The 115,343-nt window shown below is 41.8% G+C and carries 103 protein-coding genes and 2 pseudogenes (2 of these 105 cut by a window edge); 55 read left to right on the top strand and 50 right to left on the bottom strand.

The genetic code is table 11. The annotated features are described in order from the left end of the window. Positions 1-125, top strand: partial view of a TIGR03643 family protein gene (locus CDH51_RS00785; RefSeq protein ID WP_100627761.1) — the final stretch only. 160 nt of this gene lie to the left of the window's left edge; the window shows 125 of its 285 coding nt (coding positions 161-285); the start codon falls outside the window, past its left edge; its stop codon occupies positions 123-125. A gap of 27 nt (positions 126-152) precedes the next feature. Here CDH51_RS00785 and CDH51_RS00780 read toward each other — a convergent pair whose 3' ends face one another. The 4 genes from CDH51_RS00780 to CDH51_RS00765 all read right to left on the bottom strand — a co-directional run bounded on the left by CDH51_RS00780 (position 153) and on the right by CDH51_RS00765 (position 2,492). Then, a complete protein-coding gene (locus CDH51_RS00780; protein WP_024282629.1) occupies positions 153-488 on the bottom strand; it encodes a rhodanese-like domain-containing protein in 336 nt (111 codons plus the stop codon). 76 nt (positions 489-564) lie between these two features. Then, on the bottom strand, positions 565-822 hold the full coding sequence (locus CDH51_RS00775) for a hypothetical protein (protein ID WP_100626825.1): 258 nt from the start codon (positions 820-822) through the stop codon (positions 565-567). After that, entirely contained in the window at positions 801-1,676 is an 876-nt protein-coding gene (locus CDH51_RS00770) for a sterol desaturase family protein (RefSeq protein ID WP_100627760.1), read from the bottom strand. Before CDH51_RS00770 ends, CDH51_RS00775 begins: the two co-directional genes overlap by 22 nt. Positions 1,677-1,685: 9 nt before the next feature. Next, positions 1,686-2,492: a sulfite exporter TauE/SafE family protein gene (locus CDH51_RS00765; RefSeq protein WP_100626824.1), complete on the bottom strand. Its 807-nt coding sequence runs from the start codon at positions 2,490-2,492 to the stop codon at positions 1,686-1,688. 193 nt (positions 2,493-2,685) lie between these two features. Between CDH51_RS00765 and CDH51_RS00760 the strand changes: the two genes are divergently transcribed. After that, complete coding sequence (locus CDH51_RS00760; protein WP_100626823.1) at positions 2,686-3,486, top strand: universal stress protein; 801 nt, start codon at positions 2,686-2,688, stop codon at positions 3,484-3,486. A gap of 1 nt (position 3,487) precedes the next feature. On the opposite strand, the gene CDH51_RS00755 is transcribed toward CDH51_RS00760, so the two are convergent. Next, positions 3,488-4,144: a Crp/Fnr family transcriptional regulator gene (locus tag CDH51_RS00755; RefSeq protein ID WP_100626822.1), complete on the bottom strand. Its 657-nt coding sequence runs from the start codon at positions 4,142-4,144 to the stop codon at positions 3,488-3,490. A gap of 256 nt (positions 4,145-4,400) precedes the next feature. Between CDH51_RS00755 and CDH51_RS00750 the strand changes: the two genes are divergently transcribed. The 6 genes from CDH51_RS00750 to CDH51_RS00725 all read left to right on the top strand — a co-directional run bounded on the left by CDH51_RS00750 (position 4,401) and on the right by CDH51_RS00725 (position 11,828). Beyond that, positions 4,401-5,663 carry an NAD(P)/FAD-dependent oxidoreductase gene (locus CDH51_RS00750; protein WP_100626821.1) on the top strand — a complete coding sequence of 421 codons (1,263 nt, stop codon included), beginning with the start codon at positions 4,401-4,403 and terminating at the stop codon, positions 5,661-5,663. Between the two features lie 90 nt (positions 5,664-5,753). Further along, complete coding sequence (locus CDH51_RS00745; protein ID WP_100626820.1) at positions 5,754-6,368, top strand: hypothetical protein; 615 nt, start codon at positions 5,754-5,756, stop codon at positions 6,366-6,368. Between the two features lie 93 nt (positions 6,369-6,461). After that, positions 6,462-6,686: a FeoA family protein gene (locus tag CDH51_RS00740; RefSeq protein WP_035483680.1), complete on the top strand. Its 225-nt coding sequence runs from the start codon at positions 6,462-6,464 to the stop codon at positions 6,684-6,686. 3 nt (positions 6,687-6,689) lie between these two features. Continuing rightward, entirely contained in the window at positions 6,690-8,825 is a 2,136-nt protein-coding gene (feoB, locus tag CDH51_RS00735) for a ferrous iron transport protein B (protein WP_100626819.1), read from the top strand. A gap of 165 nt (positions 8,826-8,990) precedes the next feature. Then, positions 8,991-10,466, top strand: coding sequence for a lipopolysaccharide biosynthesis protein (locus tag CDH51_RS00730; RefSeq protein WP_100626818.1), 1,476 nt, complete (start codon positions 8,991-8,993; stop codon positions 10,464-10,466). A gap of 441 nt (positions 10,467-10,907) precedes the next feature. Further along, the gene (locus tag CDH51_RS00725) at positions 10,908-11,828 is read left to right on the top strand and encodes a universal stress protein (protein WP_100626817.1); all 921 of its coding nucleotides are present in this window, start codon (positions 10,908-10,910) and stop codon (positions 11,826-11,828) included. Here CDH51_RS00725 and ypfJ read toward each other — a convergent pair. Then, a complete protein-coding gene (gene ypfJ / locus CDH51_RS00720) occupies positions 11,825-12,718 on the bottom strand; it encodes a KPN_02809 family neutral zinc metallopeptidase (protein WP_100626816.1) in 894 nt (297 codons plus the stop codon). The two genes, CDH51_RS00725 and ypfJ, sit on opposite strands and share 4 nt — an antisense overlap. Positions 12,719-12,839: 121 nt before the next feature. Between ypfJ and CDH51_RS00715 the strand changes: the two genes are divergently transcribed. Then, positions 12,840-13,619: a 3-keto-disaccharide hydrolase gene (locus CDH51_RS00715; RefSeq protein WP_100627759.1), complete on the top strand. Its 780-nt coding sequence runs from the start codon at positions 12,840-12,842 to the stop codon at positions 13,617-13,619. A gap of 61 nt (positions 13,620-13,680) precedes the next feature. Here the strand turns inward: CDH51_RS00715 and CDH51_RS00710 are convergent, their stop codons facing one another. The 6 genes and pseudogenes from CDH51_RS00710 to CDH51_RS00690 all read right to left on the bottom strand — a co-directional run bounded on the left by CDH51_RS00710 (position 13,681) and on the right by CDH51_RS00690 (position 19,213). Beyond that, on the bottom strand, positions 13,681-14,097 hold the full coding sequence (locus tag CDH51_RS00710; RefSeq protein ID WP_100626815.1) for an energy transducer TonB: 417 nt from the start codon (positions 14,095-14,097) through the stop codon (positions 13,681-13,683). Between the two features lie 29 nt (positions 14,098-14,126). Beyond that, positions 14,127-14,450, bottom strand: a pseudogene (locus CDH51_RS20245) (energy transducer TonB); the annotation flags it as partial. 216 nt (positions 14,451-14,666) lie between these two features. Next, positions 14,667-15,137: pseudogene (locus CDH51_RS20240) on the bottom strand (M56 family metallopeptidase); the annotation flags it as partial. Between the two features lie 263 nt (positions 15,138-15,400). Continuing rightward, entirely contained in the window at positions 15,401-15,775 is a 375-nt protein-coding gene (locus CDH51_RS00700) for a BlaI/MecI/CopY family transcriptional regulator (RefSeq protein WP_026946551.1), read from the bottom strand. A gap of 217 nt (positions 15,776-15,992) precedes the next feature. Next, entirely contained in the window at positions 15,993-16,826 is an 834-nt protein-coding gene (locus tag CDH51_RS00695) for a DUF4249 family protein (RefSeq protein WP_100626813.1), read from the bottom strand. Beyond that, entirely contained in the window at positions 16,826-19,213 is a 2,388-nt protein-coding gene (locus tag CDH51_RS00690; RefSeq protein WP_100626812.1) for a TonB-dependent receptor, read from the bottom strand. Before CDH51_RS00690 ends, CDH51_RS00695 begins: the two co-directional genes overlap by 1 nt. Positions 19,214-19,352: 139 nt before the next feature. Here CDH51_RS00690 and CDH51_RS00685 point away from each other — a divergent pair, with 139 nt between their 5' ends. The 13 genes from CDH51_RS00685 (at position 19,353) to dprA (ending at position 31,386) form a co-directional block, all read left to right on the top strand. After that, the gene (locus CDH51_RS00685) at positions 19,353-20,318 is read left to right on the top strand and encodes a vWA domain-containing protein (protein ID WP_100626811.1); all 966 of its coding nucleotides are present in this window, start codon (positions 19,353-19,355) and stop codon (positions 20,316-20,318) included. A 2-nt stretch (positions 20,319-20,320) separates the two neighbouring features. Beyond that, entirely contained in the window at positions 20,321-20,965 is a 645-nt protein-coding gene (locus tag CDH51_RS00680; RefSeq protein WP_100626810.1) for a hypothetical protein, read from the top strand. After that, complete coding sequence (locus CDH51_RS00675; protein WP_100626809.1) at positions 20,955-21,569, top strand: hypothetical protein; 615 nt, start codon at positions 20,955-20,957, stop codon at positions 21,567-21,569. The genes CDH51_RS00680 and CDH51_RS00675 overlap by 11 nt, the downstream gene beginning before the upstream one ends. A gap of 41 nt (positions 21,570-21,610) precedes the next feature. Further along, the gene (locus tag CDH51_RS00670; RefSeq protein ID WP_100626808.1) at positions 21,611-22,792 is read left to right on the top strand and encodes an acetyl-CoA C-acyltransferase; all 1,182 of its coding nucleotides are present in this window, start codon (positions 21,611-21,613) and stop codon (positions 22,790-22,792) included. A gap of 46 nt (positions 22,793-22,838) precedes the next feature. Continuing rightward, positions 22,839-23,930, top strand: a complete 1,092-nt coding sequence (locus CDH51_RS00665; RefSeq protein WP_100626807.1) for a toxin-antitoxin system YwqK family antitoxin — start codon at positions 22,839-22,841, stop codon at positions 23,928-23,930. 54 nt (positions 23,931-23,984) lie between these two features. Next, on the top strand, positions 23,985-24,929 hold the full coding sequence (locus tag CDH51_RS00660) for a phosphoribosylaminoimidazolesuccinocarboxamide synthase (protein WP_100626806.1): 945 nt from the start codon (positions 23,985-23,987) through the stop codon (positions 24,927-24,929). 99 nt (positions 24,930-25,028) lie between these two features. Next, on the top strand, positions 25,029-25,418 hold the full coding sequence (locus CDH51_RS00655) for an STAS domain-containing protein (protein WP_026946560.1): 390 nt from the start codon (positions 25,029-25,031) through the stop codon (positions 25,416-25,418). After that, positions 25,415-26,332 carry a ribonuclease Z gene (locus CDH51_RS00650; protein ID WP_100626805.1) on the top strand — a complete coding sequence of 306 codons (918 nt, stop codon included), beginning with the start codon at positions 25,415-25,417 and terminating at the stop codon, positions 26,330-26,332. Before CDH51_RS00655 ends, CDH51_RS00650 begins: the two co-directional genes overlap by 4 nt. Continuing rightward, entirely contained in the window at positions 26,329-27,120 is a 792-nt protein-coding gene (locus CDH51_RS00645; protein WP_024282660.1) for a queuosine precursor transporter, read from the top strand. The genes CDH51_RS00650 and CDH51_RS00645 overlap by 4 nt, the downstream gene beginning before the upstream one ends. A gap of 218 nt (positions 27,121-27,338) precedes the next feature. Continuing rightward, complete coding sequence (locus CDH51_RS00640; protein ID WP_100626804.1) at positions 27,339-29,060, top strand: DEAD/DEAH box helicase; 1,722 nt, start codon at positions 27,339-27,341, stop codon at positions 29,058-29,060. A 74-nt stretch (positions 29,061-29,134) separates the two neighbouring features. Continuing rightward, entirely contained in the window at positions 29,135-29,839 is a 705-nt protein-coding gene (locus CDH51_RS00635; RefSeq protein WP_100626803.1) for a 16S rRNA (uracil(1498)-N(3))-methyltransferase, read from the top strand. Between the two features lie 94 nt (positions 29,840-29,933). Further along, on the top strand, positions 29,934-30,287 hold the full coding sequence (locus CDH51_RS00630) for a MerR family transcriptional regulator (protein ID WP_100627758.1): 354 nt from the start codon (positions 29,934-29,936) through the stop codon (positions 30,285-30,287). After that, a complete protein-coding gene (gene dprA / locus CDH51_RS00625; protein ID WP_100626802.1) occupies positions 30,268-31,386 on the top strand; it encodes a DNA-processing protein DprA in 1,119 nt (372 codons plus the stop codon). Before CDH51_RS00630 ends, dprA begins: the two co-directional genes overlap by 20 nt. On the opposite strand, the gene CDH51_RS00620 is transcribed toward dprA, so the two are convergent. The 3 genes from CDH51_RS00620 to CDH51_RS00610 form a co-directional block, all read right to left on the bottom strand. Beyond that, the gene (locus tag CDH51_RS00620) at positions 31,387-31,935 is read right to left on the bottom strand and encodes a PepSY-associated TM helix domain-containing protein (protein WP_100626801.1); all 549 of its coding nucleotides are present in this window, start codon (positions 31,933-31,935) and stop codon (positions 31,387-31,389) included. It lies immediately after the preceding gene. A 2-nt stretch (positions 31,936-31,937) separates the two neighbouring features. Continuing rightward, positions 31,938-32,786, bottom strand: coding sequence for a hydroxymethylglutaryl-CoA lyase (locus CDH51_RS00615; RefSeq protein ID WP_100626800.1), 849 nt, complete (start codon positions 32,784-32,786; stop codon positions 31,938-31,940). An 89-nt stretch (positions 32,787-32,875) separates the two neighbouring features. Beyond that, complete coding sequence (locus tag CDH51_RS00610; RefSeq protein ID WP_100626799.1) at positions 32,876-34,231, bottom strand: DEAD/DEAH box helicase; 1,356 nt, start codon at positions 34,229-34,231, stop codon at positions 32,876-32,878. A 164-nt stretch (positions 34,232-34,395) separates the two neighbouring features. On the opposite strand from CDH51_RS00610, the gene CDH51_RS00605 reads away from it, so the two are divergent. Genes CDH51_RS00605 through CDH51_RS00585 form a run of 5 tightly spaced genes read left to right on the top strand, consistent with a single transcriptional unit; the run spans position 34,396 to position 39,865 of the window. Next, positions 34,396-35,457 carry a carboxypeptidase-like regulatory domain-containing protein gene (locus CDH51_RS00605; RefSeq protein WP_100626798.1) on the top strand — a complete coding sequence of 354 codons (1,062 nt, stop codon included), beginning with the start codon at positions 34,396-34,398 and terminating at the stop codon, positions 35,455-35,457. 10 nt (positions 35,458-35,467) lie between these two features. Beyond that, entirely contained in the window at positions 35,468-37,342 is a 1,875-nt protein-coding gene (locus CDH51_RS00600; RefSeq protein ID WP_100626797.1) for a gamma-glutamyltransferase family protein, read from the top strand. 30 nt (positions 37,343-37,372) lie between these two features. Further along, on the top strand, positions 37,373-38,830 hold the full coding sequence (locus CDH51_RS00595) for an amidohydrolase (RefSeq protein ID WP_100626796.1): 1,458 nt from the start codon (positions 37,373-37,375) through the stop codon (positions 38,828-38,830). Between the two features lie 57 nt (positions 38,831-38,887). Continuing rightward, a complete protein-coding gene (locus CDH51_RS00590) occupies positions 38,888-39,343 on the top strand; it encodes a DUF4440 domain-containing protein (RefSeq protein WP_100626795.1) in 456 nt (151 codons plus the stop codon). Between the two features lie 39 nt (positions 39,344-39,382). Next, positions 39,383-39,865, top strand: a complete 483-nt coding sequence (locus CDH51_RS00585) for an acyl-CoA thioesterase (protein WP_100626794.1) — start codon at positions 39,383-39,385, stop codon at positions 39,863-39,865. Between the two features lie 16 nt (positions 39,866-39,881). Here CDH51_RS00585 and CDH51_RS00580 read toward each other — a convergent pair whose 3' ends face one another. The 4 genes from CDH51_RS00580 to CDH51_RS00565 all read right to left on the bottom strand — a co-directional run bounded on the left by CDH51_RS00580 (position 39,882) and on the right by CDH51_RS00565 (position 43,038). Further along, complete coding sequence (locus tag CDH51_RS00580; protein WP_100627757.1) at positions 39,882-41,552, bottom strand: DUF6909 family protein; 1,671 nt, start codon at positions 41,550-41,552, stop codon at positions 39,882-39,884. A gap of 77 nt (positions 41,553-41,629) precedes the next feature. Next, positions 41,630-42,214: a peptide-methionine (S)-S-oxide reductase MsrA gene (gene msrA, locus CDH51_RS00575; RefSeq protein WP_100626793.1), complete on the bottom strand. Its 585-nt coding sequence runs from the start codon at positions 42,212-42,214 to the stop codon at positions 41,630-41,632. Positions 42,215-42,246: 32 nt separating this feature from the next. Next, positions 42,247-42,486: a DUF3253 domain-containing protein gene (locus CDH51_RS00570; RefSeq protein ID WP_024282674.1), complete on the bottom strand. Its 240-nt coding sequence runs from the start codon at positions 42,484-42,486 to the stop codon at positions 42,247-42,249. Between the two features lie 6 nt (positions 42,487-42,492). Continuing rightward, complete coding sequence (locus CDH51_RS00565; protein ID WP_024282675.1) at positions 42,493-43,038, bottom strand: class I SAM-dependent methyltransferase; 546 nt, start codon at positions 43,036-43,038, stop codon at positions 42,493-42,495. Between the two features lie 78 nt (positions 43,039-43,116). Between CDH51_RS00565 and CDH51_RS00560 the strand changes: the two genes are divergently transcribed. After that, the gene (locus CDH51_RS00560; RefSeq protein ID WP_100626792.1) at positions 43,117-45,120 is read left to right on the top strand and encodes an LTA synthase family protein; all 2,004 of its coding nucleotides are present in this window, start codon (positions 43,117-43,119) and stop codon (positions 45,118-45,120) included. A gap of 2 nt (positions 45,121-45,122) precedes the next feature. On the opposite strand, the gene CDH51_RS00555 is transcribed toward CDH51_RS00560, so the two are convergent. Genes CDH51_RS00555 through CDH51_RS00535 form a run of 5 tightly spaced genes read right to left on the bottom strand, consistent with a single transcriptional unit; the run spans position 45,123 to position 50,919 of the window. Beyond that, positions 45,123-46,304, bottom strand: coding sequence for a hypothetical protein (locus CDH51_RS00555; protein WP_100626791.1), 1,182 nt, complete (start codon positions 46,302-46,304; stop codon positions 45,123-45,125). A gap of 9 nt (positions 46,305-46,313) precedes the next feature. Then, positions 46,314-47,543, bottom strand: coding sequence for a YaiO family outer membrane beta-barrel protein (locus CDH51_RS00550; protein WP_100626790.1), 1,230 nt, complete (start codon positions 47,541-47,543; stop codon positions 46,314-46,316). Then, on the bottom strand, positions 47,540-49,003 hold the full coding sequence (locus tag CDH51_RS00545) for a glycosyltransferase family 2 protein (protein WP_100626789.1): 1,464 nt from the start codon (positions 49,001-49,003) through the stop codon (positions 47,540-47,542). Before CDH51_RS00545 ends, CDH51_RS00550 begins: the two co-directional genes overlap by 4 nt. After that, the gene (locus tag CDH51_RS00540; protein WP_100626788.1) at positions 48,996-50,558 is read right to left on the bottom strand and encodes a HEAT repeat domain-containing protein; all 1,563 of its coding nucleotides are present in this window, start codon (positions 50,556-50,558) and stop codon (positions 48,996-48,998) included. Before CDH51_RS00540 ends, CDH51_RS00545 begins: the two co-directional genes overlap by 8 nt. A gap of 1 nt (position 50,559) precedes the next feature. After that, positions 50,560-50,919: a response regulator transcription factor gene (locus CDH51_RS00535; RefSeq protein WP_100626787.1), complete on the bottom strand. Its 360-nt coding sequence runs from the start codon at positions 50,917-50,919 to the stop codon at positions 50,560-50,562. Positions 50,920-51,246: 327 nt separating this feature from the next. On the opposite strand from CDH51_RS00535, the gene CDH51_RS00530 reads away from it, so the two are divergent. The 5 genes from CDH51_RS00530 (at position 51,247) to CDH51_RS00510 (ending at position 59,001) form a co-directional block, all read left to right on the top strand. After that, on the top strand, positions 51,247-52,935 hold the full coding sequence (locus CDH51_RS00530; RefSeq protein WP_100626786.1) for an amidohydrolase family protein: 1,689 nt from the start codon (positions 51,247-51,249) through the stop codon (positions 52,933-52,935). Positions 52,936-52,939: 4 nt separating this feature from the next. Continuing rightward, positions 52,940-54,322 (top strand): amidohydrolase family protein, encoded by a 1,383-nt coding sequence (locus CDH51_RS00525; protein WP_100626785.1) that lies wholly within the window; start codon positions 52,940-52,942, stop codon positions 54,320-54,322. A gap of 19 nt (positions 54,323-54,341) precedes the next feature. Continuing rightward, positions 54,342-55,643, top strand: a complete 1,302-nt coding sequence (locus tag CDH51_RS00520) for an amidohydrolase family protein (protein ID WP_100626784.1) — start codon at positions 54,342-54,344, stop codon at positions 55,641-55,643. Between the two features lie 83 nt (positions 55,644-55,726). Further along, positions 55,727-56,896, top strand: coding sequence for a C40 family peptidase (locus tag CDH51_RS00515; RefSeq protein WP_100626783.1), 1,170 nt, complete (start codon positions 55,727-55,729; stop codon positions 56,894-56,896). A 2-nt stretch (positions 56,897-56,898) separates the two neighbouring features. Then, positions 56,899-59,001, top strand: a complete 2,103-nt coding sequence (locus CDH51_RS00510; protein WP_100626782.1) for a M28 family peptidase — start codon at positions 56,899-56,901, stop codon at positions 58,999-59,001. A 260-nt stretch (positions 59,002-59,261) separates the two neighbouring features. Here CDH51_RS00510 and CDH51_RS00505 read toward each other — a convergent pair whose 3' ends face one another. Then, positions 59,262-60,830: a S8 family peptidase gene (locus CDH51_RS00505; protein WP_232724717.1), complete on the bottom strand. Its 1,569-nt coding sequence runs from the start codon at positions 60,828-60,830 to the stop codon at positions 59,262-59,264. 67 nt (positions 60,831-60,897) lie between these two features. Further along, on the bottom strand, positions 60,898-61,812 hold the full coding sequence (locus CDH51_RS00500; RefSeq protein ID WP_024282688.1) for a helix-turn-helix transcriptional regulator: 915 nt from the start codon (positions 61,810-61,812) through the stop codon (positions 60,898-60,900). 144 nt (positions 61,813-61,956) lie between these two features. Between CDH51_RS00500 and CDH51_RS00495 the strand changes: the two genes are divergently transcribed. Continuing rightward, on the top strand, positions 61,957-63,537 hold the full coding sequence (locus CDH51_RS00495) for an ArnT family glycosyltransferase (RefSeq protein ID WP_157807016.1): 1,581 nt from the start codon (positions 61,957-61,959) through the stop codon (positions 63,535-63,537). Between the two features lie 88 nt (positions 63,538-63,625). Here CDH51_RS00495 and CDH51_RS00490 read toward each other — a convergent pair whose 3' ends face one another. The 4 genes from CDH51_RS00490 to CDH51_RS00475 form a co-directional block, all read right to left on the bottom strand. Further along, positions 63,626-64,495 (bottom strand): DUF5777 family beta-barrel protein, encoded by an 870-nt coding sequence (locus CDH51_RS00490; RefSeq protein ID WP_100626780.1) that lies wholly within the window; start codon positions 64,493-64,495, stop codon positions 63,626-63,628. Continuing rightward, a complete protein-coding gene (locus CDH51_RS00485) occupies positions 64,495-65,040 on the bottom strand; it encodes a YceI family protein (protein ID WP_100626779.1) in 546 nt (181 codons plus the stop codon). The genes CDH51_RS00490 and CDH51_RS00485 overlap by 1 nt, the downstream gene beginning before the upstream one ends. Next, entirely contained in the window at positions 65,040-65,525 is a 486-nt protein-coding gene (locus CDH51_RS00480) for a QcrA and Rieske domain-containing protein (protein ID WP_100626778.1), read from the bottom strand. Before CDH51_RS00480 ends, CDH51_RS00485 begins: the two co-directional genes overlap by 1 nt. A 67-nt stretch (positions 65,526-65,592) precedes the next feature. Beyond that, positions 65,593-66,120, bottom strand: coding sequence for a hypothetical protein (locus CDH51_RS00475; protein WP_100626777.1), 528 nt, complete (start codon positions 66,118-66,120; stop codon positions 65,593-65,595). Between the two features lie 147 nt (positions 66,121-66,267). On the opposite strand from CDH51_RS00475, the gene CDH51_RS00470 reads away from it, so the two are divergent. Next, a complete protein-coding gene (locus CDH51_RS00470) occupies positions 66,268-66,588 on the top strand; it encodes a YbjQ family protein (RefSeq protein ID WP_100626776.1) in 321 nt (106 codons plus the stop codon). A 56-nt stretch (positions 66,589-66,644) separates the two neighbouring features. Here CDH51_RS00470 and CDH51_RS00465 read toward each other — a convergent pair whose 3' ends face one another. The 3 genes from CDH51_RS00465 to CDH51_RS00455 form a co-directional block, all read right to left on the bottom strand. Next, the gene (locus CDH51_RS00465; RefSeq protein WP_100626775.1) at positions 66,645-66,893 is read right to left on the bottom strand and encodes a (2Fe-2S) ferredoxin domain-containing protein; all 249 of its coding nucleotides are present in this window, start codon (positions 66,891-66,893) and stop codon (positions 66,645-66,647) included. A gap of 10 nt (positions 66,894-66,903) precedes the next feature. After that, positions 66,904-68,157: a DUF819 family protein gene (locus tag CDH51_RS00460; RefSeq protein WP_100626774.1), complete on the bottom strand. Its 1,254-nt coding sequence runs from the start codon at positions 68,155-68,157 to the stop codon at positions 66,904-66,906. Between the two features lie 61 nt (positions 68,158-68,218). Continuing rightward, on the bottom strand, positions 68,219-68,824 hold the full coding sequence (locus CDH51_RS00455) for an NUDIX hydrolase (protein WP_232724716.1): 606 nt from the start codon (positions 68,822-68,824) through the stop codon (positions 68,219-68,221). Positions 68,825-69,255: 431 nt separating this feature from the next. Between CDH51_RS00455 and aceK the strand changes: the two genes are divergently transcribed. The 4 genes from aceK to CDH51_RS00435 all read left to right on the top strand — a co-directional run bounded on the left by aceK (position 69,256) and on the right by CDH51_RS00435 (position 74,856). Next, complete coding sequence (gene aceK / locus CDH51_RS00450) at positions 69,256-70,980, top strand: bifunctional isocitrate dehydrogenase kinase/phosphatase (RefSeq protein WP_100626773.1); 1,725 nt, start codon at positions 69,256-69,258, stop codon at positions 70,978-70,980. A gap of 107 nt (positions 70,981-71,087) precedes the next feature. After that, positions 71,088-72,209 carry an alpha/beta hydrolase gene (locus tag CDH51_RS00445; protein ID WP_100626772.1) on the top strand — a complete coding sequence of 374 codons (1,122 nt, stop codon included), beginning with the start codon at positions 71,088-71,090 and terminating at the stop codon, positions 72,207-72,209. Positions 72,210-72,215: 6 nt separating this feature from the next. After that, positions 72,216-73,637: a leucyl aminopeptidase family protein gene (locus tag CDH51_RS00440; protein ID WP_100626771.1), complete on the top strand. Its 1,422-nt coding sequence runs from the start codon at positions 72,216-72,218 to the stop codon at positions 73,635-73,637. A gap of 1 nt (position 73,638) precedes the next feature. After that, positions 73,639-74,856: an ATP-grasp domain-containing protein gene (locus tag CDH51_RS00435; protein ID WP_100626770.1), complete on the top strand. Its 1,218-nt coding sequence runs from the start codon at positions 73,639-73,641 to the stop codon at positions 74,854-74,856. A gap of 9 nt (positions 74,857-74,865) precedes the next feature. Here CDH51_RS00435 and CDH51_RS00430 read toward each other — a convergent pair whose 3' ends face one another. The 4 genes from CDH51_RS00430 to CDH51_RS00415 all read right to left on the bottom strand — a co-directional run bounded on the left by CDH51_RS00430 (position 74,866) and on the right by CDH51_RS00415 (position 78,566). Beyond that, the gene (locus CDH51_RS00430) at positions 74,866-75,633 is read right to left on the bottom strand and encodes a TIGR02757 family protein (protein WP_100626769.1); all 768 of its coding nucleotides are present in this window, start codon (positions 75,631-75,633) and stop codon (positions 74,866-74,868) included. A 4-nt stretch (positions 75,634-75,637) separates the two neighbouring features. Beyond that, positions 75,638-76,192, bottom strand: coding sequence for a hypothetical protein (locus CDH51_RS00425; protein ID WP_026946604.1), 555 nt, complete (start codon positions 76,190-76,192; stop codon positions 75,638-75,640). Positions 76,193-76,244: 52 nt separating this feature from the next. Beyond that, complete coding sequence (locus CDH51_RS00420; RefSeq protein ID WP_100626768.1) at positions 76,245-76,844, bottom strand: DUF6992 family protein; 600 nt, start codon at positions 76,842-76,844, stop codon at positions 76,245-76,247. A 549-nt stretch (positions 76,845-77,393) separates the two neighbouring features. Continuing rightward, on the bottom strand, positions 77,394-78,566 hold the full coding sequence (locus tag CDH51_RS00415) for a LysM peptidoglycan-binding domain-containing protein (RefSeq protein ID WP_100626767.1): 1,173 nt from the start codon (positions 78,564-78,566) through the stop codon (positions 77,394-77,396). A 207-nt stretch (positions 78,567-78,773) separates the two neighbouring features. Here CDH51_RS00415 and CDH51_RS00410 point away from each other — a divergent pair, with 207 nt between their 5' ends. From CDH51_RS00410 to CDH51_RS00370, 9 genes are all read left to right on the top strand, one after another. After that, a complete protein-coding gene (locus CDH51_RS00410; protein WP_232724758.1) occupies positions 78,774-80,096 on the top strand; it encodes an NfeD family protein in 1,323 nt (440 codons plus the stop codon). Between the two features lie 26 nt (positions 80,097-80,122). After that, positions 80,123-80,500 (top strand): globin domain-containing protein, encoded by a 378-nt coding sequence (locus tag CDH51_RS00405; RefSeq protein ID WP_100626765.1) that lies wholly within the window; start codon positions 80,123-80,125, stop codon positions 80,498-80,500. Further along, the gene (locus CDH51_RS00400) at positions 80,493-81,221 is read left to right on the top strand and encodes a lysophospholipid acyltransferase family protein (protein ID WP_100626764.1); all 729 of its coding nucleotides are present in this window, start codon (positions 80,493-80,495) and stop codon (positions 81,219-81,221) included. The genes CDH51_RS00405 and CDH51_RS00400 overlap by 8 nt, the downstream gene beginning before the upstream one ends. A gap of 35 nt (positions 81,222-81,256) precedes the next feature. After that, positions 81,257-81,544, top strand: a complete 288-nt coding sequence (gene gatC / locus CDH51_RS00395) for an Asp-tRNA(Asn)/Glu-tRNA(Gln) amidotransferase subunit GatC (protein ID WP_026946609.1) — start codon at positions 81,257-81,259, stop codon at positions 81,542-81,544. 2 nt (positions 81,545-81,546) lie between these two features. After that, positions 81,547-84,324, top strand: a complete 2,778-nt coding sequence (locus tag CDH51_RS00390; protein WP_100626763.1) for a tetratricopeptide repeat protein — start codon at positions 81,547-81,549, stop codon at positions 84,322-84,324. A gap of 61 nt (positions 84,325-84,385) precedes the next feature. Beyond that, on the top strand, positions 84,386-85,102 hold the full coding sequence (locus CDH51_RS00385; protein WP_100626762.1) for an ABC transporter ATP-binding protein: 717 nt from the start codon (positions 84,386-84,388) through the stop codon (positions 85,100-85,102). 56 nt (positions 85,103-85,158) lie between these two features. Further along, positions 85,159-85,716, top strand: coding sequence for a cob(I)yrinic acid a,c-diamide adenosyltransferase (locus CDH51_RS00380; RefSeq protein ID WP_100626761.1), 558 nt, complete (start codon positions 85,159-85,161; stop codon positions 85,714-85,716). 146 nt (positions 85,717-85,862) lie between these two features. Continuing rightward, positions 85,863-86,930, top strand: a complete 1,068-nt coding sequence (locus CDH51_RS00375) for a branched-chain amino acid aminotransferase (protein ID WP_100626760.1) — start codon at positions 85,863-85,865, stop codon at positions 86,928-86,930. Positions 86,931-87,110: 180 nt separating this feature from the next. Further along, entirely contained in the window at positions 87,111-87,452 is a 342-nt protein-coding gene (locus tag CDH51_RS00370) for a hypothetical protein (RefSeq protein WP_100626759.1), read from the top strand. A gap of 21 nt (positions 87,453-87,473) precedes the next feature. Here CDH51_RS00370 and CDH51_RS00365 read toward each other — a convergent pair whose 3' ends face one another. The 5 genes from CDH51_RS00365 to CDH51_RS00345 all read right to left on the bottom strand — a co-directional run bounded on the left by CDH51_RS00365 (position 87,474) and on the right by CDH51_RS00345 (position 95,433). Next, positions 87,474-90,323, bottom strand: a complete 2,850-nt coding sequence (locus tag CDH51_RS00365) for a PAS domain-containing hybrid sensor histidine kinase/response regulator (RefSeq protein ID WP_100626758.1) — start codon at positions 90,321-90,323, stop codon at positions 87,474-87,476. After that, positions 90,320-91,225 carry a cache domain-containing protein gene (locus CDH51_RS00360; RefSeq protein WP_157807015.1) on the bottom strand — a complete coding sequence of 302 codons (906 nt, stop codon included), beginning with the start codon at positions 91,223-91,225 and terminating at the stop codon, positions 90,320-90,322. Before CDH51_RS00360 ends, CDH51_RS00365 begins: the two co-directional genes overlap by 4 nt. 123 nt (positions 91,226-91,348) lie before the next feature. After that, positions 91,349-91,588, bottom strand: coding sequence for a hypothetical protein (locus CDH51_RS00355; RefSeq protein WP_100626756.1), 240 nt, complete (start codon positions 91,586-91,588; stop codon positions 91,349-91,351). Next, entirely contained in the window at positions 91,585-92,004 is a 420-nt protein-coding gene (locus CDH51_RS00350) for an OsmC family protein (RefSeq protein ID WP_232724715.1), read from the bottom strand. Before CDH51_RS00350 ends, CDH51_RS00355 begins: the two co-directional genes overlap by 4 nt. A 51-nt stretch (positions 92,005-92,055) precedes the next feature. Next, positions 92,056-95,433 (bottom strand): methylmalonyl-CoA mutase family protein, encoded by a 3,378-nt coding sequence (locus CDH51_RS00345; protein WP_100626755.1) that lies wholly within the window; start codon positions 95,431-95,433, stop codon positions 92,056-92,058. Between the two features lie 344 nt (positions 95,434-95,777). Here CDH51_RS00345 and CDH51_RS00340 point away from each other — a divergent pair, with 344 nt between their 5' ends. From CDH51_RS00340 to CDH51_RS00325, 4 genes are all read left to right on the top strand, one after another. Next, the gene (locus CDH51_RS00340; RefSeq protein WP_100626754.1) at positions 95,778-97,124 is read left to right on the top strand and encodes a sugar porter family MFS transporter; all 1,347 of its coding nucleotides are present in this window, start codon (positions 95,778-95,780) and stop codon (positions 97,122-97,124) included. Continuing rightward, complete coding sequence (locus tag CDH51_RS00335) at positions 97,114-97,989, top strand: carbohydrate kinase family protein (protein ID WP_100626753.1); 876 nt, start codon at positions 97,114-97,116, stop codon at positions 97,987-97,989. The genes CDH51_RS00340 and CDH51_RS00335 overlap by 11 nt, the downstream gene beginning before the upstream one ends. A gap of 87 nt (positions 97,990-98,076) precedes the next feature. Next, complete coding sequence (locus CDH51_RS00330) at positions 98,077-100,383, top strand: TonB-dependent receptor (RefSeq protein ID WP_232724714.1); 2,307 nt, start codon at positions 98,077-98,079, stop codon at positions 100,381-100,383. A gap of 14 nt (positions 100,384-100,397) precedes the next feature. Next, a complete protein-coding gene (locus CDH51_RS00325) occupies positions 100,398-101,000 on the top strand; it encodes a hypothetical protein (RefSeq protein ID WP_100626752.1) in 603 nt (200 codons plus the stop codon). A gap of 99 nt (positions 101,001-101,099) precedes the next feature. Here CDH51_RS00325 and CDH51_RS00320 read toward each other — a convergent pair whose 3' ends face one another. The 4 genes from CDH51_RS00320 to CDH51_RS00305 all read right to left on the bottom strand — a co-directional run bounded on the left by CDH51_RS00320 (position 101,100) and on the right by CDH51_RS00305 (position 107,649). Next, on the bottom strand, positions 101,100-102,215 hold the full coding sequence (locus CDH51_RS00320) for a TlpA disulfide reductase family protein (RefSeq protein ID WP_232724713.1): 1,116 nt from the start codon (positions 102,213-102,215) through the stop codon (positions 101,100-101,102). 1 nt (position 102,216) lies between these two features. Further along, a complete protein-coding gene (gene gatB, locus CDH51_RS00315; RefSeq protein ID WP_100626751.1) occupies positions 102,217-103,674 on the bottom strand; it encodes an Asp-tRNA(Asn)/Glu-tRNA(Gln) amidotransferase subunit GatB in 1,458 nt (485 codons plus the stop codon). Between the two features lie 15 nt (positions 103,675-103,689). Beyond that, positions 103,690-106,317, bottom strand: a complete 2,628-nt coding sequence (gene alaS / locus CDH51_RS00310) for an alanine--tRNA ligase (RefSeq protein WP_100626750.1) — start codon at positions 106,315-106,317, stop codon at positions 103,690-103,692. Positions 106,318-106,434: 117 nt separating this feature from the next. Beyond that, positions 106,435-107,649 carry an arginine deiminase gene (locus CDH51_RS00305; RefSeq protein WP_100626749.1) on the bottom strand — a complete coding sequence of 405 codons (1,215 nt, stop codon included), beginning with the start codon at positions 107,647-107,649 and terminating at the stop codon, positions 106,435-106,437. A 311-nt stretch (positions 107,650-107,960) separates the two neighbouring features. Here CDH51_RS00305 and CDH51_RS00300 point away from each other — a divergent pair, with 311 nt between their 5' ends. Then, the gene (locus CDH51_RS00300) at positions 107,961-108,713 is read left to right on the top strand and encodes a DUF4197 domain-containing protein (RefSeq protein ID WP_100626748.1); all 753 of its coding nucleotides are present in this window, start codon (positions 107,961-107,963) and stop codon (positions 108,711-108,713) included. Between the two features lie 35 nt (positions 108,714-108,748). On the opposite strand, the gene CDH51_RS00295 is transcribed toward CDH51_RS00300, so the two are convergent. Continuing rightward, a complete protein-coding gene (locus CDH51_RS00295; protein WP_100626747.1) occupies positions 108,749-110,431 on the bottom strand; it encodes an AMP-binding protein in 1,683 nt (560 codons plus the stop codon). 52 nt (positions 110,432-110,483) lie between these two features. After that, the gene (locus tag CDH51_RS00290) at positions 110,484-111,641 is read right to left on the bottom strand and encodes an acyl-CoA dehydrogenase family protein (RefSeq protein ID WP_100626746.1); all 1,158 of its coding nucleotides are present in this window, start codon (positions 111,639-111,641) and stop codon (positions 110,484-110,486) included. A 152-nt stretch (positions 111,642-111,793) separates the two neighbouring features. On the opposite strand from CDH51_RS00290, the gene CDH51_RS00285 reads away from it, so the two are divergent. Beyond that, positions 111,794-112,762 carry a phosphotransferase gene (locus CDH51_RS00285; RefSeq protein ID WP_100626745.1) on the top strand — a complete coding sequence of 323 codons (969 nt, stop codon included), beginning with the start codon at positions 111,794-111,796 and terminating at the stop codon, positions 112,760-112,762. After that, on the top strand, positions 112,759-114,000 hold the full coding sequence (locus CDH51_RS00280) for an ADP-ribosylglycohydrolase family protein (protein WP_100626744.1): 1,242 nt from the start codon (positions 112,759-112,761) through the stop codon (positions 113,998-114,000). The genes CDH51_RS00285 and CDH51_RS00280 overlap by 4 nt, the downstream gene beginning before the upstream one ends. A gap of 47 nt (positions 114,001-114,047) precedes the next feature. Here CDH51_RS00280 and CDH51_RS00275 read toward each other — a convergent pair whose 3' ends face one another. Then, on the bottom strand, positions 114,048-114,635 hold the full coding sequence (locus CDH51_RS00275) for a hypothetical protein (protein ID WP_100626743.1): 588 nt from the start codon (positions 114,633-114,635) through the stop codon (positions 114,048-114,050). A gap of 373 nt (positions 114,636-115,008) precedes the next feature. After that, a protein-coding gene (locus CDH51_RS00270) for an acyl-CoA thioesterase (protein ID WP_024282734.1) crosses the window boundary here: on the bottom strand, positions 115,009-115,343 show its 3' portion. It continues 184 nt past the right edge of the window; only the last 335 of its 519 coding nucleotides appear in the window; the start codon falls outside the window, past its right edge — the gene reads right to left on this strand; the stop codon is at positions 115,009-115,011.

Here is a 115,343-nt window from a genome sequence, read left to right as displayed (position 1 = left end):
GAATGTGGAGAAAACGTGTCCAAGGACGAAGCACCAAGCATATCAAAAAAATGGATAGCACCCTCAGCAGATTCAAGAGTACTCGTCAAAAAACTATCAGCGATAATAAAATCGCAAAGAGATAAAAAAAAGCGGGCTTAAACCCGCTTTTTTTAAACTGTTTCAAATGGCCAGGACATAATCCCTCTGGCCATATTTTTTACATTTTTGAAGCCCATTTCAGTCATTATTTGACAGGCTTGTCCACTTCTGTTACCGCTTCTGCAGTAGAGCAAATAGGTCTTGTCTTTTGGAAGATTTTCAATTTGCTGGGTGAAGTTTCTAGACATGATGTCAATATTTCTTGCTCCCCGAAGTTTGCCTCCAGCGAACTCTCCGGCTGTGCGCACATCGATAATGACCGCATCCTTTTGCAGCATCAAGTCGTGAAATTCTCCTACAGATATATCTTCGTAAGCTTTAGGTGTTGATTTAAAGAAGTCAAACATAATTTTCGTGTTTCATTGTTAAAGATTGATACAAAAGTATCTGACCTTATCCCTCAAAACAGTAATAAAAATCACATTATGACGCTTTTACCAGCTTTCTTCTGAGTGAAATCACGGAAAGCCTAATAAGCAAAATCCAAGGCAAACCATGAAACAAGAGATCTCCCCAATCGATCAGCTGCATGCCATTGGCACCACCCAATACCCAACGAATCTTTCCGAAGAAGTGAGGCTCGGGAACAAATGGGGCTAATCCCAAGGTCAAAGTCAAAATGATGACTGTTCGCCAATTATTGAATGGGTTGGTAGTACTTAGCTCTTTTTGCGCAGCCATGGATAAGATATTTGTGACCAAAAGGTCTTTGGAAATTCTTCTACTTTTTCGAAGCCAAGCGGCTCATCTCTTCCTTCATTAGGAATATATGCCGTACCAAAAAGGTAATCCCAAATACTAAGGGAAATACCGTAATTGACACCGTGACTTCCTTCAGGAAGGTGCTTGGCATGATGCCACAAATGCATGACTGGATTATTGAGAATATACTTCAATGGCCCGTAAGTCAGTCTGATGTTTGCATGGTTCAAATGACCGATAGCAATGGTGAAAATGTGCAGGATGAAAAAGTCATCCAATCCAAAGCCAATCATTGCCAAAGGAACGTATTGGATAGATTTGTAGACGATCGTTTCCATCCAGTGATAGCGAAGATGCGCTGCAAAGCCCATTTGCTCCACAGAATGATGCACTTTGTGAAACTCCCAAAGCCAAGGCACTCGATGCAATAGTCGATGCGTATTCCATTGAATGAAATCCGCTACCAAAAACATCAATAGAAATTGCCCCCAAATCGGCCAGGAATTCACTTCAATAGCTACCAGATTGGTAATTCCAAACAAGCCAAGGAAGTCATTGAAAGCCTCAACAAAAACATTGCTGAGCGAATTGTACACGATCAATGAAAAGAGGAAGAAGTTGAAGAACATATAGAACGCATCCAACCAGAAGTCTTTACGAATAATCGGCTGATTCTTTCTCCAAGGAAATACGATTTCTAATAGCCACACTAAAAGAGAAAGACCAACTAACCAGTAAAAGTAATTTTGCCAGGAAGGATACAGAATCTCACTTTTCAAATAATTCCAATATCCATAATATCCGTCAAGGAATATTTTGAAATACTTCTCCACCATGCCTTCTTATAGATTCATTAATTCTTTTCCGATGATGTAAATACCCATCACAAGTACAAACCAGCCAAAGCCTTTCTTCAATGCTTTATCATTGATCTTTTTAGAAAGTGCGCTACCGATAAATATACCTACTACGGATAATCCGGTAAAGATTAACAGCATTTGCCAGTCGATAGTTTGCGTGGAGATATCTCCCAAAAACCCTATCAACGATTTAGCAGCAATAATCAACAAAGAAGTACCTACGGCAAGCTTCATGGGTAATCTCGCCAAGAGAACCAAAGCAGGGATAATCAAAAATCCTCCCCCAGCTCCGACTATACCGGTAATTACACCAACTACTGAGCCTTCCAAAGCGATTAACGGAATATTGAATTTGACTTCACCGTTTTCATCCTCTCCACCTTTTTTCTTTTCCTTAATCATGGAATAAGAAGCCGCAAGCATAATCAGTGCAAAGAAAACCATGATTCCTACACTTTTAGAAATTGCAACGTCTCCCATAGAAAACAAAGGATCAGGAAGCCAAGGAACCAAAAATTTTCTAGTCAAGAAGACCGCAATAAATGAAGGAATAGCGAATACTACTGCTGTTTTATAATCCACTAATCCGCTTTTCATATAATTTCCAGCACCTACAAGAGAGGTAGTACCCACCACGAATAAGGAATAAGCCGTGGCTAAAACCGGATCGATATGCAGAATATAAACCAGAACCGGAACGGTCAATATCGACCCTCCCCCACCAATCAGTCCTAAACTAACACCGATCAAGATGGCTGCTGCATATCCTAAAATAGTTATAATATCCATTGATTTTCAAGTTTTGAATTATGCCTCAAAAGTAAGCTGCAGCCACAGGGGTAAGCAGTAACAAAAGTTACATTAAAACATTTAGGCTCTTCAAAAGAATTCGATTTAAGTTAAAGTTAAATCTCCTTTGGGAATGATTTTTTTCATGTTTTTTGTATGAAAAGGGCTTTATATTCGTAAAAACCTTAAGACCATGAAGATCATTGTTCCAATTGATTTTTCCACCAATTCTGTCAAAGCCTTAGAATTTGCGCTTGGACTCCATCGTGGTAGCAAAACCACCATTGTATTATGCCATGTAGTAGAGATGATCTATGATTTTGCTTCTCAAACAGCCCTAGCACTCGATAATATGCATTCTGACGCCAGGAAGCTTTTGGAGGAAATGGTGGATAAATATAGCATAGGACCAATTGAAATACATTCAGAAATTATTGAAGGAACTCCATCAATCAACGTCACCCGTCTGGCAGAAGAACTGGACGCAGACTTGATCATCATGGGAACACACGGCATGGGAGGACTCAAAAAAATCCTGGTTGGATCCACAGCAGTAAATGTCATCCGGGAGACTACGATTCCTGTACTACTGGTTCCTGAAGAATCTTCCACCGAACAGATAAAAAATCTAAGCTTTGCATTAGAAGTAGCAGATCATGAGGAAAAGTTTATACAAAAAGTGAATAGCTACGCCAGTATTTGGGGCTTAAAAATCCAGATTATCCATATCATGAAGTCAAGGTCATTTGTAAAGGAAATGGCCCTCAATGGCTTGAAGAATTACTTCGAAAAAGAAATAGGCTACTTACCTACCATACACCAATTGGAGTCTGAAAATGTGATATCAGGGATCAAAAGCTTTGTAGAAGAAAATCCCGAATCCATCTTGGCGATGTGCCACACTCAAAAATCCATTTGGGATCAACTTTTGGGTAAAAGAAAATCTATCGAAATGGCTTACCAGGTTCGATTGCCACTCTTGGTGATGGTGTGATTTATTTACTAATCAACTCCTCAAAGTCATCACGGATGTAAATTACATTCCTACCTAGTTCAATCCATTTTTTCTTTTCCAATTGCTTGAGCAGCCTTGAGATCACTTCTCTTGAAGTGCCCAACTCATTTGCGATTTCCTGATGAGTCGTGTGCAGTTCATTAGTCTTGTGCTGCTTCATTTTTGTAACGATGTAGCGCATCAGACGCTCATCCATTCTTCGGAATGCTACCGCATCCAAAGCAATCAGGAGCTCCTGAAATCTACTTTGATAGGTAGAAGAAACAAAGTCTTTCCATTGCTTGAATTCATCGGTCAATTGTTCATGGACATTGATTGGTACTCCAATCAAAACGGTGGGTTCCTCAACAACAGCCTTGATTTCACTAGGACGGGCAGCTGAGCAACAAGTGAGCGAAAGCGCACAAGTCTCACCTGCATCCAAGTAGTAGAGGAAAAGCTCTTTCCCATCCTCATCCATTCTCATGATTTTAATAGACCCCTCTAGCACTATGGGAACCATCTTGACAAACTTACCTGGCTCCATTAAAATCTTACCTGGTTCAAGCCGCATGATTTGACCCTTTTCGATAAGCTTCTCAAGTAATTTTGGGTCGGTAAACCCTGGCAAGCTATTTTTTAATTCTTCTACAGTCATGTTTCGATTAATGTGATAAAAAATCCGCTAGGTGAAAGTATATTTTTTTTCCAGATTTTAAAAACGAAACTAGAGTTTGGTAGAAGCAGCTTTTGTGACACTAATCACTTTTCAAGTATTTAAAAACATCTTTATTAAGAACAGATAAATATCAACAAGCAAAAAACTTGAACTGAAATCAGATTGAAAGATGATAAATGTCAGGAAATTAGATTACACAGTTTAGTACATTTAAATCGTTCAAAAAAATTTAATCATGGAACATTACCAAATAGTCATCATTGGAGGGGGAACTGCCGGCATAACTGTGGCAGCACAACTTATGAGAAAGGACAAATCGCTAAAGATTGCGATCATTGAGCCTTCAGAAAAACATTATTATCAGCCTGCCTGGACTTTGGTAGGAGCTGGTACCTTTGATTTTAAAGATACTGAACGAGAAGAAGCTGACTACATACCAAAAGGCGTTACCTGGATCAAGGATAAAGCAACCACTATAGATCCAAAATCAAACAAAGTAGGAACAGAAAATTCAGGTGATGTTGGCTATGACTATTTAGTGGTAGCTCCAGGCCTAGTCATGAGACCTGATTTGTTGCCAGGACTTCCTGAAGCAATGGAGAAAGGTATCGTTTGCTCCAATTATACCGACCCAGAACATACTTGGGAAACTTTAAAGAATTTCAAAGGTGGCAATGCAGTTTTCACCCAGCCTACCACACCGATCAAATGTGGAGGAGCCCCTCAGAAAATAATGTATTTGGCAGAAGACTATTTCAGAAAAGAAGGCATCAGAGACAAAGCCAATGTTATTTTTGCAACTCCCGGTACAGTTATTTTTGGGGTGCCGGACTTTGCTCGGACACTGAATAAAATCATTCATGATAGAGACATCATCTTCAAGCCTTTCTATGCTCCTGTACGAATTGACGTAGAAAATCAGGATATCTATTTTCAATATTCCAAGCCGGGAGAAAGCAACTGTACGGTGATGGAAGGGAATATCATCGGAGAAGAGCTAACTGGTGCTACAGAAATCAAAATTCACTTTGACATGCTCCACCTTGCACCACCGCAAGCGGCTCCTCAATTCATTCAAGATTCAGAGATATCAATTCAGGAAGGCCCAGGCAAAGGTTGGGTAGATGTAGATATCCATACCCTTCAGCATAAGCGATTCCCTAATGTTTTTTCTTTGGGAGATGTCGCCCATTTGCCTACAGCCAAAACCGGTGCCGCTATTCGGAAGCAAGCCCCAGTCTTGGTAGAAAATCTCCTCAAATTGATGAAAACGCACCAAGTTGGTCATGAATCTTACGAAGGTTACTCCTCTTGTCCACTAGTGACTGGCTATGGAAAAATGGTTTTGGCGGAATTTAAATACGACAATGTCCGTGACTCGGATCCGCTGATTTCAAAATTTGTGGATACCAGTAAAGAGCAATATAGCATGTGGCTGCTGAAAAAATATGGGTTGCCATTTATGTATTGGAATCTAATGCTGAGAGGAAAAGCTTAAAAAAATGAGAGCCCGGAAATCCAAATCCGGGCTTTTTTGATAAACCAAAAAGACCTTCTTTCAGTTTAAGGAATGTAAATCATCATCAAATTGAAAAAGCTCATCACCACCAGCGCCCTTTTCATCACAATAGCAATGCTTCCTATTGCTTGTTCTGAATTTTGCAATAATCCTTGCGGTTGTGGGCCTGTTTTTGAAGTCATTGACTTTCGAGTTCAATCTTTCGAGACCCTTTCTTTAACTACCGAAGGTCAACAAGTAAGTCCTTCAACCTCTCTTCCTTACGATTTTATCACCAAGTCTTTCAGAATAAAAGAAACACAGAATGTGTCCTATTTTGAAGAAAGCAATAATTCAATCCCTGGAGTAGCTTTCGCATGTAGTCCGCCTTCACCTCAGTCTCAAGAAAAAATGATTGGGATCCAGATTATTAATTCCAAAGAGGTGGAATTTGCGGATGGAGAAATCTTCAAGGTAGGTCAGGACATTAGCGACTTTTTTGAAGTGAATTACTTTTTTGTCGAGCAGACTCGGCCTATACCTGAGTTTTTGGAAAATGGACTGACACTTTTTAGAGAAGACCTTTTCAAATTGGTTTTCACAAAGAATCCAGGAAAAGAAGTTCAGCTAGAATTCAGCATGCGAATCATGCTAGAAGGCGGTTTGGAGTTTAATTTGCAGAATGAAATCCTCAGCATTCGATGAGTTTTGAATTATTCCTGAGAAAATACCCTGATTTTTTCCTTAGATTCATTCCAAATAAGTTACTTTTGCAAGATTGATTCAAAGGCCGTACGTATGACAGCAGATCAACTAAAGATCTCCCACAGTGCAATTATCGAAGACCTAATCGATTCACCCCTTAAAGTGAATTTAATGGAATTGGGTTTTTTGCCAGGGAAAAAAATCACCCTACAGTTCAAAGCACCAAGTAACGGTCCCTTGGCTTTCCTATTAGAAAACACCCTCCTAGCATTACGCAAACAAGAAGCGGCCTTACTTCAAGTCAAAATTATCTCCTAATTCATGGCCCAAACACAGCCACCCTTTCTGACCAAACCGCTGAAAATAGCGCTTATTGGAAATCCCAATGTAGGTAAAACGACTATTTTCAATCAGTTGACTGGATTGAACCAAAAAATCGGTAATTATCCCGGTGTGACGGTGGACAAAAAAACTGGGGCGATGATCTACCAGGAACAGGTTTATCACATCATTGATCTACCCGGAACTTACTCGCTTTATCCAAATTCAGAGGATGAAATCATCGCCCATCGGGTATTGAATCAGCTTAGCGAAATCGAAAAGCCAGATTTCGCACTGATGATTATAGATTCGGTTCAACTTTCGAGAGGATTATTTTTAGCTACCCAACTGATCGATCTTGGCCTCAATTTGGCCATCGCTCTGAACATGGCTGATATGGCTGAGAAAAGCCAACTTGAGATAAAAACTTATGAGTTGTTCAAGCAACTCGGAGTGCCTATTCTTCAGACAGACGCTCGGCATCTTAAAGGAATGGATCAAATAAAAGAATTGATCCATCAGCAAAACTTCACGAATCCAGGTCCTTTTATAGAAGCAAAAGAATTCTTGGACAATTCCCAGCTTCAGGATGTCAAGGAATATTTTGAACTGAGCAACGATTATCAAGCTTACCAGATTCTTCGATTTGGGCTGAAAGACAAAGGGCTTTCGGAGGAAAAAAGAAGCTGGATTCGAAAAAAACTAGAGACACTTACAATCAATCTAGAAGCTGCTCAACTAGAAGAAACCAAAATCCGATATAAGCGGATCACCGAGGTTATCGAAAAAGTATTGGTTAAAAAATCCCATCAAGAGGTAGGGTCTGCCCCACTTGATAAGATTTTCCTACACCCTGTTTTAGGCTACCTAGTTTTTGGAGGAATCCTCTTACTGATATTTCAGGCAATTTTTGCCTGGGCATCCGTCCCCATGGACTTGATTGATGGTTTTTTTGCAGATTTGGGAGCTTGGTTAAGCAGTACTTTGCCAGCTGGACCTATTTCAGATTTGCTTTCCGAAGGTGTAATCCCGGGAATTGGAGGAGTTGTTATTTTCATTCCTCAGATCGCTCTTTTATTTGGCTTCTTAGCCATTTTGGAAGATACCGGTTACATGTCCCGCGTCGTGTTTTTGATGGATCGCTGGATGCGGCCTTTTGGCTTGCATGGAAAAAGCATTGTCCCCTTGGTTTCAGGAGTTGCTTGTGCTATTCCTGGAGTGATGGCTGCTCGAAACATAGGCAATTGGAAGGAAAAGATTATCACCATTATGGTGACTCCATTGATGAGTTGCTCGGCAAGGTTGCCGGTATATATTATTTTGATCGGCTTGGTCGTACCGGATGAAGCGATTTTTGGAATCTTCAACCTACAGGCCTTAACACTCCTAGCCCTTTATTTACTCGGCGTAATTGGCGTTTTGGTGACCGCTTTTGGCTTGAAGTCAATTCTGAAGACATCCGAAAAGTCTTTCTTGATGGTAGAGCTACCTTCCTATCGGACTCCAAGATGGAAAGATGTCCTTCTCACCATGTATTACAAGTCTCGCACATTTGTAACTGAGGCAGGAAAAGTGATCTTGGCCATCTCCATTATCCTATGGATTCTGGGTTCTTATGGACCTCCATCCCAAATGGACGCAGTAAGAGAAATTCAAGAAGAAAAACTTGCCGCCGCATCCTCTGAAAAGCAAATAGCTGAAATTGAAGCCGAAACCTCCTCTCTTTTACTTGAGAATTCATTTATCGGGATTTTGGGACGAGGAATTGAGCCAGTCATCAAGCCACTTGGCTACGATTGGAAAATTGGAATTGCATTGATTGCATCCTTCGCTGCAAGAGAGGTATTTGTATCGACCATTGCAACTATTTACAGTATTGGAGGAGACGTGGAGGATGACCTTACCATACGGGAAAAGCTCGATACGCAGATCAATTCAAATACCGGAGAAAAGACATTCAATAAGCCTACAGCCTTTTCGCTGATGGTCTTTTATGTTTTTGCCATGCAATGCATGAGTACGCTTGCTATTGTATACAGGGAAACTAAAGGTTGGAAATGGCCGTTGATCCAAACAGTATATATGACAGCACTGGCATATTTTGCTGCTTTATTGACCTATAATATCTTCTCTTAAGATGTTGCAAGAAATCATCATAGCGATTATTGGATTGGGAGCCTTAGCCTACCTCTGGCAACGATTTTTTGGAAAACCGACAGAAAAGGCCGGTTGTGACAAGTGCCAAAAAATCGATTGAAGCCAATCGATGTGGTTCTCCTGATTTTTTGATATTTTCAGCCCATGGGCAAAGTCGCCAATCAAAGTTTCCGCACTGCCATTTTTTCCTATCTGGGAGTAGTCATTGGCTACTTTAATGTCCTTTGGCTTTACCCCTTTGCATTAGAAGCTGCAGAACTGGGTACATTTCGCACCATTCAAGATCTTGCACTGCTGATCGTCCCTTTTGCCCAATTGGGGCTAGGAAATGGAATCACGAGGTATTTCCCTAAGTTACAAAGCAACCAGAGCTCTTTTTTGAGTTTTAGCCTTTTGATAGCTTTTCTGGGCTTTATTTTAGCTGCTTCCTTGTTTTGGTTCTTTCAGGATGAAATCGTTGGACTTTTCGCCAAAAATTCCCCTGAAGTCATCAGATACCTATGGATTGTCCTTTTTATCACCTTTTTGGCCTTAGCTAATTCCATACTCGACGCCTACAGCCGATCCTATTTAAAAGTCTCCATTCCAACATTCTTCAGAGAGGTTTTCCTGAGGCTGCTGACTGGCATTTGGATGATCTTTTTCCTCATCAAGTGGATAGATTTTGATCAGATGATGGCTGGTTTGATTGGAGTATATGGCCTTCCGCTAATCGGAATGGTTGTATACCTGATCTATCTTCGTGTCCTCAAACTGGACTTTTCCTGGTCTAAATTTCCAAAGGGTTTTCGAACCGCTTTTATCCAATTCAGCCTAATTACCTTTCTGGCTACTGCTGCTTCTACCTTGATCTTAAAGATCGATTCCATCATGGTCAGTTCGCTTATAAGCCTTGAGGCAAATGCTATTTACACGATCGCTTTTAGTATGGCTATCGTGATAGAAATGCCAAGGCGGGCTATTTCTCAGGTGATTATGCCTGTGATCGCTGATCATTTTTCCAAAGAAAATCATCCTGCGATTCAAAAAATCTACACTCAAGTTTCCAACCGTCAGTTTTATATCAGCCTCCTGATTTTTCTGGGTATTTGGATCAATATTGATTTCATCTACCGTTTGATCCCAAACAGTAGCCTCTATGAAGCAGGAAAATGGGTAGTTTTTTGGATTGGTTTAGGAAAAGTCATTGATGCCCTCTTTTCAGCCAACTCTGAGATTTTGGTCTTTTCCAAATACTTTAAATTCAACCTCATCGCAACCATTATGATGAGTATCATGATCATTCTGTTGAATTATCTGCTCATTCCGCAATTTGGCATTTCCGGGGCAGCCATTGCATCAGCCTTGGTAATGTTACTTTTTAATGTGGTTAAGTTCTTCTTTTTGAAATACCGATTACAAATGAATCCATTTAGCCCGGAAACTTTAAAAATTTTGATTTTAGGAATAGCCCTTTTTCTACTGTTTATGGGCTTACCTACATTTGAAAACTACTGGTTGGATTTTGTGCTCCGAAGCCTAATCTTAGTTTCTTTCTTTCTTGGCTTGGCAATGCTGGGCTGGGTCGGAAAAGAAGAATGGGAATGGGTCAGAGAAAAAATTAAAAAGCCCAAGCCTTAGAGTGTTACAAACCTCCTTATAGACAAGATTTGAGCTGCCTTAAATCCGCAAACTTCCACTGTTATCCTGCGTTTTGTGCGAGGCCCCGATAGCTATCGGGGTGAGGCCTGTTTTTGGAAAGGGCTTCACTCGGTATAGTTGTTAATTGTGAAGTTTGAACATGTCAGCGGCCTGGGCTTTGACAAATATACGGATATTACATCGACGGGTTAAATTAGGGAGCGGATAATTCGTAATTCTCTTTTCTCTATTTAACTTTAAGCATGAAGAAAAGCATATCCCGGAAAATAAAATTCAGGAGCTTATTTTGAAAAATTCCTTAATACTTGAAATTCAATCTGTACAGAACAAATAATTATATTAGGTTCAGAATTTTATTTCAATTCCATTAAAAATCTATCAAGAAGCCTTTAACTTTGTATTGTCAAATTTTGCACGCCCATGTACTTGATTAAGAAAATGATTGTTTGCCTGGATCAGTCCAGCTTAGACAAAACCTTGGTCGAATTCGCACAATTTATTGCCAGAGTCAATCAAACCAAGAAGATATTTTTTGTCAATGTGATCAAAAACCTTTCGGTTCCTAAGGAAGTCCTGGAGGAATTTCCAAACCTCATAGAGAATATGATCACTGAAAGGCAGAATGCAATGCAAAAAACTGTTTCAGAGGTTTTTGGGGATCAAAAAGATATCTCGCTGAACTATATGGTAAAGGAAGGAAACCTATCAAAAAAGATCCTCAAGCTTTCCGAGGAAAAGTCAGTGGATATGATCATCATTGGTCGAAAAACCACCCTTCCAGGCACAGGAGTTGCTGCTTTGAGACTAGCCAGAAGAGCGAGCTGTTCCCTATTGATCATTCCTGAAACTACCGTTCCAAAGGTTCAAAAAATCCTAGTCCCTTCAGACTTTTCTGAATATTCGAAGGATGCGATGGAAGAGGCAATTATGATAGCCGCAAGACATGGTAATGCTGAAATTGTTTGTCAGAATGTATTCAACGTTCCTTCAGGCTATCATTTTACCGGGAAGACCTATGAGGAATTTACCCAGATCATGCAGATGCATGCAGAGATAAATTACAAGAAGTTTATCCGTAAAATTGACACCAAAAACATCAAAATCACACCTGTTTACACTCAAGATGACAATGATGATCCTGTGCAGGAAATCATCGACAAAGCTTTGGAAATAGGTGCTGACGGCATTGTAATCGGTGCAAAAGGCCGAACTGCCGCCACAGCATTGTTCATTGGAAGTATGGCTGAGCGTTTGATTCAGTTCAATGATACCCTTCCCCTCTTAGTCACTAGGCCAAAGGGAAAGAATGCCGGCATCTTAGATTATATTCTCGAAATCTAAAGGGTCTCAGAACTGAAGGTATCACCTTGAGAAAGGTCTCCGGTGTCAAAGCCCTTTTTAAACCAGCGCATTCGCTGAGCTGAAGTACCATGGGTGAAAGAGTCCGGCACTACCCGTCCGGTAGCTTGTTTTTGTAGTCGGTCATCCCCAATGGCATTAGCAGCATTAAGGCCCTCTTCGAGGTCTCCTGCCTCCATCATCCCACTCACTCGCTGTGAATGATGAGCCCATACTCCAGCCAGAAAGTCAGCCTGAAGTTCCAATCGTACCGAATATTGATTGTATTCCCGATCTGAAATCTTTCCCCGAAGCTGCTGTACTTCGTCGGTAATTCCCATGATTTTTTGGATATGATGGCCTACCTCATGCGCAATGACATAGGCTTGAGCAAAGTCTCCCGGAGCATTGAGTCGCTGCTCCATCTCTTGAAAAAAGCTTAAATCAATGTATAGTTTTTCATCTGCCGGACAGTAAAAAGGACCTGTGGCAGCACTTGCATTTCCACAGGCAGAGGAAACAGAACCAGAAAAAAGCACCAAAGTTGGTTCCCTGTAATTTTCGATCAATTGATTCCAAACAGTCTCACTATCAGCTAAAATCACAGAGCAAAACTCAGCTAAGCGATCATCTTCAGGACTGGATTGGTAATTAACCTCAGTGGTAAATCCTTGACCTCCACCCAAAAAGCCACCAATCAAGGAAAGTGGATTCACTCCAAGCAAGATTGAGCCCCCGATAAACACTGCGACGATCACCAGACCGGTTTTCGAGAAAAGCATTCGAAGCAAAGGTGCAAGCAACATTGGGTTAATTCCCCCACCACCGCTTGGACCGCGTTGCCCTCTTCGGTCTTCTACATTGCTACTGCGTCTACGACCTTCCCATTTCATTTGCTATTGATTTAGATTGATAAAAAACAGTATGAAAGCCCTAAATTCCATGAGAAACTTTCCAGCTTTCATAAAAATAACCAAATTACATGCATTCAACACAACCCAAAATAGTAAACCTATGAAAACCAAAAACCTCTCTATTCACTGGATTATTGCTTTAGCCTTAATTTTTATAGGCACTGCTGTAGCGAAGGCCCAAGTTGGAGTTGGCACAGCTCCGATCGAAGGAGCTGAATTGATGCTAGATGGAAGCAAAGAAATGCTTTTAGAAAAATGGCAATATTGGCAGGGACCTCGTTTTTCGGCTGAGCCTCCCATCAAATGGATGGAAGTGAAAGACCCAATAGATGGTGGAAAAGCGATCAGTAGCAATGATCCTGCAGCAGCAGGCGGAAAATATGGCGCTGCGGATATCGTCACAAAAAAAGAATATCGGGATTTTAGAGCCCACGTGGAATTTTTGATCAAAAATGAGGGAGGAAATAGCGGGGTTTACCTTCAAAACCGATATGAGATACAAATCCTAGATGGAGACTATGGTTTGCATGGATTGGCTGCCGTAATCAATGAACATCTACCAAAGGAACAAGCCTACAATGGTCTTGGAAAATGGAATGCCTATGATATTGTCTTCAAAGCAGCCCGCTTTGAGAATGGAACACTTACAGAAAAGGCTCGGGTGACGATTTACTTCAATGGTAAAAAAATTCATGAAGATGTGAGTATTCAGCAGGTTTGGGGTGGTCCAAATTCCGGCATCGATGGCGGAAATGATGGAGGAAAAGGAATTACAGACCGTCCAGGCGGATTGAAACTGCAGGCGGAAGGACACGATGTATTTTACAGAAACATCTGGATCAAGCCGCTGAACTTAGATGGGCAATCCACCGATTTTTAATTTCCAAAACAAAAAAAGAAAGGCTTTCTAGATTTAGAAAGCCTTTTTTTGTCATTAAAGATTATCCTAATTTAAACCGAATCGGAAGTCTCATTTCGGTCCGAACAACCGAGCCGTCTTTTACTCCTGCTTTCCATTTCGGTGAAAGCTGCAAAACCCTAATCGCTTCCTCGTCACAGCCCCCTCCTATTCCACGAAGGATCTGAGTTTCCGAAATTGAGCCATCTTTTTCAACAATGAATTTTACAATTACAGTACCTTCGATTCCTTTATCTCTAGCCGTCTCTGGATACCTTAGATTTTTAGCCAAATGAGAAAACATCCACTCATTCATCCCGCCTGGAGGCTCAGGCATCTGCTCTAGCGTATGAGCTTCTGTAGCCGAAACAGTGGATTCTTGGGCAAGAGCATTTACTCCATAGATCATCATCCCAAGAGTAAGTAGAAATGTAAAACTCGTTCTTAAAACCCTTTTCATAAATGTGGTAATTGATTGACTTGAAATTTTTAGCTTAGCTTAAACCGAATTGGTAATCGCATGCGGGTTCGAACTTCTCGTCCACGCTGCTTGCCAGGCTCCCAGTTGGGTGCATTTTGAATAACTCGTAAAGCTTCCTCATCACAGCCTGCTCCAATCCCACGAAGCAATTCCACATCTGTGATGGATCCATCTGTATTGATCACGAACACCGCGATCACTGTACCCTCGATACCCATTTCTTTTGCTTGGGCAGGATATTTAAGATTCGCTCTTAGGTACGCATTCCAGCCTTCCATACCGCCTGAAGGAGTAGGCTGAGTCTCTACCACATCAAATATTTCATCTGCTTCGATCTCGACAAGCTTTCCATTGACCATTTCCTTTAATTGAACGGTGCCATCCGCACCTTGAATTTCAACCACGTTTTCAGGTTTGATTGATTCATCATCTGCAAGATTTTGATCGCAGGCAAATACTAATACCATGAGCGAAACCAAAGGAATCACCATAAGAAAGCGGCTTTTGGCAGTGCTTCTTGATTTTTCTCGATTCATCATAAGAATTCTTTTTTTTGTTTGAAACTGATTAAAGCTATTGGTAAGCTGCCAGCTTTGATCTTTTACAATCAGCCTGAGAAGCAGCCGAGAATAGTCGAATTGAGAAAAAGAATTCGTCACTCCCTGATCAGCTTGAAACTCGTGAATCTCGCGCAATAACTTCTCATAGAGATAAGCTAGCGGATTAAACCAGAACACAGCCTTGAACAAGTGTGTGAAAAGAAGATCCCATGAATGACCTTTTGACACATGAACCGACTCATGAAGTAAGATCTGACGCTGATCTTCTTCCTCAGGCTCGAAATAGGGCAAAAGAATATATCCAAAATAGGAAGCCGGTTCAAAACTTGGATGGACAGCTATTTTCAGACCTTGGTAACTGAACTTTTCAACCAATTGAAGTTGGAAGAAAGGTTTTACCAATCCGAAAATCACCTTCAGTAAGGCAATGGAAAAACCGATCACATATATTGTCAGCATCAGATCCATCAAGCCAAAGGAAACTTCCTCAGTGGCCACCCCCTTACCCAATTCAAAAGCTGGTAGGGTAAACTCTGCCAGTGCATTTTCTGGGTTAGAAAACTCAAAAGATAGAAAAGGCAATCCTATGGATAGAACGAGAAGGACTATCAAAAATCCCCTATTCCATTCGAAGAAGGTGAGTTTCTCCAGCGTTAGCTTATAGAATAACAAGCCAATGGCCAGAATCAGACTTCCTTCGATCCACAAATCAATTAGCCAATTCATTTCTTGGCGTTTTTTTCTGCATCATCTATCAGCTTCTGGAGATCTTTAATCTCATTTTTGGAGATTTTTTTCTCATTTACCATGAAGGATAGAAAATTGCTCACAGAACCTTGGAAGAAATTAGAAACCATGTGATTGATTTTACCCTTGGAATACTCCTCCTGAGAAATCAATGGAATATACATGTGTGTATTTCCATAAACCTTGTGCGTGAGATATCCTTTGCTTTCCAAAAGGCGTACCGTGGAAGCAATCGTTGTATAAGGCGGTTTGGGCTCATCAAGCTCATTCAAAATATCTCGAACCAAGCCTTGACCAATTCTCCAAAGTACCCGCATCATGCGCTCTTCATTTGCTGAAATCTCTTTCATAACTCAATAGTAAGATTAATTATTTAAACATACAACTTATTTTTCGTATTTCTACGATTCATGTTAACTAGTATCAATTTATTAAAAGCCTTCAATAATCAAAAGCTGAATTGCGATTAATTCAAATATCTTCTTGAAAAAGTCCTGAAAAAAGAGAGGACTTCCTTCAATAAATTGGAAGTAAATTCTTGAATTTGATATAATTAAGGGAAAAAATCTATTCCTCTTCTACTATTTCAATGGATTCGGTCAAAACAGGACCTACAAAGAAGTAACCTAGAATCTCACCGCTTCCTTGAGTGATTTGGATATTGGTGTCAGGATTTTGAGGCGGTGGACTGAAGAGTCCCCCATCATTAAATAGTAGACCAACGAGTTGGTTAAAGTATTCATATACATCGCGGTTCATACGGAAAAGCTCCAAGCGAACCTGATCTCCTTTTTTAAAAGAATAATTCAACTCTAAACCCTGAGAAAAGAATTCTACTCCGAAGGTGTCATCAAAAAGCAAATAATCCCCCCGATCGTTTTTGAGTGTATCATTTTCGATCACTCGAATCCGATAGTAGTTATCCTCATCAAATGGAATCTTTCCATAAGCTTTGATATAGTATCCCTCCTCTCTGAATACGCGCTCCTCGCGAAATTCGAAAGTCAAACTATCCAATACCGGTGGCTCCAACATCGTCCCTTGGGAGCGATATTCTTGTTCATTCCATTTCACGAGCAATTCATAACTCTCTCCTATTCGAGCTACTGACCTAGGGTCAAAAGGCTTGTAAAATCCAAACTGAGGTAAAAACTCGAACCTTGTAGTTTCATTGGTCTCGAGATTTCGAATTGATACTTCCGCATCCTGAATCAAAAGTTCATCAGAATTATCAAAGTAATCCTGAGCTAATGAAATTCGCACTTGATTGAAACTAGGATTATCCGTCCAGCTACCTTCTATAACAGGAATCAAGCCTTCAATAGTAGCTAATGGCAGTTCCACTTCCTCTTGGCAGGAAAAAAAACTAATCGCTAACAATATGCTAAGTAACCGCTTCATCAAAACTGGAAGTTATAGGTGATAGATGGAAGAAAAGTAAATAAGTAAGTCATTACTATACCCCGTCGGGAAGAATCTACAGGCCCATCGGAAGGGCTGACGGTAATATCGTCGTTGTATATCTCTCTAAACTCGTAGGCAAATGGATTTTTACGGCCGTAAAGATTATAAATGCTGAAATTCCAGCTTCCCCTCCATCGCTTGCCCTTATTGGAGTTTTTCCAAGTGACAGAAGCATCCATCCGGTGATAGTCAGGAAATCTGTCCTCATTTCTAAATGGTGAGAACAAAGGCAATTGCTGATTATCGGCGAGATAGGTACCTATCGGGAAAGTGACCGCTTGACCAGTAGTATAAATAAAGGTCAATCCGGCAGACCACTTCGGAGAAAACTCATGGTTCAGTACCAAAGTGACATCATGTGGTCGATCGAATCGCGGATTGTATGCCTTCCCTTGACTGATACCTTCAATTTCTCTCCAAGCTCGAGACCATGTATAAGCTAGCCATCCGGTAGTTTTTCCTATATTTTTTCGAAGTAAAAACTCCACGCCATAGCTCCATCCTCTTCCGGAAAGGATTTCAGTTTCTACATTATCTGTGAATAGAACCTGAGCCCCATTTCTCAAATCAATGATTCCCTCCAGTGTTTTGTAATATCCTTCCACAGACAGCTCCCATTTGTTTTCTTCAAAATTTCTGAAGAAACCCAAAGAAAATTGATCACTTCTAATCGGGTTGACATAACTATCCGCCAATATCCAGCGATCAATAGGAAGACCTGCCGAGCTGTTGGAAGCGATCTGCACGTATTGGAAATTTCGATTGTAAGCAGACTTGACCGAAAACTTATCATTGAAAAGATATCGGAAAGCTAAGCGTGGCTCCAAACCTTGATAGAATTGGATATTTTGGAAGCGATCATAGCGAACCGAATCTATCACTTCTGCTTCAGGACCTGGAATACCTCCTTCATACTCATACTTGACCCCATTTCCGAGCTGATTGTATAAGCCCCATCGAAGTCCCGCTTCCACACTAAGCTTGCTCGTGATATCCAGAGAAGTACCTGCAAAAATATTGTTGAGCAGCCCATTTTTTGAATTAGTGGATATACCCTGAATATTACTTCCAGGGGCAGGGGTAAGCTCAATGGGCGCAAATCGATAATACTGAGAGTGAAAACCCCAATAGGTATTGATTCCATTTCGATTGACTTGCCAAGTTCCTTTTACACCTGATTCAGAAAGGTTATTGCCCCACTCAAAGCCATTCTCCGGATCATCGAAGTCGATCGAATATCGATAGCGCGAATGGTAGGCATTCAAGTCGAAAAAGGTATCGTCACTGATATTCCTAGACCAGGTGGCAGCACTCACCCAATTGGTCCAGCCCAAGCCAAACTGATCGTCAAGCCCCAAAAAATCTCTCCCTTGATAGGTACTTACACTTAAGCGATCACGGTCACCGATTCGAAATACAGCTTTACCACTGAGGTCGTGAAAATTCAGCTTGTTATTTCGAATTTCTTCATCTCTTGCAAAGCCCAAAAATACATCAGCATAGGTTCTACGTCCAGAAACTATGAAGGTAGAGTTTTCGGAAAAGAGCGGTCCATCTATCGTTAATCGGGATGAAATAGTTCCTATCCCGCCTTCTCCATGGATTTGTTGGTTGTTTCCTTCTTTGAGGGATACATCTATTAGCGAGGAAAGCCTACCTCCAAAAGAAGCGGGCATATTTCCTTTATAAAGTTCTACTCCACTAAGTGCATCTGGATTAAAGACCGAAAAGAATCCAAAAAAGTGGGAAGGGTTGTATACTGGGGCTCCATCTATTTGGACTAGGTTTTGATCAGCCGAACCTCCTCGTACAAAAAGACCCGTGGTCCCCTCTCCTGCTGTCTGTACACCAGGCAAAAGCTGCAAACTCCGAAGCAAGTCAACTTCTCCGAATAAGGCAGGAATATTTTTGATCGTCTGAATCGGAACGCTGTTTTTACCGGTTTCCAGACTTCTGATATTCTGATCAGGGCGCAATTCCTGAATCAACACCTCATCGAGAGATAACTCATCAGGGCGAAGGAATATTTTGACGGTTTTGTTGAGATCTTTCTCCGTAATAGCACGAACAGATGTCTGATAACCAACAAATGAGATAGTCAGGTTAGCAGGAAGATCAACCACGCTGATCTCAAATTCACCCTCAAGGTTAGAAACCACCCCGGCCGTTTTATTTCCTTCCCAGTAGATATTAGCGCCCGGAAGAGGAAATGAATTATCCACGTCAATCACAACACCCTTTATCAGCTGTTCTTGAGCGAAAGAGCGAAGTGGAAGTAAGCTTATTAATAGAATTAGAATTTTGAAAAAAATGGCTTTGGACATCAGGTAGGATATAATTCAGCTTTCAAGTACACGGCCTAAGCGGCTTAATGTTTGTTAATTTTCAAATGGAGTCACAAATCTAAACTTACCATTCATCCCAAAGGTTATTTCCTTGCTAATTATTTTATAATTTCAGGCCATGATTTGGGCATATCCTGATTTCAAACTTTTAATAGTTCTAGCCGGAGCTTTTGCTTTGGGGTACTTATTTTACATCTCCAGATTCTGGTTGATCAATCGCCGACTCAAAGTCGAAAAACGACGATTACTTACTAAACTCATTCTGCGAACAAGCTATTTTATTCTTTTTCTGATCGCATTTGCAGGACCTTCTATTGGCACATCGACCAAAGAAGTCAAAGAAGAAGGCAAGGACATTTTCCTGGCTATTGACCTATCTCAGTCCATGAATGCGACAGATATCGGCCCTAGCCGTCTACAAAGAATTAAATTTGAATTGAAGGAATTGATCAAAAATTTTCCTTCTGATCGAATTGGCCTGATTATTTTTTCCTCAGAAGCTTACATGCAGTGTCCACTGACTTTTGACCAAAATGTCATTCAGCTTTACCTGGATGGACTCAATACCGGCTTGGTTCCAAATGCTGGCACTGACCTAAGTGGTCCACTTCGAATGGCCTTAGATCGATTTGTAAGCGATGTTTCTCCAGAAGTCAAATCCAAATCAGTGGTTTTGATCTCAGATGGAGAGGACTTCGGAGGAGAATATGAGGATGTAGCCGCTTCTCTTGCTGAAGCTGGTATCAAGGTGTTTTCTTTGGGAATCGGTACAGATGCCGGAAGCTCTATTCCTCGCGGAAATGGCGTGGTGATTGATCCCAATACAGGGAGACCTGCGGAAACAAGACTAGACCGGGATGCGCTTCAGAAAATCGCCATTGAAACAGGCGGCAGGTATTTTGAAATATCGGACGTTTCTCAGGAAGTCAGTGATTTGATCGGTAATCTAGAGCGATTGGAAGGCGGCACCATCGGTACCCGACAGGTAGAAGCCTCTTCCAATAAATATTTCTATTTTCTGCTTGCAGGATTGATCCTTTCAGTTTTGGATATGATTCTTCCAATCAAAACCATTAAACTTTAAGCATGAACGGAGGAAAACTAATCATCGGTCTTCTTTTACTCATTCCTTCCGCATGGATGCGTGATTCGGAATTGAATGCAGCGATTGATGTGGCTGGGGAGAGTTTTGCCAATGGAGAATATGAACAATCCTACCAGGATCATCTTGCCTTGCAAGAACGCTTCGGCGTAAGCTACAGTGAATTGGATTTTAACCTAGGTCTCAGTGCTCAGTATTCGGAGAAGCTTGATGAGGCAGCAGGTTACTATGACAAAGCAAGTACAAGCGCGGATATGATTCTCTCTTCATTCGCCTACAACCAAGGAGGTGTTTTACTTGGAAACAAAAAAGAATACGAAGCTGCGCTTAGTAAATTCAAAACTGCCTTGATCAAGGATCCATTGAATGAAGTCGCAAGATATAATTATGAATTGCTTGCCAGATGGATGAAGCGAGACGAAGAACGGAAAAATCAAGAGGAGAATCCTCCCGAGCCATCAGACTTTGCCAAGCGAAAAAAAGCAGAAGCTGATCGATTGGTTGAACAATTCCGGTTCCGAGATGCGTTAAACCTTATGAATGAAGCGCTGGCTCAGGATCAAACCGTGGCAGCTTACCAGCAATTCATCACCACTCTTCAAGAAGTCACAGAGATCAATGAAAAATAAGATAATACTACTTTCAGCAATCATTTTCACCTTTTCACTGGCATCCTATGCACAGACAGCAGGTGACTTTTTTAATAAAGCTGCTCGCTTCTACGTAAAAACTGAAAAGGAACAAGCACTCCAAACCGTGAATGATGGCTTGAGTAAATTTCCGGGAGATAGCAAACTGCAAGCATTGAAAGAGAAGCTTGAACAGGAGCAAGAAGACGAGCAAAATCAAAATCAAGAGCAGCAGAATCAGGAAAACCAAGAACAGCAAAACCAAGAGAACCAACAGAGTCAGGGAGAGCAAGGCGAACAACAGCAAAATCAAGAGCAGGGAGAAAAAACAGAGCAGGATCAAGCAAAAGAATCTGAATCCGGAGATCCACAGGAACAAAGCCAAGATCCGGCCAGTGAAAATGCAAACGATCAAATGGATGCTAACCTTGCTGAGCGTCAAAAGGCTTTAGAAGAATTCAAAGAAAAGCTAAAAGCGATGAATTTGACCCCTGAGCAAGCTGCACAGATTCTTGAGAGTATGAATGCCGCAGAGCTCCGCTACATTCAACAGAATCGAAAAAAGGCCACTCAGCGACCCAAGCGGGGAATTCCTGACTGGTAAACCCAAAAGCGAAATATTTTATCAGAAAAACCCAAATAAACATGTTCAAAGAAGTATACATCGTGTCAGCCGTCCGGACACCACTTGGTAGTTTCGGCGGAAAACTTTCAGGACTAACAGCAGTAGAGCTAGGTACGACCGCCATCAAAGGCGCCTTGGAAAAGTCGGGCGTAAAAGCAGAGGCTGTTCAGGAAGTTTTTATGGGAAATGTCATTTCGGCCAACTTAGGTCAAGCTCCCGCAAGACAGGCCGCGATTGGAGCGGGGATAGGATATCAAGTTCCTTGTACCACGGTAAATAAGGTATGTGCATCAGGTATGAAATCAGTCATGTTTGGAGCTCAAAGCATCATGCTCGGCATCAACGATGTAGTTGTGGCGGGAGGTATGGAAAGCATGTCCAATGTTCCATTCTATGTGCCTAAAGCTCGTTTTGGCTACAAATACGGCAATGCGGAGTTTGTAGATGGTCTTGTAAAAGATGGACTTTTTGAGGTGTATTATAAATTCCCGATGGGTAACTGCGCCGACAACACTGCCAAAGAAATGAACATCTCCAGAGAGGAACAAGATGCCTATGCCATTCAATCCTACCAGCGTGCGGCTGATGCTTGGGCAAAAGGATACTTCAAGGATGAGGTAGTTCCTGTAGAAATGAAAGGTAGAAAAGGCGAGACCATTCTGATCGATGAAGATGAGGAGTACAAAAACGTCATGTTTGAAAAAATCCCAAGTCTCCGTCCGGTATTTGATAAGGAAGGCACCGTCACAGCAGCCAACGCATCTACCATGAATGATGGAGCTTCTGCTTTGGTCTTGGTTAGCAAGGAAAAAGCAGATGAATTGGGGCTTAAGCCGCTGGCAAAAATCCGAGGATTTGCAGATGCTGCTACTGATCCGCTTTGGTTTACTACTGCTCCGGCACTAGCTATTCCAAAAGCTATTCAACATGCAGGTATCAGTGCCGATGAGGTAGATTTCTATGAGATCAATGAAGCCTTCTCGGCAGTTGCTTTAGCCAATCAAAAAGAATTGAAATTGGACCCAGCCAAGCTAAATGTCTATGGCGGAGCTGTTTCTCTCGGACATCCACTGGGAGCATCAGGTGCTAGAATTATTTCTACCCTGAATTCAGTCCTTCATCAGCAATCCGGCTCCATTGGTGTAGCAGGAATATGTAATGGAGGAGGCGGTGCTTCTGCTATGGTAATTGAAAAATTATAACCAAACCCACAAACTATCCGCGGCATATTCTGTCGCGGATTTTTTTATGAAACGTTTTGCACCCTTCATTCTACTTCTGATCAGCCTCTGCCCCGTCTATGGACAGGAAATGGTTCGGGTATTTTATGACGAGCAGCAAACCATGCTCAAAGAAATCTACCCCACCGTCAATGGCAAGGCAGAAGGAACCCTGAAACGGTTTAATGAAGAGGGCAAATTGATTCTACTCGGAAACCTCAAAGCTGATCAGCGTGAAGGGCTTTTTGTGGAATTGAACCCGGATACAGGCGACACCCTGCGGACGATCCCTTTTCAAAATAATCTGAAGCATGGAGTGAGTCAGACATTCTTTTTGGATGGTACAATCAGACAAGAGCTCCACTACGAAAATGATCAAATCGAAGGGCCCGTTACGACTTACTTTGAAAATGGTCAGCTTCAGGACAGGACTGAATTTTCCAATAATGTCCCCAATGGAAAAAGTGAACGCTTTTTCCCGGATGGTGCTGTGCAGCAAATTATCCATTTTGAAGCAGGCAGGCTTCAGGGGCCATATGAAGAGTATTACCCAAATAGTAAAATCAAGCGAAGAGCAAACTACCGTGATGGGGAGCTAGAAGGTGAAGAGTTTACTTTCTATGAGGACGGTAGTAAAAATGTCGTAGCCAATTACAAGAAGGGATTCTTAGATGGTGAATACCTTGAATATTTTCCGGATGGAAGTATCCAAAAGCAGACATATTATAAAAATGGGGTAATTTCCGGCGAGTCGAAGGAATTTTATGAAAATGGAAAACTGCGTCAAAAAATCACTTTCAAAAATGGAATTCCAACTAGCCCTCTCGAAACCTTTCATCCGGATGGAAAGAAAGCTTTGATCCGAGAGTTTTCTCCCAGATCTGATCTAGCGAGTAGAGAGCTCCATTATCACCCAAATGGACAATTGAAAATGGAAATCACTTTCCTTCAAGGACTTGAATCCGGTGAAGTCCAAGTATTTCGGGAAGATGGCTCACTTGAGGAAGTTCGCTTTTACCAGCGGGGAATTCCTACTGGCACTTGGGAGTATTATGATGAATCAGGCGAGCTGATCCGAACCGAGAAAAAAGAATCGATTAGAAAAAAGATTGATTACTAATCATTCCCTTTAATTGAATAAAAGCTTTCCTATTTTTGCCAAAACATCTTAATCATGAGCCACGCAATCAAAGAGACCAACTTCCAATTTCCTGCACAAATTGACTTTTACAAAGGAAAGGTAAGAGATGTCTATATTTTCGATAAAGAACTTGTGGTGGTGGCCTCTGATCGAATATCTGCCTTCGATGTGGTGCTTCCACGTCCTATTCCTTTCAAAGGCCAGGTATTAAATCAAATCGCAGCCAAATTCCTTGAAGCTACCTCTGACTTAGTACCTAATTGGGTCACCGCCACTCCAGATCCCAATGTCACAGTAGGAAAGCGATGCGAGCCATTCAAGGTAGAAATGGTAATCCGTGGCTACCTGTCTGGACATGCCGCTCGCGAATACAAAGCTGGAAAGCGAATGATCTGTGGCGTCCCGATGCCAGAAGGAATGAAGGAAAACGATGCTTTCCCCACCCCCATTATTACACCGACTACCAAAGCTTCCGAAGGACATGATGAGGATATTTCCAAAGAGGACATCTTAGCGAAAGGAATCGTCAGCAAGGAGGATTATGAAGTCTTGGAAAAGTATACAAGAGCCTTATTCCAACGGGGACAGGAGATGGCGAAAGAAAAGGGGTTAATCCTGGTGGACACCAAATATGAATTTGGAAAGTACGAGGGAGAAATCTACCTAATTGACGAAATTCACACACCGGATTCCAGTCGATATTTCTATGCGGATGGATACGAGCAGAACCAAAAAGAAGGTAAAGCTCAGCGCCAATTATCAAAGGAATTTGTGAGACAATGGCTGATTGAGAATGGCTTTCAGGGAAAAGATGGTCAGGTGGTGCCTGAAATGACTGATGAAATTGTACAAAGCATTTCGGATCGCTATATTGAGCTATTCGAAAAAATCACCGGAGAAAAATTTGTAAAAGCTGAAACCGATGCCATTGAAACCCGCATCGAAGAAGCAATAAAAAAGTATCTAAACGAAAACTAAAATCAACAATTATCAAGCAAGGAAGTAAATAAGTTATTGATTTAATTTCCGGGCAGGATTCATCCTTTCATTTCGAAGGATGGGCAAAACACAATTTATATGAAATATAGCATTGACAAAAAAGAACAATACGTAATTTTCACTCCAATGGAGGAAAAATTGGACTCAACTTTAGCTCCTAAGCTGAAATCTGAGCTTTTGACCGTGCATGCAGAAGGCTACGAAAAGCTTGTACTTGACATGAGCCATGTAAAGTATGTAGATTCCTCAGGGCTTAGCGCCTTATTGGTTGGAGATCGTGAATATGGAAACAATGGAGGCTTGTTTTTGATCTCCGGTGTTCAGGATCATGTGCTGAAGCTTTTGAAAATCTCCATGTTGGACAAAAAGCTTAATCTAGTCAATGACTTGGAAGAGGCTGGAGAAGCGGTCTTCATGCATGAAATTGAAAACGGGGCAGTAGAAGAGGACGAGGAAGAAGAGGATTGAGACCAGAATTTGAGGTAACGATACTTGGGAATACTTCATCGATTCCTGTACATGGTCGCAATCACACCTCCCAACTCATAAAGCTGGGAAGTGAATTGATGCTAATCGACTGTGGAGAAGGCACGCAAATGCAACTTCGCAGGTTTCGGCTGAAGTATTCCAAAATCAATTATATTTTTATTTCACACCTTCATGGGGATCACTACCTGGGCTTGATTGGATTATTATCCAGTTTTCATTTGGCTAGGAGAAGCAATCCCTTGACTATTTTTGGACCAAAAGGTCTAGATGAAATCATCAGTACTCACTTTAGATGGAGTAATACTCAATTGACATATTCAATTGATTTTCATATTACTACTGATGACGGATTAAATCTATTGGTAAATACCCCTCAATTGATGGTTTATAGCTTCCCGCTTCGCCACCGTCTTCCTACCACAGGTTTTTTGATCAAAGAAAAAGCAGGTCTTCGTAACCTGATCAAATCGAAATTGGAAACCGAAAAGCTACCCGTTGAAGCTATTCAATCCCTACGGAAGGGGATGGACTATATCGGCGTGGATGGTTCATTCTATCCGGTGAGAGAATACTGCTACCCACAAGAACCTACACGGACTTATGCCTACTGTTCAGATACCATTTATTGGCCCGAATTAAAAGAATATATCGCCAAGGTTGATTTACTGTATCATGAGTCTACCTTCTTAGATGCGGAGAAAGAGAGAGCAGAGCTTACCATGCATAGCACAGCAGGTCAGGCAGCATCCATAGCGGCAGCATCTTCCGTAAAAAAACTGATTTTAGGGCATTTCTCGTCTAGATATAAGGATCTGAATCCTATGCTTGATGAAGCAAAACCGATCTTCGAAAATGTTGAACTGAGTGTAGAGGGAGAAACTTATCAACTATGACACGCAACGAATCTTCCAAAAAGACCAACCTCTTCATCATTTTGGGTTCAATATTTCTGACCAATGCCATCTTGGCGGAAATTATTGGAGTGAAAATATTTTCAGCAGAGCGAACTTTTGGTTTTGAGCCTGTCAATTGGAAGTTTTTTGGGGAATATATCCTGGACTTCAATTTGACCGCAGGCGCTGTTATTTGGCCGATTGTCTTTGTAACCACGGATATTATTAACGAGTATTTTGGAAAGAAAGGCGTTCGAAAGATCAGTTTTCTTACTGCAGGATTGATTGCCTATGTATTTGTGGTTATCAGCGTCGTGACCATTTTAGTACCAGCTGATTTTTGGTTGGATGTCAATGCACAAACTCCTTCGGGAGATTCCTTTGATATTTCCTATGCATTCAACACCATATTCAGACAGGGATTGGGAATCATCATCGGTTCACTCACCGCCTTTCTCTTGGGACAGTTGGTCGATGTCTTTGTATTCCAAAAACTACGAGCTGTCACCGGATCAAAAATGATCTGGTTGCGTGCCACAGGCTCCACCTTGGTCAGTCAGTTTTTTGATTCATTTGTGGTCTTGGGAATAGCATTTTACATCTTCGGAAATTGGGAATTAAGCCAAGTTATTGCAGTTGGAATCATCAACTATGTCTACAAATTTTCAGTTGCAATTCTACTTACTCCCCTGCTCTATCTTGGACATGGGCTGATCGATCGCTATCTCGGAAAAGACCTGGCAGAAAAAATGATGAAAGAAGCCTCCTCCGATAGAACCTTCCTTTAAAAGCAATCTCAACAAAGGTCTACCAAATTATTTTTTATAAATCTCTCGATTTTTTAAACATTATTCTAAAACATTCAAACCTACTCTTGTTTTACAAAATATTTATACATACTTTTGCACCGTCAATTTTGACATAGAATAATTTTTTCGAGCCGTGATTTCCTTACTGTCGCTTGTCTGGGATCAAGGAACATGGCAAGAAAAAGTAAGGAAACATCATGGAAAACAACACAAAATTCTCAGACCTGGGGATTTCGAAAGAAATTCTACAGGCAGTGGAAGAGATGGGCTATACCCAACCTTCCCCAATTCAAGAGCAAGCTATCCCTTACGTACTCGAAGGACATGACGTAATCGGTCAAGCTCAAACAGGTACAGGTAAAACAGCAGCATTCGCTATTCCGATCATTGATTTGGTCGACCCTGACTTCAACAAGCCTCAGGCTATCATCCTTTGTCCTACTCGCGAGCTAGCAGTACAGGTAGAAGGTGAATTCCAAAAACTGGCAAAGTATCATCGCAAAATCACTTCTGTAGCTATCTACGGTGGCGAATCAATCGACAAGCAGATTCGAACACTGAAGAAAGGCGTACAAATCGTAGTAGGTACTCCAGGTCGAGTTCAAGATCACATCAACAGAGGTACCTTGAAACTTGAAGATGCTGGAATCATCGTATTGGATGAGGCGGATGAAATGTTGGATATGGGCTTTAGAGATGATATCGAAGCTATTCTTCAAGAAATGCCTGAAGAAAGACAAACTGTCTTCTTCTCTGCTACCATGGCCAAGCCCATCATGGATTTGACCAGAAAGTATCAGAAAGACCCACACATCATCAAAGTTGCGAAAAAAGAACTGACAGTAGATCGTATCGAGCAAATCTTCTATGAAGTGAAACCTTCACTTAAAATGGAATTGATGGTTCGATTGATGACCGTAAATAATTACAACCTTTCTGTAGTATTCTGTAACACGAAACGAATGACAGATGAGGTAACTGAATCTCTCGGATCAAGAGGAATCGTAGCAGAAGCATTACACGGTGACCTTTCACAGGCTCAGCGAGACAAGGTGATGGGTAAATTCCGTAAAGGAATCTGTAATGTCTTGGTGGCTACAGATGTGGCTGCTCGAGGAATCGACGTGGACAATGTGGAGGCAGTATTCAATTTCGATCTTCCTTTGGACGAAGAATACTACGTACACAGAATCGGAAGAACAGGCCGTGCAGGTAAATCCGGTGTAGCTGTCAACTTCGTAACCGGTCGTAGAGATACGATGAAGATCAAGGATCTTGAACGATTCACGAAGGCTTCCATTAATAAAATGGACCCTCCTTCTGTCAACGAACTGATTGACATGAAGAAAGCTCAGTTGGTAAAAGATGTACATCGTACCTTGGCCAAAGAAGAAGACAATCAGATCTTCGAAGAGACTTTGGGTCAATTACTTACTGAAGGACTTACTCCTGAGCAAATTGCGCTAGGTCTAATCAAGATGACCATGGGTGAGGCTGTTAAGGAACTTAGAGATCAGGATTTCTCCCTTCCTTCCTTCCAGGACAGAAGAAGAGAAAGAAATGATCGCGGAGATAGAGGCGGACGATTTGAGCGTGGCGGAAGAGATCGCGATGGTGCACGTCGTGGCGAGCGAAGAGAAGGCGGTCGAGAGCGTAGAGGTGGCGGAAGAGCTACTGAAGCCAATATGGCCAGACTTTTCCTCAACCTTGGAAAGCGTGACCGTATCCGTCCCAATGACATCGTAGGTGCAATCGCCGGCGAAGCAGGAATCCCTGGACGAAGCATCGGTGGAATTGACATCTTCGACAACTTCTCCTTTGTGGATGTACCGCAGAAAGATGCAGATCACGTAATTCGCATCATGAAGCAAAACACCATCAAAGGGAAATCCGTAAATATGGAAATTTCAAAAGGTTGATTATAGGTTAAGGTTAATTTGGTTAAAGCACATTTCTTTCGGGAAATGTGCTTTTTTTGTATCAAAAATCAACCATGCCGCTTTTTTTTCAAGAAAATATTCAGCCTCCTGAAATCCACCTCGAACCTGAAGAATCCAAACATCTGATTCGCGTTTTAAGGAAAAAAACAGGTGATTCGGTAGATCTGACAGATGGAAATGGCAATTTGTATCATTGCAGGATTCAAGATGCTAATCCCAAGAAGACTAGCCTTCTGGTAATCGATATTGAAAAAACTCCGGAAGATAATTTTCGAATTCATTTAGCCATCGCCCCTACCAAAAGTCCTGACCGTATGGAATGGATGGTAGAAAAAATCACAGAGATCGGTTTTCATGAAATCTACCTGATGAAGAGTCAAAATTCGGAAAGAACCTATTTTAAAACCGACAGACTCGAAAAGAAAATCATTTCTGCTTGTAAGCAGAGCAAGCAATACTTTAAACCCAAAGTCCATTCAGACATCAGCTTTTCTGATTTGATAAAGGATCCCGCATTTTCGGGTTTTCAAAAGTTTATTGCCTATGTGGATGAAAACCACCAAAATCATCTTTTGGATGTAGCCAAACCCACTCGAGACTACCTTATTTTAATTGGACCGGAAGGAGATTTTGATCCTGAAGAAATCAAGCTGGCGATTTCAAATGGTTTTGAACCTGTCTCTTTGGGTAAAAGTAGGCTTCGAACCGAGACTGCTGGACTCGCTGCTGTGCAGATGTTGCAGATATTAAATCGTTAACCTGTTGATTTTTGCGGAGATCACTTCAAGTCATTCTTGAAGTCATCAATTGATTTTGTATTTTAGTTTATTGTTTGAAATAATTCCCAAAGCTGTGCCGTACAAAGAGAAAATCATAGAGAAAAAATACCATTCAATCGGTGAAGTTGCCGACATGTTTAAAGTAGCTCCTTCGCTTATTCGCTTTTGGGAAGGGGAATTTGATATCATCAAACCCAAAAAAGACAAACGTGGCAACCGCAGATTTACGAAGGACGATATCCAAAAAATCCGTTTTGTCTATCATTTGGTAAAGGAAAAAGGATATACATTGGATGGGGCACGGGAGGTCATTGCTCATGGACAGGAACAAGGCTTTGACAAAGTTGGGGCAGTACAGAAGCTTCAGGAGATTAAAGAGTTTTTAGCGACCATTCGCGATGAATTCCATGCAAAATCCGGATCATGAACATATCCGGCATTTTATTGCTTTGGCTTTGGCTCCCAAGATTGGGCCAAGCCTTTTCAAAGCAATTTTAGCTTATTCGGGATCCCCAAAGGCATTTTTTGACATTCCAAAAGGCAAAGCTTCTAAAATCCCTAAAGTAGGTCCGAAGCTACTTGCACTTCGTGAAAGCAGAGAGGAACTCCTTCGAAAAGCGGATGATTTAATAGCAACTTCTGGGAAAAAGGGATTTGAAATCCTTACCCATCTGGACCCAAAATTCCCCCAACGTCTAAAAGCACAGGAAGATGGACCTGTTTTGCTTTTTTCGAAAGGAAAAGCTGATTTGAATTTCGAACGAACCGTCGGAATTGTGGGTACCAGAAGTGCGACCTCCTATGGTCGGTCAGCCACAAAAAGAATCATTGAAGACCTTGTGGTCTATCAGCCTGCGATTATTTCTGGATTGGCATACGGGATTGATATTGAGGCACATCGAGCTGCTATTCATGCAGGACTTCCCACCTTGGCCATAATGGGCTCCCCTATCGATCAGATTTACCCGGCAGTGCATAGAAAGACCGCCGAGCAACTCCAGGAAAGTGGAGCTCTTTTAAGTGAATATGCCCCAGGCAGCAAAATGATGCCGGGTAACTTTCCAGCAAGAAACCGAATTATCGCGGGGTTGTCAGATGCATTAATAGTGGTAGAAGCGGCGGCTAAAGGCGGTGCACTTATCACTGCAGAAATTGCTTACAGCTACGATAAGGAAGTATTTGCAGTACCAGGAAATCTTCAATCCAACTTTTCAGAAGGCTGCAACAATCTAATCAAGAAGATGAAAGCTTCAATTTATACTGGACCGAATGATATTGCAGAAGCGCTCTTTTGGACAAAACCTGGGGAAGAGAAGCTCTCAAAACCAAAATTGGATTTTTCAAATCGGGAAAAAGAGGAATTAGCTATTCTCACCCATTTACAGGAAAAGGGAGAATCCGAAATTGACCAGATTTGCTATGCGACTGAGATTCCGCTAGGCACTTTATCCTCGAAGTTACTATCGCTAGAATTCGAAGGAATAGTCAAGTCTCTTCCAGGTAAGAAATTCAAGCTTTTGGTCTGATTACTTTTTCAACTTCCTGATCAATTTCGGATAGTACCAAAGATAAAAGCCACTGATACCCATCAGAATCAATCCCAGTGAAGTCAAGGTGGAATAAGTTAGCTTCGAACCTTCCCCATCGGTGAAATAATAGTCCAAAATACTGCCGTCATGCACTTTTTCGATCCAATCAGAATGGCGTGTTTCTACTGATAAAACTTCTCCAGAAAATCCATCCAGCTGTACTTCAGTAAAATGAGTTTTAAAAGTCACTTTGGCAATTCCTTTGTCCGGCCGAATATCGATTCTATCCACTGCTTCATCTCTACCCAGTTTTTTCATCTCCTCCTCCCCAATCCGAGCCATTTCAGAAGGTAGTATCCAGGTTCCATTTTCTACTTGAGTTTGAAGCGTTGGAGGAAGCAATTCGGCTTTCTTTTTCCAAGCCAATAGAATGGATGTAATCCCGATCAGAAAAAAGAATATCAGCAAAGGCAATCCCAGCCATTTATGCAAATAGCGGTAGTTTCGGGTAGCCTTGACCTTGTGCTGGATTTTGGAGCTACTCATATTCAATAAAAAACAGAATTGGCAAGCTTCATGGCTTCTCCAAGCTCAGCCTTATTTAGTTGCAGGTCAAAGCCCTCTCCTTCCAATGCCTCAATCATCACTTCTGTAGCCATATTTCCAACTAAGTCATCCTTGGCCATCGGACATCCTCCAAAACCTTTCAGTGCACCATCAAATCTTCTACAACCTCCTTTAAGTGCAGCGAGTACTTTTTCCTGAATAGATTCCTGACGACTATGCAAGTGAGCCCCAAAAGTAAGGTGGGGAAAAGAGTTGATTTGCACTTCAAAAAGCTTTGTAATCAAATCCCTATCAGCTACTCCAATCGTATCACTCAATGAAATGGTCTTTACATCCAACTGATCGAGTTTTTCTACAAATTCTGCCACCAATTCCGGTGAATATGGATCGCCATAAGGATTCCCAAATCCCATGCTCAGATAAACCACCTGTTCTTTTCCCTTGACTTCACAAAGGTTTTGAATCGACTCCACGGTCTCTAAAGCTTTCGCAATGCTTGCGTTGGTATTTCTTTGTTGAAAGGTCTCAGAGACAGAAAGTGGAAAACCGAGGTAATCGATTTCTTCAAACTGCAAGGCATCCTCCGCCCCTCTTACATTTGCCACAATAGCCAAAAGCTTGGATTGGGCCTTATGCAAATCAAGCATTTCCAACACCTCGGCAGTATCCCTCATTTGAGGAATGGCTTTTGGGCTTACGAAGCTTCCAAAATCAATGGTATGAAAGCCAACTTCTAAAAGTTGATTAATGTAGGCTGCTTTGATAGAAGTATCTATGAAATCCGGAATTCCCTGCATGGCATCCCGTGGACATTCGATCAATTGAATCATGCTCGAAGATAGGCAGAATGATGAAAACAAACTTCCAAAAATGTCTGAGCGGAGAATAGCCTGTTTGTCTGCTCAGAAATGAAAACGCATTAATCAATTACGTTTTTCCTATTTGAGAATTTTCCGGAAGCAGGTCTGCTTGGCTTTGGATCGGTAGGTTTGGATTCATTTTGCGAAGCTTTCGGCTGAAACTTCTCGGAAGGATTAGTTTTTTTGGAAAAATCTGAGCCTCGCTTTTTGAATTTAGAACCACCTTTTTTCTTTTGGAATTTGGGTTTGTCATTCCTGGATCTTTTATCCTCCCGATTGTAGCCCGGACCCTTTTCAAATCCTTCAGGTAATTCCAACTGGTTGATCTCCATCCCAATTAATTCTTCAATCCTTCGGAATTTGGGTTGATCCTTAGGGTTAACAAAAGTGATCGCCTCACCTTCCATATCTGCTCTTGCGGTTCGACCCACTCGATGCACATAATCCTCGGGATCTCCTGGAGTATCAAAGTTGATCACTAGTTCGATTCCTACCACATCAATTCCCCTAGAAATGATATCTGTTCCAACCAGAATTTTCAATGTCTTATTCTTGAAGTTAGACATGATTTTCTCACGCTCAACTTGCTCTAAGTCGGAATGAAATGCTTCTACTTCAAACTTCTTTCGGAGGACTTTATGAAGCGACTTGACCTTTTCCTTGGTTGAGGCAAAAATGATCACAGCCTCATAATCTTTCTGGGAAAGAATATTGGTCACAAGGTCTTCCTTTTGACCGTCATAGACAGAGTAAAATGACTGTGTCACCCCTTCTGCTGTTTTGCCTAAAGCGATGGAAATCTCCTCCGGGTTTTGAAGGATTTTCATACTAAACTGCCGGATTTTTGGTGGCATGGTAGCAGAAAAAAGAACTGTCTGCCGGTTTTTCGGGAGGTAATTGATGATTTTCAAAATATCATCTGAAAAGCCCATATCCAGCATGCGATCAGCCTCATCTAGAATCAGGTGCTCAAGCGAGCTTAGATCGATTTTCCCGCCTGCGAGCAAGGCTATCAATCTTCCTGGCGTTGCTACGACGATTTCTGCTCCCGTCTCGAGCGCCTTTTTCTGTTGCTCCCAAACGATCCCGTCTCCACCTCCATATACTGGGATGGAACTGATTCCCAAGAAATACGCAAAGCCTTGAATCTGTTGATCGATCTGTATGGCTAGTTCTCGGGTCGGTGCTAAAATCAATGTGTTGAGAGAGGAGCTACCTGATTTCGAAATTTTATTTAAGACCGGGAGAATGAAGGCAGCCGTCTTTCCTGTACCAGTCTGCGCACAGGCAATCAGGTCTCTATTTTGAATGATAACCGGTATGGCTTTTTCCTGAATGGGGGTAGGCTTTTCAAAGCCCATTGCATCCAGTCCTTCTTGAAGACTGGATTCAAAATTAAATACTGAGAAATCCAAAATGGGATAATTAAAGTGATAAAAAGCTTAATGAAGCTCATCAAATATAACTCGAATTCGGCTTGAAAGCCAATCTACAAGCGATAAAGTCCTTCATCGACAGTTCAATTGAAATAACGTTCTGATTTGACTATCTTTCTTCAGTCTTATTTGATCGCCCATTTATGTCAAAAACCCTTACTCAAATTTCAATTTTCCTGCTCCTGTTTTTATCAAGCCTCGTGCAAGCTCAAAACTTTTCCATTTCGGGGAAAATTGTCGATTCGGAATCAGGGGAATATATCGATGGAGTCAGCGTCACACTCCGCGGTACAGCTTTTGGAACAACCACTGTGGCAGGTGGAAATTTTGAATTTAAAAATCTACCAAAAGACAAATATGTACTTGCGGTCAATTACAATGGATACAACCGGCTAGAACAAAGCATCAAACTCAAAGAAGACACAAACCTAGGAACCATTCCACTGGTAAGACTGGGCGCTTCAGGAAGTGGACAAGCCCTGCAAAAGACCATTCGAGCCGATAATATCATTCGCCTTCTCAATGAGCGCCCCAATTTTATTGGAGGAAATATGGTGTACGGAATTCCACCAGAACCCAAAAAATTAGAAGGAAATAATTATCTGGACAGCAAATGGAACCGGGCATCTATCCTACTCTATCGAGATCAGCAAATGCTGGAAGGATTCCGTGCGCGCTATAACATCGTGTCCAATATGTTTGAGCTGATGGAACCAGAGAATAACCTGGTCTCTGTCATGCCGGGTCTACGGATCCAAAATATCGTGTGGATAGATTCGACCTACCAAGTTCCGAGATACTTTGTAAATGGTATGGACTTCCTGGAAGATGGTGTACCTATCTCGGGATTCTTTGAAGTACTAGTAGATGGAGAATTACCTCTCATGAGAAGGACTACAGCTTACCTCAAAGAATCAAATTATAATCAAGCCCTGATGGTTGGGGAGCGAAATGACAAAATTCTAAAGCGGAATACCTATTACTATCTAGAGGGCAAAAACATCATTGAAATCCCAAGAAAGCGAAAGAAGTTTTTTCAAATTTTTGGAGACAAAGCTGAAGAAATCGAAGCTTATACTTCTGAAAATAGCTTTAATGTGAAAGACCCCAGTGCTATTTTTCAAATATTCACCCATTACAACTCGAAATTTCCCGGATTTCAACCTATTATCAATCAGCTACTTGATGAAGTAGACCAACCCTAATTATTCGACGATGAAAAAAATCTTTACCCTTGTCACCCTACTTTCATGTTCCTTTTTGACCTTTGGTCAAAACCTACCCGGACTAGCCCCTGGACAAACCCCAACAGAAAAACCCATCTTACATGGTAAGAATTGGATGGCAATTACCGGAAAACCCCTTGCAGCGACAGCAGGTGCCACTATATTCAACCAAGGAGGAAATGCAGTAGATGCGGCTTGTGCGATGCTTGCTGCTACAGCCACGATGTGGGATGTACTCTCTTGGGGAGGTGAAACCCAGGCCTTGATTTACCATCCTGAACTCAAGAAAGTCATTGCTATCAATGCACTTGGCTATGCACCTACAGGTGCGACAGTCGAGTTTTACAAATCTCAGGGAATGGAATACCCGCCCGCCTTTGGTCCTTTGGCAGCCACAACACCCGGCACTCCCGGTGGATTGATGACCATGCTAGCTGAATACGGCACCCTTTCTCTCGAGCAGGTACTCGCTCCTGCCATGCAACTCGCCCAAGGCTATCCAATCGAAGCGCAGACAGCCAATTCCATCGAAGGCGCTAAAGAGAGAATCAAAGAATGGCCCTACTCCAAAGAAGTTTTCCTTCCCCACCTTGGTGAGGAGCGAGAGGCACCAGCGCCCGGTGAGATTTTTGTTCAAAAGGACTTGTATGAGACTTTGAAGAAATTGGTGGAGACCGAAAAGGAAGCCCTTGCCGCAGGAAAATCCAGAGAAGAAGCGATTTACGCAGCAAATGAGCGGTTTTATAAGGGGGACATCGCTAAAGAAATCGTCCGAGGTACCCGAGAGCAAGGTGGTCTTTTTACAGAAGAAGATCTAGCTAACTGGGAAGTGAAAATTGAAGAGCCCTTGATGGTCGATTACAAAGGAATTCAGGTCTACAAGCTTCAAGAGTGGACCCAAGGCCCGGCTTTGCTTCAATCATTGAATATTCTGGAAAATTTTGATTTGCAAAAAATGGGCTATAACAGTGCCGAGTATCTACACACAGTGTACCAGGCCATGAATTTAGCTTTTGCTGATCGGGACTTTTATTACTCCGATCCCGCCTTTGAGCCTAAAAGCCCAATTCAAGGCCTTTTGTCAAAGGAATATGCAAAAGATCGAGCGAAACTAATTAAAGACATCAACGATCCCGAAATGGGCGCAGGAGATCCTTACCCTTATCAAGGAGGAAGTAATCCTTTCAAAAATATGCTTAGCCTGCAAGGCGAAACTACTGAAGAGCAAATTCACCTGGCTGAACTCTCAGGTACAGATGATCCATATTTTGAAGCCTTTTTCAGTGGTACCACCTCCATTCAGGCAGCAGATAAGGACGCTTGGGTTGTATCCGTAACTCCAAGTGGCGGTTGGGTACCGGCTGTAATCGCAGGTCGTACCGGAGTAGGCCTGAGTCAGCGTATGCAGAGCTTTGTGCTGGATGAAAAGCTAAACCCATACAATCTCCCAGAGCCCGGAAAAAGGCCTAGAGTGACTTTGACTCCCAGTCTAGCGCTGAAAGACGGTAAACCGTTTTTATCTTTTGCCGTGCAGGGAGGTGACTCTCAGGATCAAAACCTATTGCAATTTTTCTTGAACGTAGTAGAATTCGACATGAATGTACAGGAAGCTGTGGAAGCTGCAAATATGAATTCCCTACAAATGCAAAGTTCCTTCGGAGCACATGAAATCAAGCCCGGCCATATGATTCTACGAGATGACACTCCCGTATGGATCAGGTCCGAGTTGGTCAAGAAAGGCTACATCATGGACTTTTGGCCACGCACTTCCGGACCTATCAATGCGATTTGGTTTGACTGGAAGCATGGCAGCATGTGGGGAGGAAGTGCAAACTACGGAGACGATTACGGAATTGCGTGGTAATTGAAACAGAACCTTATCAAACCAAACAATATGAAGAACACCTATCAACTATCAACCTTTACGCTTTTGCTGCTTTTGCTAAGCCAGATTTCATTTGCGCAGCGAAAAGCAAAGCCTAACCCTCTTAAAGAAGCCGTGGTTGCTTCGGTCGATCAGCGATTCGAGTCACTCACAGATCTCAGTGATCGGATTTGGTCTTTTGAAGAGATTGCTTTTCAAGAAACTCAATCTGCGGAGGCTTTGTCGGATTATGCGGAGCAGTTGGGTTTTAAAGTCACCCGCGGAGTAGCTGAAATACCGACGGCGTTTGTAGCAGAATATGGCTCCGGTAAGCCTATCATTGGCATTTTGGGAGAATTTGATGCCCTACCTGGACTTTCTCAAAACAAAGTTCCTTACAAAAGCCCGCTCAATGAAGGCAACCCTGGTCATGGCTGCGGTCACAATCTTTTTGGCGTAGCTTCTTTAGGAGCAGCAGCAGCCATCAAGGATCTTATAGAGTCGGGAGAAATCCAAGGAACTGTGAGATTTTTCGGAACTCCGGCCGAAGAAAAGTTCTTCGGAAAGCTATGGATGGTTCGGGCTGGTCTATTTGATGATGTTGATGTGGTGATGGACTGGCATCCCTCGGCAGAGACAAAGACTGCCGTTCAAAAGGGCTTAGCATTGGTGGATTTCCAAGTGGAATTTTATGGACAGGCAGCACATGCTTCCTCTGATCCTTGGAATGGAAGAAGTACAGGGGATGCCCTAGAGCTTTACACCACGGGGATCAATTATTATCGAGAGCATATCAAGCCTACCGTTCGGATTCATTACCATATTCAAGATGCTGGAAAAGTCGTGAATGTAGTTCCTGATTATTCCAGAATTTGGGTGCGAGTGAGAGATTCTAGCCGGGAAGGTTTAATTCCTGTTTGGAAAAGAGTAGAAGCCATGGCAGAAGGTGCGGCGATCATGGCCAATGTAGACTACAAGGTCAGCCTTATCTCTGGTGTTCATGAGGTATTGGTAAATAGAACTGGTTCTGCGGCACTTCAGAAAAACCTAGAAACCTTAGGTCCCATTAGTTACACAGAGGAAGAGCAGGATTTTGCAAAGAAAATTCAGGAAGCTACTGGAAAGCCTCAAATCGGACTGGTTTCTAAGATTGAACCTATGGAAGAAACTGCCGAGCATAGCATGGGTGGTAGCACCGATGTAGGAGATGTGAGTTGGGTGGTTCCTACTATTCGACTATCTGCAACAACAGCACCCAATGGCACTCCTTGGCATTCTTGGGCGGTAGTGGCTTCAAGTGGAATGTCCATTGGCCACAAAGGCATGGCCTACGCTGCAAAGGCACTTTCCATGACTATGGTGGATCTTTTTGAGAATCCAGAACTGGTTGAAAGTGTCAAAAGTGAATTCAAAGAGAAAAAAGGCGACTATGTCTACAAGGGTTTTGTCCCTGATGGACCTCCCCCTATCAATTCCAATCTCCAATAATATTTTCATGCTCGGGGCAGCATTGTCCCGAGCTATTCTACCTTAATAGCTCAAGCCATGTATTTTCGAAATATTTTTCTCACGCTAATTCTCTTAAACCTTGTCCAATTTGGACATGCCCAAACGAAATCGGATGAGAAGGCTATTCAGGACTTGATTCAAAATTCATTTGATGAGTTATTTTCTGAATTCAACGCCGAAAAGGTCTCAGATTTTTATACCGAAGACTTTATCCTATTGGAGCAAGGGGAGGTTTGGGACTTGGAAATGATCCAATCTTACTTTGTCAATGCTAAAAGTGATCCTGACCGAGCTACTCGTTTGAATCGCTTTGAATTTATCAAAACCACCATAGAAGGAAATCGCGCTTGGATCGCCTATCAAAACTACGCAACCTTCAAAAAAGATGGGGCCGTCGTGATGGAAATCCATTGGCTCGAAAGTGCTACTGCCACCAAAACAAATGATGGTTGGCGATTGGATATGCTTCATTCTACTAGAGTCAATGAATAGCACTTGCTATCAAAGAAGATTAGATTTAAAATTAGAACAATGACCAATAAAACCACCTTTCAGTTTATATCAGAACCCACAGATGTCAATTTTGGAGGGAAAGTACATGGAGGGGCTGTGATGAAATGGATCGATCAAACTGCCTATGCCTGTGCAAGCAGTTGGTCTGAAAGTTACTGTGTTACCGTTTATGTTGGTGGAATTCGCTTTTACAAACCCATCAATATTGGCGACTTAGTCAAAATAGATGCTTCCGTTATATACACCGGGAAAACCAGTATTCATATTGCCGTAGACGTCTTTTCAAAAAAAGTCACCGATCCAAACTACGAAAAGAAAACCCATTGTGTGATTGTCTTTGTGGCAGTGGATGACCATGGAAACCCCACTCCTACCAAGAAGTGGATTCCAAAAACCGAACGCGAAAAGAATCTCGAATCTTACGCAATAAAACTGAATGATCTAAGAGCCCAGATTGCTGAGGAAATGAAACCATTTATTGCAGCGGATGCTACTGAATGATTTGAAGTCCTACTGATTATTTCCCGAATAATCGCTCCAATATTTTGTAAGTGATCAGGTAAGTAGGTCTCACCCCTTCCATTCCCAAAGCTCCTGAAGCCAAGGTACTACCTGTTTCGAGAGGGTTATCCGATGCATAGTAGGCGTAAAGGACTTTCACATTAGATCGAATACTTTTTCGGATTCTAGAGGCTGATTGAATAGCTTTCTGGTAGTGTGCCCCCTCCATTTCCAGTCCAATTGCATTCCAAGAGGACTCCATGAAATACCGAAGAATGTCCTTGTTCTGTAAGGAAGTACCCAAGACCGTAACCATACTTCCAGAATACACGCCAAGCCCAAACCCTTCAAAGTCAGTAGCTTTCAATTCATTCTTAAATGGATAATTATCGGCTGTGCCTTCAAAGACATGAGCATCAGGAATCATCAGATCGCCTTTTCCTCCATAGAGAATTCCGGCTTTTCCCATGATGGAAACCGAAACGATATTCAGCGGGAATTCTTTGCCGCCTTTCTTAAATGGCTTCAATAGCTCATCCATACATTCAAAAGCCTGCTCACCAAAGGCATAATCCATCACAACAAAGACCGGTCTTTGCTTTGACTCTTCAGGTAAGGATAATCCCGGTAGCAATTCAGGCTTCTCCAACTTCGCAGTATCGATGATTTGTGTCCCGATATTGGTACCAGACTGATCAGGAATATCCACGAAGCCATGCTTCAAAGCATAGGCATAAATCTTTTTCCCAGCATTGTTCTTTTCTCCCATCGCAATGGAGGAGGCTATTTGCTCAATATCCTCGAAGCTCTTTGAGTCTAGCACTTGAGGAGCATAGATGGTATTCAAAACCGAGTGAAGATTTGCCGAAATAATATGAATAGGCCTTTCTAATAAGTCTAATTCATCCAGCTTCTGCATGATTTTTCCAGCCCATTGCTCACCATAGACATGATGACCGATTCGCTCCCTCAAGGTGGCTGAAAATGAAATCTCCCGATCTTTTCCTTCCCGAATCTCTTCCATGGCAAGCTTGCCCAGGTGATATACGATGGAAAATAGACTATTTGAATTCGAACTCTTTTCAAATTTGTTGACAGCCTTAGAGGTCTCTTCGAAAGTCCTACCGATCAAGTGGCTGAGATAAGCAGAAGCCGCTTCTCGATCAAACAGCTCCCCGCTTTCTTCCTTCTTCACAAATTCCTCCAGCATCTTCCAGTTGATAGAAATCTTTCCTTTCGGGTCAGTACTGTTTTGATAGATTTTGCTGCTCTCGATATACAAAAATGTCAGGTGGGTAAGAATATCATAGATATCTGATCTTCCCCGCGTCATTTCCACATACATGACTTGTTCATCGAGCCTATAGCAATTTCTTCTTCTTTTCGGCGGAACAATAGGTTCCAAATGCGAAGTCTCAAGACCTTCCCGACTAATCAGGCGAATGTATCGGCACTGTTCGATTCCTCTCGGAAGACGCTCCATTACATAAAGAAGGCCGTCTAATTCTACCTTTTCCAGATCTGTGATGGTTCCGTAAATTTCCGGACTTAAAACTCGCAAAGCCTGAACCAAACTCTCACCAGAGACTCCCATCGGCTTGTAAGTACCTCGGGTAAAAAGATGTCTCATCGTGATATAAAGTCGCTCAATGGCGGCTCTTGATTCTTGGGCTCTATTTCTTTTCATCATAATTATTCTAAAAACAATGCAAATATAGGTCAGTTTTTGCCTGTCCTATAAAAACTCATGCGGGAAAATATATTTTAATCTTTTGCCAGAAGCTCTGAAAAGTACTTCTCCAGCTTGTCTACCTTCGGCTTAATCACAAACTGACAATAGGGCTGATAGCCGTTCTCATTGTAATAATTTTGATGCTGAATATCAGCTGGATAGAAGTTACTAAAAGCAGTGATTTCAGTGACTATTGGCTGAGAAAAGACCTTCTTTTCGTTTAATTCCTTCTTCAGGTTTTTGGCAATTTCACCCTGCTCTTCGGTGTGAAAAAAAATGGCAGACCTGTACTGAGGACCGACATCTGCTCCCTGTCGATTGAGTGTGGTGGGATCATGGGTCGACCAAAAAACCTCTAATAATCGCTCCAAACTGATCACTTTGGGATCATAGAAAACTTGAATCACTTCGGCATGACCTGTAGTAGCACTGCAAACTGCTCGATAACTTGGATTCTCTACAAAACCACCTGAGTAACCTGAGACTACATTTTTGACACCCTCTAAGCGCTGAAAAACTGCCTCGGTACACCAAAAACAGCCTGCACCTAAAGTGATGACAGATTCTCCTTCTGGAATGGTGACTGAAGTAGTTGGTAATGATTGATTCGTATCCATATTGAGTATTTGGGATTCAAACCGAGGAAGAGTCACTTTAGTTTCGAAATCCTTATCGGTCCTACTGGAAGTGCTTCCTTATCGAGCAGTTTTCCTTTTTGAGTGATTAATATTTCACCCTCTTGATACATTTCAAAGGCCTTTTGGCGGATATCTGGTAAAAACTCACGCCATGATTCGGGGTACATTCTCCGAACTACCTCAGATGGACAAAAAGAGGTATCCGGCCGCTGTCTACAAAATTCTAAAATCGCTATCCGCAAAATATCCATGCACTCTTAGCTTTGGCATACCATCACAAAGGCAGGTGGCAGGTTTTTTAGGGTAAAACTCACGTTGACTTCAGGAAAGTACTTCTTGAAAAGATTTTTCAAAAGATAGGAATAGCAAATCTGTATGAATGCTCCTCCTTGGTTGAGAACTGAGCGCGATTGGCTTAAAATAGAATCCGTTATTTCTTTAGAAATGAAGGAAAAAGGCAAAGAGGAAAGAATGAAATCTACCTTTTCTCCATTTAGGTAGTTTTCAATTTGATCTGCCGAGTCATTGATGATTTGCACATTGGGATTGTCAAACTGCTTCCTCATCTCCTCACAAAACGATGAATTGATTTCAAAGACCAGTAATTTGGTTTGTGGCCCCATTTGGTTAATAATCCCTTGGGTAATACTCCCATCTCCTCCTCCCAATTCGACGATTAGATTAGCATCTTTCAAGTCCACTTGGGTGACCATTTTTTTGACCAGTGCTTTTGAGCTAAAAGTCAATGCTCCTGTAGTGCTAAGGTTACTATATAATTCAATCAGTAAGTTCGATTTGCCCATATTGTCTATTTCAAAACTTGAAGATAGTTTATTTTGACCTATTTTCTTTAAAATTGCATCGAATCTAAGCAGTCGTCAATGTCAAAAAAAGCAGCCATCCGATCTACACTACCAGGTAGAATCAAGGTAATTCTGCAGAATTTCTGGGGTATGTCTTTGATATTCATATTCTTGATGATATTGCTGAGAGCTTTAGAGCTTTACCTAGTTTTTTCAAATCACGTGCTTCCTTTCGCGATCGGAGACATCCTGAAAGACATTTTTATTCAAGATTTGACCTGGTTGGCTTATTTATTAGGACTTTTATTTACCTGCTATCTGGTTGTGGTTTTGATTTCTAGCCCACTAGCCAAATGGCTGCTCCTTCTATTTTTATCCATCTTGGTACTTGTACAGGCTGCATTGGTTTTTTATTTTTTCAAAACGCTTCTGCCTTTAGGAAAAGATTTATTCGCCTATAGTACCGAGGACTTACTCTTGACTATTCAAGCCTCAGGGCAACTCAATGTCTTCAGTGTGTCCATGCTTTTTTTCTCCTTTGTTTTGGTTGGTTTTCTGATGCATCTGGGTACTAGATTTTTCCGATTTCCACTCAAAGCCATGTTATTTCTCACGGGCTTATTTATTTTATCAGTAGTTATAGTTATTCTTTTGCCTGATTTAGTAGATGATTCAGCGACAGAGGTCGAAACTAATGTCACCCGCAACAAGTCCAGATACCTGACAGAAGAGAGCTTTGACTACTTGATGTATGGGGGCGAATATTATTTTGATTTTTACCTGAGATCCGGTACTGAAGATCTTATTGTCGAAAAGGAGTTTGTCGACGATACCTACCCTTTTGCTCATAAAGCTGACTATCCGGATGTACTGAGTCCTTTCTTCGATTCCTTAGAGCAGGCCCCAAATTTGGTATTTATTTTTCTGGAAAGCTTTGGTAAAGCCTATTCAGGAAAAGACGCTTATTTGGGGAGTTTCACCCCATTTCTTGACAGCTTGGAACAACACAGCTTGGTATGGATGCATGCCTTGTCTTCTACTGGTCGAACATTCGGCTTACAGCCGGGAGTCTTTGGCGGGCTTCCTTTTGGAGAGAAGGGCTTCCTGGAATTATATCAGGAGTTTCCCTATCATGAAACGCTCCTTAGCATCTTAAGGAAAAACGGCTACGAAACACGCTATTTTATCGGAGCAGATAAAAACTTTGACCATGTAGGAAGCTTTATTGAATATCAACAGCCCGTTCAATTTGTAGATGAAAGATTATTTGATCCTAAATATTCCAAGTCTCCTTCCACCGGTAATTTTTCATGGGGTTATGCGGATAAGGAGCTATTCAAAAATGGACTGGAAAAACTTCCAAGAAGCTTAGAATCTCCTCAAATCTTGGTCTTTCAGACCCAAACTTCGCATGATCCCTATCTCGTACCAGAGCGGGAAAAATATATCCAGAAATTTGAAAATCATCTCAGCAATTATTTAAATCTGAGTGAAGGTCAAAAAGCAGATTATCGAAGCTACCGAGATATTTATATGACCGTATTGTATGCTGATGATGCGGTTCGTGAGTTTTTCGATGAATATCAAAAGCGACCAGAGTTTCAAAATAGCATTTTCATCATTACAGGAGACCATCGATTGCCTGAAGTTCCGATGTCGTCTAGAATAGACCGATTCCATGTGCCTTTGATTATCTATTCTCCACTCATAAAAAGACCCGAGTATTTTGAGGGAGTCAGTAGTCATTATGAAATTACCCCATCGATTCTTTCATTTTTGGAAGCACAAATAGATATCCAACTTCCAGAAGTGGTAACCTGGCAGGGTCAGGTCCTGGACACTGCTCAGACATTTCAGTCTAGAATTGCCATGCCACTGATGAGGAATAAAAATCAATTAATCGATTACATACATGGGGACATTTTCCTTTCAGATGGGCAAATATTTCAGATTTCTCGAGGCTTGAATATTGACCCAATCACGAGCCCCAATGATCTAAATCGGATGATTGGAGAGTTTGAGGAATTTAAAAACAAGAACAGTTACATGGTTCAAACGAGGAGACTGCTTCCCCCTCAATAAAACTATTTTGACCGATGTGCCTCTGAGAAAATCTGACTAATCAGTGGCTGATAATAGTTCCAAAAAAATCCATGGCGATCGCGATGATTTGCAACACTATAAAATCCCCTCCAAAGGGTAGGAAGTCCTGCAAATTTGGCTGACCCAAGGTTGAGCTTCGCATCTGCAAAATCTCCTGCAATGTAATAAGAACGACCCTTTCCATTAGGTCGAAAGACCACTGCCGGAAAGAATCTAGGGAGCCCCATAGCACGAAGCCTTTCCAAACCTTCATTGGTGGGCTCGATATCGTAATAAGATATCACCTGAAACTCCCGCTGCACTAAAACCACATCAAACCAATCTGGATAAGGCACAATCTCAGGCAATCTGAAGTTCGCTTTATTCCTTCCGGGAGTCCGGATATATGGGATGGTATTTTGGTAGTCTTTCTGATCTTCAAAGACTTCAATCTGTCCGCTTTCATTTACAAAAACCAAACCTGGACCTTGATGGGGCCATGATTGCTCGTGTTGATCCAAATAATTGGAAATGAGCCAATCCGGTAGACCTTTATTTATGGCCGTGTCTAGCTCATCGAAATATCGAGCTACCCAACCCGTCCATCGAACACCAATGCTATTTTCCATCTGTGACCGAAGCCCCTTAGCAGTAGGTGAAGCCATGGAATTATACTCCAACAGTACAGTTTTCTCCTTTTCTTGAGCTAATTCAATCAACCTGACTTCATTACTATTCAACCCTCCATAGATTTTTTTACTGGGTTCGTCAGCATCTTCCTCATTCTCAAAATCATTCCTGTAAACTCCGTATGTATCCGCATAATAAATGATATCACTTGATTCTGCCAATTGATCCAGCTCAGATTGGGAGTAATTCGAAAAGTCCTTGACGAAGCCATATTTCCCATCCTCTTGGTCTGAAGGGAAATATCCAAAATAGTCCTGATCAAGCTTATACAATTCATCCGTCTCGGGATTGACAAACTTCTCATATTCCATCGCCCAAAAAATCCCCAAATGCTCTCTGAAATCCTTATTAGGAACTGTCTTATCCAAGATCAAAATTGATGCTTTCTTATCTGCTTTCAGCCACCATACGCCAAAGCTCAGGCCTGGAAATACGACCAAAAGTAAAAAAAGGAAAGAAAGCCTCCTGAAATAAAGTTTAAGTTCTTCCTTCATAGATTTAGCTTAGAAGCGGTATTCACTACCAATGGAGAGGTTCAAATTATTTCGAAAGCGGTCTGCAGACAATTCATCACGACTATACCCTGTAAACCCAAAAATCATAAACCTTGGAGAAATGAGTTGTTGGTAGCCAAGCCGAATTCGGTAGGAATTAAGAAGTTGGGATTGATCCCTATTTTCTTCATCGGGAGAAACGCCCGAACTGAGTTGAACACTAAAAAAGTCCTCAGCAGTCTTGAAGTAATACCTAGCCTGAAAATTACCAGAAGTACTCACACCGTTATTATTACCGCTAGGAATGACATTTGCCCTAAAATTCAACCACCAATTACCCACATACTTTCCAAGGGAAGCAGTAGCAATATGGGTTACTTCGGTGAAGCCGAGGTATCGATACCCGCCTTCTACTTCCCAAGCCTTAGGAAGGTTGAAAAAGACAGAAGCTCCTAATCTCAATTTTGGAAAAAATCCAGCTCCTGAGCCACCGATATTTAGATAAGCATAGGAATTTTCTCCAAGAGAGGGATAAGCATCTAACTCATATTGGGTACCAAATCCATCAAATCGATGGCTTTGTGTGACTCGGGCAATCAAAGAACCCGTTAACTTGGTCTGTGCCCGACCATAGACCGACCAAGTATGCCATGGGCTGATATCTCCAAAAAAAGTATCGTAGTCATAGGTGGCTCCAATGGCTGAATTTCGTCTCAAACGTTGAAGGTTTTGTAAATATCCTAGTATTCCTTCCTGCTTGTATCCTTTATCAAACAAGGCCTGGGCAATATCATAGGCTTCATTGTATTCTTCCTCATAATATAAAAGCCTTGATTTTCGGTAGGCGACGGCATCTGGCAAAGGATCACCAAGATTGCTTTCTGCTCTTTTCAAAATCTCACCAGCTCTTTGATATTCTCCAGCCCAGCTAAGATTATCTAGATAGGCTGAATACCCATCAGCATATTTAGGAGAAGCAGTGATTGCGCGCTCAAGGTAAATACTTGCAGAATCATTTTTTCCTTCCCAGGCATAACTCCTACCCACCAAAATCAGAATATCCGCGTAGGTGGGTGAAATCTCCAAAGCCCGGAAGGCAATTCTTCTACCCTCTTGATATTTTCCATCAAAAATTAATTCGCGCGCATCCAGGAGGAGTTGATCAGGGTTCTGACTTTGCTGTGCCACAAGCCATTGAGTCGCTAAGAAGAAGGAAAGAAAAAGAGCAACTTTTCTCATGATGTAGTGGATTGGGTGTCAAGGTTTTTACGGTCCTCGGCAGTTTTAAATCCTGCCCGAATCATCTTACCCCAGCCTCCCCGGCCGGCAATGAAGTCTATATGACCTTTCAATCCCCACAAGACCACCTTTGGGTGAATAAAAAGTGGCTCGAGCAAAATGGTCCTGATCAGACTTCTGAGGTCATTTTTATCCTTGTAATTATTGTAAGCGATCTGCTCATAGAGAATGCTAAATGCAGAGACAAGCAGGGAAAGGAAATAGATCATTAATATTAAGGAGAAGAAATATACAGCTGAAAAATCACCTATCAACAAGAGGATAAGTGTGTAGATCAAGCCAGATATTTCTAAAATCGGCCCCATTTTTTCGAAAATAGACCAAAAAGGATAGGATACTAAGCCCAAAACCCGAAAACGAGAATTATATCCAACTTTATTATGAAGCTGCAGAGTTTCAATTGTCCCACGCATCCACCTATTTCGCTGTCGGCCCAAGACTTCTTCATCCTCAGGCACTTCTGTCCAGCAAAGCGGATCGGGAACAAAAGCCACCCGATAAGGAATATCGCGCTCTTCTAGGTAGCGTCGCAGACGGACGACGAGTTCCATATCTTCACCGACAGTCTTTGGGAAATACCCTCCCACTGCCATCACAAGGTCTTTTTTGAAAAACCCAAAGGCTCCCGAAATCAGCATCAGACCATTGATCCGGGACCAGGCCATCCTACCCATCAAAAAAGCCCTACAGTACTCTACCACTTGAAACTTACCGATTCTCGATTTTGGTACCCGATACTTGGTTACCGTTCCATCTTTGACATCACAGTTGTTGGCGATTCCAATCGCCCCGCCCACTGCTACTACCTTCTTATTGGTTTCCTCCATAAATGGTCGTACCATCCGGGTAATAGAGTCACTTGCCAAGATGCAATCCACATCAATACAAGCCAGGATTTCCATGGTAGAAATATTGATTCCGGCATTTAAAGCATCCGCCTTCCCGCCATTCTCCTTATCAATTACCCAAAGCCTTCTAAAGGATTTATTTTCAGAGCGATATATACCTCTTACAGGAGCAGTTTCGATCTGTGATTGATAAAAGAAAGAGGTCTTTTTCAATTCAAAAGCCTCAATGAGACGATTGAGTGTTTGATCCTTTGAACCGTCATTGATAATCACGACTTCAAACTTCCCATAGTGAAGGGCCAATAGGCTTTTAACGTTCTGTACAATATTGGACTCCTCGTTAAAAGCAGGAGCCAAAATTGAAACTCCGGGGGCTATTGGGCTCGTGATAATATCCTGGTAATCTGCAAATCGATTTTTCCTTCGGAAATCTCGCATTTCCAATGCACTTAGGATCATGATCAGCAGATAGAGTGTGACCACAGAAAAACTGAGAATCATAAAAATGACCCCAAAAACATCAATCAAAAGGTAGAATAGAAAATTATACATTTTGTAATAAGGGGTCTAGAAGCTGTTCTCTCATTTGAAGGTTTTCCGGGTTTGAATGCTCTTGAATATAACTTTCAAAAGCAACTTCATTCAATTCCTTAAGGCTTTCTAAGATTAGAAGTCTTATTCCCCTGTCGGATGTCTCCTCCAAAAGCTGAAACAAAATCTTTTCAGAGATTTCATCACCTATTTTACCAGCGACTTTAATGGCCATTTTCTGAACATCCTCGTCTTCTGAGGTAATATTCGCATTGATAAATTCAGCCTCCATGTGTGCACCCAATGTCAAGTAGGTTTGAAGGATTTCTATTTTTTCGCTGTTTTGAGCACTAGGAACCAATATTTTTATTTGTTCGATCAAATCAAACCTTCCCAAAAAGGCTACAAGCTTGATGGCAAAAATCCGAACACTTTCATTCGGTGATTGGAAAAGTTCATGAATCATCAGTTTTTTGGTAGGGTGTACATACTTGATGATTCGCAGGTAATTCATCTGCTGCCAATCCGAAAGCGGATAGTCTTGATTTTTAAGAAATGATAGGTCAGCTTCCTGAGATAAGTTGAGAAGTGTGGCTCCTGCACTGCTACGAACATGAAAGTTTTTTGAATTGGTGTGCTTTTTTACCTCTGGCAAAAGCTCTGAGAGATCCATTTCATTCACCTGTACTAGCCCTGTGGTGACATAGGACCATTTTTTACTCTTCAGGTTTTTCTCAGTGATTTTAATTAGATCCAGTTTTTTGTAGAGTTCTTTCAATTTACCCTTGAACTCCCCTTTCATTTTTTTATTGAGCCCTATGATTCGTTCTATCAATACTTCCTTGAATAAAGGCTTTGGAAAGAGTTGGGCCGGAAAAATCTCCTTAAGTTCTTCCGGTTTCATTTCTTTTAATTCCTCCAGACTTTGTGTGAAAAGTATGGTGGTCAAAGGATCAATAATATCCTTGTCATAAGCTTTTCGAAGTTCCTCCCGCTGATTTCTACGGGCTTTGAAAATGACCAAAGCCAAAATAAGTCCCAAAGCTAAAATCAAGAATAAGGATAAAATCACGAGAACCCAGATCAATTTCCAATCAAATACCAACCAAGATGAAAGTGTATCATAAGGTTCATATATGCTTTTGACGGCAGCCAGAATTAGAGACTCATTTGATTCCTCCTGCAAGCTTACCGGTAAAAAATCACCAGTTGCGTAAAGTGTATTCAGGTAAGAAATGACCCCCTCATAGTTTGTGGGCTCTCCGTACAATAAAAAAATGGAATTAGCTTGTGGAAATATGCCTTGAAGGGAATCATACTTTGACCAGTCATCAAAGGTTTTTGTAAGAAAACCTCCATTAACTGCCTGTAGATTTAAATCCGAGCTATTAATCCACTCTTGATTAAGGATACTATCCGGTAAAAAAAACTGAAATTCAAGCGAATTGACTTCTCTTTGCTTACTCAAATCAAGCAATAAATCCTCTTTACTTTTAAAAAGAGTATCCAAGGATTGAGCAGAAGCTATCTGAAAGAATAAGATCAGAGCAAGTAGTGCTGGTATTTTTTTAAGCATGCTAATTTAGTACGCGCTTGACACGAAGAGCTAATTCATTGGGATTGAATGGCTTAGGAATAAAGTCACTTACCCCAAGATGAAAAGCCTCCAAAACAACTCCCTCCTCTTCTCCTAATGAACTCAAGACGATGATGGGTATATCAGGAAATTCTTTTTTAGCGTAGTGGATCAGCTCTATCCCGCTTTTGAAAGGCATCATTACATCAGTAATTATCAGATCGGGTTTGAATTCCTGAATAGCTTCAACTCCTTCATTCCCATCTACAACCAACTTAGTAATATACCCTTCCTTTTTGAGTCGGAAATCAACAAGACTACTGATCAATAAATCATCCTCTATAATCAGGATTTTCTTCATTTTTTGGGTGATTTGACCAATAAAGATAATGACTTAATGGAAATACCAATAATTATAATCCGAGCCGATAGACAGGATTTTTTATATCAATCATAAAAGAACAAAATAGCTGCTACAAAAAGCAATTAATTGCCATTGATCAAAAAAATTGCCACCAAAAAAAAATCTAGCGGGATTCCCTAATTCCTTTTATTAGCTTACCATTTAAATAAACCATCAATCAAACAGGTATTTTGCACATAAGTAAAAACTCCAAACATTCAGGCGCTTTTACTTGTCAATTCCTAGAAATCCTAGTTGGATTTAATCAATCAAATTAACACACAAATGAAAAAACCACTTTGGAAAACCGGCCTCTTGGGTCTGTTCGCATGGGGGCTTTTCGGCAGTGGGACTTTGTTCGCACAAAGTGATCCCACTGGTCAGAAACCTATCACCCAAACCTATGCATTCACCAATGCCACAGTCCATGCTTCCCCCGGAAGTGAAGGACAAAAAGCTACCATCGTTGTCAAAGACGGTGTAATTATCAGTGTAGGATCTGGAGTCACTATTCCTGCAGCTGCAAAAGTAATTGCAGGGGACTCACTTTATATCTATCCAGGATTTATCGATGCTGCTTCTCAAGCTGGCATCACAAAACCAGAAGATCCGGAAAGGCCAAGCGATTTTGTATCGTCAAACCCACCAGATGAGATCGCAGGTATTACCCCTTGGAGATCAGCTACGGATCAATTTGACATCAGCTCTTCACAGGTAGATGATCTGAGAAAAGCTGGTTTCACCATGGCACATGTACTTCCTGATGGAGGAATGATCGCTGGAAAAGGTGCTATCATGGTTTTAGGAACCAAAGGCTCTACCAATCTTATCAAAGCAAACACCGCACTTGCTGCAAGCTTGAATGGATCTAGGGGAATGTATCCTGGGACTACCGTAGGCGTCATGGCTAAGTTTAGAGATGTGTACAAAAACACTAATCTAACTCAGGACCGAATTGCAACTTTTACTTCCAACTCCGGGGTGACCCGTCCTGAAATTAACCAGACTTATTCGGCAATGACCGAGGTAGTCAATGGTCAGATACCTGTCTTTTTCGAAGTTGAAAATGATTTGGAAGTTCGCAGAGCAATCAGCCTTCAGAAAGAACTTGGTTTCAAATTGGTGGTTTACGGACTTGAGCAATATGATGAAGTAATTGATTTGCTAAAGTCTAGTGGTGTAGGAGTCATACTAAAGCTGGAAACTCCTGATGACAAAGCCATCAAAAGTCAAAAAGACGATGTAGATGAGGCGGTTCAAGCTCAATATGACCGAGTAAAAGAATCATACGATCGCACCATTGCACAAGCAGGCAAATTAGCTGAAGCTGGTGTGGCATTCGCATTTTCTACAATTGATGCTAAGCCAAGTGATGCGATGAAGTCTCTTCGTGCAATGATAGAAGCAGGACTTACTGAGTCAGCGGCTATGGCTGCTTTGACTACCAACGCTGCTAGTATGATTGGAATGAATCGAATCGCTGGAACGGTGGAGCAAGGAAAAATTGCCAATCTGGTAATCACCACCGGTCCAATTTTCAGTGAAGATTCTCAGATAAAGCATGTGGTCGCAGATGGAAGCATTTTCGATTACGAAATTAAAACCAAGAAGAAGAATGGTAACGGGGAAGCAACTGTAGAAGTCGCTGGAACTTGGGACTACACTTCCGAGACTCCTGCAGGAAGCTCTGGCGGAAAGCTTACTATCGAAAAAGATGGAGATGATTATTCAGGAACCATTACTTATGACGATCCTTCAGGAAATGGAACGGCTACCTCTCCCATTTCTGATGTAAGTATTTCGGGTTCACAGTTGAGCTTCTCTTTTGAAGTAAGCGCAGGTGGAATGGCAATTTCTGTGAGCGTTTCTGGAGAAATTTCTGGAAACTCAATGGACGGATCTATGAACATCGCACAGTTTGGTTCTTTCCCAATCTCTGCAACCCGTAATCCAAATTTTATTTCAAACAACTAAGGAAATGAAGAAAATCAATATACTACTCGCACTTTGTCTGAGTCTATGCTTGTCATTTTCTTGGGCACAAACTCCCAAAGGGAGCGTGTTAATTAAAAATGGGACGGTACTGACCGTCACAAATGGTACTTATGAAAATACTGATGTCTTAATTCAGGATGGCGTAATCAAGAAAATCGGGAAAGATCTAAATGCTCCTTCCGGGGTAACCACAGTAGATGCTACCGGTAAATATGTAATGCCGGGTATCATCGATGCTCACTCCCACGTGGCATTGGACGTAGTGAATGAAGCCACTGCTCCTATTGTAGCTGAGGTCAGAATGAAAGATGTGGTCAATCCATATGAAATCGGTATCTACAGAGCCTTGGCAGGAGGTGTAACTATTTCACATGCCATGCACGGCTCGGCAAACGTAGTCGGTGGTCAAAACGCCACACTTAAGCACAGATGGGGATCAAGTAATCCTGAAGACATCATCATGCAGGATGCACCTCGTACGATCAAGTTTGCTTTGGGAGAAAATCCAACAAGAGTACACGGAAGAGGAAATGGAATCCAGCCAAGAAGCCGGATGGGTGTAGAAGCTATCTTGAGAAATGGTTTCAATGAAGCACTACAGTACAAAAAAGCTTGGGAGGATTTCAATAAAGCTAAAAGTCAAAAAGGAAGTACTGCTGTAGCTCCCGAATACAATGAACGACTACAGACATTAGTAGATATCTTAGATGGTAAAATTATCATTCACTGTCACTCCTATCGAGCTGATGAAATCTACATGCTAATCAATGTGGCAAGAGATTTCGGAATTGATAAACTGGTATTCCAACATACTAATGAGGGATTCAAGGTTGCTCCTGAGATTGCTGAGTATACTATGGGTGCTTCAGTATTTGCTGACTGGTGGGCTTACAAATTTGAGGTTTACTACTCGACAGCTTTCAACGCAGCTATTTTGCACAGAAACGGTGCGATCACTTCAATCAACTCTGACTCTGCTGAATTGATCCGTCATTTGTACCACGAAGCGGCTAAAACTCAACGATATGGAAACTTATCCGATGATGAAGCTTTGTCAATGATCACGATCAATCCTGCCAGACAATTGGGAATAGATGATAAAGTAGGATCGCTCGAAGAAGGAAAGCATGGAGACGTGGCAATTTTCGAAGGCCATCCACTTTCATCATACGCTATTCCTCAAATGACCTTTGTGGATGGGATCAAGTACTTTGATATCAATGAGGATCAGGATGATCAGCGCCAGCAGGTAAGCCCTACTGAGACCGTAGAGCCAATTCTACTTACTGAGCACAATCACCGTTGTATGCAGGACACTGAGCACCTTTTTGAGACTGCAAGTGCCTTATTTCAAATGAATCAATAATCCCCTCAACATCGAAGACATGAAAAGAATAAATAAAACCTTTCTGACCTTCCTGATTGCCCTACTGCCAATGATGGCCATGGCGCAAATTGACGGGGAATTCATTAAACCCCGTACAGGAAAATTCCTTTTGCAGAATGCAACTGTTCACACCATCACCAAAGGTGTACTCTCTGGTGCTTCTGTTTTGATAGAAAATGGAAAAATCTTACAAGTTGGTTCCAATGTTTCAGCAGATGGAGCAGAGGTAATTGACTGTAGTGGAATGGTGATCTACCCTGGAATGATCGATAGTGGCACGACACTAGGTCTAGCTGAGGTAAGTTCGGTGGCCGAAACAGTTGATTATCAAGAGATCGGAAATGTAACGCCGAATATGCAAGCACTTACAGCTGTCAATCCAAATTCAGAGGCCATCCCGGTTACACGAGTTTCTGGAGTTACTACCGTAATTGCCAAGCCTAGTGGTGGACTATTCCCTGGAACAGCTGCGCTAATCAATTTGGTAGGTTATACTCCTGATCAAATGTATGCTGGATTTAAAGCAGTGGCTATGAATTTTCCAAGCTCAGCGAGAAGAGGTCGATTTGATCGAAGATCAGATGCAGACATCAAAAAGGATAATGAGAAAGCCCTCAAAGATGCCAATGAACTGATGGAAAAAGCGAAGCAGTATCATGAATTGAGCAGCAAAGGTGCAGAACTTGAGTACTACCCAGAAATCGCGCAATTGGCAAAGGTCATTTCTAAAGAGCTTCCGCTAATGATCGAAGTGAATGCTGCTTCTGATATTCAAAACGCCATCAAATGGGTGAAGGACATGGATATCCGTGTTATTTTCTCAGGTGTAAAAGAAGGTTGGAGAGTTGCTGATGAAATTGCTGAAGCAGGTATCCCTGTTATTACAGGTCCAGTTCAAGATCTTCCTTCTCGTCAATCTGACCGATATGATGCAGCTTATACCAATGCTGGCAAACTTGCCAAAGCTGGAGTAAAAGTGGCTCTTAGAACCAATGAAACTGAGAATGTCAGAAATCTTCCTTTCCACGCTGCTTTCGCAGCTGCCTATGGCATGGGAAAAGAAGAAGCATGGAAAGCAGTAACCATCAATCCAGCAGAGATTTTTGGTTTAGGCGATCAATTAGGATCTATTGAAGCTGGAAAGGTTGCCAACCTCATCGTGGCAACTGAAGATCCATTCGAAACACGGTCTCAAATCATGCATGTTTTCATCAATGGGTATCGCATTCCACTTAGTAATAGACATATCAGATTATACCAGGAGTTTCTTGAGAGATCTCCTGATCTGAACGCGAATTAATTCAACCCCACCCTATCAGAAACCACAAGGCTCCCCTCAATAAAGGAGTCCTTGTGGTTTTCTTTTGTATTATATTTAAAGCTATGAAGAAAATACGATCGGCATGGCCCGCTTTATTTGTTTTTTACCTGGCATCATGCGCTATATCAAATGATAATCAAACAGTCAATCAACTCATTGAAAACTACCGGTCTACCACAGCCCCTGACAAGCGGGTTGCCCTCTGGAACTTAAGTTTTGAAAATGATTCCTTAAAGGGAGAAACAGATCGTTTGACCGCTTTGGATGAGCTTATCTCTGAGCTAAATGAGGAAGGAATTCAATTTACAGATGCTGTCAAGCGCTTGCCTGATTCAGAGCTAGAAGGTAAAACCAAGGCGGTGGTGACTATCTCAGTAGCTAATATTCGAAGCCAACCGAAGCATTCCGCTGAACTAGCCACCCAAGCGCTTATGGGCACTCCACTCACGGTGCTTAAAGGCGATGGTAGTTGGTACATGGTGCAAACGCCGGATCAGTACATTTCTTGGGTAGATCAGGCAGGAATCCAATTAATGACCGAGGCAGAGTTAGAAAATTGGTATCAGACTGCAAAGCTGGTTTTTACCCCTCTTACAGGTCATGTCTGGACTGGAAAAGACCAAAAAGAAATGGTCTCTGATCTGGTCGCAGGAGATATTTTGACAGGCTTAACTAGCGATGGAAACTGGGTAAAAGTACAGCTTCCGGATGGTCGCGAGGGCTGGGTAGAATCCGAGCAGTTAATGCAATGGGAAGAGTGGATTAGTAGCAGAGAGACATCAGTGGACAATCTGATATCAACAGCTAAATCTATGCTTGGCGTGCCCTATCTCTGGGGTGGCACCTCTATCAAAGGAGTGGATTGCAGTGGTTTTACCAAAACCATTTTTTACCTCAACGGACAGGTGATTCCTAGAGATGCCTCCCAACAAATCAATGAAGGGGAAGAGGTGGACAAAGAAAAAAACTGGGAAAACCTTCAAGTAGGCGATCTTCTCTTTTTTGGAGAGAAAGCTACCGATGATCGAAAAGAACGAGTTGTGCATGTAGGTATGTGGATTGGAAACAATGAATTTATCCATTCCAGAGGACGTGTACGAATTTCAAGTTTTGATCCAGCCAGTCCCAATTTTGATGAATATGAGCTCAATCGTTACTTAAGAACCAAGCGAATTGTCAACCAAAAATCTGACGGGGTGCTTTCCGTCTCTGAAATTATCCAACCTAATTAATTATGAAGTTTTTATTTAAAACAAGCACTGTATCCTTGGCTTTGACGGCCATGACAGTCTGCGCTGCCTTTGCGCAGGATGGCTTTTTTGAAAAAAATCAAGCCGAAAGACTGCGTGTCGAACAGGAGTTTTTGAAATCAGTCGACTTTAGCCGATTCAAAGTTCACCACCAGGAACTCACCAAAAATCCCCACATCGCCGGTACAGCAGAAAATGAGCTGGTACAGCAATACATGAAAAAAATCATGGAAGAAGCGGGAATGGATGTGCAGCTTTATCCATACGATGTCTATTTACCCAATGATCCCGGTAAATCAGAATTGGAAATCGTATCACCGGTACAAATGAAGCTTTCTCAACAAGAGAAAGTCCTCGACGAAGACCCTTTCACCAAAGACGATCGTCTTCACTTAGGATTTAATGCCTATTCAGGAAGTGGCGATGTGACAGCCGAAGTTGTCTATGTTAATTATGGAAGAAGAGAGGATTTCCAGAAGTTGGAAGAGATGGGGATAGACTTGACTGGAAAGGTTGTCATAGCTCGCTACGGTGGAAACTTTAGAGGGTTTAAGGCGAAATTTGCCGAGCAAGCAGGTGCAATTGGACTGATCGTCTATACCGATCCCATCGATAATGGCTTCACGAAAGGAGAAGTTTACCCGAATGGACCTTATTACAATGAAACTACCATTCAGCGTGGATCCATGCTCACCCTTGACTGGACAGGAGACCCTTTGACTCCATACGAACCAGCACTTCCTTTGGATGGGCCTGTGCAAGTAGACCGATTAGATCCGAAGGATGTAGCTTTTCACACTATTCCTGTCACTCCTATTGGGTACGGAGCTGCAGAGGAAATTTTATCTAGAATGAACGGTCAGTCTGTTCCTGAGGATTGGCAAGGAGCCCTGCCTTTTGACTATAAAATCGAGGGAGGCGCTGACTTGAAAGTCCGCGTAATGGTAGACCAACCCGTAGATTTTGTGCGTGTCAATAATGTGATCGGAACCTTCGAGGGAGCAAAATACCCTGATGAATGGATCATTTTAGGTTCACACTTTGATGCCTGGAGCTTTGGAGCTACAGATCCAAACTCAGGTACGGCTATGCTACTGACCCTAGCTGAAGCTTTGGGTGAACTTGCCAAAAAAGGAATGCGCCCAGACCGATCAATCATGATTGGGCATTGGGATGCAGAAGAACAAGGAATTCTAGGCTCGACTGAATGGGTGGAGCAACTTCGCGACGAACTTTCTGCAAAAGCCATTACCTACATGAATTTTGACGGTGGTGTTTCGGGTAGAAATTTTGGTGCAGCGGCTGCCCCTACCCTTAAGAAACTAATCATCGATGCTTCTCAGGAAATCATGTATCCAGATTCTACCAAAACAGTATTTGAAATTTGGGCTGGAAATAATCCTGAGCCAAGCATTCGGAACCTTGGAGGCGGATCGGATCACATTGGTTTCTACATGCATGTAGGAATTCCTAGCCTAAGTGGTGGTACCGGAGGAGTGACTGCCTATCACTCAAATTATGACAACTTCAATTACTACAGCAAATTTGTAGATCCCACATTCAAAATGGGTGGTGCTGTCGCACAACTTTTCGGATTGGTGACACTTCGAATGGCCAATGCGAATGTTATCCCTTACGATGTACCACGTTATGCACAAGATTTGAAAGGGCATTTTGATCAGGCAGTGAAAAATGTGAAAGAAATTGCTCCGGAGTTTGAAGATTTTAAACTCGTGAGAGAGGCATTGGTAAGACTGGAAAGAAGCTCTGCCGACTATCAGCAAAAACTAAATGAAGCTATGGATCAAGGCTCCCTTGATAAAGAAAAGCAGATTCAAATCAACCAGGGCTTGATTGGTTTGGAAAAGAGTTGGATCGACCCGCAGGGGATGTATTACGGAGATTGGTACAAGTCGCTTTATGTTTGCAATGACCCATTCTCAGGCTATGCTTCTTGGATTTTGCCCGGCATTCAATATGAGGTCGCAATCAACAGAACCGAAAAACTTGATGAATGGGATGAACGCTATGCTGCAGCTATCCTAGATCTTGCAAGCAAAATTGAGAATCTAGCTGAAATGCTCTGATAAAGAGCTTTCAAATGATTGAAAAATAAGAATCCCTGGCTTTTCAGTCAGGGATTCTTTGATTTTAAGGCTTTTGTAGATGCGCTTTCATACCAGTATAGAAATTGAAAGGCTGAAATTCTGCCAAAATGATTGATTTATGCAGGCATCCGTCATCGGACACTTGCCTGCCGTGGCGGGCCTGACATCTATCCAGATTAACAAAGAAAATGAGGCTACTGGCATGATTCCGTATATCCACATTAAGAATAATCTAAAACCTAATACACCCCACTCACGGCTGCAGCAGCATTCAAATTACCGTAGCCGTACTGAGAACTTTTATTAGGAAATAAGTCTGAACTCTCACGCATCCTTTGCAGTACTTGATCTCTTGTCCAATTTGGATTTTTTGACCATACCAAAGCTGCAATACCAGAGGTCGTCGCAGTTGCTACTGATGAACCTCCGACAGTCGCTGGATCATTTCCAAAGTTGGCCGTAGTCAATGGTTTATTATTGCTTCCTGAGCGCTCCATTACAACGGTAAACTCAACCTGAGAGCCTGAATGGCAGGTATCACAACGCTGATAGCCGCTTCCTTCTTTTACACCGGTTACGGCAACTGTCTCAGGCATATTAGCCGGGAAAATCACTCCTACCCAATTAGTGAAACTGGTGGAAGTTCCCGCTGCCGCAAAAATCAATTTCCCACGATTGTATGCGTACCGAACAGCATCAGCCACTTTAGAATTTGAAAAAACATCACCAATAGACATGGAAATAATTCGCACATCCGATCGATTGCCTAATAGCACCAAAGCCTCAGCAACACCGTCTTTTTCATTTCCTGAATTAACAATCACATCCGAAGTACCCCGAACTGAAATCAAATTACTGTTATAAGCGACACCGACGGCATTTCCAACTGTATTTCGGGGTGATGCAATCACACCTGACATGGCAGTACCATGACCGCATTGATCATCTGGCCCATCGTATCGCTTCCAAAACCACCATCCGGTCTTATGTGTACCAAAGCGAAGTACTTGTCTTCCAGAAGATTCACCCGAATTGAATAATCCATTTAACATCGGTTGATCAGGGGAAAGTCCGGTATCGATTACTCCAACCGTAATACCTGCTCCTGTACTTTGGGCCCATGCTTGATCAATTCCCATGTCCTCATAATTCCAGGAAGATTTAGCCGATGGGCTAATTAGTGTAAAGTCCGAAGAGGGAACATTTCCTGGGCTATTTTCGCAGCCTGCATCGCTCAAGATACGGGCATCTGGGTCGGCTTCCTGAAGTAAGGCATAATCAAACTCATACGATCTAGGCTCTATGTATCGGACTTCTCCCATACTTCGAAGTGTCTGAATCATTGATAAATCCGTGAATTTTACCTCTAAGAATGGTAGATCGGGATGGATCAAGGCATTTTCATCCGCCAATCGATATTTGGGGCTTTGATTACGATCAAGCGTCTCCTCAATAGTTTGAACAATTTTCTGAGCGGCGGCCTGCCATTGAGGATCGGTAACTTTTTCGAGACCAATTCTTGAATTAGGCTGGCTTTCCATACTTGGCTTATACCCTATCGTCAAGATAGAATCTGCATGCATCATAGCGGACCAAATCAGCAAATCACTTTGCTCTTCCCATTTGAAATCCCCGGTTTCTTGAAGGGATTTAAAAATCAACTCATTGATCTGAGTTTGAGGGATGACTTCTTGACTTTGGGATAACTCCGAACTTGGGGAGACCTGTGGCGATTCCTCCTGAGAACAGGACTGAACGATCAGGGCTAAAAATAGAAGCCCTGAAAAATACTTCATGGTTTTTTTCATTTTAAAAAGGTTTTGGTTTTGACTATCAGGAATTTACGTTATCCGATAAAAAATTACAAAGCTATCTCTAAAAATAATTGGCACGGAGTATTTGGGCGGAAAGGTATTCCTTCATCTCATCACCTTCTTCTACTTTTATTTCACCGGGTAATCCCAGGATAAATCGACCCAATCCAGGAAGCTGAGGCACATTACCTTCGAAAATAAACTGATTACGATTTTCAGTTTTCAGCGAGGGGCGAGCATTTGGGTATTCTTCAAGCATAAGTTGGTAGGCCTTTTTACTCATTCGAAGTCTGACATGAAAGCGTTTTTTTCCAGTATATCCAAAAAAGGATTCCTCAGGAATTTCATGCTTCTTTTTATTTTTCCATGCTTCATTGGATACGATCACCTCTCCAATTCGCTCAATTTTGAAAACCTTCATCGAGCCACTTTCCGGTTCGAAAGCATGGATAAATTCATAATTCTTTGAAAATGCGACCGGCTCCACCAATCGATCACTGACAGAATCACTGTGCAAGGAATAGTAGTCACGAAGCCAGATTTGTCGCTCTTCCTGAATTCCTTTCCCAATTTCGTCGATAATTCGACCCAAGTTTGCACGAAATAGCTCCTCAGTGCTCTCTCGCAGCTCCGATCGAAGCTGAAGCTTTTGTAAAACCGAATCCCGAAGCAGGTTCTTTTTCCCTTTACTTTCGATGATTTCTCTTAACCATTGACTTTCTTCCGCAGAAAAAGTAGAAAAATTCATTGTATCCATACTCCCGGGATACTCCGCTAATTTGTACTTGCTAAATTCCTTTTCCACCTTAAAACCCAAGGATTCTAGGAGTTTAAAATATCGGTAGATTGTCCGGACATCAGTTTCTAACAGTTCTGCCAATCGATGTACCGGCTTCCCAATATTCCCTCTAAGAAGATTGATCAATTTGAAAACACGGAGAATTTTTTGCTGCTCTACTTTTCCTGATGCTGCCATATTCGGTTCTTTTTGAATTAAAAAAGGACTCTAAACTATCACTTTGAAAGTAAATTTTAATTTTTTTGTCAGTAATTGTCATGAATAAATTATTTCCACTTTCCAAAAGGAGAATTGAAATCGCCTAATTTTGGAAGTATGCAAATGAATGAAAGCGCAGTATTTGCTAAGAATTGGTCCTCTATTGTTTTGTGGGGAGGATTGATCTTTCTTTTTGGCTACTGGTTCTTTGGTTTTGACGGGATCACTTTCAGCGATGATGTGTATTACCTGCTTGCAGGGAGAGATTTTTGGGAGGGAAAAATGGCCACAAACGATTATCACTTTTCTAGTCGTTGGGGCGCTTACATACCCGCAGGATTAATTGTGCATTGGTTTGGGATGAATCCCCATTGGGCATCGGCAATATCACTCTTAGCCTACCTGATTACATTTCTATTGCTCTTTAGGCTGCAATCAGGAAAAGAAAGAAAGATGGTTTTTAGCATTTGGATGCTCACTCAGGTTTATTTGCTGCACTTTTTGACCAAGGTGTATCCTGATGCTTTATTGGTACTATGCGTTGCTTTTGTGGTTTTCGCCTCGACTTTTCGCTTTCAAAAGCCCTTTTTGGCAGCTCTAGGAATCATTATTGGCTTTTTTGTGGGAATGGTTACCAAAGAAACCATGGTCTTATTGGGTACTTTTCCAATTCTGATTTTATATTTTGACTGGAGGTCAAAAAAAATGAATTTCTCCTTTCTAAGCTACTTAATTGCTTTGGGCGCAACCGTCATACTCCTTTATTTGGCGTATTTCTGGTGGAAGTTTGGAGACCCTTTCTACCGGGTTACTTCTATCAATGCAGGGCATTACGTTTCTGAATTTACCTACGCAGACAAAGGTTGGAAAAGTATGTTGAGACGATTGAGCTATTTGCCTATCACAACCTTTGTAGAACGCATTTATTGGCCTTGGATAGTCTTTTCTATTCCCGGAATTTGGAATGCTTTGAAGACAAAAAAACCTAAAGATCTTGAGTTTTCTTTGGCTTTCCTCTCCCTCTTAATCGGTTTTTGGTTTATGAGTTCTACGCTCGAACTCTACAATCCCATTTACCTGAACCCTCGTCACCTGATCGTGATTGTTCCGATATTGGCATTTTTAATAGGCAGTGGTTGGAAAACTTGGAAAACTAATCCTAAAATGAAATGGACAATAATGTCCTTAATGATTCTAGGTGTCGCCATCAGTGTATTTCAAAATGATTGGAAAACCGCGGCTTTTCAAGGAGTTCTTGCCGTCCTACTTTTCCTTCCAAAATCCAACTGGCAAGTTGCCGCATTTAGCTTAGTCCTCATAAGTCCGGCTATCTTAGCCATTCAGTATCAAAAAGACTTAAAAGATTATCAAAATTTAATCAAAGAGTTAAACAGAGAGCTATTATCTACTGAAAATCAATCACCTATACTAGTAAACAACTTCATTTATTTCAGCAGAGAAGTACTCATTCCAGACCAAAATCTCACTGCTAAAATACTTATCCCTATAGAAAGTGCTGATTCTTTAATAGGAACTGCTCCGGAAGAAATTCGGGTCTTTATCTACAATTATTATCAGCACGCTTATCCTCAGGAGGAAGAGGATATTAGACCATTAGAAAGCCTACTCAAACCTTCCTATCAAATGCAGGAAGGTCAAGTAGATGGTCAGGTTGAAATTCAAATTTATAGAAGAAGGGATTAATTTCTTAAGAATGTTTAAAGACCTATAACAATGAATGGCTCCACTTCAACAGGACAAAGCTTTGTAAAAAAGCATTCAAATCGACATTCTATCTCTTCTTCTGACCAATCGCAAATACCCGATTCACATTGAATCCAAGTCTAAATTCTTCACCGGGTACTCCATTGCCTCCGGCTAGCAAATAGGGTTCGTTTAATGCCTGAGAGGTCACGAAATACATTTGAAATACGTGTCCACCAGCCTCCACGTCCCAACCTATTCCAAAATTGCTTCGAAGATCTGTATTCAAATTTGGGATGTATTGCAAAGTAAGCGAAGAGCGCTCTCCGACTTTAAACTTTCCACTAAGCCCGAGAGCTAGATAGAAATTTTCTGTCCCCTCGATTTGATAAACAGGCCTAGGGTCTACAAAATAAGCCATCATTGGACTCAACTGCAGGCTGATTCTATCAGTAAACTTTCTGGCAATCATCACCTGAGCGAAGTAATTGCTTCGCTCTGAGAAGTTAGGAGCATTTTCAGGGAGAAAATCATAATTACTGGTATTCACTCCCATTCCACCTGCAAGACTGACACTGACTGGCATAGACTCATTTAAGCGCTGCTCAAGCAAATGATATCGACCAAATACCTGGTAAACCTTATCCCGGCTACTCCTCGAAATTCCAGCCGAAAACTTCTCAGAAAGCGCAAACTCAAAACTAAACTGAATATTTGCACCATTATCCAAGCCAAACAGGTTCTCGACACCTCCATTCAAGGTACCAAAGGTATGCATGATGGCAAAGTGCATGGTCTTTTTGTCCAAGGGCTCTACGGTAAGCAGATTGATATGCCTGGGAGCATGAAAAATCAGATCCACCGGTTGATTTTCGTTGACAAGTTTCCGCTCTAACTGCCCCTTTGCGGAAAAGGAAATCAAGCTGCCAATCAATATTAAAGTAAATAGCTTTTGCATCAGTTCTGAAGTTTTAGATCTCCCTCAATATGAACCAACTGCTTTTCAGCCAATTCATAAAAGACCAATTTTGGAATTTCTATATCAAAGTCTCCTAAAAGCACTTCGAAGTCTGCCTGTAATTTCACAAGGCCTTTCTCCTCTTTTTTCAGCATTCCCGGAATTCGAATTTGTTTCTCTTTACCATGGATTTTGAAAATACCTTCCACCTCGACAGCTACCCAATCGTCAGAATCTAAGTCAGGTACAGTCAGCATTTTTCCGGTAAATTCTGCAAAGGGATATTTATCTGTCTCCAGATAATTTTCCCGCATGTGACGATCCCGTAATCCTATTCCGGTATCGAGGGTATTCAGATCAAGGTAGAAATCAACCAAGTTTTTATCCAGGTCGATCAACCCGTGAAGTTTCTGAGATACACCTTCGAACTCATTCAAAGGAGCTTTGGAAGTGAAAACAGCTTTTCCGTCCTCTGTGACGAAGTTTTGACCGTAGGTCAAAAAACTGAGAGCAGAAAAGAATACGAATAAAACAAGCCTTCTCATCACTTGGTGATGGTCAAAATATCATTGCTGACACTGGTATCAAATCGCTCAAGTGGTCGATTGGCAGGACCTTGAAGAACGTTTCCTTCTGTGTCAAACTGTGATCCATGGCAAGAGCAAGTGAATCGATTGCCTGAGTAACTCCAGTTTCTGTCACAAGCAGAATGGGTACACACGGATGTCAAAGCGCTGTAGCTTCCCCCCACATTTACCACAAGAGTTTGAGCTTCGATGATAAGCAACCAGCCTCCACTATTGGCTAGCCCTGTTTGCTGATTTAGATCAATGGTAATGGTGTTTCCAGCTACAGTAATTCCGCTTCCTCCGCCTGTTGGGGGAGCCTGAGGAGTAGCATCTTCCTCATCTGAGCAACTGGTGAAAAAAGAAAGTCCAAAGACGGACATAGCGAGCACAGAACCGGATTTTTCCAGAAAAGCTCTGCGGGAATTTGTCAAATTCCCCGATTTTACTTGAATTGTTTTCATGATAGCTAATGTTTCGTTGGATATACGAGAACAAAAGCCTTTGTGGATTTAAAATGTTTGTTGCAGCCTAAAAATGCCTTCTATCGAGGATCTCCTTGAGGACAATGGCGTTCTTTAAAGAATCTTTGTTTTTCACCAATTTGGCGTAGGGATTTACCTTTTTCTTACTTCGGTATTTGATAAAACGCTCATCACTGGAAGAGGATGGAATTTCAGGTATTCCTTCAGAAGTTTTGACTGATTTTGGGTCAAGTTTTTCGAAAGCTCCCTGGTAATATTGTATTTCGTCGTCCTGCTCTTCAAGAGGTTTGTAGGAAGAAGTAGGAACTTTTTCAGCCTTGATAGGCTCGAAGGATTCTCTTCTTTTTGGTGGGGCTTGAGGTTTAGGCTTTGGCTTGGCTTCCTCCTTGGGCTTACCTTCTTGAATATCCCGAATTTCTTTTAGCAAATCTTCAAAGGTGACCGGCTTGCTTTCATCTTCGGGAGATTGATTATCAGGCATTTCAGGGTTCTTTGCCTTCTTTTTACCACTAGTTGCCTGATAGATAAAGTAGATGATAATCGCAATGATGTAAATAATATTCCCCAAATCCATAGCTCAAGATAGATATTCTAGCCGATAATTTATCAAGGCTTCTTTTGCTAATTCTAATTTATGACCCAAATTAATCGCTAACATGCAAATCAGAACAAATTATCTCGGTTTGCGTGATTAAAGAAGTTCAATTTTAATACTAACACTATGATCATTTCAACTACCAACAGCCTGGAAGGGCACAAAGTCACACAATATTTAGGAATAGTATCCGGCGAGACCATCATCGGTGCCAATGTTTTCAAAGATTTTTTTGCAAGCATTACAGACATTGTAGGAGGTCGCTCAGGTTCCTACGAAAGAGTTTTGAGAGAGGCAAAAGCCACTGCGATGACTGAGATGGAGATGCAAGCAAGAAGTTTTGGCGCCAATGCCATTATCGGAATCGATCTTGACTATGAGACGATCCGTGATGGTATGCTAATGGTAACCGCAAGTGGTACGGCAGTCAAAATTGAGAAGCTTTAATCTCAACTAGATGAAAAAAAAATCCCGCTAAGTCGGGATTTTTTTGTGTCAATCGGCTATTTCAGCTTCTTTTCTAATTCATTCAAGATCTGAGCAAAATTGGTCTTTTTGTAAAAATGATCATCCAAAATCACCACTGGAGCCGACTTACAATGATCCAGACATTTGGTTTGGATCAACTTACAATTTCCTTTCATAGGCGACTTTTTGAATGATTCTTTGAGCTCTTTGCACAGACCTTTTGCACCTGCTTTCTTGCAGTCAGAACCCGTACATACAAAAATCAATTCACGTTTGTGCCTCATATAAGCTAAATCACATACCAGAAACAGCCTGCATCATCAGGCCGCATAGATAAGCTCCATAGGTACCTACAGCATAGCCGAGGACTGCCAAAAGCACTCCAACCGGAGCTAATGAAGCATCAAAAGCACCTGCTACAATGGGTGCTGACGCAGCTCCTCCTACATTGGCCTGGGAGCCCACTGCTACATAAAAGAAAGGAGCTTTGATCAACCATGCTACCAGAAGCATGATCAAAATGTGGAAGAACATCCAAAGAATCCCTATGACAAATAAAATAGGGTTATCTAAGACAGCACCCAAATCCATCTGCATTCCAATGGTGGCAACTAGAATATACAAAAAAACTGACCCAAAGCGAGAAGCACCAGCTCCTTCGAGATTTCTTGCACGGGTAAAAGACAAAGCCAAACCAGCAGTAGTAGCGACAACCACGATCCAGAAGAAAGTCGAATCCAAAGAATAATCCTTAAGCTGCGGATAATTCTCTCCAATATAGGGGGCAAGATTATCCGCCAGCAAGTGAGAAACACCGGTGATTCCAAATGCGACACCGAGAATCACCATACTATCAGAGAGCGTAGGAATCCGCATGATTTTGGACCTAAAATCAGCAATCTTATCCCGTAGTTCATAAATAGCAGAGGTATCCGCTTTGAAGAAATTATCGATTTTTTCGGGCTTGGCTGCCCAATAAAGTAAAAATGCCATCCATAGATTGGCAACCAACACATCTACTGCGATCATTTGAGCGAAAAGGTCTGAATCAGCACCGAATACCTCCAGCATGGCCGTTTGATTAGCCCCTCCTCCTATCCATGAGCCAGCGATAGTAGCAAGTCCACGCCAAATTTCCATGGGACCTTCTCCTCCCAATACCTCAGGGAAAAATGTCCCGACGGTAAGCAAGGCCAAGGGACCTCCCAGCATAATCCCGAGCGTACCTGCCAGAAACATAGTAAGCGCTTTCGGCCCTAGCTTCAGGATACCTTTCAGGTCAATGCTCAATGTAAATAGCACCAAAGATGCAGGAAGTAAATAGCGGCTAGCAACGAAATAAAGATTAGAATCTTCCCCTGAGATAATTCCCAAAGAATTGAAAACCGCTGGAATGAAGTAACAGAGCAATACTGTCGGGACTACCCGATAAAACTTTTGAAGGATTCTATTATTACTGGCTGCTGTGCTAAAAACTAAGGCCAAAATGGCCAGCAAAATGCCAAAAACAATGGCATCATTGGTAATTAGAGGTCCCTGTCCTTCCATACTTTTCTGGTTAGTTTTTACAACAATACCAACAAAAGGTCAAAAGCCCAATAGAAATAGATCAGCCTTCTGCAAGCATATGTGCCAACTCACTCAATATCATGGCTGTGGCTCCCCAGACGATTTCTCCGTGAAGATCGAAGTATGGCGTATCTAATTCTAATTCCTGATTGATTTTCAAAATCGTCCGTTGCCTTCTTTCCGAATTGAGAATAAAATCGAGTTGCGTAGGTAGGATCATATCGACTTCCCTGATTTCAGGCACAAACTCAGGAACTTCATGAATCGCGCCGATTACAGGCGTCACGAGAAAATTGGATGTGGGAATATAAAGATCGGTTAGCTTTCCGAGGATCTGAACCCTCTCTGCATTCACCGCAACCTCTTCCTGAGCTTCCCTCAAAGCCGTATGGATGATATCTGTATCTCCAGGATCCATCTTTCCGCCCGGAAGGGCAATCTGTCCGCTATGAACTCCCTTGTATACTGGCCTTTTGATCAATGGAAAAAGCACTTCGGACTTTCCTGGATAAAAGACGAGCAAAACAGCACCTTTTCGATGATGGAGCGGAACCTTTGGGTCAAAGCGACGCAAATCTATGGGTTGAGGAGCCATTTGTATATGTGCCTCCTTCCCCGGCAATGGATGGCGGAGCCGATCCTTCAAAAAAACGATTAATTCATCATGATTCATGTCTTCTGCAAGATAACAGACTTCCAATAAGACAATCCAAAAATGGCCCAATTTAAACACAAAAAAGGCCGGGCTAATACCCGACCTTTTCCTGCTCTCAAACCTATTAAACCTATTGTAGATATTCGATTATGAATACTGTCGAAAAGTAGAAAATGTTTTCTATTACTCCAAACAATCGATTGCGAAAGATTTTCAAAATTTTATTTTCCAAATGATTTTTGACCTAAATCATTTAAAATCAAGCCTAAAGCCAGAAATATTTTTTAAAAAAAATTTAAATAATATTCTATCTAGATTTAATCAAAGTTTTATGCAATCGTCTGCATAAATTTTCACTTTTTCATTACAATCCTGAAGGGTCTTATTTTTTCTGTATTTTCGGAAAAATACTCAGCCAAGCAATGCCGCATAGTCCCCAATCATTGGCCAAAAGAATCTTTGATGGATTTGAAAGCTACATCCGGAGCTTCAATACCTATACACGACTCGCTCCAAAATATTTCAGGGAACGAAATTGGCAAAACATGCAAATCAACCATCGACAAAGGTTGAGATTGTACAAGGATCTTCTATTCCAACTAGCGGATGAATTTCATGAAAAGCTTGGGGAGACTGCTTCCGACAGAGGCATTTGGTCTTCTATTAGGAAAGAGTACCAAAGCATGATATTGGGAAGGCCAGATGTGGAGTTGGCCGAAACTTTTTTCAACTCAGTCATCCGCAAAGCTTTTCCTGGAATGTCAGTAGATGCCGAATTAATGTACCTGACGGAGGGCCATGAATCTTGTGAATGGAGTAGAGATAGCGATATGATCCATGTCTATCCCAGTCAAATGGGACTTGAGCCAATCATCCGAAAGATTTTGGATGATTTTGATATGGGAGTTCCATACATGAATAAGGAGCAGGATATCCAGTTTCTAATTCAAAGTGTCAAAGACGTCATTCTCACCCGGTACAATCCGGGCCCAGAAACTACCACAGAAATACTCAAATCGGTCTTTTATCGAAACAAGGCTGCATACCTGATAGGAAGGACCTTCGTTGGTGAAAAGTGGATGCCATTTATTATACCTATGCTTCATGGAGAGAAAGGTGTTTTCGTGGATACTCTGATTTTTGATCGGCAGATTATGAGTCACTTGTTCAGCTTTACCCGCTCCTATTTTATGGTCGAAGCTGATGTCCCTTCGCAAGTGGTTGGTTTTCTAAGCTCAGTCATTTCTCATAAAAAGACGCATGAACTCTATAATGCAATTGGGTTCAACAAACATGGAAAAACGCTATTCTACCGTGACTTTCTGGACCATATAAATCAATCTTCGGATGAGTTTATTCCTGCCCCTGGAGTCAAAGGCATGGTGATGACTGTGTTCACCTCCCCCTCTATAGATGTGGTTTTCAAGCTGGTAAAGGATCATTTTGAACCGCCAAAAAGCATGACCCGGCAAGAAGTAAGGGAGAAATACAAGTTGGTTTCATTACATGATCGCGTTGGTAGGATGGCAGACACCCATGAATTCGAATACTTTCACCTTCCACTTGATCGCATTAGTTCGGAACTGATGAAGGAGTTAAGAAATACCTGCAACTCGCTCTTGAAAATTGAAAACAATGAATTGATTATCAAACACTTGTACACTGAGCGCAAGATGATACCACTCAACCTTTACTTGGACGATTGCACTACAGAGGAAGGTTTGGAAGCGGCAGAGGATTATGGTAGAGCTATATTACAATTGGCGCAGGCGAATATTTTCCCAGGTGATATGATGACCAAAAACTTTGGACTCACCCGTCAAAAAAGAGTCATTTTCTATGATTACGATGAGATTGAGTTTTTGACAGATATGAACTTCCGAGTGAAACCAAAAGCGGAAACTTATGAGCAAATCTATGCCTCCGAGCCTTGGTATGATATTGCCAAAAATGACGTCTTTCCAGAAGATTTTCGGCGCTGGATGATTGGCAGAGAAGATTTAAAAGAACATTTTCTGAATTATCACAAAAACCTTTTCGACCCGCTGCATTGGCAAAAGATTCAAAAAAGAATTAAAAGCGGTGAACTCATTCATGCATTCCCCTACCCAGAAGAAATCCGCTTTAGACCTCATGAAAGAGTTTGACAGAAACACCTCTTTTTCACATTCTGAATAATCATTTTCAATTACATTTCATTTTGAAGCGGTATAAGCTATTTTTGCAAGGCTAAGCCATCGCCTGCTACCTGCTGATGAATTCACAAGAGCCTCCTGTAAAGTCCACTGTCACCCATACCAAAAAAATCATTCTAATCACTCCGAATGATGATAATAGACCCGTATATATTTCGGGTAATTTCAATAATTGGGCGACTCAGGACTATAATTTCCGCATGGAAAAAATTGAAGAGGGGCGCTATGAGTTTGAATTTCCGGAAGGTGAAGAGTTTGAAGGAGAACTGATCTACAAATTCACAAAAGGAGACTGGTCTGAAGTCGAAATTGATCGATACGGAAATAAAACTCCCAATCGGCATTGGAATGATGATCAACTCGAGCGAGTTGAAAAAGTAGCTAAATGGCGTCACAACTGGCTTCCTTACCGCCCAAGTCAATTGCCAAAGGTGCATTTGATCTCGGAGGAATTTGAAATTCCCCAACTCAATAAAACCCGCAAAATCTGGGCACTCCTCCCCCATGATTACGACACTAGTGATGAGCATTACCCGGTTCTCTACCTACAAGACGCTCAAAACCTCTTCAACGAAAAGTCCGAATTCAACTGGCAGATAGACAAAAAGCTGGCGGTCATGTCGGACTACGGAATTGGGAAGATTATCGTCATTGCCATCGAGCATGCAGAATCAGAGCGCATTCAGGAATACAATGTCGGCCGAACCCTACTAGGTGCAGGTCACGGAAAAAAATATATCCGCTTCATCACCGACACCTTGAAGCCTTTTGTGGATAAAACTTTCCGCACCAAAGCTGAACGTGAATTCACAGGTATTGGTGGAAGTTCCATGGGAGGTCTGGTGAGTATTTTTTCAGGATTGATCTATCCGGAGGTATTTGGAAAGTTGATGGTCTTCTCTCCTTCGCTTTGGGTCATACCCAAGATCAAGCTTGGTTTTTTGGATATTTTTGAACCGCAGGAAACTAGACTTTACCTCTATGCAGGCGGAGACGAAAGCGAAACCATGGTCAAGCATGTGACCAAATTCCGAAAGCGGCTGCTAAGACGAGAAAGCCTTCAAGGAAAAATGAAAGTGCGCCTTTCCATCAATATGGAAGGAAAACACAATGAAAGATACTGGAGCGATGAGTTCCCAAAAGCCATCGAATGGCTTTTCTTTAGTGACAAACCTGACTAAATAAATATGCAATTTCAACTGAATCCAAAGTCAAAATCACAGACTTCCCTCAAAATTTTTCCTCTTAAAAGCGATCAGGTTTCCGATTTTTTAAGCCAAAACTTTCCGCAACAAAGTATATCAGAACTGCTTTTCAGCGGGAAGGAAAATACGCATTATGCTTTCTCTAATGATAGTCAAATCATTCTTCTGCTGGGTTTAGGCGATAGTCCAAGCTATAAATCAGTTGAGAATGCTTTCCGAAGAGTATTGGCCAAGCAGGGAGATTGGGTGAAGGAAAATATAGAATTGAACTTCAGTCAAATTGACCAGGTGGATTTGATGGAAGCAAGTATAATTGGCTTAGGATTAGGAGCTTACCATTTAGATTTTTTCAAGAAGGAGAGAAAAGAACAGTTTCAAAAACTGAAAGTAGCTATCCGTTCTAATTCACCCGAAGCCAAAAAGACACTTTTCCGTGCAGAGAAGATCTTGGATGCCAAGATGGAGGCCTTACTGATGGTAGATCTTCCTCCAAATGTACTTACCCCTAAGTATTTGGCGGATTGGGCAAAAAAGACATCCAAGAAGCTAAGCCTGAAAGCAAAAATCTTTGATCGGAAAAAAGCAAAATCAGAGGGCCTTGAAGCCTTTTTGGCAGTGGCAAGAGGTTCTGCTAAAGAACCCCAATTCATCATTTTGGAGTATAGACAGCCTAAAGCCAAAAAACACATCGGACTGGTCGGAAAAGGAGTCACTTTTGATACCGGAGGACTCAATGTGAAGACTCAGGGGATGCATTACATGAAGTCAGACATGGGCGGTGCAGCGGCGGTTTTGGCAGCAACCCAACTTATCGCTTCCCTTCAGGTCCCAATCAACCTGACTTGCATCGTGCCAACTGTGGAAAATGCTATTGACAAGGATGCCTATCTACCTTCCGAAGTCATTGAAAGCTACTCAGGTAAAAGCATAGAAATCGTCGATACCGACGCAGAAGGACGGTTGATTTTAGCAGATGGGTTGGCTTATTTGGTCAAAAATTACCAAACTGATCACATCCTTGATTTTGCAACATTGACTGGATCAGCTGTTGGAACTTTCGGGTATGAATGCGCAGCTTTGTTTTCTAATGATGAATCCTTGTCCAAGCAAATTCAGGATTCAGGTATTGGAATAGGTGAAAAATCATGGCCTCTACCTATCTGGAAAGAATATGCTAAAGAAATGGATAGTGAGATTGCGGACATTCGAAATTATCATGGAAAGCCTCTTGCAGGAGCTATCACAGCGGCTACATTTTTGCAAGCTTTCACCAATGAGCATCCATCTTGGGCACATTTAGATATTGCCGGTGTAGCCTTCGGAGATAGTGAGTTTACAAAAACCAAATCCGGCACATCCTATGGTGTCAATTTATTGCTTAATTTGATCGAAAATCTTCTTTAAAATGGATACTTCGGGCAAAACTTTTCTCTGCATCTCCAACTACTTCAAAGGAAATGCATTTTTAATCTCCCTCAAGAAACAAGGGAATCGAGTCTTTTTGGTGACATCAGAAAATCTCAAAGAGCATCCTTGGGCTTTTGAATACATCGATGAAGTTTTTTATATGCCAGGCCAAGATTTGGATTGGGATTTGAATTTACTCCTACAAGGAGTCGGAGGGCTGATGAAGGAGAATAAGATCGACGCCATTGTCGCTTTGGATGATTATGATGTAGAAAAAGCAACTTTCCTTCGAGAAAACCTGCGGATCTCGGGAATGGGGCAAACTACCGGTCGATACTTCCGAGACAAGCTTGCCATGCGGATCAAAGCGCAAGATGCAGGAATCAATGTGCCTGCCTTCTCTCCTCTATTTAATGACGAGGATATCAACCAATATGCGGATCATATTCCTGCGCCTTGGGTACTGAAGCCTCGCTCCGAAGCCTCAGCACACGGTATCATTAAGGTACACAACAAGGAGGAGCTCTGGAAACATATCCATGAACTCGGAGACAATCGCCTTTATTACCTCGTGGAGCAATTTAAGCCAGGAGATGTCTATCATGCGGATGGCTTGATGCTAGATGGTAAAAACATCTTTTTGACCGTTTCCAAATACTTAGCAACCCCCATGGAAATATCCCAAGGAGGTGGAATTTTCCGATCAGCCAATTTGGAGTATGGTTCGGTCGACGAAAAAGCCATCAAAAAGGTCAACAAAGATATCATGAAGGCCTTTGGCCTAAAGTCGGGAGCCACTCATACCGAATTCATCAAGTGTCATGAAGATGGGGAAATCTACTTTTTAGAAACCTCTTCGCGCGTGGGAGGAGCTCATTTGGCAGAAATGGTGGAAGCAGCTACATCCATCAATCTCTGGACTGAATGGGCTAAAATCGAAGATTCTCTTGCCAGAGGAAAGGAGTATAAACTCCCCAAAAGCGTCAAGCAATATGCTGGAATTGTACTCACACTTTCCAAATTCCAAAATCCTGATTTAAGCAGCTTTGATGACCCGGAGGTGTACTTTAGAGTTCCACTGGAATACCATGCGGGATTGATTGTACGATCAAAAAATCGGGATAAGATTCTGGCTCTTTTGGATGATTATGCAGATCGATTAACTCGGGATTTCTCGACATCTGCCGCTGCACCCGAGGTGAAAAAGTTTCATTAATTCTACTTTCTAAAACTTCTCCTCCACTCCCAGACCAAAAAGCGCAAAGTCATATTTGACGGGGTCATTTGGATCCATTTCCCGCAGTCTTTCTGTAAGTTCGATAGCAGTCTGCCAGTCGGTTTGCTTTCGGGTAATCAATCCCAACTTTCTGGCAACCCGATCCACATGCAAATCGCAAGGACAGATCAATTGAGCGGGCTGTATACCTTTCCATATCCCAAAATCCACTCCTTTGTCATCTTGTCGAACCATCCAGCGGAGAAACATATTCATTCGCTTGCAGGCTGATTTTCGGGCAGGAGTTGCGATATGCTTTCTCGTACGGCTAGGAGCATCTGGCAAGGAAAAGAAAAACTCGTGAAAAGCCTTCAGCATGCTTTCCATTCCATCGATAGAGTGATTTTGGCCGATAAGAAAAGCTTCTTCGAGCGAATCATGCTGCCTATAAAACCAGGCAAAAAAATGAATAAAATAAAGCGTGTCTATATCATTGAAGGTTCGATGCTTGAAGCGTAAAAAGGGCTTTAAATCCTTCTCTTGATGATTTAACAAAAAGTCATGCGGAGCATTATCCATTAGACGAAAAAGCTCCAAGCATTTGGAAATTATGGTTTTACGCTGTCCCCATGCAAGAATAGATGCAAAAAACCCAGCGATTTCGATATCCTGTCTTTTCTTGAATAGGTGTGGGATGGATATTGGATCGTAAGTAATAAATCCCGGTTGATTGTATTCCTCAACCTTTTCATCCAAAAAGCCCTTTAGATCTTGCATTGGCTTAAAGAGCGACCTTTACCTCTCCTCCTTGGGTTCCATCAAACCACTTAAAAAACAACTCCCGTTCTCCTCTCTCAGACACATGCCAGTCAAAACATTTGATATTGGTAAGTGGTCTCAGGCTATCTTCATCCGGATTGTAAAGACAAATATCAAAATCAGGAAGCTCTTTGGAATCTGTGCTGTTCCACTTCTCCAGAATCAAGCCTTCTTCAATCACCCGAACTTTATTGCCAAATACATAATCGGATAAAATGGAAGGAACACCATCCACTCTTCGAAGCTTAAACCCTGAAGGACCAAACATGATTGATTTAACTTCCAGAGCCTCAATTAGCTCATTGGTATGGGGCAAGGTCTCCCAATCTGAAGCTTTGATCGTTACTTTTTTACCCTCAGGTCGAATACGGGCAAGCAATTGGGATAGCTTTGAAAAAATCCAGGTCAGGCCGATGAAGAGCAAGCCAAAACTAGCAAGAATTGGATAGCTGATCACGAATATCAAATTCCAGATAAACCGGAATAGGTAATGAAAAAAGAGTTGGATTTTGTTCATACTTCTGTGGTAGGATGCAAAGTTACCTTAGAAGCTTGGGATTGACAAATGACTATTGAATTGGAATCCGGAGGGAAAAACCCGTAGGGCCTAAACTGAGTTGATTCACAAATTCCGGTAAAGCCTGCGCATGATGGCTATGAAAACCATACATAATCGCGTCAAAGGTTAATAAAAATGCACCTTGAAGAATGATTGACTTCCCAAAGCCTTGGAGTCGTTCATTACCTTTTCTCAGGCCACGCTCCTTCAAATAAAAACCTCCTGCCATATAGCCAAGGTCCAAAGCTGCATTAACCAAAAGAACCTTTTCAATCCCCTGCTGAGCCTCTATGGTCTCCCAAAGGCTCATGGCTTCCGGGCTTTTGCTTGCCTGCCAATATCCGAATCCTGCAATAATCAGATTGACCGAATTCCAATAGAGATTCATTTGATGAAAAGCCTTATCGGAACCGGTAGTTTGGGATGCCGCTATTCCTCCCCAAAGCATATTTCCAACCGCCCAAGAACCTAAAATGACCATACCCTTCCGATTGTAATCTGTTCGGGTGGTATTAAAGAGATCTAACTCCTGCTGCTGTGCCATCAATTCATTGGCAAAGAAACAAGCTGCGAAAAATATCAAAAGGATAAAGGCTGTTTTAGATTGCATGAATGTAAAACTACTGGAAATTATGAATGTTTCTAATGGGTAATTTAGAGGATGAATCAATTTCGATTAAAGGGAGAAGGCTTGATTAGTGGGGGTATATTGAAATAAAGAAATGCACCTTCGGTGAAATATAGTCGGCTTCGCCTCCTATATCTTGGCGCAGCGATATCTTAACTTATTATCTGCAAAGCTATCTTTTAAAAAACCTTCCCTGGATTCAAAAAGATATCCATCGCTTTGTTCTGTAAGACATAGTCGGCTTCGCCTCCTGAGATACACCTCACTTCGTTCGGTGAAATATAGGCCTAACATGAGTTTTTGAGACACGAAATTCTAGGTAAAACTAAAGTAGCTCATTAGACCCTGAAAGGGTCAAACCTTGAAAAAAGGCCGTGCGTGATGACCTGTCTACCAAAGGTAGGCATGAACGGCGGCGATAGAACAAGTCAAACGGTATATAAAAAAACAGCCAGAAGACCACCCTATTTCACGTCAAAGCCCACCTGATAGAAAACAGATGGGCTATGATCTCCGAAATATTTGAACCAATTAATACGCTACCTCTACAGGAAAGCGTGGGTTGACTGCTTTGAGCTGATCATAGGCAGCTTGGGATAGTTTGATAACCAATTTGGAATTATCACCTGTTTCTGGCAAAACACCAACTACCCTAGCGAAAATGGTCACATCATTTTCCTCATTTCGAACTCGCATGATCGTTCCGACAGGAGCTGTACGATGAAGAACCAAGTATTTTTTGTGCCCCCCCGTTCCAGGAATCACTTCAGCCTGACCCATTTCAGAAATATTCTTAAACCCACCTGAGCTAGCTCCATCAGGCACTTCATGCATTTCCTCTACGTCAGTTACCACTTTCGGTTCACCTACGATCGGGACTTGAGAAGGGGCAGGTTCTGCTCTTCCCACTTTGATCACTTGTCCAACTTTAAGATTATTGGAGCTGAGACCATTCCAGCGGATGACCTCTTCTACTTTGGCATTATATTGTTTAGAAATCGAGAAGAGCGTCTCTCCCGATTTTACTTCATGGGAAATCCAATCACCCGGAACTACTGCTACAGCTTCGGCCGGTGCTTTTGGCATCTCAGCTACAGGCTCGACTCTTTCTTCGATTTTCTCTGCTTTCTTCTCCGCTTTTTCCACCTTTTTGGATGCTGGCTCTTCTACTGTTACCACTTCGGTGCTCACAGCCACGGCCTTTTCGGCAGTAGGCTGGCTTACCTGTGGCTTTACCTGCTCTTCCACTTTCGCCACAGCAGGCTTAGGAGTTTCAGCTTGACCTTTAATAATTAAAGCCTGACCGACGCTAAGGTCATTTCCACGTAGGGAATTCCAGGTTTTCAATTCATCGATGGAAACATTATACTTTTTGGAAATCGAATAAAGCGTCTCTCCTGAAGCTACTTTATGCAAATCCGAACCTTCCGGAACCGACTCCTCACCAATAAAAGGAACAAAGATTTCCTGACCTGCTTTCAATCCGGATTTTAAAGACTCATTGGATTTAACAATCTCACCGACAGGGGTTTGGTAGCGACGGGAAATCGCAAAAAGCGTCTCTTTTGCCTCTACTTGATGAACAATAAATGACTTCCCTCCTCTTTTTTCTGTACGTAAGGAATCTAAGACAGAAACAGCTTGAGCACTACCTGCAAAAGCTGAAAAAATTAAACCGAGAGTAAGAAATTTGTTGAATCGCATGCTTAAATTAAGGTTAAGTGTTGTTTGGATACTTCAAACAATACCACAAGAACAAGAATTATGCTAAAGAGAGCGATTTTGAACAATTAATTACCTCTCTCATTCTCTACATATGATATTTGGCTTTTTTGATCTCGAATCGAATCAATATTAGACTGAAAAAAGTATCTTGCTTCTATGAGTAGACTTCTTCTTCCTTTCCTTTTCATGATTATTTCTTTTTTCCCACAGCAACTCCCTGCGCAGGATAAAAAGATAGAACGGATTTTCACTTTTAAAATTGATCGGGACATCGATCCTGCCATGAATCGCCGGGTAAAACTCGCTTTGGAATCTGCAGAGGAAAAGGAAGCTGATTTGATCATTATTGAAATGGATACTTACGGCGGCGCTGTGAATGATGCCGATGATATTCGGACCATGATTTTGGAAGCTCCAATTCCGGTCTATACTTTTATCAACAAAGATGCTGCGTCTGCCGGAGCCTTAATCTCTATCGCCAGTGACAGTATTTACATGGCACCGGGTGCAAGTATAGGAGCAGCCACCGTGGTAAGTGGTGCCGATGGTAGCGCTGCACCTGACAAATACCAATCCTACATGCGATCCATGATGCGAAGTACTGCCGAGGCAAGTGGTAGAGATCCAAAAATCGCAGAGGCTATGGTGGATGAAAAAATCGCCATTGATGGAGTTACGGAGGAAGGCTCAGTAGTAACACTTTCAGTTTCTGAAGCCATCAAATTTGGTTTTTGTGAAGGAGAATATCCTTCGATAGATGCAATTCTTGCCACTCAAGGAATAGCTGAGGCCGAAATCATCGAATATGAAGTCTCAAGTACAGAGCAAATCATATCTTTCTTTTTAAACCCTGCTATTTCAGGAATCTTAATCCTAATTATCATAGGTGGCATTTACTTTGAATTGCAGACACCGGGAGTTGGTTTTCCACTAGCTGCAGCCATTCTAGCAACCATCCTATATTTTATTCCCTACTATCTCAACGGTTTGGCTGAAAATTGGGAAGTGATTGTCTTCGTTTTGGGAATCATATTGCTGGCGGTAGAGCTATTTGTCATACCAGGTTTTGGAATATTTGGAATTCTGGGAATAGTCTGCATCCTCTCAGGCCTAGTCTTAGGAATGCTCCCCAATCAAAACTTTGACTTTTCCTTTGTGCCTGCAGAGCAACTATTTGTCGCTTTGCTCACCGTCATCCTGGCAGCCATAGCCGCTGTTTTTCTAATATTCTGGTTGACACCAAAGGTGAACTCTTGGAAGGCATTTAGCACCATTACCCTTGCCACAACTCAAGGCAAGTCTGAAGGATATACTTCTTCCTTTTATCCTGATGAACTCAAGGGAAAAGTTGGAAAGGTCCATTCCCGCCTTCGCCCAAGCGGAAGAGTAGAAATCGATGGAGAAATCTTCGATGCCTATTCCCGGGGAGAGTTTATTGATCAGGGCGAAGAGATTATCGTCATTTCTACAGAAGGAACTTCGCTGAAGGTCAAAAAGCACGAAGGCTAATTCTACTTTTTTTCTAAGTTTGCGCCATGAATCCATTTCAGAGCATCTACGAGGCAGTAGGCGAAGAAAAAATACAGGAACTGGTCCATCATTTTTACCAAGGGGTAGAAAGTAACCATGAGCTCCGGAAACTTTACCCTGAAGGAGATTTAAAACCTGCTGAGCGTAGGCTGTTTCTATTTTTAGTTCAGGTGTTTGGAGGGCCGCAAACGTACTCAGAAGAGCGTGGTCATCCTCGCTTAAGGCTGAGACACATGCAATGGGCGATTGATCCAAAAATGCGGAATCATTGGCTGAATGCTATGCTCGAAGCAATGGATAAAATAAAGCTTGATCAAGAGGTCCGGGAATTGATGATGAATTACTTCATCAAAGTTGCAAATCACATGGTCAACCATGATTAAGCTTCTTCGAAGAATATATTCCCTTTATGCCGCACTGCTTTTTGTGCTAAGCTTTTTATTGATCTTTCCATTCTTTCTGATTTGTATTTGGGTACCGGGCTGGAAACCTTACGGCCGAAGAATCAATCAATATTGGGCTAAAATTTATTTTACCCTGATTTTCAAACCAGTTCATTTAGAAATTCGAGGTCAAATCAAGCCCGGCCAACCCTACATTTTTGCAGCCAATCACTTCTCATACCTCGATATTCCCATGATGGGTTTCATCCCCGGAGATGTACAATTCATCGGAAAAGCATCGATTCGAAAAGCCCCCCTTTTTGGTTATTTCTTCAAAAGCCTACATATCGCAGTGGATCGCTCCCGCTTAAAAAGCAGGGCGGAAACTATGCGTCGCGCTGCTTTGGCGGTGGATGAAGGTAGCGGCATCGTGATTTTTCCTGAAGGAGGGATTTATACAACTCAGCCACCGCATATGGTACCCTTCAAAAATGGGGCTTTCCGACTTGCTTTGGACAAACAAATCCCCATCATTCCTGTCACATTGTCGTTTAATCATCTAATTTTGCCTGAGGACGGTAAGTTTTTGCTTGACTTTCACCAGGCAAAAATGGTCCTGCATGAGGCAATCTTTCCTGAAGAAGAAGCCACGGAGGAAAGTTTGAAAAACAAATGCTTTGAGGTCATCGAAAGGCAATTACAACTTGATAATGGCGTTTAGAGGGAAGATTGGTAATTAAACTGAGCTAAGTTCAAATGAAGATAGACAAAGAATCCATTAAGAAAATCGCTCACTTGGCGCGCTTGGAATTTGATGAATCCAGTGCCGAAAAAATGTCAAAAGACATGAGTCAGATTTTGGACTGGGTGGAAAAACTAAATGAACTCGATACAGAGGGAGTAGAACCACTGACCACGATGTCCTCTGAAGTCAATGATATGCGTGAAGATAAGGTTGGAAACCACTTGGATCATGAAGCAGGACTGAAAAATGCTCCTAAGCGGGATTCAGATTATTTTCGGGTGCCAAAAGTTTTGGAATAATAATGCGTCAAACCCTTCCTGCCATCGGCTCTTTTATCCTCATTGCCTTGATAGTAATCGGGGCTTTTTTATTGATCTATTTCGTGGGCTTCGATCGTATGCCCTATCGGGAGCTCATTCCTGGCTACTTTCTGGACCGACTGCCCATTCCTTTTGACATTGCTGCGATTGGGCCAGTGACTTTTCCGATTGAAGTAGATAATTTTCTTGTTTTCCAAGAATTCAAATCTCTAAGACCTAGTTTTTCATTGCTTGAAATTCGGACTTTTGGAGTGCTGGCTGTTATTTTAATTTCAGCCTTTTTGGCTTGGATACCTTCTTTCAAAAAGCTCTATTTCCTCATTGCGGGTGCAGCCTGGATTCTGATCTTAACTCTTAGCAATCTCAATGGGCTCAATTTTGAAGGGCTTAGCACTAACCTACCCTTGATTGTAGCAATTGCAGGAAGTTTGGCGGCTCCTGTCTTTTTCCATGTATCCGGAAAATTCGACTACTATCCAGTTCGCTATGTTGTCAGCTTACTATTTGTGGGAATTTCAGCTTGGGTTTTGATTCAGGGAAGTACCGTAGAGCAGGCAGATATCTTTCTTGCAGAACATGCCCTGATTCCGGTCTTTTGCCTCAGCATTGCTTGGGTTTTCTGGAATGGACATTCCATGATATCCGGTATTTACATCTTACTTACCCGAGCAAGCCGAAATTTAGAAGTAAAGATTTCTATTCAACTTTTAATTCTATCTATCATCTACTTATTGTTGATTTTCAATATTTTATTAGATCTAACAGGCAACCCTCTATCTTGGCTTCCCTCTTTTGATCCACTGTATTTATTGATCCCCGTAGGCGTTTTGGGCTATTTCGTAATCGAGGTCAAAGGAAACACCGATCTAGATTTAATCGCTCCCCCCAAAGTGCTAAAATCCCTGCACTTAATAGGCTTTGCCTTGGTCTTATGGCTAGTTTGGAAATTGAAAGCAACCGGCAACCAACCCGGAGAAGAATTGCTCAAACACCTCTTTACCTATTCCCAATTGGGTATTTCAGCCTTTTTCATCATTTATCTTTATTCCAATTTTCTTTCCATCATGAATACTGGAAAGAACGTGGAAAGAGTCCTTTTCAAACCTTTTTCTCTTCCGTATTATCATCTTCGCCTCGGAGGGCTGATTGCCATGCTGGTAATCACAGCCTACGCCAATGGAATCGTAGGGGCTCAGGTTAATGCCATGAGCAATCATGTCTTGGGTGATTACTACTATGCGACAGACCAAAGACTCAATGCGAGTATCTTATATGAAAACTCATGGTTTCGCTACAGGAAAAATCCGAAAGCCAAAAATGCCTTGGCTCATCTGCTCTTTGAACTGAAACAGCCAAGTCTGGCCAAAAGCCATTTGGAACAAAGCGTGTATGAAGCACCACAGGAAGATAATTTTGTGCTTTTAGCAGAGCGATTTCACCAGGAAAATAAACTTTTCCAAGCTATCTCATTATTAGAAAATGGGTTGGAAATTTTTAAGCAAAGCGAAGCTATTCGAAATAATCTAGCCTTGCTTTATCTCAAAACCAATCGAGCGGAAGAAGCCATCCAACTTTTGATCGATGCTCCTCTTGAGCAAAAGGTGATAAAAAGCAATCTTCTAGCTTCTCAGTTGAAAAGCGGAAACTTCAATATTGAAAATGCCGAAGCCGTAGACTTACCGAGCAAAATCAATGCACTCGCTTATCAGAATGCTTTGGGAAATATTCCTGCTGAAGAGTTGGTGAAAAGCCTTCGAGAAGAATCATTAAAGTCTACTTCTCCTCTTTTGAAGCAAGCTGGCTTGCGAAATGTACACTCTGTGTGGACACAAGAATCTCCCGAATCTGACCTTGTGCTGTTGGATAGCCTTTGGCAGCAGCCTGAAATGGAAACCTATATCATGCCTTTGCAGGAGACAGCCGTCATTCGGAGCCTAGCAGCTGATCGCATTGGTGAAGCTGTCAAAAACTTAAATGGGCTAGCCTTCCGTAATCCCGGAGACGCTGGTTATTTCCTTCATCTTTCAGCGATGATTTTGGCCTCCGAACTTGACTTCGAAAAAGCTGGAAAAGAATTATTAGCAGCAAAGGATAAAGGCTTCCAAGCTTTCCAAAACTATCATTGGGAGATTCTAACTTTAGGAGGATACTATGAAGAAGCCGAGCAACTGAGATTAGCCTACGAATTGGAACCTAGAAACTGGTATGAAAGTCCTGAATCTGAGGAAGCTCAATATCTATTTTGGATTGAACGATTGCATGAAAGCTTGCCCAAAACACTACTAGAAGCTTGGAAGGGAATGAAAGATGAGCGATTCAAGGCAGATTTCGGCATACGCTTATTGAAGAGTAAATCCCATGACCTAAGCAAAAGCAATATTCAGGAATTGGCTGATTTTATTCAAAAAGTACAAGGTGAAAATACCGCTCTATCAAGCTTCGCTAAAAATCCGGATTTTCAAGATTCGAATTCTATCAATAGCTTTTTAGAATGGCTTGGAAAACCCGATGAACTTACCGGTAACCCCTATCATAGTCCTTTGATTTGGTCAGCACAAGCCATTCAAAGTGATGCCCTCGATCGATACGAAATACTCAATGAAGCGACAGAATTTAACCGAGATCCGGTGCTTTGGATGCGGAAAGTGCAAGCAGCCCGAGAGCTGGGCTTGAGCAACTATGCTACCGATGCCTTGGGAGAAATGTCGAAATGGATTGACGAAGAGACACTTTATCAGCTTCAAATGCGTAAATTTTGATAGTTGGTTTCGGTTTTTCTCATAAATGAATCTAACTTTAAGCGAACTAAACCTACACCACATGAGTCGAGTCATAGAAACCCACGAAATCAACAAAACCTATAAAATGGGAGCCGAAACTATTCAAGCTCTCAAGTCTGTATCCATTACCGTGGATCGTGGGGAATATGTAGCATTCATGGGACCTTCCGGTTCGGGTAAATCCACTTTGATGAATATCATTGGTTGCCTCGACACACCAACTTCAGGTTCCTACATTTTGAATAATAAAGATGTCAGCTCCATGAGTGAGAATGAGCTGGCTGAAATCAGAAATAAGGAAATTGGTTTTGTGTTCCAGACATTTAACCTACTTCCGAGAGCTTCCTGCTTAGAAAATGTTGCCCTACCATTAGTTTATGCTGGGTTTAGTAGAGAAGAACGAGAAGAAATGGCTTTCAAAGCCTTGGAAAATGTTGGTTTGGGCGACCGAACAAAACACCGTCCAAATGAACTTTCCGGTGGTCAGCGTCAGCGTGTCGCCATTGCAAGAGCCTTGGTCAATGATCCAAGTATTATTCTTGCTGATGAACCAACCGGTAACCTAGATTCCAAAACATCTTACGATATCATGGAGCTTTTCCATGAGCTGCACAGCAAAGGAAATACCATCATCATGGTAACTCACGAGGATGACATAGCTCACTATGCTCACCGAATTGTCCGTCTTCGGGATGGATTAGTTGAGTCCGACACAGTCAACCCCAACCCTACTCGCGGAGTGAGAGAAGCAGTTTAAACCCTGCCCTTTTCGAAATAGATTCTTAATTTTGTGCGATCAAAGCAGGGAGTAGAATGAAAATTTATACAAAGACCGGAGACGAAGGGATCACCTCACTATTAGGGGGTATTCGAGTGCCAAAATCTGATTTACGAATCGATGCCTATGGCACTGTGGATGAACTTAATTCCTATGTGGGCCTGCTTCGAGATCAAGAAGTAAATAAGGAAAGAGGTGTGATCTTAAAAGAGATTCAAGATAGACTCTTCACAATCGGAGCCGACCTTGCTACCAGTCCTGGAAAAGACAAGGTCAAAAAACCAGACTTGCACGAATCTGACATAGATCTGCTTGAAAAGGAGATGGATCAAATGGAGGAGCAATTACCACCATTAACCGCCTTTATTCTTCCGGGAGGACATCAATCCGTTTCTTTTTGCCACTTAGCCCGGACAGTCTGTCGTCGAACAGAGCGTTTGGTCGTAGAACTGGCTTCCTATGAAGAAGTCAATCAACTGGTCATGAAATACCTCAACCGACTTTCCGATTATTTCTTTGTATTAGGTAGAAAAATGGCCCAGGAACTGGAGGTTGAAGAGGTGACTTGGAGACCGAGAGTTGAGGGGAAGTAGGGAGTAGGAAGCTTGAAGTAGGAAGAAGAAAGTTTAGAGTAGTAAAAAGTAAGTATTAGGTGGTTGGTTATCCTTTAAAGGATAAATCCCTTACTTGAAAAGAATAGATTAAAATAAAATTGCAATAGCTTTTAGTATAGAATAACATGAAGACATCACTAGCCATACCCGTTACCAAGGTTCAGAAGTCCAAATTAGCTGAAACTGACTTTTCTAATTTAGTTTTTGGGAAAACCATCTCTGACCACATGTTTGTGGCAGATTATAAAAACGGCGAGTGGACTGACTTGAGAATAGTTCCCTATGGTCCTTTGCAATTAAACCCATCGAATGCTGCCCTTCACTATGGACAGTCAATTTTTGAAGGCTTGAAGGCTTACAAAAATGAAGCTGGAGAAGCCTTGATTTTTCGTGCAGATGCCAACTGGAAAAGAATGAATGAATCAGCGGTGAGAATGTGTATGCCGGAGATTCCAGAGGAAGTTTTTATGGAAGGGTTATCGCAGCTGATTGATCTGGATCGGGGTTGGATCCCTACTGCAAAGGGTTCTTCCCTTTATATTCGTCCTTATATGTTTGCTACGGATGATTACATCGGGGTAAAACCATCTGATACCTACAAATTCATCATTTTCACCTGCCCGGTTGGGAATTATTATTCCAAGCCAGTAAGCGTAAAGGTGGAAACAAAATATACCCGAGCCACCGAAGGAGGTACAGGTTCTGCAAAAACAGCGGGCAACTACGCTGCTTCTCTCTACCCTGCCCTACAAGCACAGAAGGCCGGTTATGATCAATTGCTCTGGACCGATGGAAAAACCCATCAGTTTATCGAGGAAAGTGGTACCATGAATGTGATGTTTAAAATCAGTGGAAAAATCATCACAGCTCCGGTTCATAGCGATACCATCTTGAAAGGAATCACCAGAGACTCCGTATTGAAATTGGCGAAAGACTGGGGAGAAGAAGTAGAAGAGCGATTTTTAAGTGTTTCCGAATTGAAAAGTGCCTTCGAAAATGGAACTATTGAAGAAGCATTCGGTACTGGAACCGCGGCAACCATCGCCCATATCCGCTTGATTCATATCGAAGGAAAAGACTACGAACTTCCAGAAAAACCATCAGATGCCTTCTCTCATCGAGTACTTGCTGAGTTGGATGGCATCAAGTATGGAACCAAGGAAGATCCGCATGGATGGGTGATGAAGTTTTAAGGACTTTAAAATCTCTTTAATTGAATTAGAGAATAAGCCCCATGCCAGGTTGTTAAAAGCATAGTTTTTTTGCATTGGCTAAAAAATTGGGAAATTGATAATAGGCTAATTTTTAAAGATGGAGTTTTTGAACTTATAAAATTTCTATTATTTTAGTTTCGTGTTTTAAGTTATAAAGTCATGAAACTTAATTCTTTACTCCACAAGCTATTCTTTTTCTTGATAGCAATAGTATTGATTGCAAAAGTCATGAATTGGTTTCTGAATTTTAGCTCAGAGATCAATACAATCATTAATGCAGCTATGTTTTCCCTGATCGGTACGGCTTACATTTATACTGGATTATTCTGGGACAAAAAGCTAATTCAAACCATTTTTATTCTTTGCGGTGTTTTCCTGATTGGGATGAATTTCCTCAACGAAACTACATGGATATCCATCATGGCCATCATCTGCCTTTTGATTCCCATGGTCATTGGAAGAATTATTTCAAAAGACAAAAAAGAACTGGCAGAGCAGTAACTTCCAAGAAATAATTCAATCCTATTCGCTTTCCTGAACTATTTTCTGAAAAAAATATTCGAGCCGCTCTCCTAATACTCCGAGACGTATTGGTTTGGTTAAGTAATCATCCATTCCTGCCTCGATAGCAGAAATATGGTCCTCATCAAACACGTTCGCAGAAAGTCCAATGATCGCAGGCTGTTTACTAAGTGCTAGCTTTCGGATTGCTTGAGTTGCTTCAAGACCATTCATCACTGGCATTTGAACATCCATTAGGACCATATCATACCCATTTTTCTCTACCATTTGGACTGCTTCCAATCCATTTTTAGCAATTTCGTAAGAGAAGCCAAGCTGATTCAACATCATTCCCATTAGTTGAATATTAAGCTCATTGTCTTCAGCCAATAAGACTTTTATCGGATATTTCCCCGTAGACTTTTTGATATCATTCCAGCTCGTTTTGCTTTTTAGGTCAGTAGCCTCAGGCGAGGACACTCTTTTAACCAAAACCGAAAACTGGAAAGTTGAACCTTCACCAAGCTGGCTTTCTACCTCAAAACTTCCACCCAGAAGCTCTGTAAGCTTTTTAGCTATTGCCAATCCCAAGCCTGTACCTTGGTGAGAACGCGTTTTAGAGCTATCAATTTGATAAAATGGCTCACTCAAATGCTGTAAGTGGTCTGAGGAAATACCGATCCCGGAATCCTTTACAGTGCAGCTCAAAAAGCCCTGTGCCTCACCCAGTGGGTCGTATTCAAGCCGAATATCTACTTCCCCTCCTTCTGGAGTAAATTTGATGGCATTTCCTGCCAAATTGAGAAAAATCTGATTGATCTTTACCTTATCCGCTTCTATAAACAGATCTTCCTCATCAGCTCGCTGAAAGGTAAATTTTATCTCTTTCTTTGATGCTAGTCCTGAAAGGATTTTTGCTTGATTCTCCAGTTCCGCATTGGCATCGTAGACCTCTTTGATAATTTCGATTTTTCCAGCTTCAATTTTGGAATAGTCAAGAATGTCCTTGATTATCCCCAGCAGCATATTCCCACTATTTTTGATAATATCGGCATACTGTTTTTGTACCTTATCAAGTTTGGTCTGTTCAAGCAGGTCTATGATACCCAAAAGGCCATTCATTGGGGTACGAATCTCATGACTCATATTTGCCAAGAACTCCGATTTGGCACGACTTGCCTTATCAGCCGCTTCCATAGCTTCCATGAGTCCTTTTTCCCAAATTTTCTGACCAGTGATATTTTTGGAAATTGATATCATCTGCTGCTGATCCAATGGAAAAAAACGGGTTTCAAAATGCTTGATACCGGACTTTGTTGGGATTTTCTGTTCTAAAGAATGGATTTTCCGTGATTGAAGTGCATTCAAGAAGGTTTGCAAAACTCCATCTCCATCTGGATCATCAAACAAATCCTTAAGATTTTTACCTTTCACATCCTCCGGCGGCATCATTTCAGCTGCATCTGAAGGAATATGGAAATCTAAAATCTTACCTGAATTGTCATAAATAAAAATGATATCCGGAATACTACGAATCAGATTTCTCAGGCGGTTTTCACTTTCTCGGAGTTGCTCTTGAGACTCATATTGAAGTGAAATATCAGTACCTAAGCCCATACCACCCTTAAACTTCCCTTCTTCGTCAAAAATCAATTTTTCAAAAACTCTTACTCGAATCTCCTGACCATCTGGACGGACAAAATCATACTCAAGATCCAACACATCCTGTTTTTGGGCAATTCGATCCATGACTTGCTTTTTGACCAAATTGGCTTCCATATGACTCGAATTAGTAGCAAAAGCTGCTACAAATTCATCCGGACTATGCCCTAATACCTGCTCCACTTCAGGACTGACTCGAGTGATTTCCCCTCGATGATCATGGAAGAATACAAAACCCCGCAACTCCTGTAAGAGTAGATTTTGCTGATCAAACAGTTGCTTGATTTCTTGGATATTGCTCTCTTGGATACGCTGAAACTCGAAGCTATTTTTAAGAGAAATCACAAAAAAGCTTACCGCAGAAATCAACAATATCATAAAACCGAAAAACGACAGAAAATAGGTTCGGTAAATACCCGAATAAAGACTTTCTACAGGGACCACAAAAACAACGGCCCCTACCCGATTTGCTACATGAAACCGAAAAGGATATTGCGCAGCCACCCCTGTAAAATCATCTTCTCCTACACTGCTATTAATCGTATAAATACCTTTAACACCCTCAGTCAGGTCTTTTTTAATAAAGTCCAATTCACTTTCAGGCAAGCTGATTTCAGATTTATTCAAGGGAAAAAGTTGGTCTTCAAAAAATAGGTACTTAGCACCGGTTGGATTGAGATAATAATTTTCCGCAAATTCCTTCGCAAAATCTAGAAATTTCAAACTATAAAGTACCCGAAAGCCTTTTTTCCCAATGACAAGATTAGCATAAGGCTTAGAAGAAGACTCCGGAAATCCTTGGTCAACCGCCTTTCTGAAGAAGTCATTCCGCTCATTGAAAGTAAATGTCAAAACCGAGTCCTGCATATCTACCCAAGCGGAGTCAATCAACTGAGGAAAAGCATTGAAAAGCCTTCGCACTGCATAGGTAAACTCCTCATCATAGTCATCGATTTCATGGTTGGGATCCTCGAGATAATTGATCAGGTCCTTTGATTCTTCCTCAAATCGACGGATTTCTAATTCCAGACCCCGCGCAGCCAATTCGGATTGCTTGGTTAAAAAGTCTCTTCTTGATTCGATTTGCGCATCATAAATCGCGTTGAAAAAACCAATTCCCAGAACCATAATTAGGATCACTAAGAGGGTTCCGACCACAAAGCTCACCCAAAAGTTTCTAAAATAAGATCTAGGTCTAGGTGCCTTCATTGTACCCGTGGGTTTATCTTGACCATGTACCAATCTAAGACCTCAAATGGATAGCAAACAGCGTCTTCGAGGTAAGCTTCTTCTTCAAAAAGAAAATGATCATTTCCTTCCAGGATAAAGCTCTTAGCCATTTTTCTCACTTCCCTACTTTTACTATTGAATAGGTTGAAGTCAGAAATCCTGAAGGAATCAGATTGGATCGTTTCCCGGTAGACATGATTTTTCAATGGAGGCATACTCAAAGATTCAATGGCAGAGGAAGAACCCGCCACGATATCACCATTCTTATTCAGAATCAGGAAACTCCCTTCAAAGTCGTCGATAAAGCTTTGGATAATTTCATCTACAGTGATGTCTATTCCAAGCACTCCAAACAACTGATCACCATCATAAACGGGATGAATCAAAGATAATATCCAACCTTTTCCTGCAGGGTCAACATAGGGTTCAGGAATCCATACGGGCCCTTTGGAGGGATTATGCTCAAGATCAGCTTCATAGAAAAAGTTGAATTTTTTCACATCAATATTAGGATCCATGATGTTTTTGGCGTCATAGGCAGGGTAGACTCGAGAATATTGATTGCTGGTGTTTAAGTATACTTGAGCGATGATACCATACTTATTGACCAGATGGTAAAAGGCCGAGTCCAGGAAATTAGTAAACTTTATTTCATCGATTGCGGCCTCGTAATCTTCGGTAGTGCTTAAGATGACTACTGTACTTTTTGTAGAGTCTTCGAGTGTAGGCAGGGAGGAGAAATTACCAACCATGCGATATGGGTCAGATAGCTCCTGGGCAAGAATTTCCTCTTTTTGATCTACAAGCGAGTCCAAAAAATCAGCTAAAGAAGAGATTTCCCTTGTCAAGGAATCACCCTGAAACTCTAGGGTTTTAATCATTTCCGCTAAGAGAACTTGATCTTGAATCTTCCTCTCTTCCAAGGATTTGCTGCACTTGGAAAATAGACCAAGCAGCACTAGCACTATTAGAGACCTAAATATTTTCCCACTCATTGGAGAAATTTAAAGATTTTCGAGCTGCTTCCGTAAATTTTTCCCCATTTCTTCGAAACGTAGTTTGACTGCTTCAAAAAAATCCCCTTCACAAAAAGAGTTCAAGTCCTCCTCATCAAGGACATCCATTTCGCTTACTTTGAAGGTTTGCTCCATGGGACCCAACTCAAATTTGATCAGATACTTATTATTCCATGAAAAAATACTGACGCGGATTTCTTCCTTAGAAAACTCCTTTACGACTCTCATGATGGTCTTTTTACTTCTGAACTGTAAGTAATTCGACTTTTCAATGAAGAAGCCACAGAGCAATATTTGTCTACAGACAAGGCCACCACTTTGGCAAACTCCTCAACCTTGGCATCTGGAGATACTATGACAAAATGTAGATTTATATCGGTGTAAAACGCCGGGACACCATCATTTCGCTCACCATTCACCTCGACATAGAAATCTGCAATATTTCTACGCTTCTTCTTCATCATCAAGACAGCATCTACTGAAGCACATCCGCCCAAAGCAGAAAGCAGCATATCCATGGGAGATTGTGCCTTCTTTGCAGGAGCATCATACATGTCAATTTGCACGGTATTGCCCTGTTGATTCGTTGCTTCATATTCATAATCCGCTTTCATCCGGACTGTGACTTGTCTATGATGTGCCATATCTTTGATTTGAGAATTTAATTTTTGGATAAAGTACTAAGTGTGCAAAGATTACATATTTCTTCGATACTGCCCCCCTACTTGATAGAGTGCTTGGGTGATTTGACCCAAAGAGCAGTATTTCACTGCCTCCATCAGTCTTTCGAACACATTTTCATTTGCCACTGCAGCTTTTTTTAGAGCATTCAAATGCTCTTCAGCCTCTGATTCATTTCGCTGATGAAGATTGTTTAATGTAGCAATTTGACTTTCCTTTTCTTCTTTAGTAGCCCTGATCACTTCACCTGGTACGATGGTGGGAGAACCCTCAGAGGACAGGAATGTATTTACACCAATGATAGGATATTCGCCTGTATGCTTTAGCATTTCATAATGCATACTTTCTTCCTGAATTTTTCCGCGCTGATACATGGTTTCCATCGCTCCCAAGACACCTCCGCGCTCAGTGATTCGGTCAAATTCCAAATACACTGCCTCCTCTACCAAGTCGGTCAATTCCTCGATGATAAAGGATCCCTGAAGTGGATTCTCGTTTTTAGCAAGTCCCAATTCCTTATTGATAATCAACTGAATGGCCATTGCACGACGGACAGAAGCCTCTGTAGGTGTGGTGATCGCTTCATCATAGGCATTGGTGTGGAGCGAGTTACAATTGTCATAAATCGCATATAGTGCCTGCAGCGTGGTCCGAATATCATTGAAATCAATTTCTTGAGCGTGAAGCGAACGACCTGAAGTCTGAATATGGTATTTAAGCATTTGAGAACGCTCATTAGCCCCATATTTCAACTTCATCGCCTTTGCCCAAATTCTCCGAGCTACCCGGCCGATTACAGCGTATTCTGGATCGATTCCGTTGGAAAAGAAAAATGAAAGGTTTGGAGCGAAATCATTGACATTCATACCTCTGGAAACATAGTATTCCACATAGGTAAAACCATTTGAAAGCGTAAGCGCCAATTGTGTGATTGGATTGGCACCGGCTTCCGCAATGTGATAGCCAGAAATACTGACTGAATAGAAGTTTCGGATCTTATGATCGATGAAATATTGCTGCACATCCCCCATCAATCGAAGTGAAAACTCAGTGGAGAAAATACAGGTATTTTGAGCCTGATCTTCTTTTAGGATGTCTGCTTGAACAGTTCCTCGAACCTTTGAAATAGTGTCTGCTTTTATTTTAGCATACACTTCAGCAGGAAGAACTTGGTCACCCGTTACTCCCAAAAGCATCAAGCCTAAGCCATCATTTCCTGCCGGAACTGAAGCATTATATTTTGGCCGGAGCAAACCTTTTTCTTCGTAAATCTGATTGATTTTAGCTTCTACCTCCTCTTCCAGACCATTTGCTTTAATATAGACTTCGCACTGCTGATCAATTGCCGCATTCATAAAAAATGCTGTCATCGTAGCAGCAGGTCCATTGATGGTCATGGATACGGAAGTCATGGGATCTACTAGATTGAAGCCCGAATACAATTTCTTGGCATCATCTAGGCAACAAACATTAACTCCTGAATTACCGATCTTTCCGTAGATATCAGGTCGATAATCAGGATCCTCCCCATACAAAGTTACCGAATCGAAAGCCGTAGAAAGACGCTTAGCAGGCATGTCTTTGGAGACATAATGAAAGCGCTTGTTGGTACGCTCGGGTCCACCCTCACCGGCAAACATTCGTGTGGGATCTTCTCCCTCTCGCTTGAAAGGGAAAACTCCAGCGGTGTAAGGAAACTTTCCTGGAACATTCTCCCGAAGTCCCCACTTGAGCAGCTCACCCCATGCTTCATATTTTGGAAGAGAAACTTTTGGAATCCGGGACTCTGACAAAGAGGTATGATAAGTCTTAATTTTAATCTCTTTATCTCGCACTTTGAAGACATAATAGTCATCCCGGTAGCGCTCTGCCTCAGCCTGCCATTCTTCCAACCATTTTTTATTTTTTGGGTCAAGCTCTAACTCAACTCGTTCATAGACCTCCTGCAATTCTTTCAATAGCCTATCCTTGTCATCCAACTTGGTTTCCCGAATGGCATCCATTGATTTCTGAATGGAATAAAGCTTCTGTGCTACCTCCTTTTGCTCTTCTACCCACGAATCATAATTACGGTTATTTTCCGTGATTTCACTCAGATAGCGCGTTCTAGCAGGAGGAATGATATATATCTTTTCACTTTGACCGGCAGTCAATTCAAAACTACTTTCTAAGCCTCCAAATTTCTCATTGATCCGTCCCACGATCGCCCGATATAGCTGATTCATTCCGGGATCATTGAATTGAGAGGCAATGGTGCCAAATACTGGGATTTCTTCTTCGGGAGTTTCCCAAAGGTTATGATTTCGCTTGTATTGTTTTTTGACATCGCGAATCGCATCGAGTGCGCCTCGTTTGTCAAACTTATTCAAGGCAATCACATCAGCGAAATCCAACATGTCGATCTTCTCCAACTGAGATGCTGCACCGTATTCTGGAGTCATTACATACAAAGAAAGATCAGAGTGTTCAATGATTTCTGTATCCGACTGGCCGATTCCTGAGGTCTCCAAAATGACTAAATCAAACCCAGCTGCTTTCACTGTATCTACCGCATCTTGGACATACTTTGAAAGTGCCAAATTGGACTGTCGAGTAGCCAAAGATCTCATAAAAACTCGTGGGTGATTGATGGAATTCATTCGAATCCGGTCACCTAGTAGCGCTCCACCAGTTTTTCGTTTTGAGGGGTCTACAGAAATGATTGCCAGTGTTTTATCCTCAAAATCAATTAAAAACCTTCGAACCAATTCATCTACCAATGAGGATTTCCCTGCTCCACCGGTACCGGTAATTCCCAAAACAGGAGTTTTACTCAATTCGCTTGTCTTTCGAATCCGCTCAAGTAGTTTGGAGGCATTCTCAGGGAAATTTTCAAAAGCAGATATTGCTCTGGCTACGTGGGATTTTTCAGAGGCTTTCAAGTCAAAACCTTCAGAAATTTCATCCCCAATCGGAAAATCGCATTTCTTGACCAAGTCATTGATCATCCCCTGAAGACCCATGGCACGACCATCATCCGGAGAATAGATTCTACAAATCCCATACTCATGCAATTCCTTGATTTCCTCAGGAAGGATGGTTCCTCCTCCCCCTCCAAAAAGCTTGATATGCCCAGCTCCCTTTTCCTGAAGGAGATCATACATGTACTTAAAAAACTCCGTATGCCCACCTTGATAAGAGGTAATGGCTATAGCTTGAACATCCTCTTGTATGGCACATTCTACGATCTCTTGAACGGAGCGATTATGCCCTAAATGGATAACCTCACAACCTGTAGACTGAATGATGCGACGCATGATATTGATCGCAGCATCATGCCCATCAAAAAGTGAAGCAGCCGTTACAATTCGGATATGATTCTTTGGTTTGTAGATTTCGGTAGTTGCTGACATGAATTTGGGTTTATAGTATCAAAACTCCCTAAACCTGGAAAAAGGTTGGATTAGAAAGCCTTTTTTACGTCTGCGAATATAAGGAATTTGATGGAGCTTCTACAGCATGATTATTTGACTTACAAAATAAAATTCTGAATTCTAAAGATGTTTTTAGAAATACAGCGAATAAACGCTAATTGCTTTAATTTTTCTTAATAAAATTTTAAATCAAATATTATTTCCTTCTTTTAGACCTATCCAAATTTCCTTTTGACAAGATCGAATTACAACATATTTTTTCGATGGATTTTGAAATAAGAGGCTTCTCATTAGTTTCGTGGATTCCATTTCCATAAATCACCATGAATTCCAACCGATACGTCTTTTTCATTTCCATCACTGCGGCTTTGGGTGGATTCTTATTTGGCTTTGATACGGCTGTCATTTCGGGAGGTGAACGGGCCATTCAGGAGATTTGGCAACTCAGCGATTGGGTTCACGGCCTAGCTATCGCTTCCGCCCTATATGGAACGGTAATCGGAGCGCTTTTCGGAGGAATTCCTGCAGATCGCTTTGGCCGCAAAAAATCCCTGCTTTGGATCGGCCTATTCTACTTTATTTCTGCCTTTGGTTCGGCTATGGCTTGGAATGTGGAAAGCTTTACCCTTTTCCGATTCTTGGGTGGATTGGGTGTCGGAGCCTCATCTGTCGTGGCGCCCATGTATATTTCTGAAATAGCTCCTGCCAAAAACCGGGGATTATTAGTCGCACTCTATCAGTTTAATATTGTATTCGGTATAGTAGTGGCCTATTTATCAAACTTTTTGATCGGAACAGCCGAACTCCCCGAGGATTGGCGCTGGATGTTGGGAGTTGAAGCTATTCCAGCATTGATTTACAGTGTTATGATTTTCCGAATCCCGGAAAGCCCACGCTGGTTGATCGCCAAGCGCAATGCCCAGGAAGAGGCAAGGACTATTTTACAACGTACAGACCCCGAAGGAGTAGAAGCTGCCATCCGTCAGGCTATCGAAGAGGAAAAGCAAGAAAAATCTGCTACTGGTTTTGCTACGCTCTTCAATAAAAAATATCTCGCCAGTACCTTTTTAGCCGTTTTAATCGCCTTCTTCAATCAAGTCTCCGGGATCAATGCCATCATTTACTTTGCCCCGAGAATATTTGAAATGGCTGGAATATCCACTGAATCAGCTTTGATTTCGACCATTGGGATCGGAGTAGTCAATCTACTCGGCACCTTTTTAGGGCTCTACTTAATCGATCGATTAGGTAGAAAGATTTTAATGTACATCGGTTCCTTTGGTTATCTGATTTCATTGAGCCTGATGGCATACAACTTCCTTGGCCCTGGAATTCCCACCATTTGGTTGCCCATCTTTGTTTTCGGATTTATTCTATCGCATGCAATTGGTCAAGGATCGGTGATTTGGGTCTTTATTTCTGAAATGTTTCCGAATGAACTTCGAGCCTATGGCCAATCTTTAGGTTCTTTCACGCATTGGATTTTAGCAGCTGTGATTGCCAATGTATTTCCCTTCTTCGCCAATGCCTACGGTCCGGGCTATATTTTTAGCTTTTTTGCTTTCATGATGTTTTTGCAGCTACTTTGGGTGAGATTTAAAATGCCAGAAACCAAGGGTCGTTCCTTGGAAGAGATTCAAAAAGATTTACATAAAGACTATGTCGCATAAAGTCCTTGTTTTTGGGGAAATGCTCTGGGATTGTCTTCCAGAGGGAGATGTCCCCGGAGGCGCATCTATGAATGTAGCCTTGCACTTGCATCATTTGGGATTTGATAGTCACTTGATTTCGGCTGTAGGTAAAGACATCTTGGGTGAAAAGCTTCTGAACCATTACCGAAGCTTTGGTGCAGCGGATGACTTGATCCAAATAAATGAATATCCTACCTCAAGAGTCATAGTGGACAATAAGGATATAGAAAACGTCAAATATGACATCCTCTCTCCTGCAGCTTGGGATTTTGTGAAGAATTCAGACACGCTGAAAGAATCCGTCAAATCATCCGATGCACTCGTATTCGGAACCTTGGGAGTGAGACATTCCCAAAGCCTTCAAACTCTCCTCGAATTGCTACCATATGCCAAACTGAGAATCTTCGATGCAAACCTGAGGCCTCCTTACTATGACTTTGAAGTAATTGAAAAGCTTTTGGGAATGACAGAGGTGCTCAAGATCAATGAAGATGAACTGGTTGCCTTTGAGGATTATTTCGATATCAAGCCCAATCCTGAAAGTATTTGCCAGTTTATGAGCCATCACTTTCCTGTCAAAACCATCTGTATCACTTTAGGATCAAAAGGGGCTATGGTTTTTCATCAGGGAGAATTGTTTCAAGATGCTGGCTTTCGAGTGAAAGTAAAGGATACCATCGGGGCAGGAGATGCTTTTCTAAGCGGATTTGTGAAAAGTTATTTGGAGAAGAAACCCATGCCGGAAACTTTGGAATTTGCCTGCAAGCTCGGTGCATTTGTAGCTTCTCAACAAGGTGGCTCGCCAAATTACAAGTTGTCGGATTTGGAAAAAATCAGTCGCTAAGATCTAAGTAATTTACCGCTTATCCATTTTTGCAACTTTGTTTCATTTTTTCTGGTTATTAGATGAAATGTAAACTATTTTTGCAGAGTGAAATTGCAAGGCGCTAGATTAATTTTGGTTTTATTATTGATTATCAGCGGGTTTGAGGCCCTGTCTCAAGACTGCAAGCTGGTAATAAGGGGGAAGGTTATTCATTTAGAAAATAACCAAACCATACCAGGTGCCTATATTTGGATTGAAGAGGTCAAGGCAGGAAGCATTACCGATGACTCAGGAAATTTCATTTTTAGAAATCTTTGCCCAGGCGATTACACTATTAAAATCCAGTTTTTAGGACATAAGGATATTATTGAGGAGGTCACACTCACTAACTCTTCTTTCAATAAAACCTTTCGAATGGAAGAGCTTCCCACTGAATTGGGCGGAGTGGAAGTTCATGGTCACCGCGATGCAATTCAGACAACCACAGCAGTAAATGCCCTTTACGGCTCTGAATTACTGGAAGCCCGAGGGGAAAATCTAGGAGAAAGTCTTAAGAGAATTGCAGGAGTTACCACTTTTTCGACTGGAAACACCATCGCAAAACCTGTGATTCATGGCTTGCATTCCAATCGAATCATGATTCTCAATAATGGTATTAGACTGGAAGGACAGCAGTGGGGAGCAGAGCATGCTCCGGAAATTGATCCATTTTTGGCGGAAGAAATTACAGTGATCAAAGGTGCTGAAACCGTGCGATTTGGTCCCGAAGCAATGGGTGGAGTAATCATGGTCAACCCTGGTGAACTGCCTACAGAAAAAAAGAATAAAACAGACCTATACCTTGTTGGAGGGACCAATGGCCGAATGGGGAATTTGTCTCTTAGCCATACTGGCGGATCTGAGAAAGTCAAAGGTCTCGGATATCGAGTTCAGGGTTCAGTCAAAAGAGCTGGAAATGTACGATCTCCTGAATATTTTCAGGGGAATACCGGTATGAGTGAAATAAACTTTTCCGGTGCTACAGGATATTCAAATTCCAAACTAGGTGCAGAGCTTTATTATTCTTATTTCAATACCGAATTGGGAATTTTAAGAGACGCACATACGGGTAACCTCTCAGACCTAGTAGAAATCATCGCCAATGGCAGACCTTTTACAAATCCGGATTTCACATACGAAATCAACAACCCAAAGCAGGTTGTGCAGCATCACCTAGCCAAACTCAAAACACACTATCACCTAAACAGCAAATGGAAAGCGAATCTTCAGTATGGTTTTCAGCTGAACCAACGTCAAGAGTATGACAGGAGAAGAGGTGATTTGAATGAAAGGGCAAGCTTGGACTTAGAGCTTTTCACCAATACGCTCGATCTATTTGTGGACCATACCCATGAAAATGCCTTAAGCGGTACTTGGGGAATCAATATTATCCAACAGGCCAATTCCAATGTTCCTGGAACAGGAGTCACACCATTGATTCCTAATTATGACATGCTCAATGCTGGTCTATATTTGATAGAGAAGTATTCCAAAGGTCCATTGGAACTGGAAGGTGGGCTGAGATATGACTACCGTACGGTCAGCACGGCAAGATTTATTGGCAGTGAGTTGGAAGAAGCTGATTTACAGTACAATAACTTCACAGCCTTTTTTGGCACCTATTATCAAATAAACCCCAATTTGGCTTTTCGATCCAATCTTGGATCAGCTTGGAGGCCACCAAATGTGAATGAGCTCTTTTCACAGGGACTTCACCATGGGGCTGCAGCTGTAGAAATTGGAGATGCTGATCTGGACTCGGAAAAAAGTTTGAAATGGGTAAACTCGCTTGAGTTTGAAGGTAAAAAATCCACTGGAGAATTGACTGTCTATGCCAATCAGATCCGAGATTATATCTACCTCAATCCAACCGGAGAGACGTTTGTAAGTCTTCGTGGGACCTTTAATGTCTACGAATACCTTCAAGCCAATGCCTTTTTCTGGGGCGTAGATTTTTCTGGAAGCTATGAATTGACAGAAAGTCTTCAGGCCTATGCAAAAGGTTCCATCATCCGGGCCAGAAATACAGAAACCGATGAGTTTTTCCCATTCATTCCTTCTGACAGAATGGATTGGGGACTAAGCTATCAACTGGATAGAGGTTCTAAAACACATCACTTTAATCTATCCAATATGTTGGTTGCTAGGCAAAAACGAGAGCCAGTCTTTGATTTGGCCCCAGCTCCTCCTGGCTACGCGCTTTTCAATGTGGGTTACCGGTACGAATTGCCTTTTCAAGGAAATCGATTAAACCTAGGGCTTCAAGTTCAAAATATTTTCAATACAGAATTCAAAGAATACATGAACCGTTTCCGCTACTTCACCGCGGATATGGGAAGAAATTTATTAATCAAAATCAACTATCAATTCTAAACAAAAAACAAACCATGAAAAATCTACAAAAACTACCTCTCTATCTACTATTTGTGGGGCTTTTTGCTTTTGCTTCCTGCGACAGTGAAGATCCTGTGATTGAGAATGAAGGAGAAGTAATTACTGATGTGACGCTAGCGTTTACGGAGTTAGATGGTGCTGGCAATCCAGTTGGCTTGACTTTTACATTTACAGCAGCTGATCCTGAAGGAATCGAAGTTGGAGGTGCTCCAATTATTGAAACTGTTGAGCTAGAAGCTGGAAAGACTTACCGTATGGAAATTGAGGTCTTTAACAGTATCGAAAATGAAGACATCACTGAGGAAATTCTTGAAGAAGCTGATGAGCACCAATTCTACTTCATTGGTTCAGCCTTCGTAGGCGGAGCTGCTCCTCTAAGCTATGTGTATGATGATGAGTCAGGAGAATTGATTGGAGTCCGTGGTATCGTTACTGTTGATGCTACTCCTTCTTTCAACAATGCTCAGATGCGAGTTGTATTGCGTCACGATTTGGATAAGAACTTCCCTGGTGCTGACAGCCCTAGCTTTGAGAACTTTATACAGGCTGGTGGCGAGTCTGATTTGGACATCATCTACCCATTGATTCTTAACTAATCAAGACAAAAAAGTCCATAAAAAGAGGCTGTTTCGATGAAACAGCCTCTTTTTTTATGGAAATCAATACAATTCGATCCCTTATTTTGAAATCAAAATTTAATCAAATAACTCTTCTAGTTTTCTCTCCAAACTAGGACCTCTCAAGTCTTTGGCGATAATTTTTCCTTCTGGATCTACCATGTAAGTAGCTGGAATTGCCTGAATCTGATACAGTTCAGCAGCAGCAGAATTGAAGTATTTGAGGTCAGAAACTTGAGTCCAAGCGAGTTCGTCATCAGCAATGGCTTTTACCCAGGCATCGCGTTCACGATCAAGAGATACGCCAAAAACCTCAAAGCCCTTATCATTATATTTATTGTAAAGTCGGACCACATTTGGGTTTTCTTCCCGGCAAGGCTTGCACCATGCAGCCCAAAAGTCAATCAAAACATATTTACCTCTTAAATCAGAAAGTTTTTTGATTTCTCCATCTGGATTTGGCAGCGCGATATCAGGAGCCTCAGCACCAATCGCCAAAGCGCGAAGTTCTTCGAGTTGCTGCTTCAACTGGATAATCGTTATTGTTCCCGGATATTTCTGATCCAATCGCTGGATGAGTTCGTCTAGAAAAGGAAAGTCATTTTTAGGATTGAGAAGACCAATGGCTGCAAGCGCAGCAAAACTATCACCCATACTGGTAATAGTTTCCTTAACCCGCTCCGCTTGATTAGCCTCAAGCTCAAGAGCCTTCATTTGAATATCCTTGATTTGCTCAGTATTCTTATTGCTCATGGCTTCGTAATAAGCCTCATTAAGCGCATTGACATCACTTTGATATTGATTCATCAATGTTTCCAATTTGAGCATTTCTTGGGAATCCTTCGATCCCAAAATCTCAATTGCCTCTGGCTGATTGAAATCATAATTGACTTCTACATCTTCGTCTAGCAAAGCCAGGCGGACGGATCGCTGCCCATAGAGATTTAAATCATAGAAAGTCGGAGATTCTACCTCCAGTTCATAGGAAAACTCTCCATCAGCATTCAACTCAAGCGTGTCCAATACCTTGGGACGGCTATCCGTAAATTGGGATAAAACCACCTGCCCACTTGGAGCATTTATGATTTTACCGCTGATTTCTACTTTTCCATCATTTTGCGACTCTGATTCTCCACAGGAGAAAAGCGCAAACACACTTAGAATCCAGAGTCCTGTCATCATCTTTTTATTCATATCAATTTTCTAATAATTCCTTTAACAACTTGGTGGCAACTTTTGGGTCAGCCTTACCATTCGATTTTTGCATTACCTTACCCATAAACATGCCAATCAGACCTTTTCGACCTGATTTATATTCTTTCACTTTTGCCTGATTCTCATTCAAAACCTCCTGAATAACAGGGATTAAGGAAGATTCATCACTTTCCTGAATCAGATTCAGCCTCTGAGCAATCTGAAGAGCCCCTTCTCCGGGAGCTTGTAGCATTTCCGGATAAATTTTTTGGGAAGCCGCCGAAAAGCTCACTTTTCCATCATCCACCAAACCAATTAAATCAGCCAAGGTCTGAGTGGAAATCGGAAATTCCGAAATATGCCAAGCCGACTCATTCAAGGTCGACTTGATGGGACCCATTAGCCAGTTGGATGCCGCCTTGTAATTGGATGTTTTTTGACAAAGCTTTTCAAACCAAAGCGCCATCTCCTTCGAATCAGTCAAAACTCCTGCATCATAATCAGGAAGACCGTATTGATCCACAAACTTTTTTCTCAGTTCCCGTGGCAAAGCAGGCATGTCGCTTTGAATGGAGCGGAGCCATTCTTCAGAAATCACCACCGGGCTCAAGTCAGGCTCTGGAAAATACCGATAGTCGTTCAATTCCTCCTTTGTACGCATACTGGCAGTAGTGCCCGTACCGGCATCAAATGTCCGAGTCTCAGAAATCACTTCCTCTCCCCTCTCCAAAATCCCGATAATTCGCTCATGCTCATGCTCAATAGCTCGAACTACATTACGGAAAGAATTCATATTCTTTACCTCAACCTTTTTGCCCAGGGTATTCGAACCCTTCAACATCACAGAAATATTGGCATCACAGCGAAGCGAGCCTTCTTCCATATTTCCATCACATATATCGAGGTATCTGACCAGTTTTTTGATTTCATTGAGGAAAACATAAGCCTCCTCAGCTGTATGAATAGCCGGCTCAGTCACGATTTCGATCAAGGGTGTTCCCGCCCGATTAAAGTCCACCAAGGTATCTTCTTCCTCAGCCAAATGCATAGACTTTCCTGCATCTTCTTCTAGGTGGATTCGATTCAGTGGGACAGTTCTTTCAGTACCATCCGAAAGGATGACAGGTACTTCACCTCCCACACAGATAGGCCCTCTGTCTTGGGTGATTTGGTAGCCTTTTGGCAGATCTGGATAAAAATAATTTTTCCGAGAGAAAATATTGGTTCGGGTAATCTCACAATCACAAGCCAAACCCATTTTCACAGCGTACTCAATGGCTTTCTTGTTGACCTTTGGCAAAGTGCCGGGATGCCCTAAAGTAATGACTGAAATCTGCGTATTGGGAAGATTTCCATAGGCAGTAGAATCAGCAGCAAACATCTTACTTTTCGTCAAAAGCTGTGCATGTACTTCCAGTCCGACTACAAGTTGATATTTACTTTTTATTTCTTCCTTCATCTTTTAGCTAGCTATTTATCCGAGAAAAAGCTCTCGTGCCTTGCTGACCACTTGTGGCAGACCTCCCAGATTCTTACCGCCTGCTGTCGCAAAGAATGGCTGACCACCGCCACCACCTTGAATTTCTTTGGCAAGGTCACGGACGATTTGTCCTGCATTGTATCCTTTCTCAGCGATCAAAGTCTCGTCAATAATTACAGCGATTTGCGGCTTGCCATCTATATCAGCAGCTAGTACAATCAAGGACTTCTCCACTTCATTTTTGAGCTCATAAGCCAGCTTTTTGAGGGCATCTGCATTTGGAAGGCTCACCTGAGCAATCAGAACTTTGTGATCATCCTTTTCTTCGAATTGAGAGATCAGCTGTCCCTTCACTTGAGCTGCCTTTTCTAGATGCAATACGTCCAATTCCTTTTTCAGTTCGTTTCGCTCCGAAAGCAAGGCCTCAATAGCTTTTTTCACATCTTTTGGATTCTTAAGAATATCCTGAACTTCCTTGAGCAAGTCTTCCTGCTGACGGAAGTAATTCTCAGCCTCAACAGAGGTGATTGCCTCGATGCGTCGGACACCTGAAGCAACAGACCCTTCAGAAGTAATCTTGAAAAAGCCAATTTGACCGGTAAAAGGAACGTGCGTACCTCCACAAAGCTCCACTGAAAAATCAGGATCGAAAGTGATTACGCGCACAAAGTCACCATATTTTTCTCCAAAAAGTGCTGTAGCACCCATGTTTTTGGCTTCTGCTATGGGAACATTTCTTCTTTCAAGGAGAGGAATGTTTTCCCGGATCTTTTCATTGACCAATTTTTCAACTTGCTCGATTTCCTCCTCCGTCATCTTTGAGAAATGAGAAAAGTCAAAACGAAGTAGTCGCTCATTGACCAAAGAACCACGCTGCTGCACATGATCGCCTAGGACTTCTCGAAGTGCTGAATGCATCAAGTGTGTAGCGGTGTGATTATTCATCGTCAAGCTGCGCTTTTGACGATCCACGCTTGCCGTGAATAAAGCAGAGGGATCCTGTGGTAGCTTTTCTACAAAATGAACAATGAGGTCGTTTTCTTTTTTGGTATCTACTACACGGATTTTCTCAGAATTAGAAATCAACCAACCAGTATCTCCGACCTGTCCACCGCTTTCGGCATAGAAAGGAGTACGATCCAAAACCAATTGGTATTTTTCACCTTTTTTCTCCTTGACGGTTCGGTACTTGATGATTTTAGATTGGGATTCAAGCTGATCATAGCCCAAAAACTCTACCGAGCTTTCTTCCTCCACCTGTACCCAGTCTCCTGTTTCGGATTCCGAGGCCGCTCTTGACCGAGTTTTTTGCTTTTCCATTTCTGCCTGAAAACCCTTTTCATCGAGAGAAAAGCCGCTTTCCCGAGCAATCAATGAAGTCAAATCCAAAGGAAAACCGTAGGTATCATACAATTCGAAAGCAACTTTGCCTGACAAAACCTTTTCGCCATTTTCTTTCATCTCTGACTTGATGCTGCCCAGCATTTTCAGTCCGTTGTCAAGCGTACGAAGGAAGGAAGTCTCTTCTTCTTGAATCACCTTAGCGATAAAATCCTGCTGCTCTCTGATCTCAGGGAAAATCTCTCCAAACTGTGAAGCCATCAAAGGGCACAATTCATAAAGGAAAGGTGATTGAAAGTCTAGGAAGGTATAGCCGTAGCGAACTGCCCGACGAAGAATGCGTCGAATCACATAACCGGCTTTATTATTTGATGGCAGCTGACCATCTGCAATGGTGAAAGAAATGGCTCGGATATGATCGGCAATTACCCGAAAAGCAATATCTTTCTGCTCGTCTTGACCATATTTTTTACCTGATTTTTGCTCCAAATAGGAAATAAAGGGCGTAAAAATATCCGTGTCGTAATTGGAGGATTTTTGTTGAATCGCTCTTACCAAACGCTCAAAGCCCATTCCCGTATCGACGTGTTTGGCTGGAAGCTCCTTCAGACTTCCGTCTGCAAGTCGGTTGAATTGCATAAATACCAGATTCCAAATCTCAATCACCTGAGGATGATCTTGGTTGACCAATGATCTTCCCGGAGCCTTTGCAATTTCTTCATCTGTCCGTAGGTCAATGTGAATCTCCGAACAAGGGCCGCAAGGTCCGGTATCTCCCATTTCCCAGAAGTTATCCTTCTTAGAACCCATGATGATTCTATCTTCAGGAACGATTTTCTTCCAAAAGTCAAAGGCCTCCTGATCCAATCCTAGCTTGTCCGAACTATCCCCTTCAAAGACCGAAACGTAAAGCCGATCTTTTGGCAGCTGATATACTTCTGTCAGTAATTCCCATGCCCATTCGATCGCTTCTTTTTTGAAATAATCTCCAAAAGACCAGTTTCCGAGCATTTCGAACATGGTGTGGTGATAAGTATCCACGCCCACTTCTTCAAGATCATTATGCTTTCCGCTTACGCGAAGACATTTTTGGGAATTGGCTACTCGGGAAAACTTCGGGGTCTCATTTCCAAGAAAGGCATCCTTAAATTGATTCATCCCGGCATTGGTAAACATCAGGGTCGGATCATTTTTGACCACGATGGGTGATGAAGGGACAAATTGATGTGCTTTGGATTGAAAAAACTCAATGAAGGTAGTTCTGATTTGCTTTGCTTCCATGAAGGTGTGAATGCAGTGATGCTTTTAATTTTGAATGTGCAAAATTAGCAGAAATGACGGCAAATTGATAGAATATTTCGATAATCAGAGCAGGTGTAATTGAAAAGAAAAAACCGCCTAGACTCTAGCTCTGCTCAATGGCATGGTCATACATCTTGGTCCGCCAAGACCTCGGGAAAGTTCGGAGGAAGGAATCTCCAAAACTTCAACGCCCATATTTCGAAGGGCACGATTGGTGTGAAGATTTCGATTATAAGAAATAACCCTTCTGGGTCCTATGGCAAATACATTTGCTCCATCAAACCACTGCTCTCGCAAGGAATAATCCGGGTTTCCATCAGCAGTTGCCAAAACCTCCAAATGTGGAATTTCCCGTTCCAAAACGGTCAAAAGTGATTCTTTCAGTACTTCTCGCTTAATATGAACCTTGTCACCTTGGATTTCTTTGAGGGTGTAGCAGGAGGTTTTCAACACTGCATTCATGGCATCCGGATAAGTGAGCACTAGATTTTCATCCAAGATGGTAAAGACGGTATCCAAATGCATGTAGTTTCTTTTTTCAGGAAGATGAACTTCATATACCCGCTGCACTGTCCCCTCTCCCAGTAAGGCTTTGGCTGCTTGATAAATGGCTTTTTCATCCGTTCGCTCTGAATTTCCTATTGCCACCGCCTCATGTGAGAGAATAATGACATCTCCGCCCTCTATGCTTGGTGGATTGGCCTGACCATTATTTGGATACAATGGATTTACGTGATCCTTAAATTCAGGATGATTTTCGAAGATTGTTCGAAGCAGATCGGCTTCCCGCTGCCTACCTTCCATTTTCATGGATGAAAAAATAATTCCTCCGGGAGTCAATGCCATGGGATCGCGCTGAAAATACAGATTAGGACAAGGAGCAATCAAAAATGCATACTCCATCAGTTCACCTGCATCGAGTTTGGGCATCTTTCTTCGGAGTTCATGCACCTTTAGACCCGCTGTCAGAATACCGGCACATTCTGCGGTGGAATAGCGCTCCAAAATATCCTCTGCCAAGTGAGTATGTGTAGATCTTTTCAGGGATTCCTGCAAAAGTTTGAACAGGATTTCCTTATCGTACAAAACTCGAATCAGCAACTCCCGCAACTGATAAACATGCGCCCCTGTAGATTCTTTGATCAAATTGGAAAAGGCGTCGTGCTCCTTTTGCAAAGCTTCCAAATACGGCACATCCTCAAAGAGTAAAAACTCCTTATTGTAAGGTGTAAGACGATCTATTTCTTTACCAGGCCTATGCATCAATACCGCCCGAAGCGTACCATATTCAGAATTGATTCGAAGATTCATGTTGAGCTTTTTTCAATAAAAACAGTGTATTTTTAATAATTTCTAAGATAACGAGCTTCAGCAATTAAAAAAACATAATCCTCAAGGATGTTTTCATCTAGCGGACTAAAGTCTTCAAATTCTTAGACTGATACTTAGAACCTTTTATTCTTTGGAAAGAATCAGGATTATCCAAAAGCATTTCGAGATTCTTTTCCTTTGAAGGACAATTTTCCTACTGAATACTTTAAAGGAAAATCCACCTGAAACGTGATTTATTAAACTTATTGGAAACCCAAATCTTTTTACTTTTCAATTCGTTAACAAGCCCTATGCGATTCACTAAATCTCAAGCTTCGTCCAAGCTTCTATTCACTTTCATTCTGCTTCTTTTTCATCAAGTTTCTCAAGCCCAAATCAATGAGCTTTTAGGAAAATTGGGATCAAAACCCAGTGAGGAACAAATCCAATCAGGTATTAAAGAGGCTTTGGAAAAGGCCACTGATTTGACTGTAGAGCGACTTTCTCTGGAAAATGGCTTCCTTCAAAATCCTGATATTAAAATTCTTTTTCCGCCTGAGGCTAGGAAAGTGGAAAGTACGCTCCGCAAAATCGGACTCGGAAATGTGGCAGATGATGTCATCACTAGCCTCAATCGTGCTGCAGAAGATGCTGCCAAAGAAGCAAAGCCTATTTTCACCGATGCTATCAAAAGCATGACCCTTAAAGATGTTCAACAAATTCTCTTGGGTGAGCAAAATGCAGCCACCAACTATTTCCAAAAAACAACTTCTGATTCCCTTGCCGTAAAGTTTTCTCCAAAAATAGACCAGAGTTTATCGAAAACTGATGCTACAAAAATCTGGGAGTCAGCTATGGAAAATTACAATAAGTTACCTTTTGTAAAACCGGTGGAAACCGATCTGACAAAATATGTGACGGACAAAGCTATTGAAGGGCTTTTTGTAGAGATAGCCAAAGAAGAAGTGGAAATCCGAGAAAAAATCGGCGCTAGGACAAGTCCCCTACTTCAAAGTGTATTTGGGTACGCAGAGCAGGAAAAAATAAAAGACCCCAAAAAGTAATTTTTGAGGTCTTTAGAATCTTGATGAAGAATCTCCTAAGCATTCATTTTTTCAATATGCGCTTCTTTAATTTTTCTTCTCAGAATTTTTCCCACGTTTGATTTTGGAAGCTCATCTGTGAAATAAACTTCACGAGGAACTTTATAATTGGTCAAGGATTCATGACAATGCTTCACGACCTGGTCCTTGGTAAGTGAACTCTCTTTGGGAACTACATAAGCGACTACCTTCTCGGTGGATTTAGGATCCGGCATACCGATTACCCCTACTTCCAGTACTCCTGGACAACTTGCAATGCAATCTTCCACCTCGTTTGGATAGACATTGAATCCGGAAACCAAGATCATTTCTTTCTTACGGTCTACAATCTTGAAAAACCCATCCTCATCCATCACGCCAATGTCTCCGGACTTAAACCAGTCCCCATGCATGACATTTTCCGTTTCCTCTGGTCTTTGCCAGTAGCCCCGCATCACTTGAGGACCTTTAATGCAAATCTCTCCTCTTTCACCGATAGGAAGTGGATTTCCATCATCATCAGCCACCATTACTTCTGTATTTGGTAATGGCAAACCAATGGTTCCAATTCGCTCTGTTCCATCAATTGGGTTACAGGTCGCAACAGGGGCTGTTTCTGTCAATCCGTACCCTTCTGCAAGTGGCACACCGGTGACAGATTTCCATTTTTCAGCAGTAGCCTTCTGCACAGCCATACCGCCGCCTACTGCTATTTTTAACTTACTGAAATCCAACGATTTGAAATCATCTTGATTAAGCAAACCATTAAACAATGTGTTCACGCCGGTAAAGACAGTAAATTGATGTTTTGAAAGGTCCTTGATAAAGGCTTTCATATCCCTAGGATTGGTGACAAGCAGATTATGCGCACCAATTTTTAGCATGGCAAGACAATTCACCGTCAAGGCGAAAATATGGTACAATGGCAAAGCAGTCACCACGATTTCCTCTCGCTCTTTCAACTTGGGTTTCATCCATGCAGAAATCTGCTGCATATTCGCCACAATGTTTCCATGGGTAAGTTCAGCACCTTTAGATACTCCGGTAGTACCTCCTGTGTACTGAAGGAAAGCGGTGTCTTCTAAGGAAAGAGCTGTTTTGCTGAAAGAATGTCTCGCCCCCTGGGAAAGGGCAGATTTGAGATTGACTGCTCCTGGAATCGAAAATGCAGGAACCATCTTTTTCACATGCTTGACCACCAGGTTGACTATAGTACCTTTCAACCCACCTAGCAAATCACCAAGTTCGGTTACGATCACATGCTTAGCCGGAATTTCATTTTTGATTTTCTCCAGATTATGGGCAAAGTTGGCCACGATGACGACTACATCTGCACCCGAATCATTAAACTGATGACGCATTTCAGCAGCTGTGTAAAGCGGGTTGGTATTCACTACCACCATCCCAGCTCGCAAAACACCGAACATTACTACTGGATATTGTAAAATGTTGGGCATTTGAATGGCAACTCTGGATCCTTTCGGAAGCTTGAGCGTATGTGTCAGGTAATTGGCGAATTGGGCACTCAATCTTTCCAAATCATTAAATGAAATGGTTTTACCCATACATTCATAAGCCACCGCATCACCATATTTCTTGACACTTTCATCAAACAAATCACTGATGCTCGAATAGGCTTTGTAATCAATTTCTTTATCTACCGAGGCTGGGTAATGCTTAAACCAAGGGAAATCTGTCATAAAGGTATCGTTTGGGTGAATTGATAATTGATTTTAAGCCTTGAATATAAACTTATTTCAATATTTTTCGAGCGATTAATTCCTTCATGATTTCATTTGTGCCGGCATAAATCCGCTGAACTCTCGCATCTGCATATGCTCTAGCCACTCCGTACTCCCACATATATCCATAGCCACCATGTAACTGAACGCATTCATCAGCAACTTTACACTGCAGTTCGGTCATGTTGTACTTAGCAGCAGAAGCCATTGCAGGGTCTAACTCTCCCTCATTGTGAAGTTGCACCAAATAATCACAATAAATCCTTCCCTGCTCCAAAGCTGCGGTCATTTCTGCAAGCTTAAAGCGGGTATTCTGAAAATCGGAAAGACTTTTATTGAAAGCTTTTCGTTCCTTGACATAGCTAAGCGTGCTATCGAGCATGTACTCGCCTAGAGCTACTGCAGCAAGGGCTACTACCAGTCTTTCCTGAGCCAATTCGGTCATCAGATATTTAAAGCCCTCACCTTCTTTTCCAAGCAGGTTTTCTTTTGGCACTTTTACATCTTCAAAAAACAATTCACAGGTATCTTGCGCATGAAGACCGACTTTTTCAAAAGGCTTTCCTTTCGAGAAACCTTCCATTTTAGCATCTATCAAAACCAATGAAATTCCTTTCGCGCCTTTAGTAGGGTCAGTTTTGACCGCTACAACTACTACATCACTCAGGTAGCCATTGGTAATAAAGGTTTTTGAGCCGTTTACCAAGTAATGATCACCTTGGTCCACCGCGGAAGTTCTCATTCCCTGCAAGTCAGACCCAGCACCCGGCTCGGTCATCGCCACTGCACCAATCAAGTCTCCTGAAACCATTCCAGGGATATATTTCTGCTTGGCTTCGGGAGTTCCGTAATGCAGGATATAAGGCATCACAATATCAGAGTGAAGCGGATAGCCAATCGCAGGCCCTGAGCAACCGCTAAGCCCAAGCTCTTCGATCAAGATCGCATTGTATCGGAAATCTTGAATATTCATTCCTCCCAATTCTTCGGGAGCCTGCATTCCTAGAAATCCATTTTTCCCTAATTTTTTCCAAGATTCTCGGGAAACCATTTTCTGCTTTTCCCATTCTGCATTGTAGGGTGTAATTTCCCTGGCAATAAAATCCCGAACGCTTTGTCGGAATAATTCGTGTTCTTCGTTAAATAGTTTTCGTGGTAGTCCAAACATTGGGTTTATATTTTTTTCAGTGTAAAAATAAAAATTACAATGGATAGAAACGCCCCCTTTTTGATAAAGGATTAGTCATCCGTTAGACATTTTTATGAAAGAAATTAATTTTCATTGCCCTATGTTTAAACTCAAATTGCAATTATTGAAGCATGAAATTTGAACTAACCAACAACACCTCACTCGAGGATCTACAATCACTCAACTTTTGGCAGCCTGAGGAAAAAGTCCTCAAAACTTCAGAATTGCCTGATAGCAATATGAATCAGGTAATCAGAATCCACACCAATCAGCGAACGGTCATAGCGAAACAGTCCAGAGATTTTGTTCGAAAGTTTCCACAGATTCCAGCGCCTATCCAGCGAATTGAGACTGAAAAAAAATTTTATGAGACCGTTCAAGAATCAGAATTTCTAAACCCATATAGTCCAAAAATAATCAGCTGGTTTCCAGATATTTACTTACTGATTACCGAAGATTTGGGTGAAGTCGGTGATTTTAGCGGACTCTATTCTGGCGAAAAGCAAATCAGTGATTCTGAAATCAAGTCTTTGATCGACTATCTGAACCATCTACATCGATTAGCTCCTGAAAATTTCCCAGACAATCTCGAAATGAGAGTGCTTAACCATGAGCATATCTTTAATTTTCCATTTGAAATTGAAAACGGATTTGACTTGAATACAATCCAAAAGGGCCTTCAAGAACTCAGCTTGAGATATAAAAAGGATGATTCTTTGAAGCAAAAAATCGATGATTTGGGAAAGCGATATTTAGCTTCTGGAAGTTCACTTTTACATGGAGATTTTTATCCCGGAAGTTGGATGAGTGGAAATTCCGGCATCAAGATTATCGATCCGGAATTCTCCTTTGTGGGTGATCGGGAGTTTGATCTTGGGGTATTTCTAGCGCACGCTGATTTTGCAGAAATAAGTACTCAAGTGGAACAGGCACTAGCGAAGCACTATTCGCAAGACATTGATTCTAAGCTTGTACAAGGCTACCGAGGAGTGGAAATCATGCGTAGACTAATTGGAATTGCCCAATTGCCCTTAAAATTGAATCTCGGTCAAAAAGAAGTTTTACTCGAAAGAGCTAAAGAAATGATCATGAACCCATGAGAAAATACCTGAATCTAATTCTAGCTGCCTCTTTAATCCTTTTCTCCTGCAGTCATCAGGAGTCAGACGATTCGATATCCTTGGAAGAGAAGCTTTCCAAATCTGGACTTTCAGAAGAGGAACTGAAAGACAGAATCTTGGGAATAATTGTCGGCAGTGCCATTGGTGATGCCATGGGCGCACCAACCGAAATGTGGCCGAGAGAATCCATCAAACTAGAATATGGGTTTGTCACAGACTTGGACTCGATGATTCGAGAGGCTTCCCCTGAGGGAATATGGGTTCCAAATTTGCCGGCAGGAGGCACTACGGATGACACAAGATGGAAGGTCCTGACATCAGAATATTTACTAACTCAACATTACGAGGAGCTAGATCCTGCGGATTTTGCAAGAATCATAGAAGAGAGATATCTAAGCTACTTAGAAGGAATCAAACAAATCAACAGTGAGGATATTGAAGCCTATGAAAATGCTATGCTGAAAGTGGGATGGCTACAGGAATGGGCAAAAGTAAGTCGCCCGTTTATCGAAAATAATCTGGTAGGCTACGCTGATTCTTTGGGGAAATTTTATGGAGGGGAAATGGTTTGTGCAGGTTTGCTTTATGCTCCGATTTTAGGAGGCTTTTTCCCCGGTGATCCTGAGAAAGCCTATTCCGAAGCATACAAGCTTTCAATTTACGATTTGGGATATGCTAAAGATCTCACAGCTCTGAGTGCAGCATTGACCGCTGCGGGTATGAAAAAAGGCAGCAATCCGGATAGTTTGCTCGCTTCCTTGCGGGTTGACCCAAAGCAGTATTTCCAAAGTAGACTTGTAGGAAGGACGGCCTATCGGATACTTCAGGACGCGCTGAAAATCAATGAAGAAGCTAAAAAACTGGATTCTTTGAATTTCATGGATGCAAATAGTCCCTCACTTGCCCATGCCTTTGAGCAGCTGGATGAGCGGATTCAGGATATGCCTTTTCACGCCGGTGAGATTTATTTGCAGACTATTACGGCGATGGTATATGCAGACTTTGACTTTATGAATACACTGATTTTTCTGACGAATTATGGACGGGATAATGATACCACAGCAGCCTTAGCAGGAGGAATTTTGGGAGCTTATTTCGGATTTGAAAAACTTCCTAAAAAAGAGCGAGAACAGGTCATTCAAGTAGCAAAGGAACAGTTGGGAATAGACTTAATATCCATAGGTCAGCAGCTTGGCGACCATTTGGTCAAACCATAAAAAACCCCAATTCTTTCGAAAAGGGGTTTCATTGTGGGTGGTTTAATTTAGAAGTATAGGGTCTTTGTTCTACCCAAGTTGTCTGTCAACTGGAAGTAAACATCGTCCGGGTTTACTCCTTTCAATTTGTAGTCTTTACGGAATCCATCAGGGTGATCCACAGTCTCTGTGTGAATGATTTTGTTTGAGTCTGCGTATCTAACAGTGACTTCTACACCTGGCTCTGTTAGTCCGATTACTGCAATATTTACAGTTTCATCATCGACAATTTTGCCATAAGCCATAAGCGGCAGTTCTCCGATTTCTGGCTTCCTATCAAAAGTCTCCACCTTGTAGATCACCTCTTCATCCTCAGTCGTGATTTTTACTTGATATTCTCCACAAGGCATGTTATTCAAGTCATAAGGTACGATGACTTTCTCATCACCTACATTTACTTTGCGCTGATGGAGAACCTTACCTTCATCATCAAGAATGGCAACCTTTGCCTTTCCAACTCCCTCATTTAGAAGGATATTTACTTTTTTGAATTTTGCCCTAGCGTCTGTGTCTGCTAAAAGGTCTTCATTTGAGTTTGCTGCAAGAGTACTAGTAGCAAGTAGTCCAGCAAGTGCGAATGTGAATAGCGTTTTCATAATGTAGTTGGTTTAAGTTGTTGTGCTATCCTAATTGCCAAGGCCGTACCAATTGCTATTTTCTAATTTTTGAGTCAGTTGAGAAAATCAGAATATTTTAAAAATTTTAAGATTTACACGGAATTAAATTTGGTTTTCTTCTCAAAAAATTAACAAAACCTGTAAAGAATGTGAACACTTGCTTGTTCGTTTGACTCGAAAGCGAACACTTTAAGGCAATTTTCTGGATTTCGAGGGTTGCATCTTAGTATGCTTGTTAAGAAAAAATAATTTTCAAAAAATTCTCCAGCTCAGAAATAGCCATGCCAAAAGCAAAAAAAGCTGTACGCTAGTGTACAGCCTTTGTTCGATTCAACACATTATTTGATTCAGATCAAGATTTTTTCAATTCCATACTGAGCTGCTTTACTCGCTCTTTGATGCTGAAATCCCAGATATCATCGCGTTTTAGAGAGGTTGCTTCGAGAAAATCAACTACTGCACCTTCATGGTTGGTAGACTTTCCCTCTGCCAGAGTCACATATCGCATCGTGGACCAAAGAACTGTTTTGAGCTGAGTCTTGCTGTCATCGGTCATGTAATACTCGACCAAGATGGTATTTTCATTATGCCATAGTATGCGGCTCATAATTCGAACCCACTCTCCGACCATTGCAGGCTTGACGTAGCTGATATTGTGATTGTAAACCACCCAAGCAGCTTTGTATT

The sequence above is a fragment of the Algoriphagus formosus genome, from assembly GCF_002807035.1.
Lineage (GTDB): Bacteria > Bacteroidota > Bacteroidia > Cytophagales > Cyclobacteriaceae > Algoriphagus > Algoriphagus formosus.
This window is presented reverse-complemented; position numbering and strand designations above follow the sequence as displayed.

Coding starts and splice junctions, on each gene's coding strand:
- CDH51_RS00780 (WP_024282629.1), bottom strand. CDS start 488: ATGTTTGACTTCTTTAAATCAACACCTAAAGCTTACGAAGATATATCT.
- CDH51_RS00775 (WP_100626825.1), bottom strand. CDS start 822: ATGGCTGCGCAAAAAGAGCTAAGTACTACCAACCCATTCAATAATTGG.
- CDH51_RS00765 (WP_100626824.1), bottom strand. CDS start 2,492: ATGGATATTATAACTATTTTAGGATATGCAGCAGCCATCTTGATCGGT.
- CDH51_RS00760 (WP_100626823.1), top strand. CDS start 2,686: ATGAAGATCATTGTTCCAATTGATTTTTCCACCAATTCTGTCAAAGCC.
- CDH51_RS00755 (WP_100626822.1), bottom strand. CDS start 4,144: ATGACTGTAGAAGAATTAAAAAATAGCTTGCCAGGGTTTACCGACCCA.
- CDH51_RS00750 (WP_100626821.1), top strand. CDS start 4,401: ATGGAACATTACCAAATAGTCATCATTGGAGGGGGAACTGCCGGCATA.
- CDH51_RS00740 (WP_035483680.1), top strand. CDS start 6,462: ATGACAGCAGATCAACTAAAGATCTCCCACAGTGCAATTATCGAAGAC.
- feoB (WP_100626819.1), top strand. CDS start 6,690: ATGGCCCAAACACAGCCACCCTTTCTGACCAAACCGCTGAAAATAGCG.
- CDH51_RS00730 (WP_100626818.1), top strand. CDS start 8,991: ATGGGCAAAGTCGCCAATCAAAGTTTCCGCACTGCCATTTTTTCCTAT.
- CDH51_RS00725 (WP_100626817.1), top strand. CDS start 10,908: ATGTACTTGATTAAGAAAATGATTGTTTGCCTGGATCAGTCCAGCTTA.
- ypfJ (WP_100626816.1), bottom strand. CDS start 12,718: ATGAAATGGGAAGGTCGTAGACGCAGTAGCAATGTAGAAGACCGAAGA.
- CDH51_RS00715 (WP_100627759.1), top strand. CDS start 12,840: ATGAAAACCAAAAACCTCTCTATTCACTGGATTATTGCTTTAGCCTTA.
- CDH51_RS00710 (WP_100626815.1), bottom strand. CDS start 14,097: ATGAAAAGGGTTTTAAGAACGAGTTTTACATTTCTACTTACTCTTGGG.
- CDH51_RS00700 (WP_026946551.1), bottom strand. CDS start 15,775: ATGAAAGAGATTTCAGCAAATGAAGAGCGCATGATGCGGGTACTTTGG.
- CDH51_RS00695 (WP_100626813.1), bottom strand. CDS start 16,826: ATGAAGCGGTTACTTAGCATATTGTTAGCGATTAGTTTTTTTTCCTGC.
- CDH51_RS00690 (WP_100626812.1), bottom strand. CDS start 19,213: ATGTCCAAAGCCATTTTTTTCAAAATTCTAATTCTATTAATAAGCTTA.
- CDH51_RS00685 (WP_100626811.1), top strand. CDS start 19,353: ATGATTTGGGCATATCCTGATTTCAAACTTTTAATAGTTCTAGCCGGA.
- CDH51_RS00680 (WP_100626810.1), top strand. CDS start 20,321: ATGAACGGAGGAAAACTAATCATCGGTCTTCTTTTACTCATTCCTTCC.
- CDH51_RS00675 (WP_100626809.1), top strand. CDS start 20,955: ATGAAAAATAAGATAATACTACTTTCAGCAATCATTTTCACCTTTTCA.
- CDH51_RS00670 (WP_100626808.1), top strand. CDS start 21,611: ATGTTCAAAGAAGTATACATCGTGTCAGCCGTCCGGACACCACTTGGT.
- CDH51_RS00665 (WP_100626807.1), top strand. CDS start 22,839: ATGAAACGTTTTGCACCCTTCATTCTACTTCTGATCAGCCTCTGCCCC.
- CDH51_RS00660 (WP_100626806.1), top strand. CDS start 23,985: ATGAGCCACGCAATCAAAGAGACCAACTTCCAATTTCCTGCACAAATT.
- CDH51_RS00655 (WP_026946560.1), top strand. CDS start 25,029: ATGAAATATAGCATTGACAAAAAAGAACAATACGTAATTTTCACTCCA.
- CDH51_RS00645 (WP_024282660.1), top strand. CDS start 26,329: ATGACACGCAACGAATCTTCCAAAAAGACCAACCTCTTCATCATTTTG.
- CDH51_RS00640 (WP_100626804.1), top strand. CDS start 27,339: ATGGAAAACAACACAAAATTCTCAGACCTGGGGATTTCGAAAGAAATT.
- CDH51_RS00635 (WP_100626803.1), top strand. CDS start 29,135: ATGCCGCTTTTTTTTCAAGAAAATATTCAGCCTCCTGAAATCCACCTC.
- dprA (WP_100626802.1), top strand. CDS start 30,268: ATGCAAAATCCGGATCATGAACATATCCGGCATTTTATTGCTTTGGCT.
- CDH51_RS00620 (WP_100626801.1), bottom strand. CDS start 31,935: ATGAGTAGCTCCAAAATCCAGCACAAGGTCAAGGCTACCCGAAACTAC.
- CDH51_RS00615 (WP_100626800.1), bottom strand. CDS start 32,786: ATGATTCAATTGATCGAATGTCCACGGGATGCCATGCAGGGAATTCCG.
- CDH51_RS00605 (WP_100626798.1), top strand. CDS start 34,396: ATGTCAAAAACCCTTACTCAAATTTCAATTTTCCTGCTCCTGTTTTTA.
- CDH51_RS00600 (WP_100626797.1), top strand. CDS start 35,468: ATGAAAAAAATCTTTACCCTTGTCACCCTACTTTCATGTTCCTTTTTG.
- CDH51_RS00595 (WP_100626796.1), top strand. CDS start 37,373: ATGAAGAACACCTATCAACTATCAACCTTTACGCTTTTGCTGCTTTTG.
- CDH51_RS00590 (WP_100626795.1), top strand. CDS start 38,888: ATGTATTTTCGAAATATTTTTCTCACGCTAATTCTCTTAAACCTTGTC.
- CDH51_RS00585 (WP_100626794.1), top strand. CDS start 39,383: ATGACCAATAAAACCACCTTTCAGTTTATATCAGAACCCACAGATGTC.
- CDH51_RS00580 (WP_100627757.1), bottom strand. CDS start 41,552: ATGAAAAGAAATAGAGCCCAAGAATCAAGAGCCGCCATTGAGCGACTT.
- msrA (WP_100626793.1), bottom strand. CDS start 42,214: ATGGATACGAATCAATCATTACCAACTACTTCAGTCACCATTCCAGAA.
- CDH51_RS00570 (WP_024282674.1), bottom strand. CDS start 42,486: ATGGATATTTTGCGGATAGCGATTTTAGAATTTTGTAGACAGCGGCCG.
- CDH51_RS00565 (WP_024282675.1), bottom strand. CDS start 43,038: ATGGGCAAATCGAACTTACTGATTGAATTATATAGTAACCTTAGCACT.
- CDH51_RS00560 (WP_100626792.1), top strand. CDS start 43,117: ATGTCAAAAAAAGCAGCCATCCGATCTACACTACCAGGTAGAATCAAG.
- CDH51_RS00555 (WP_100626791.1), bottom strand. CDS start 46,304: ATGAAGGAAGAACTTAAACTTTATTTCAGGAGGCTTTCTTTCCTTTTT.
- CDH51_RS00550 (WP_100626790.1), bottom strand. CDS start 47,543: ATGAGAAAAGTTGCTCTTTTTCTTTCCTTCTTCTTAGCGACTCAATGG.
- CDH51_RS00545 (WP_100626789.1), bottom strand. CDS start 49,003: ATGTATAATTTTCTATTCTACCTTTTGATTGATGTTTTTGGGGTCATT.
- CDH51_RS00540 (WP_100626788.1), bottom strand. CDS start 50,558: ATGCTTAAAAAAATACCAGCACTACTTGCTCTGATCTTATTCTTTCAG.
- CDH51_RS00535 (WP_100626787.1), bottom strand. CDS start 50,919: ATGAAGAAAATCCTGATTATAGAGGATGATTTATTGATCAGTAGTCTT.
- CDH51_RS00530 (WP_100626786.1), top strand. CDS start 51,247: ATGAAAAAACCACTTTGGAAAACCGGCCTCTTGGGTCTGTTCGCATGG.
- CDH51_RS00525 (WP_100626785.1), top strand. CDS start 52,940: ATGAAGAAAATCAATATACTACTCGCACTTTGTCTGAGTCTATGCTTG.
- CDH51_RS00520 (WP_100626784.1), top strand. CDS start 54,342: ATGAAAAGAATAAATAAAACCTTTCTGACCTTCCTGATTGCCCTACTG.
- CDH51_RS00515 (WP_100626783.1), top strand. CDS start 55,727: ATGAAGAAAATACGATCGGCATGGCCCGCTTTATTTGTTTTTTACCTG.
- CDH51_RS00510 (WP_100626782.1), top strand. CDS start 56,899: ATGAAGTTTTTATTTAAAACAAGCACTGTATCCTTGGCTTTGACGGCC.
- CDH51_RS00505 (WP_232724717.1), bottom strand. CDS start 60,830: ATGAAAAAAACCATGAAGTATTTTTCAGGGCTTCTATTTTTAGCCCTG.
- CDH51_RS00500 (WP_024282688.1), bottom strand. CDS start 61,812: ATGGCAGCATCAGGAAAAGTAGAGCAGCAAAAAATTCTCCGTGTTTTC.
- CDH51_RS00495 (WP_157807016.1), top strand. CDS start 61,957: ATGAATGAAAGCGCAGTATTTGCTAAGAATTGGTCCTCTATTGTTTTG.
- CDH51_RS00490 (WP_100626780.1), bottom strand. CDS start 64,495: ATGCAAAAGCTATTTACTTTAATATTGATTGGCAGCTTGATTTCCTTT.
- CDH51_RS00485 (WP_100626779.1), bottom strand. CDS start 65,040: ATGAGAAGGCTTGTTTTATTCGTATTCTTTTCTGCTCTCAGTTTTTTG.
- CDH51_RS00480 (WP_100626778.1), bottom strand. CDS start 65,525: ATGAAAACAATTCAAGTAAAATCGGGGAATTTGACAAATTCCCGCAGA.
- CDH51_RS00475 (WP_100626777.1), bottom strand. CDS start 66,120: ATGGATTTGGGGAATATTATTTACATCATTGCGATTATCATCTACTTT.
- CDH51_RS00470 (WP_100626776.1), top strand. CDS start 66,268: ATGATCATTTCAACTACCAACAGCCTGGAAGGGCACAAAGTCACACAA.
- CDH51_RS00465 (WP_100626775.1), bottom strand. CDS start 66,893: ATGAGGCACAAACGTGAATTGATTTTTGTATGTACGGGTTCTGACTGC.
- CDH51_RS00460 (WP_100626774.1), bottom strand. CDS start 68,157: ATGGAAGGACAGGGACCTCTAATTACCAATGATGCCATTGTTTTTGGC.
- aceK (WP_100626773.1), top strand. CDS start 69,256: ATGCCGCATAGTCCCCAATCATTGGCCAAAAGAATCTTTGATGGATTT.
- CDH51_RS00445 (WP_100626772.1), top strand. CDS start 71,088: ATGAATTCACAAGAGCCTCCTGTAAAGTCCACTGTCACCCATACCAAA.
- CDH51_RS00440 (WP_100626771.1), top strand. CDS start 72,216: ATGCAATTTCAACTGAATCCAAAGTCAAAATCACAGACTTCCCTCAAA.
- CDH51_RS00435 (WP_100626770.1), top strand. CDS start 73,639: ATGGATACTTCGGGCAAAACTTTTCTCTGCATCTCCAACTACTTCAAA.
- CDH51_RS00430 (WP_100626769.1), bottom strand. CDS start 75,633: ATGCAAGATCTAAAGGGCTTTTTGGATGAAAAGGTTGAGGAATACAAT.
- CDH51_RS00425 (WP_026946604.1), bottom strand. CDS start 76,192: ATGAACAAAATCCAACTCTTTTTTCATTACCTATTCCGGTTTATCTGG.
- CDH51_RS00420 (WP_100626768.1), bottom strand. CDS start 76,844: ATGCAATCTAAAACAGCCTTTATCCTTTTGATATTTTTCGCAGCTTGT.
- CDH51_RS00415 (WP_100626767.1), bottom strand. CDS start 78,566: ATGCGATTCAACAAATTTCTTACTCTCGGTTTAATTTTTTCAGCTTTT.
- CDH51_RS00410 (WP_232724758.1), top strand. CDS start 78,774: ATGATTATTTCTTTTTTCCCACAGCAACTCCCTGCGCAGGATAAAAAG.
- CDH51_RS00405 (WP_100626765.1), top strand. CDS start 80,123: ATGAATCCATTTCAGAGCATCTACGAGGCAGTAGGCGAAGAAAAAATA.
- CDH51_RS00400 (WP_100626764.1), top strand. CDS start 80,493: ATGATTAAGCTTCTTCGAAGAATATATTCCCTTTATGCCGCACTGCTT.
- gatC (WP_026946609.1), top strand. CDS start 81,257: ATGAAGATAGACAAAGAATCCATTAAGAAAATCGCTCACTTGGCGCGC.
- CDH51_RS00390 (WP_100626763.1), top strand. CDS start 81,547: ATGCGTCAAACCCTTCCTGCCATCGGCTCTTTTATCCTCATTGCCTTG.
- CDH51_RS00385 (WP_100626762.1), top strand. CDS start 84,386: ATGAGTCGAGTCATAGAAACCCACGAAATCAACAAAACCTATAAAATG.
- CDH51_RS00380 (WP_100626761.1), top strand. CDS start 85,159: ATGAAAATTTATACAAAGACCGGAGACGAAGGGATCACCTCACTATTA.
- CDH51_RS00375 (WP_100626760.1), top strand. CDS start 85,863: ATGAAGACATCACTAGCCATACCCGTTACCAAGGTTCAGAAGTCCAAA.
- CDH51_RS00370 (WP_100626759.1), top strand. CDS start 87,111: ATGAAACTTAATTCTTTACTCCACAAGCTATTCTTTTTCTTGATAGCA.
- CDH51_RS00365 (WP_100626758.1), bottom strand. CDS start 90,323: ATGAAGGCACCTAGACCTAGATCTTATTTTAGAAACTTTTGGGTGAGC.
- CDH51_RS00360 (WP_157807015.1), bottom strand. CDS start 91,225: ATGATTAAAACCCTAGAGTTTCAGGGTGATTCCTTGACAAGGGAAATC.
- CDH51_RS00355 (WP_100626756.1), bottom strand. CDS start 91,588: ATGAGAGTCGTAAAGGAGTTTTCTAAGGAAGAAATCCGCGTCAGTATT.
- CDH51_RS00350 (WP_232724715.1), bottom strand. CDS start 92,004: ATGGCACATCATAGACAAGTCACAGTCCGGATGAAAGCGGATTATGAA.
- CDH51_RS00345 (WP_100626755.1), bottom strand. CDS start 95,433: ATGTCAGCAACTACCGAAATCTACAAACCAAAGAATCATATCCGAATT.
- CDH51_RS00340 (WP_100626754.1), top strand. CDS start 95,778: ATGAATTCCAACCGATACGTCTTTTTCATTTCCATCACTGCGGCTTTG.
- CDH51_RS00335 (WP_100626753.1), top strand. CDS start 97,114: ATGTCGCATAAAGTCCTTGTTTTTGGGGAAATGCTCTGGGATTGTCTT.
- CDH51_RS00325 (WP_100626752.1), top strand. CDS start 100,398: ATGAAAAATCTACAAAAACTACCTCTCTATCTACTATTTGTGGGGCTT.
- CDH51_RS00320 (WP_232724713.1), bottom strand. CDS start 102,215: ATGAATAAAAAGATGATGACAGGACTCTGGATTCTAAGTGTGTTTGCG.
- gatB (WP_100626751.1), bottom strand. CDS start 103,674: ATGAAGGAAGAAATAAAAAGTAAATATCAACTTGTAGTCGGACTGGAA.
- alaS (WP_100626750.1), bottom strand. CDS start 106,317: ATGGAAGCAAAGCAAATCAGAACTACCTTCATTGAGTTTTTTCAATCC.
- CDH51_RS00305 (WP_100626749.1), bottom strand. CDS start 107,649: ATGAATCTTCGAATCAATTCTGAATATGGTACGCTTCGGGCGGTATTG.
- CDH51_RS00300 (WP_100626748.1), top strand. CDS start 107,961: ATGCGATTCACTAAATCTCAAGCTTCGTCCAAGCTTCTATTCACTTTC.
- CDH51_RS00295 (WP_100626747.1), bottom strand. CDS start 110,431: ATGACAGATTTCCCTTGGTTTAAGCATTACCCAGCCTCGGTAGATAAA.
- CDH51_RS00290 (WP_100626746.1), bottom strand. CDS start 111,641: ATGTTTGGACTACCACGAAAACTATTTAACGAAGAACACGAATTATTC.
- CDH51_RS00285 (WP_100626745.1), top strand. CDS start 111,794: ATGAAATTTGAACTAACCAACAACACCTCACTCGAGGATCTACAATCA.
- CDH51_RS00280 (WP_100626744.1), top strand. CDS start 112,759: ATGAGAAAATACCTGAATCTAATTCTAGCTGCCTCTTTAATCCTTTTC.
- CDH51_RS00275 (WP_100626743.1), bottom strand. CDS start 114,635: ATGAAAACGCTATTCACATTCGCACTTGCTGGACTACTTGCTACTAGT.